Genomic DNA, 111,759 nt, shown 5'->3' with positions numbered 1-111,759 from the left:
GCTGCGCTTGAGGCGCAGCGAATCCATGTGGAAGACGGCGGTGTCGCCGTGCCGCTCCAGGCTCAGCCGGCCCGCGCGCGGATGCAGCATGGCGCAGAACTCGGCCGCGCAGCGCATGGCCTCGCCGAGCTGCGCGCAGCTCAGCAGGCAGCGGCACATCAGGTCCACCTCGCTCTTGCGCATGGGCGCCTGGCCCTGGCCCTGCGCGACCTTGGCCTCCAGTTGCTCGATGGCCTGCCGGTACAGCGCCACGAAGCTGTCCGCCGACAGCGCGGCGCCGGCCCTGTCCTGCCCCGGCACGCGCAGCTGGTGGCGCTGCAGCTCGGCCAGCAGCCGGCTTTCCAGGCCTTGCAGCGAGCGTGCGGGAGTCTTGGTGCGCGAGGCCGTCATCAATGTCGCCCGGTGATCGTTTCGGTAGTGCTGTGTGATTGGAAGGGTGACGGTTGGATCGCCGCCGCCATGGCTCAATCATGGCACGCCGGCACAGCAGTCGCGGCGCAACCAAGAACTTCCCTGAGGAGCACCAACACCATGAGCATCGCTGCCGCTCGCCTGCCGTATCGCGCAGGCCCGCCGCCTGCAGAAAGCGCAGGCCGGCCATGATCCAGATCCTGGACGAAATCCTGATCGCGCCCGCACGCATCCCCGACGTGCTGGCCCTGCTCGACGAGCGCTACCTGCCCAAGGCCGCCGCGCGCGGGCTGACGCTGCAGCAGCGCTGGGTGTCGCCGCCCGTGGCCATAGACGGGCAGCCCAACCGGCTCTGGCTGCTGTGGCAGGTGCCCGATGTCTGGGGCTACTACGGCATGCGCCTGGGCGCGGGCGCCGAGGTGGTGGAGTTCTGGAGCACCGTCGACAGCTGGTGCGAGCGCCGCGCCCGCCATGTGCTGGGCCAGGCCGATCAACCCCTGGCAACACCGGAGGCCGCGCACCATGTGGAATGAAACCGCCCAGCTTTATCTCGAACCCGGCGCCGCGCCGAATGCTGCCGAGGCAGCGCTCAGGCACCGGCTGCAGGACCTGCCCGGCCTCGCATTCTCCAACGTGGGCCGCAATCTGGACGGCGGCTGGGGCTGCGGGAACCTGACCGTGGACCTGTGCTTTGACAGCCCCGATGCCGGGGCCCAGGCCCAGGCCTGCCTGGCGCGGTTGCCCGGCGTGGCCCGCGTGGATCGCGTGGCCTACCGGCGCGTGGGCGGCGGCCAGCGCGCGCCCGGGCTGCAAGGCGGCACCTGGCGCACCCTGATGCTGCGCGTGCGCGAAGGCCGCGAACCGGCCCTGGTGGCCGCGCTGGAGCAGGACCTGCTGCGCATGCCCGCGTATATGCCGGGCATCCGCAACTGGCAGCTGGGCCGGGTCTGCTCGGACAGCACCTGGACGCATGTGTGGCAGCAGGAGTTCGCCCACGTGGGTGACCTGCAGGGCGAGTACCTGGCCCATCCCTTCCACTGGGGCTGGGTGGACCGCTGGTTCGATCCCGAGTTTCCCGAGTGGACGGTGGACGCCATCTCGCACGCCTTCTGCCCGTTCGAGACCAGCCTGCTGACCCATCCGCTGGCTCGCCATGCCGGCGGCAAGGAGCTTGCATGAGCCACGCACCCAAGACCTTGAACGGCAAGATCGCGCTGGTGACCGGTGCCAGCCGCGGCATCGGCCGCGCCATCGCCCAGCGTTTTGCGGCCGAAGGGGCGACCGTGGTGGTCAGCGCCCGCACGCTGCAGCCGGCCACGGGCCTGCAGGGCTCGCTGCAGGAGACGGTGGAGTTGATCACCCAGGCCGGCGGCCGGGCCATCGCGCTGGCCGCCGACCTGGAAGTGCCCGCCGAGCGCGACAGCCTGGTCGCGCGCGCGGCCGCTGCCGCCGGCGGCCTGGACATCCTGGTCAACAACGCCGGCTATGCCGAGTACAGCACCGTCGAGCACATGCCGCTGGCCATGTACGAGCGCACGCTGGAGCACTACCTGCGCGTGCCCTTCGTGCTCAGCCAGGCGGCCATTCCGCTGATGCGCGCGCGCGGCGCGGGCTGGATCCTGAACCTCGGCTCGGTCACGGCGCTGCCGCCGCGCCCGGCCAACGATTTCGACCGCCTGGGCGGCGTCACCGTCTATGCGGCCGCCAAGGCGGCGATCAACCGCTTCACCCAGGGCCTGGCGGCCGAACTGGAGGCGGACAACATCGCCGTCAACTCGGTGGGCCCGAGCACCGCGATCCGAACGCCGGGCGGCGGGCGCTACATCCCCGAGGACTATTCCACCGAGCCCGTGGAGTACCTGGTCGAGACGGCGCTGGCGCTGTGCCGCCTGCCGGCGCGCGAGCGCACCGGGCTGGTCACGCACAGCCTGCACTTTCCGCTGGCGCACCAGCTGCCGGTCTACACGCTGGACGGCCGCGAGCAGTTGCCCGCGCCGCAGATTCCGGCCTGGGCGCATCCCGAGATCGATGCCGAGGGCTGGTGAGCCCTGTTTTTCAACGAAATATTCCAAGGAGATTGCTGATGCGTGCTGTGGTGATAGACCGCGTGGGCGGATCGGAAGTGTTGCAGCTGTCCACGCTCGAGAAACCGCTGCCGGGCCCCGGCGAGGTGTTGGTGAAAGTGCACAGCGCCGGGGTCAACCCGGCGGACTGGAAGTGCCGCCAGGGTAACCTGGCGCAGTTCCTCACCTACCGCTTTCCCTTCGTGCTGGGCTTTGACCTGGCGGGCGTGGTGGAGGCGGTGGGCGAGGGCGTGGAAGGCTTCGAGGCCGGCATGCGGGTGTTTGCGCAAAGCGACGTGGGCGCGGGCAAGTGGGGCAGCTATGCCGAATATGCCTGCGTGCGGCACGACTCGGTGGTGCCCATGCCTGCCGGCCTGGGCTTCACCGAGGCGGCCGCCGTGCCCACGCCGGCGCTGGCCGCCTGGGCCGGCCTGTTCGACGACGGCGGGCTGCGGGCCGGGCAGAAGGTGCTGGTCCACGGCGGGGCCAGCGCCGTGGGCACCTTCGCGATCCAGTTCGCCAAGGTGGCCGGCGCCGAGGTCATCGCCACCTGCGGGGCCGACAACCTCGGCTATGTGCAATCGCTGGGCTGCGCGCAGGCCATCGACTACCGCGCCCAGGACATAGCCCAGGCCGTGCGGGCCTGGTCGCCCGGCGGCGTGGACCTGGTGCTCGACTGCGTGGGCTGCGGCAGCCTGCCCGGCGCGCTGGACCTGCTGAGCCCCGGCGGCATGCTGGTGGCGATCCTGACGTTGGTGGAAGGCGACGCCGGCCCCGACCACGCGGCGGCGGCCAGCCGCGGGCTGCGCACCGCGCTGACCTACAGCAAGATGCCCAGCGGCGGCAACCTCGGCAAGATCGCCGCGCTGCTGGCCGATGGGCGGGTGCGGCCGCCCCGCACCGAGACCCTGCCGCTGGAGCAGGTGGCTGCGGCTCACGATCTGCTGCAAAGCGGCCGCGCGAAGCGGAAGCTGGTGCTGCAGGTGGCCGGGGGCGATTGAGCCGCTCCATCCGCAGCGCCCGGGCCAGGGGCACTGCGGACCAGTGTTGCTATCTTTTTGAAAGCTGCTGGCGCTTGGTACATGGTTAATTCAAATGGAAATGTATTTGAAATTGCCGTGTATCAAGCGCCAGCAGCTATTTTATTTGGAGCAATTTCGTACCTCGCGGCGCACCCTGCACAAGGCACCGCTATCGGCGCGGCGCTTTGTTGCATCGTCCCTTTGGACGTATCTGCTGCGGTGGCTGAAACCTAAATTGGGGTGATGCAGGCACGGCCGGATGGGGCGGCGCGCCGGGCCTGGCTGATCACAAAACATACCCAAGGAGACAACGTGAGCGATCAAGACTGGATGGCGCAGGCCCGCGCCCTGGTGGGCCGGCAATACGGGCGCATCTACGCCTGGGACCCGGTCAACCGGCCGATGATCCGCCATTGGTGCGAGCTGATGGGCGTGGAGATGCGCAGCAACGCCGAGGGCCGGGCCATTGCGCCGGCGGCCATGCTGCAGGTCTGGTGCATGGCCGGCCCCGAGGCCAACCACCACCCCGAGGGGTCCACCACCGACAACCCGTTCGAGGTGCTGGGCTGCCTGGAGGCCCAGGGCTTTGCGGCGGTGGTGGCGGTGAACTCCGAGTTCAGCTTTGCACGCGATGTGCTCGAAGGCGAGCGGCTGTACTGCACCACGCGGCTGGAGAGCCTGAGCGAGCAAAAGACCACGGCCCTGGGTGTGGGCTATTTCGTGACGGCCGTCATGGACTACTACGCCCTGGGCGAAGCGGGTGGCGCGGACGATCCGGTGGGCCAGCAACTGTTCCGCGTCTTCAAGTACCGCCCCGCGCAGCAGGCCAAGCCCGTGGCTGCCAGTGCCGGCGCGCCGTCCTTGCCTGTGAATCCACGTGCCGTGCCGGGCCTGAACGACGACAACCGCTTCTTCTGGGAAGGCGCCCAGCAGGGCCGGCTGCTGATCCAGCGCTGCCAGGGCTGCGGCGACCTGCACCATCCGCCCGGGCCGGTCTGCCCCCAGTGCCAGAGCTTCGAGTGGGACACGGTGCAGGCCAGCGGCCGCGGCACGGTGTACTCCTATGTGGTCATGCACTACCCCGAGGTGCCGCCCTACGAATACCCCAATCCCATCGGCCTGATCGAGCTGGAGGAGGGCGTGCGCGTGGTCGCGCAGCTGGTGGGCGTCAAGCCCGAACAGGTGTGCATAGGCATGCCGGTGCAGGTGGAGTTCAACACCTTCGGCGAGCTGACGCTGCCGCAGTTCCGCCCTGTGGCTTGAGGAGCTTGTCATGGACTTTCAATTCAACGAAGAACAGAGCGCCTTCGCCGATATGGCCCGGGGCCTGTTCGCCGACTACTGCGGCGACGACCAGCTGCGCGAGCACGACCGCTCGGGCCGGCCCTTCATGCAGCCGCTGTGGCGGCAGTGCGTGGCCGCGGGCCTGCACGGCATTGTGGTGCCCGAGGCGGCCGGCGGACTGGGCCTGGGCGCGACCGCGCTGATGGCCGTGCTGGAGCAGCAGGGCCGCGCGCTGGCGCAGGTGCCGCTGTGGCAGCAGCAGGTGGCCGTGGCCGCGCTGGCCCGGTTTGGCGGCAGCGGCCAGGGCATTGGCGTCGTCATCGAGGCGGCCATGCAGGGCGAGCTGCTGGCCTTGTCGCTGCAAGGCCTTACGGCCAGCCGCGGCGCGCCGCTGCGCTTGGCGGACCAGCGCCTGAGCGGGCGCCTGCAGGCCGTGGCGCTGGCCGGCCAGGCGCGCTGGGCCCTGGTGGCGGCCGAGGACCAGCGCGGCGGACATGCGCTGGTGCTGGTCGACCTGCAGGCGGCTGGCGTGCAGCGCGTGCAGGGCATGCGCCAGGACTACTGCGGCGTGGCCGACCTGGGCTTCGAGGGCACGCCCGTGCTGGCCGTTCTGGGCGCGGGCGCCGCTGCCTGGGCGCAGGAACAGGCCGCCGCCTGCCTGGCCGCGCTGCAGCAGGGCCTGACGCAGGAGCAGTTGCGCCGCACCGTGGAATACGTGAGCGAACGCCAGCAGTTCGACCGGCCCATAGGCACGTTCCAGCTCGTGCAGGGGCAGATGGCCGACGGCTACATCCTGCTGCAGGCCCAGCGCAGCGCGCTGTGCCAGCTGGTGTGGCGCCTGGATGCGGGCCTGCCCTGCGCGCCCCAGGCGCATGCGGTGCGCGCCCAGTCCAACGAGCTGGGCCTCAAGGTGGGCCGCATGGCCCAGCACGTGCATGGCGGCATGGGCGTGGATGTGACCTACCCCATGCACCGCTTCATGCTCTGGTGCCGCGCGCTGGCGGCCGAGCTGGGCAGCGCCGAACACCACCTGCAGGCCCTGGGCCAGTGGCTGGCCGACCACGACTGCCTGGGCTGGAAGTACGACCTGCCCGAAGACCGATAAGAAGAGTGTTCCAAGGAGACAACGCGATGAGCAAGCCAAGCCCCCGCTTCGAGACGGTGAACGTCGGCGATGAACTGCAACCCCTGAGCGTGCCCGTCACCGTGCCGCTGATCACCGGCGGCGCCATCGCCACGCGCGACTACCAGAACGTGCACCACGACGCCGATGCCGCGCGCGCCCTGGGCTCGCCCCACATCTTCATGAACATCCTGACCACCAACGGCCTGGTGCAGCGCTTCGTCGAAGGCTGGGCCGGCTCGGGCTCGCGCCTGATGGACCTGAAGATTCGCCTGGGCGCGCCCAACTACCCGGGCGACACCCTGCAGTTCACCGGCGCCATCACCGAGAAGCACGAGGCCACGCGCAGCGTGCAGGTCACGCTCAAGGGCACGAACTCCATGGGCGCGCACGTCAGCGGCACGGCCCAGATCGCATTGCCATAAGACCATAAGAACGATTCGCGGAGACAGATCAGTGAACGACATGCATATTTCTGGGCGTGCGGCCATCGTGGGCCTGGGCACCACCGAGTTTTCCAAGAACTCCGGCCGCAGCGAGCTGCGCCTGGCCATGGAGGCCACGCTGGCCGCGCTGGCCGACGCGGGCATCGATCCGAAGGAGGTGGACGGCTTTTCCTCGTACACCATGGACAAGGTACCCGAGTACGAGATTGCGCGCCTGCTGGGCCTGCCCAACGTGGGCTTTTTCTCGCAAGTGCCGCACGGCGGCGGCGCGGCCTGTGCGCCCGTGCTGCATGCGGCCATGGCCGTGGCCACGGGCGTGGCCAAGACCGTCGTGGTCTACCGGGCCATGAACGAGCGCAGCTGGTACCGCTTCGGCACGGGCGACTACGGCTTTCGCTCGCAGCCGTTCTTCGAGAGCGTGAACTTCGGCTGGTACATGCCGCACGGCTTCCACACGCCCGCGGCCTGGGTGGGCATGTTCGCGCGCCGCTACATGCACACCTATGGCGCGACCAGCGAGGATTTCGGCCGCGTGGCCGTGGCCGTGCGCGACTTCGCGGCCACCAACCCGGCCGCCTTCTTCCATGGCAAGCCCATCACGCTGCAAGACCACCAGCAGAGCAAGTGGATCTGCGACCCGCTGCGCCTGCTGGACTGCTGCCAGGAGTCGGACGGCGCCGTGGCCCTGGTCATCACTTCCAGCGAGCGTGCGCGCGACCTGAGGGCCAGACCGGTCTACATCAAGGGCGCGGCCCAGGGCATCAGCGCGGGCCAGCAGTCCATGACCTCGTTCTACCGCGAGGACATCACCGGCCTGCCCGAGATGGGCCATGTGGGCCGGCAACTGTGGCGGCAAAGCGGCCTGGGGCCGAAAGACATACAGACGGCGGTGCTGTACGACCACTTCACGCCCTTTGTGCTGACCCAGCTCGAGGAGTTCGGCTTCTGCGCGCGCGGCGAGGCCAAGGACTTCGTGCGCGCCGGCCAGCATGCGCGCGGCGGCCTGCTGCCCATCAACCCCCACGGCGGCCAGCTGGGCGAGGCCTATATCCACGGCATGAACGGCATTGCCGAAGGCGTGCGCCAGGTGCGCGGCAGCTCGGTCAACCAGATTGCCGGCGTGCACAACGTGGTGGTCACGGCCGGCACCGGCGTGCCCACCAGCGGCCTGATCCTGGGCGATACGGTTTGAGAAGGGGATTGCACCATGTTCATTGACTTGACCCCCGAGCAGCATGCGCTGCGCCTCCAGTGCCGCGACTACTTCCAGGCGCTGATGACGCCCGAGCTCACGGCCCGCATGCGCGGCGCCGAAGGCGGGGACGAATATCGCGCCCTGGTCCGCAAGATGGGCCGCGACGGCTGGCTGGCCATAGGCTGGCCCCGGGAATACGGCGGCCAGGGCCTGTCGGCCACCGAGCAGCTGATCTTCATGGAGGAAGCCAACATCGCGGGCGCGCCGCTGCCCTTCGTGACCATCAGCACCGTGGGCCCGGCGCTGATGGCGCATGGCTCCGAAGCGCAGAAGCAGGAGTTCCTGCCCGGCATGGCCAGCGGCGACACCATCTTCGCCATCGGCTACTCCGAGTCCGGCGCGGGCTCGGACCTGGCCGTGCTCAAGACCCAGGCCAGCCTGCAGGGCGACCTGCGCAGCGGCCACTTTGTGGTCAACGGGCAAAAGCTCTGGACCTCGGGCGTGGAGGCGGCCGACTACGTCTGGCTGGCCGCGCGCACCAGCCCCGATCTGGCGCGCCACAAGGGCATTTCCATCATGGTGGTGGACACGCGGGCCCCCGGCTTTTCGCACACGCTGATCGAGACCGTGGGCGTGTACACGGCGGCCACCTACTACGACAACGTGCAGGTGCCGGCCAGCCGCCTGGTGGGGCCGCTCCACGGCGGCTGGAAGCTCATCACCGCGCAGCTCAACCACGAGCGCCTGGGCCTGGGCGCCTGGTCCGACAAGGTGTTCGGCCCCTTCACCCGGGTGCTGCAATGGGCCAAGGCCAGGGACGAGGACGGGCGCCGTGCCATGGACCAGGCCTGGGTGCGCCGCAGCTTGGCCGAGTGCTATGCGCGGCTGGAGGCCCAGCGCCTGACCAACCTGCGCATCGCCGCCAGCCTGGAGGCCGGCGCGCTGGACGTGGGCCTGGCCTCGGCCTCCAAGGTCTATGGTTCCGAAGGCGTGGTCGAGGTGCTGCACAGGCTCATGGACATCGTGGGCAGCAGCGCCCTGGTGCGCGGCGGCTCGGCCGCTGCCTACCTGATGGGCGAGCTGGAGTACGAGCTGCGCGTGGCCACCATCAACACCTTTGGCGGCGGCACCAACGAGATCCAGCGTGAGCTGATCGCCCAGTTCGGCCTGGGCCTGCCGCGCCCGCAGCGCTGAGCATGGCGCCTACAAAAGCAAGAGGAGGAGACCCAGGATGAGCGTATCGACCACCGTGCCGCCGCGCGAGCACACCCAGCAGAAGCTGGACCGCCGCTCGGCCATTGCCGCCAGGTACCTGGCATCGCTGTCGTACACCACGGCCGACCGGATTGAAGAAAGTGCCCGCCAGTTCGGCGAACGCAGCCTGGTGCTCGAAGGCTCGCAGCGCTACAGCTACGCCGAAGTCAACCGGCGCGCCAACCAGGTGGCGCGCGCGCTGCGGCAGCAGGGCGTCGGTCAGGGCGATGTGGTGGCGCTGGCCATGGAAAACCGCGCCGCCTTCTTCTTTGCCTGGTTCGGCATCGCCAAGCTGGGCGCCGTGGTGGCCTTCATCAACACCCATGTGTCGGGCCGGCTGCTGCAGCATGCGCTGGAGGTGACCGGGGCCCGCCACGCCATCGTGGGCGGGGAATGCGCGGCGCGCTTTGCGCAGGCCGAGGGGTTGGGCGCCGGCCTGGCGCTCTTGCACTGGCCCGATGCTGGGGTGAATGAGTCTTGCGGCCCGGACCTGCAGGCCCTGGCCCATGCCCAGGACGGCAGCAATGTGCCGCAGCAGTGGCGCGAAGGCCTCAAGGCCGGCGACACGGCCCAGTACATCTTCACCTCGGGCACCACGGGCTTGCCCAAGGCGGCCATCGTCAGCCATGCGCGCTGGCTCATGGCGGGCGACTGCATGCAGGCGCTGTGGGGCATGGGCGCGGAGGATTGCATGTACTGCTTCCTGCCGCTGTACCACGGCGCGGCCTCCATGTCGCTCACGTCGACGGCGTTGGGTGCGGGCGCCAGCATCCTGGTGCGGCGCAAGTTCAGCCGCAGCGAGTTCTGGACCGACGTGCGCCGCCATGGCGTCACGTTCTGCCAATACGTGGGCGAGATCTGCCGCTTTCTGCTGAGCACGCCGCCAGCGCCCGATGACCGCGACCATACGCTGCGCAAGATGGCAGGCACCGGCCTGTCACCCGAGATCTGGCAGCAGTGGACCAGCCGCTTCGGCGAGGATGTCCAGATCTTCGAAGGCTGGGGCAGCACCGAGGCCAACACCAGCAGCATCAACCTGGACAACCGCATAGGCTCCTGCGGGCGCATTCCGTTCTGGGAAAAGACCAATCTGCGCCTGGTGCGCTACGACCAGGAGCAGGGCGACTATGTCCGCGGCGCCGACGGCTTTTTGCAACAGGCCGCCGTGGGCGAGCCCGGCGAGGCCCTGGGCATGCTGATGGCCTACCCCAATGTGATGGCTGGGCGCTTCGAGGGCTATACCAGCGCCGAGGCGTCCGAGAAGAAGATCCTGCGCAACGTGTTTGCCAAGGGCGACGCCTGGTGGTCTTCGGGCGACCTGCTGCGCTGCGACGACGAGGGCTATCTGTGGTTTGTAGACCGCATCGGCGATACCTTCCGCTGGAAAAGCGAGAACGTCTCCACGCTGGAAGTGGCCGATGCGCTGGGCGATTTCGCGGGCCTGGACGCCATCACCGTCTACGGCGTGCAGGTGCCGGGCCACGGCGGGCGCGCGGGCATGGCGGCGCTGGTGATGCGCGAGGGCGCGGGCTTCGACCCGCAGGCCTTCTGGGCGCTGGCCTCCAACCGCCTGCCGCGCTATGCGGCGCCGCTGTTCGTGCGCCTGATGGACACGCCCGACATGACGGGCAACTACAAGCTGCGCAAGGTCGACCTGCAAAGGCAGGGCTATGACCGCGCGCAGACCAGCGATCCGCTCTATGTGCGCGACGACCGGCTGCAGGCCTATGTGCTGCTGACGGAGGCGGCGGTCGAGGAGGCGTTGCGCACCTAGAACCAGCTCTTTGCTTTCTCTTTCCGCGCTTGCAAAAAGCCCGTGGATGCGCCTGCATCCACGGGCTTTTTGCATGGGCCGGGCGCCTGGGTTTGCTTAAAAAATAGGCGCCGTATTCTGGTAAGGGCCGCCATAAGCCAAGTGGGGATAGGCCTTAGTCCTCTCGGACGATGGGTGAAAGAGGGGCTGACACGAGCATCTGTTTTCCCGTGTCCGTGCGTGGCATCGGGGGCTTAGAACCAAGGAGACCGTGAAGATGATTCGTGTGATGACCAAGACATCGCTGGCCCTGGCTGCAAGCCTGGCGCTGTGCGCGCCGGCCCAGGCCAAGGCGACGGCCGGCGAGGTGGAGCAATTGGGCCGGGAGCTGACCTGCGTGGGGGCCATCAAGGCCGGCAACAAGGAGGGCACGATTCCCGAGTTCAGCGGCAAGTGGCTGGGCGCGCCTGCCGGCGTGGCCCATGCGCCGCACAGCGGCAAGCACCCGGCTGACCTCTACGCCGACGAGAAGCCGCTGTTCGTCATCACGGCGGCCAATGTCGAGCAATACGCCGACAGGCTCAGCCCCGGCCAGAAGGCCATGTTCCAGAAATACCCCAAGACCATGCAGATGCCGGTCTACCCGGGACACCGCGACTTCCGCTACAGCGACGAGGTCTGCGCGGTCATCAAGAAGAACGCCGTGGAGTCCGAGCTGGTGGACGACGGCATGGGCATCAAGGGGAATGCCGGGGCCATCAACTTCCCCTTCCCCAAGACCGGTGCCGAGGCTCTGTGGAACAGCCTGCTGCCCACGCGCGCCTATACCGAGGAGAACGTGGCCGATGCGATGCAGGTGCTGTCCAACGGCTCCATCGTCAACGGGCGCAATGAGTCGCGCTACCTCTCGCCCTTCAATGATCCGGCCAAGCTGGGCCAGCCCATCGATTCGGTGACGGCCTATGCCTTCACCAAGGTGGCCATGCCCGAGCGCGAGAAGGGCAGCGTCACGGTGATTGTCGAGCCGGCCAACTACAAGGTGACCAAGCGCCTGGGCTGGCAGTACGACCCCGGCACGCGCCGCGTGCGCCAGCTGCCCGACTTCGGCTACGACCAGCCCACGCCGGGCACCGGCGGCAAGCTCACCACCGACTCGGATCGCCTCTTCAACGGCCCCACCGACCGCTACCACTGGAAGCTGCTGGGCAAGAAGGAGCTGTACATCCCCGCCAACGCCTACCGGGTGATGCAGCCGACCATCACCTATGCCGAGCTGCTCACGCCCGGCCATGCCAACCCCAAGTTCATGCGCTACGAGCTGCGCCGGGTCTGGGTGATCGAGGGCACGCTCAAGGAAGGCTATCGCCACCTGTACGGCAAGCGGGTGATGTATGCCGACGAGGACACGGGCCAGGCCGTGGTGGCCGACATGTACGACGCGCGCGGCCAGCTGTGGCAGTACGCCTTCGTCAACATGTACTACTCGTTCGACATGAACGCCTGGCATGCGGGCGCGTCCTTCTACCATGACCTCAGCTCGGGCTCCTACATGGGCTACGCCCTGGTCAACGAGCGCGCTACGGGGCCGATCCTCGACCGCGGCGGATTGTCGCCGTCCATGTACACGCCCGAAGCCGCGCGCAACGCCGGCAACTGACAAGCAGGAGAACACACATGAACACGATTCTGATCCGGGGCGGCACGGTGGTGGACGGCAGCGGCGCGCCCGCCTTTGCCGCCGATGTGCGGGTGCAGGGCAAGACCATCGTCGAGGTGGCGCCCGGGCTGGCGCCGCGCGAGGACGAGCGCGTGATCGACGCCACGGGCTGCTATGTCACGCCGGGCTTCATCGAGAGCCACACCCATTTCGACGCCACCATGTGGTGGCAGGCCGACCTCGACCCGCTGCCGGGCTACGGCGCGACCACGGTGGTGATGGGCAACTGCGGCTTCTCGGCCGCGCCCATCTCGGACGACCCCGAAGTGGCCCACGAGATGATCAAGATCTTCTCCTTCTTCGAGGACATTCCCGAAGGGCCGTTCCAGAAGAACCTGCCCTGGGACTGGCGCAAGTGGTCCGAGTACCAGCGCTCCATGACCACGCGGCTGAAGATGCCGGCCAACTACGGTTCCTTTGTCGGCCATATCGCCATCCGCCTGGCCGCCATGGGCATGGACGCCTGGAGCCGCGCGGCCACGCCGGCCGAGATAGAGCGCATGGCCGAGCTGCTGGAGGACGCCATGCAGGCGGGCGCGCTGGGCATGTCGTCCAACCTGCTCGACCACGACGGGCAGGACCGGCCGATCCCCACGCTGCTGGCCGACGACGCCGAGTTCGACGCGCTGATGGCCGTGCTGGCGCGCCACCCGGGCTGCACGCTGCAGGTCATCGTCGATACCTTCATGCGCATGTCGGCGCCGGCCAGCGTGGAGCGCATCACGCGCCTGCTGCAAGGCAAAAAGCTGCGCGTGCAGATCGCCGGCGGCATTCCCACGTTGGAGTTCCAGAAGCCGGCGCTGGAGATCCTCAAGCCGCTGATCGAGCGCGCCCAGGCCGACGGCCATGACATCTGGCCGGGCTTTGCCCATGTCTCGCCGACCAATACCCTGTCGCTCACGCGCTCGCTGATCTTCGCCCAGTCCAACGACTACGTCTGGCACGAGGTGGTGCTGGCCGAGACCGAGGAGGCCAAGCTCGCGCTGCTGAACGACCCCGGCTGGCGGGCGCGGGCGCGCGAGAGCTGGGACACCAAGGTCTGGCCGCACGCGCCCATGGCCAACCCGCAGCGCCTGCACCTGCGCAACTCGGACAACGGCATGGGGCCCATCAACCTCACGCTGCAGGACTACGCCGACCGGCGCGGCCTGCACGCCTCGGACGCCATGGCCGAATGGATCGTCGCCAACGGCGTGCGCTCCACCGTGCACATGGCGCCGTTCCCCATGCTGGAGGACCTGACCATCGAGCTGCTCAAGCACCCGCAGACCGTGGGCAACATCTCGGACGCGCCGGCCCACGGCCAGATGTTCTGCGGCGGCGGCGAGAACATCCTGCTGCTGACCCGGTTCTGCCGCGACGAGGGCCGGGTGACGATCGAGGAGGCCATCCACGTGATGACCGGCAAGCTCGCCCGGCACTTCAACCTGAACGACCGCGGTGTGATCCGGCCCGGCCTGCGCGCCGACATCGTGGTGTTCGACCTGGCCGAGATCCAGCGCCGCGAGGAATACAAACGCTTCGACGTGCCCAACGGCGACTTCGGCGTGACCTGGCGCTACACGCGCGATGCCGCGCCCATGCGCCTGACCATGGTCAACGGCATGCCGACCTTCTTCGAGGGGCGCTTCACCGGCGCGATGCCGGGCGAGTTCGTGAGCCCGCGCGCCGCGGCCCCCGCCTGATGGTGCTCCAGTCCCTGCCAATCGCAGGGAGTGGATATCAAAAACCATAGCTGCTTGCGCTTGACGTGCAAGACATTTCAATCGAAATGTATTTGAAATGCATACCGATTGAGCGCAAGCAGCTCCTTTATTTGAAGCAAACCCGAGAGCCGGCCGTGGGCCGGCAGGCGGCGCCGCGCCTTGCGCGCCGGCCATTCTTTCCACCACCGACAAGGAATCCACGCATGACCTACCAGATCGACCCCCGCAAGCAGCTGCGCGCCATCGAGGCCCGCCTGGCCCAGCCCGGCGACGACGCCAAGACCGTGCGCAACCTGCGCAAGATGCTCGAGCACATGCGCGCCGAGGCGCTGGGCGACTTCGAGACGCTGATGGCCACCGTGTCGCCCGATGCGGCCTACATCAACTTCGACTCCGGGCCCGATGCGCCGAACAGCCCGCGCTCCAAGGCGGCCATCGCCCAGTACTACGGCGGCATGGTGGCGGCCAACTGCCACCAGATCGAGCACGAGATTGATCGCCTCGTCGCCGACCGCGACCACGTCACGGCCGAAGGCCCGCTGCGCATCGCCTACCCCACGGCGGTGCTGCGCGCCATGGGCCACGCGGTGAGCGACGACGCCCCGTACTACCGGTTCGAGGCACGTTTGCTGATCGTCTGGGGCTTCGACGCGCAGAGCCTGGTGCGCTGCGAGGACTCCTACATGGCGGGCGACGGCTTCGCCGGCATCGCCGCGCGGCCGCTGCACCAGCAGGACATCTTCACGCCAGTGGCCGGCCAGTGGTAGCTCCAGGCAGGCCCGGGGAGGCCGCTTCCCGCGGGGTTTTGCGGGGGGCGTGCGAGGACTCTGGGCGAGTTTTCAGGGTTTGCCACTAGTCCCATCGGGTGATGGGAAAAAAGCTCAACAGCCCCAGTATCCGCATGCCAGCACATGGCGCAAACAACCGGGCACCGCAAGGCCTGCACCCTGCCGGTGACGCCACCCAGACAGAAGTTGGAAAACCAGGAGATGAAGATGAAGTGTGTGATGACCAAGACTGCGCTTGCCATGGCGGCAAGCCTGATCGTGGCCGTGCCGGTCCATGCCAAGGTGTCCGCGAGCGAGGCAGAGCAGTTGGGCAAGGAACTGACCTGCGTGGGCGCGATCAAGGCCGGCAACAAGGAGGGCACGATCCCCGAGTTCACCGGCAAGTGGCTGGGCGCGCCGCCCGGCGTGCGGCACAACCCCCAGAGCGGCGAGCATCCGGTGGACATCTACGCCGACGAGAAGCCGCTGTTCGTCATCACGGCCGCCAACGTCGACAAGTACGCCGACAAGCTCAGCCCCGGCCAGAAGGCCATGTTCCAGAAGTACCCCAAGACCATGCAGATCCCGGTCTACAAGGGGCACCGCGACTTCCGCTACAGCGACGAGGTGTGCGCGGCGATCAAGAAGAACGCGACGACGGCCGAGACCGTGACCGACGGCCTGGGCATCAAGACCCTGGGCGGCGCCATCAGCTTCCCGTTCCCCAAGAGCGGCATCGAGGCGTACTGGAACGTCATGCTGCCCACGCGCGCCTATACCGAGGAGAACATCGCCGACTCGGCCAACGTGCTGTCCGACGGCTCCGTCACCTTCGGCCGCAACGAAATCCGCTACCTGGCGCCGCCCAACAACCCGGCCGAAGTCGGCAAGCCGGTGGAGGGCGTTTCGGCCTACACCATCACCAAGGTGCAGCTGCCCGAGCGCGAGAAGGGCAGCGTGACGATCTCGTCGGACCCCTTTGACTACGGCAAGTTCAAGCGCCTGGCCTGGCAGTACGACCCCGGCACCCGCCGCGTGCGCCAGCTGCCCGAGTTCGGCTTCGACCAGCCCCTGCCCGGCACCGGCGGCAAGATGACCATCGACTCCGACCGCCTGATCAACGGCTCGGCCGAGCGCTACAACTGGAAGCTGGTGGGCAAGCAGGAGATGTTCATCCCCGCGAACGCCTACCGCCTGCACCAGCCCACCATCAAGTACAAGGACCTGCTCACGCCGGGCCATGCCAACCCCGAGTTCCTGCGCTATGAACTGCGCCGCGTCTGGGTGCTCGAGGGCACGCTCAAGGAGGGCTTCCGCCACATCTACGGCAAGCGCGTGATGTTCGCCGACGAGGACACCGGCCAGGCGGTGGCCGGCGACATGTATGACGCCCGCGGCCAGCTGTGGCAGCACGCCTTCATCAACATGTACTACTCGTACGACATCAACGCCTGGCATGCGGGCACCTCGTTCTACCACGACCTCAATGCGGGCTCGTACCTGGCCTACACCCTGTTCCAGGAGCGCCCGAAGGGCCCGATCCTGAACCGTGGCGGCATGACGCCCTCCATGTTCACGCCCGAAGCGGCCCGCAACGCCGGCAACTAAGTTTTTCCACGAGCAATCCACCATGAAAAAAAGCATGAAAAAACTCCATCCCCTCGCGGTGGCCACGCTGCTGGCCCTGGGCACGGGAGGAGCATTGGCAGGGGAAACCATCGAGCTGGGCGACGGCGTGAAGCTGGACTGGCGCCTGAACCTGAACTACGGCCTGGCCACGCGCCTGAACGATCCGTCGCCGGTGCTGGCCGGCTCGGACGGCAACAACAACTTCAAGAAGGGCTCGCTCACCACCAACCGCCTGGGCGCGCTGCTGGAGAGCCGGCTCTCGAAGGGCGACAGCGGCCTGGTGATGACCGCCAGCACCTTCTATGACGATGTCTACCACCACCGCAACGACAACCAGGGCCCCATCAGCACGCCCGGGCCGGTCGACCAGTTCTCGCCGGACGCCCGGCGCTACGGCGGCGGCTACACCCGCCTGCTGGACACCTATGCCTACACCAGCTTCAACCTGGGCGATACCAGCCGCGCCACCGTGCGCCTGGGCAAGCAGGTGGTGAACTGGGGCGAATCCATGTACTTCGCCAACATCGCCGGCGCGCAAGGCCCGGTCGATGCGGCCAAGGCGGCATCGCCTGGCGCGGAAATCAAGGAAATCCTGCTGCCCGAGGACCAGATCGCCGCGTCCATCGAGATCAATCCGAACTGGTCGCTGCTGGCGCACTACCAGTTCGGCTTCCACGAGACCCTGCTGCCGGCGGTGGGCATGTACACCAGCACCACCAACCTGCTGGGCCCCGGCGCGGTCTGCGGCTACAACGTGGGCCCGGCCTGCTACCTGCCGCGCGGCAACGACATCCGGCCCAGCAAGTCTGGCCAATGGGGCCTGGGCACGCGCTACCGCGTGACCAGCGAGACCGAGCTGGGCCTGTACTACCTCGACTACAAGGACCGCTCGCCGAGCATCGTGATGTCCCAGCTCGGCGGCTACAACGTCAAGTACTTCGACGGCATCAAGATGCTGGGCACCACGGTGAGCACCACCTTCGGCATGTTCTCGGCCTTCGGCGAGGCCAGCCTGCGCAAGGGCACGCCGGTGCTGATGGGCGAGATGTCCACGCCGGTGCGCGGCAAGGTGGCGCAGGGCAACGTGGGCGGCATCTTCAACTTCGGCCGCAACGCACTGTCCGACGAGCTGACCATGGCCGCGGAAATCTCGGGCTCGCGCGTGCTGAGCGTGGAAGAGGGCAGCATCGACAACCTCGCGTTCAAGACCCGCAACTCGCTGGTGGCCGCGGCCACGCTGACGCTGGGCTACCCCGGCATCTTCGAAGGCTGGGACCTGAGCATCCCGATCAGCTACCAGTCGCAGCTGCGCGGCCGCTCGCTGGTGGGTACCTTCGGCGGTGGCCAGGGTGACAGCCGCCTGAGCATTGGTGCGACCTTTGTCCGCAAGAGCAATCTTTCGGTCAACGTCACCTACACCAACTACATGGGCAGTCCGTCCACGGACCCGCTGCGCAACCGCATGCTGGCCGACCGCGACCAGCTGTCTATGACCATGAAGTACTCGTTCTGACCGCTGCAGACGAGCTGAACCGCCAAGGCCCGATGACGTCGGGCCTTGGCTGGGAGACAAGGAAATGAAAGCCCTGACGGAGAAAACCTGGTGGCGAGCCTGCGTGGCGGTGCTGTGCCTGTGGGGCACGGCGGCGGCCGCGCAGTCCCTGCTCGATGCACTGCCGCCCTTGCCCAAGGCCGTGCCGATGATGCCGTCCACCGTGCTGCACGGCGATACGCAGGGCGATATCCGCTTCAAGTCCAGCAGCCCGTATGACCTCGACGTGCTGCTGGCCGAACCCTCGAAGGCCGAGGCCACGATGGGCATGGGCAAGCTGTTCCTGCCCGACGCCGCCAGCGAAAGGCGGCCGGTGCCCGCGATGGTGATCCTGCCCGGCGCCGCCGGTGTGATCCCGGGGCGGGAGTATGAGACCGCCAAGACGTTGGCGGACAACGGCATCGCGGCCTTCGTGGTGGACTATTTCAAGCCGCGCGGCATCAGCGAGGAGACGCCTTACCTGGCCAAGGTCATGGGCACCTCGGAGGTCGATGCGGTGGCCGACGCCTATGCGGCGCTCAAGGCGCTGAACCGGCATCCCGCCATCGACGGCAAGCGCATCGGCGTCATGGGCTTTTCCAAGGGCGGGGTGGCCGTGCGCATGAGCATGGACGAGCGCATCTACAGACAACTGGCGGCCCATGTCTATCCCTTTGCCCTGCATGTGGACTTCTATGGCCCCTGCTATGCCAAGCTGCAGACCCGCAAGACCACGGGCGCGCCGCTGATGAGCTTTCGGGCCGGCAAGGATGCGTCCAACGACCTGGTGGCCTGCGCCCAGCAGGAGGCCGCGCTGCGCCACGCCGGCTCGGACGTCAGCACCGTGGTCTATGCCCGGGCCGGGCACGACTGGGAAAGCAGCGGCGTGCGCGAGGTCACCGACAAGCCCTACCTGGCCGGCTGCACCATCGAATTCAACGACAAAGACCTGCCCATGTTCAACGGGCAGGTGCTGATCCCCGAGGGCACCAAGCCTGACCGCCAGACCCGCTACCGGATCCGCGTGGAAAGCGGCAAGGCGCTGGGCGACTGCGTGAAGGTCGGCTACGTCAGCGGCCGCGACGAAAACGCACGCAGCCTGGCGAGCCGGCAGCTGCTGCAGTTCCTGAAGGCGCGCTTCGAGATGTAGCGGGATGCAGAGCCCGGCAAAAAGGCCAGCTGGCATGCTGGCCTTTTTTGCGTCAGGAGACTCTCGTGAGGCTTTCTCCACAATAAAGTAGCCTCGCACGCTATTGCGTATTCCGGCTGGACAGACTGAGTTCGGCCAGAAGCGGACCTACGGCCTGACCGTGGCGGTTGCGAACCCCCGTAACGGAAAGGGCCCTTCACGCCTCGTCGCCATAAACGAAGCAGAGCGCCGCGCGCTGGCCACCGTTATGGAAAGGTGCACAGCAGAGCATCGGGCACGGCATCGAGACGGCACTGGTCACGCTGTGCTGATCAAGCGGCCGAGGGCTTCTTCTCGATGGGGTTGGCGGTGAGCCCCTTGGCCGGATATGCCCGCATGAATTCGCGCGCTTTCTCCGGCTGGGCCGCGTTTAGCCAGGCGCCATAGGCACCTTCGTTCAAAATCGCCAACATGCGCTTTTCGCTGCCCGGTTGCCCGTAACGGTGCATCAGCGCGTGGCTGTTGGCGTTCACCGTGAGTAGGCAGAAACTTACGATCACCTCACCCTCCGCACCGGTCCAGCACTCCCACAGACCGGCTACGCCCATGGGTTTGCCGTCCACTCGTGCGACCCGCGTGGACACGGCTTTGCCGCTGCGCAAGTCGTCTTGCTGAAACGCCATCATGGGCACGATGCAACGCTGCGCACCCAGCCAGGCGCCGCGATAGTTGTTGGACGTGCTCGCGGTCTCAGCGCGCGCGTTGACCAGCTTGGACGAACGCAGTTTTGCGTCCGAAGCGGATTTCACCCAGGGCGGGACCAAGCCGAACTGCCCTACGACGAGTTCGCGCCCGATCGCGCCTGGGTACGGGTGTTCGGCGCCTTCGACCGAAGGCGGTGCCGATTTGTTGCGGATGAAAACACCTGGGCGGCGGGGCCAAACCTGGAGACTCACCGCGGCGCCGCTGGGCGCGTTGACGTCAAAAATATCCCGGTACAGGTGGTCGGGACGCAGGGATTCGTATTGGGAGCTCATGGCGAGGATGGTAAGCCGAGCGCTTCAGCGGTTTTGTCAGTGTATGCGGTTGATGAGGCCCCGCTGCCGACCCAAGACCCACAACCCGAAAAAGCGGCTGACAGCCGCCACATCCCGGAAGAGAAACCTAAGCACTGGCTCCAGCGGACGGTTTTGCCGCCCACTGAGATTCAACGTTGAGTGACCGCTTCGGGTCGATCGCTGGCAGTGGACAGATCAAGAATCTTGCTCTTTCTGCTCGAGCCCATGGCGATCCCATCGTTACCCATATACCTGTCAATGCGAAATGAAAAAGCCACACGGCGCAGACCGTGTGGCTTCGAGTCAGAGCGCGGCAGCGCTTACATGACCACGGTGCCGGCGGTCAGGCCGCCGTCGACCACGAACGAGGCGCCGGTGGAGAACGAGGAGTCGTCGCTGGCCAGGTAGATGACCATGTTGGAGATCTCCTGGGGGCGGGCGAAGCGCGTCAGGTTCGAGCCTTCGAAGTCCTTGTCCTCGATCGGGCGCAGCGCCTGGGTCAGCGGCGTGGCCACGGCGCCCGGGTGCACCGAGTTGACGCGGATGTTGCGGTCGGCCAGCTCCAGCGCCACCGATTTGGTCATGCCGGTCGAGCCCCACTTCGAGGCGCAGTAGCCGAGCATGCCGGGGTGGGCGATCAGTCCGGCCGTGGACGAGATGTTGATGATCGAGGCCGGCGCGCTCTTGGTCAGGGCTTCGAGCGCGGCCTTCATGCCGAAGAACTGGCTGCTGAGGTTGATCGCCAGCGTCCGGTTCCACTGCTCGATGCTGTAGTCCTTCAGCGGGCCGAGGGTCAGGATGCCGGCGTTGTTGACCAGCGTGGTGAGCTTGCCGAAGCGCTGCACCGTGGTGGCCACGGCCTTTTCCCACTGGTCGAACTGGGTCACGTCGAGGTGCACGTAGTGCGCGGCCTCGCCCAGTTCCTTGGCCAGGGCCTGGCCCTGCTCGTCGGCGATGTCGGCGATCACGACCTGGCCGCCTTCGGCCACGAAGGCCCGGGCGTGCGACGCCCCCATGCCCATCGATCCGCCCGAGATGAGGGCGACCTTGCCTTGCAGACGTGCGCTCATGCCTGGCCTCCGGTGCGCAGCGAGGCGCTGGTTTGCTGTTGTCCCATGTTTGTCTTCCTTTTTTAAAAAAGCGCCTGCAGGCAGGCGCGGGGTCAAAAATCAGGCGGCGGCGGGCTGCATCACGCTGCGGTCGCCGATCTCCAGCAGCAAGGTCATGCTGCGGCGGTCGATGCGCCAGCCCTGCGGCAGCTGCACCCATTCGTCCTCGTAGTAGCCCACGGCGTCGTAGCGCAGCGGCGCGCGCTCGTTCAGGCCGGCATGCACGGCCCGCACGTGGATCTTGCTGCGCACCCGGGCGGGGTCGCTGGCGTCCACCTCCAGGTTGCCCAGCAGGTGCTGGGTGGGGCCGCAGCCGCCCATGTGCACATCGATCATCCGGGTGATCTCGGCGGCGCCCCGGCAGACGTAGTCGCCGCCGTAGGTGGCGGTGCAGTCCGGGGTGAAGACGTGCTTGAGCAGCTCCAGGTTGCGCGTATCGACGGCCGTGGCATAGCGGTTCAAGACCTGGAACAGCGCGTGTTCGAGCGCCAGCTGCTCCACGGTGCTGGGGGCGGTCTTCATTGCGGCTTTCCTTTCACCGGGGACTGGGGCTCGGGCTGCAGGCCGCCCCGCACCGGGGCAACCGCGGCACCCGCTGCCGGGGCCGGCCGGGCGCGCCGGGCGGCGGCGCGGGCCTTGGCCTCGGCGGTTTCCACGTTGAGCCAGCAGGCCATGGCGGGCAGCAGGAAGACGGCGCCCAGCATGTTCACCAGGAACATGAAGGCCAGCAGGATGCCCATGTCGGCCTGGAACTTGAGCGCCGAGAAGGCCCAGGTGCCCACGCCGATGGACATGGTGACGGCCGTGAAGATCGCGGCGTTGCCGCGCTGGCGCATGGCTTCGTAGAAGGCCTCGCGCAGCGTGATGTCGCGTTCGCGCAGCGCGTGCTGCATGCTCTCGAACAGGTAGATGCCGTAGTCCACGCCCACGCCCACGCCCAGCGCCACCACCGGCAGCGTGGGCACCTTCAGGCCAATGCCCAGCAGCGACATCAGCGCGTTGCAGAGGATGGAGACGATGGCCAGCGGCACCACGATGCACAGGACGGCGCGCCAGCTGCGGAAGGTGAGCCAGCACAGCAGCGTGATGGCGCCGAAGATCGAGCCCAGCATCTGCACCTCGGCGTGCTCCACCGCCTCGTTGGTGGCGAAGGCCACGCCCGCGTTGCCGCCGGCGAGCAGGAACTTGACGTTCGGGGTCTGGTCGGCCTCGATGAACTCGCGCGCCTCGCGGACCACGTGGGTCAGCGTCGAGCCTTCGTGGTCCTTGAGGAAGACCTGCAGGTTGATGACCTTGCAGCCCTCGGTGTTCAGGCCCAGGTCGGGCGACAGCGCCTTGGAGCCAGAGCGCAGCGCGGCCTCGGTGCGCTGCAGCGCCGCCCAGCGGGGATTGCCCTCGTTGCTGCTGGAGGCGGCGATCTTGGCCAGGCCCGCGACGGTGGCCACCGACTGCACGCCGTCCACGCGGCGCATGCGCTCCTCGAAGCGTTCCACCGCGTTCATCACCGGCCAGTTCAGGCAGCCTTCGTCGAGGTTGCTGGTCTCCACGAAGACCGACAGCACGTCCATGCCGATGGAGTAGTGGCTGATGATGTTGTCGTTGTCCCGGTTGTAGCGCGAGTCGGCGCGCAGCTCGGGGGCGCCGGTGCCGATGTCGCCGGTGCGCAGGCCGCGCGACTCGTAGGTGCCCACCGCCAGCAGCAGCAGCGCCACCGCCAGCGTGAGCAGCGCGGCGCGGGGCTCGGCCAGCGCCGAGAGCTTCCACCAGCGGGTGTTGCGGCCGTTGGCGCCGACGGAGGGCGCCTGCATCGCGGAGGGCTCCAGGCGCAGCTGGGCCAGCACGGCGGGCAGGAAGACCTTGTTGGTGATGATCATCAGCAGCACGCCCAGGCAGGCCGTCACGCCCAGCTCGTGCACGATGGGGATGTCGATCAGCATGATGACCATGAAGCCCAGCGCGTTGGTCAGCAGCGCCAGCGTGCCGGGGATGGCCAGCTTGCGGATGGCGTGCTCGGCCGCGACGCTGGCCGTCATGCCGTGGCGCACGTCGTGCTTCCAGGCACCCGTCATCTGCACCGCGTGCGACACGCCGATCGAGAAGATCAGGAAGGGCACGAGCACCGACATCGGGTCGATGCCGTAGCCCATCAGCGGCAGCAGGCCCAGCAGCCAGACCACCGGCAGCAGGGCCACCAGCAGGCCGACCACGGTGAGGTTGGTGGAGCGCGTGTACAGGCGCAGCAGCACGGCGGTGACCACGAAGGCGATGGCGAAGAAGGTCATCACCGTGAACAGGCCGTCCATCACGTCGCCCAGCACCTTCGAGAAGCCGATGATGTGGATGGAGATGTCCTTGCCCTCGAACTTGCTGCGGATCTCTTCCAGCCGCTGGGCCACCTGGTGGTAGTTGAGCTTTTCGCCGGTCTTGGCGTCCACCTCCAGCAGGTCGGCACGCACCATGGCCGACTTGAGGTCGTTGCTCACCAGGGAGCCGATCTGCCCGGACTTGGCCACGTTGGAGCGCACCTGGGCCAGGCTCTGCTCGTCGGCTTCGAAGCGCGACGGAATCAGCACTTCGCCCACGTAGCCGTCCTCGGTGATCTCGATGTACTTCACGTTCGGGGTGTACAGCGAGTACACCTGGCCCCGGTTGACGCCGGGCGTGAAGAACACCTCGTCGGTCACGCCGCGCAGGGCCTCAAGGAACTGGGCGTTGTAGATGTCGCCCTGGCCCTTCCACTCCACGCTCACCAGGATGCGGTTGGCGCCCGAGAAGGTGCCCGAGTGCTTGAGGAAGGCGCCCATGTAGGCATGGCGCTGCGGGATCAGCTTGTTGAAGCCCGGGTCCAGGTGCGTGCGCAGCGCCGACACGGCCAGCAGGGCCGTGGCGATGAGCGTGAGCACGATGATGGACTTGCTGTGGGAGATCAGCCAGCGCGCGGCGCGCGCAATGCACCGGTCCAGCCGGCTTGCGGGTTCGGGGAGGGTCATGGCTTCGCTCCTGGGCCGGAGCTCGGTGTGGGGGTGGTGGAGTAGGGCTGCAGGCCGGAGTCGCTGGAGATCCAGCCGCCGTTCGGCCCGGTGAGCGCGATGTCGGTCAGCGTGGCCCGGCCCTGGGCGCGCTGCAGCGTGAAGCTCTTGCCGCCGTCCTTGCTCAGGCCCAGCATGCTGCCCTGGCCGACGAGCACCAGGGAGCCGTCGGGCTGCCGCGCATGGCCGAAGAAGGACACCGGTGCGGGCACTTCGGACTTGGTCCAGCGCGCGCCGGGCGCGGCCTGCAGGAAGACGTTGCCGCGCATGCCGTAGACCAGCCAGCCGCCGCCTTCCAGCGCCATGGCGTTGTAGAAGGAGCCGTTGTAGAAGGGCGGCTCGTTGTGCCAGGTGGCGCCGCCGTCGTCGGACGCGAGCACCAGGCCGCGCTCGCCCACGATGAGCCAGCGCTTGCCGTCCTCCGACGAGGCGATGCGGTTCAGGTGCTTGTCCTCGACTTCGGCGGGCAGCGCCAGGGGCTGCCAGGTCGTGCCGTCGTCGGCGGACTGCAGCGCGCGGCCGAAGGCGCCCACGGCCAGCCAGATGCCCGAGGGCAGGCGGGCCACCGACATCAGCGGATCGCCGTTCTTGTCGGAGAAGGCCACTTCCTCCCAGGTTCTGCCGCCGTCGCGGGTGCGCAGGACCCAGCCTTCGTGGCCCACGGCCAGGCCGGTCTTGTGGTCGGGCGCGAAGGCCAGGCTCACCAGCAGCGCCTGGCGGTCCTGGTTGCGCCGGGCCGGCGCCCAGTGGGCGCCCTGGTCGTCGGAATAGAGGATTTCGCCCATCGCGCCGACGGTCAGCAGGCGCTTGCCGGCCTGGGCGAGGGCGTTGAAATGCGTTTGCTCCACGCCCATGGACGTGGGGGCCAGCGGGGGCGGGGTACGGGGGGCAAAGGCAAGCGCGGAGGCAAAGGCCACCAATGCCGCTGCGCCAATACCGATGGCTGTTTTCACGTTGTCTCCTTCAGGGATCGATGCACGCTTGCGCGAGCCTTGAACACAGATGAGAGATTCGTGATTTGGGGCTTTTGCGGCATCGTCTGAATGGACGTCTGCCAGCAAAGCAAGGGTATATCCCGAGGGGATGGCAGCGCAGGCATCAGTCGATGCTGTGCTATTGAAAATAGAGCTTTCAGCGCTTTATGTGCCTTGATTTCGGATATGAAAATATCCAGAACCAAGGAACCATGAGCGCTGAAAGCTCTTGTTTTTGAAGTGATGCGGGCTCAGCCGCCGAGCGAGCCGGCGGTGATCCCGCCATCTGCCACGAACTCCGCGCCGGTGGAAAAGCGCGACTCGTCGCTGGCCAGGTAGACGATGAGGGGCGAGATCTCCTCGGGCTCGGCAAAGCGCTTGAGGCTGGAGGCATCGGGATCGCTGGGCTGGCCCTGGCGCAGGGCCGCGCTCTGGGCCGTGGCCACGGCGCCGGGGTGGACCGAGTTGACGCGGATGCGGCGCTCGGCCAGCTCCAGCGCCACCGACTTGGTCAGGCCGCGCACGCCCCATTTCGATGCGCCGTAGCCCGCCATGAAGGGGTAGGCGCTCAAGCCCGCCGTGGACGACACGTTGATGATGGACGCCGGCGCCGCCTCGGCCAGCGCGGGCACGCAGGCCTGGATGCCCAGGAACTGGCCGGTCAGGTTCACGGCCAGCGTGCGGTTCCACTGCTCCAGCGTGTAGTCCAGCACCGGTCCATAGGTCAGGATGCCCGCGTTGTTGACCAGCACGTTCAGCTTGCCAAAGCGCCCGAGGGTGGCGGCCACGGCCTGCTGCCACTGCGCGGGCTGGGTGATGTCCAGGTGCACATAGTGGGCGGCATCGCCCAGCTCCCGGGCCAGGGCCTGGCCGGGTTCGTCGGCGATGTCGGCGATCACCACCTGCGCGCCTTCGGCCACGCAGGCGCGGGCGTGCGAGGCGCCCATGCCCATGGAGCCGCCGGTGATGAGGGCAACCTTGCCGTGCAGGCGGCGGCTCATGCGGGAACTCCGGGAGTCGTTACTCCGGGAGTCGCCACTCCGGGAGCCGCTGCTCCGAGAGTCGTTACCGCAGCCTTCAGCTGTTCGCAGGCCTCGGCCAGCATGCCGGCGATGGCGGGCGAGGCGAGGCTGAAGCTGGCGAAGCCATGCGCCATGCCGGCGGCGCGGGTGAGCTGGGTGGGCACGCCCGCGTCGGCGAGGCGCCGGGCGAGCTGCTCGGCCTCGTCGCGCAGGATGTCCAGCTCGGCCGAGACGATGACGGCGGCGGGCAGGCCGCGCAGGTCTTCGGCCTGCAGCACCGAGGCCAGCGGTGATGCCGGCGTGGCCGGGTGGTAGTGGCGCCACATGGCGGCCATGCCGGCGCTGCTGAGCAGCGGCATGTCGCCGAACAAGCGGTAGGACTCGGTGTCGCCGCGCACGTCGCACACCGGGTACAGCAGCAGCTGGGCGCGGATGCCGTTCCAGCCGTCGGCGCGGGCGCGCAGGCTGGTGGCAACGGCCAGGTTGCCGCCCGCACTGTCGCCCGCCAGGCAGAGCTGGCTGGCGTCGGACTGCAGCTCGGCGGCATGGGCGGCCAGCCAGCGCGTGGCGGCGTAGCAGTCGTCCAGCGGCGCGGGAAACGGATGCTCCGGCGCGAGCCGGTAGGCCACCGAGCACACGTTGTAGCCGGTGAGCTGGGCGAGGTGGCGGCACAGGCCGTCGTGGGTGTCCAGCGTGCCGAAGCACCAGCCGCCGCCGTGGAAGAACACCAGCAGCGGCGCGGCCGGGTTGTCGGTGGGGCGGTACAGGCGGGCGGGAATGTCCGTGCTGCTGCCTGGCGCCGCCGGGATGGCGAGCGCGCGCACCTCGTGCATGGGCACGTCGGCCGGCAGGCCGGCCTGGTCCATCAGCGGTCGGATCTGGGCCATGGGCTGGCTCCAGTCCACGGGGGGCATGTCCTTGAAGAAGGCCAGCACGGCGGCGAGTTCGGGATGGATTTGCATGGTGGGAACTCCGAATCCGGCTCAGGCCGTGGCGTGGGCCGGGGCATGGGCCACGTAGTCTTCCCAGACCGGGGCGCGCATGGTTTCGCGGAAGTGCGACTGCGACCAGGGCCAGGTGGCGGGGATGCCGTTTTTGTCCAGGTACCAGCTGTTGCAGCCCGAGCCGAAGACCGAGCCCTGGGCCGCCTGGCGGCGGGCCTCGTCGTAGGCCGTCAGGGCCTCGGGGCGGGCGCTCAGGCCGGCGAGTTCCTGCTCGTCGATGCGCTGCAGCAGCTGGACGATGTAGCCCCACTGCATCTCGGCCGTGTCGATCAGCGAGAAGTTGCCCACCGGCGAGGTCGGGCCGTTGAGGAAGAACAGGTTGGGGAAGTTCGGCACCGAGATCGACTTGTAGGCCGTGGGCGCATTGGCCCAGGCCTGCTCCAGCGTGGTGCCATGCAGGCCGGTGACCTGCATGGGGCGCACGAAGCGGTCGGCCTTGAAGCCCGTGGCCAGCACGATGATGTCCAGCTCGTGCAGCTGGCCGTCGGCCGTGCGGATGCCGCCGGCCTCGACCTGGTCAATGCCTTCGGTGACGAGCTGGGCGTTGGGGTGCTGGATGGCGCGGTAGTAGTCGGGCGAGTAGATCAGGCGCTTGCAGCCGGCGCGGTAGTTGGGCGTGAGCTTGCGGCGCAGCTCGGGGTCGCTCACCGACTGGTCGAGGTTGTCCTGGCACAGCTTCTGGATCTCCAGGATCTCGGGCGAGTCCGGATCGAGCACGGCATTGGTGAAGCGCTCCACATTGGCCATGTAGGTCGGCTCGGTGTGCAGGTAGTGCAGCAGGTCGGGGTTGCTGCGGAACTCGGCGCGCTGCTCTTCGGTGAACAAGGGGTTCTCGATCGGGAAGATCCACTGCGCGGTGCGCTGGAAATGCCGCACCTGCGCACGGCTCGACAACGCCGAGACGAGCTGCACGCCGGTGGAGCCGTTGCCGACGATGGCGATGCGCTTGCCATCCAGCGGCACGCTGTGGTCCCAGCGCGCGCTGTGGATCACCTGGCCGCCGAACTGCTCCAGCCCGGGGATCGCGGCGTAGTGCGGGTGGTGCAGCACGCCGGTGGCGGCGATCACGGCGCGGGCCTGCAGGCGCTGGCCGTGCTGGTCCTTCAGCTCCCAATGGTCGCCGTGCCACTGGGCCTCGGTGATTTCGGTGTTGAAGCGAGTGTACGGTGCCAGGTCGTAGTCGCTGAAGACCTTGGTGAAATACGCCTGCACCTCGTTGCCGGGCGGCAGCACCCGCGACCATTCCGGGTTGTGCTCGAAGGAATAGGTGTAGGCGTGCGAGGGCACGTCGCAGGTCAGGCCCGGGTAGGTATTGTCCCGCCAGGTGCCGCCCTGGGTATGGGATTTCTCCAGGATCTGGAATGATTTTCCGAGTTTCTTCAGTTGAATGCCGGCCAGAATGCCGGACATGCCTGCGCCAATCACAATAACGTCGTACACCATCGCTTGCCTCCAATTGTTTGGGCTGGGAAATTTATAAACATCACGCAGGCCTATTTTCCCCGGAGGTGGCAAGTTATTGCAAAACTGTGTCCATGGCCAAAATATGTCAACCCATGGTTTTCATTTAGTCTCAACGGACTAGGCTCTATGGAGGTTGATGGATTATCTGTAATCTGTTTGGGTGTGCCGAGGCTGGACGATTATTTTGCCGATATGGATTATTGGCGGTGGATGGGATATTATTTTCTGCGGTTAAGGATAATGTGTCCATATTTTCATGAAAGGCAAAAATGCAGGTAGCAGTGATTACAGGTGCCGCGAGCGGCATTGGTGCAGGACTGGCCCGGGTGGCGGCGCAGCGCGGCTTCCAGGTGGTGCTGGCCGACCGTGACGAGGCCGGGCTGGCCCAGGTCGCCCGCGATATCGGCGAACAGGCGCTGGCCGTGGTGGTCGACGTCACCAGCGAGGACTCCATGAACGCGCTGGCCGAAAAGGCCTATGCGCGCTTCGGCCAGGTCGATCTGCTGTTCAACAACGCCGGCGTGCTGACCACGGGCCGCAGCTGGGAGATCAGCGCCGCGCAGTGGGAGCGTGCCTGGGGCGTGAACGTGAACGGCGTGCTCAACGGCCTGCGCGCCTTCGTGCCGCGCCTGCTGGCGGCCGGGCGCCCGGCGCGCATCGTCAACACCGCTTCGGTCGGCGGCTTTCTGCCCAGCCCGCTGATGGCGCCCTACAGCGCGACCAAGTTCGCCGTGGTGGCGCTGACCGAGTCGCTGGCCGGCGAACTGGCCGCGATGGAGCCGAGGATCGCGGTGTCGCTGCTGGCCCCCGGCCCGGTCAAGTCGCGCATCTTCCGCGAGGCGCCGCCGGATGCGGCCAGCGGCTTCCACGGGCAGATGACCGACCTGTTGGCCCAGCATGGCATGGACGGCGAGACCTTTGCGCGCCACGTGTTCGAGGCCATCGACCGCGGCGAGTACTGGATCGTGCCGCAGCCCGAGGCGCTGTATCCGCTGCTGGAGCGGCGCCAGGCCATGATTGCGGCCCGGGAGATGCCTACGGCGGTGTGGTGAGGCGGCTGCAGGCGATCTCTTTTGAGTCCTTTAGTGAGGTTGCTTGCAGGGGCCGGGATTTCGCCCCGGCGGGCGACCTACTTTTCTTGGTCGCCCAAGAAAAGTAGGCAAAAGAAGCGCGCCCTGCTGTCCGTGACCCCAGCGCCGCAGGCGCTGGGGCAACCTGTGATGCTCGGGCGCGGGGCCTGCTGCGGAACTCGACTGCGCGCGCCAGGGCGCGCTCCGCTCGGACAACCGCAGCAAGTCAGACCACGAAGCATGCGCGCTCCGACGCGCATGCGGCCCCGCGCCCTGTGCTTCTCGGCACGGCCAGAAGGGAACCCCAACAGCCACTCGGGCCATCGCTGCGCTCGGCCCCCAAGTGCAAGGCCGAGCGCAGCGACGGCCCGAATAACCCCCTTCTGTATGCGCCTGTGGCGGGGCGTTTGCGGGGTGGGCATGCGCGTCGGAGCGCGCATGCTTCGTCATCTGACTCGCCGGGGATGTTCGAACGGAGCGCCTTGGCGCGCAGTGAGTTCCACGGCGCACCCCGCAAACGTCACGCCACAGGTTGCCCCAACGCCCTGGCGTTGGGGTCGCAGACAGTCGGGGCGTGTTCTTTGCCTACTTTCTTGTACGCACAAGAAAGTAGGTCGCCCGCCGGGGCGAGTCCCGGCCTCAGAAATCAAAAAAGATAGCTACTAGCGCTCGATACAAAAGCGATTTAGAGAGAAAACACCCGAAATCATTGAACAGCAAGCGCCACCAGCTATCTTTTTGATAACAACAAAAAAGCCTGCCAGCACGCATGCCGGCAGGCCCAAGCCTTGGAACCAACTTTCAGGATCAGGCGGCGATCTTCTGCTTCTGCCGCTCGCGCACCATGGTCAGCGCCGTGTCCTCGATCATGTCCTCCTGGCCGCCGACCATGCCTCGGCGGCCCAGCTCCAGCAGCAGCTCGCGCGCGGGGATGCCGTACTTGGCCTCGGCGCGCTTGGCAAACAGCAGGAAGCTGCCGTACACGCCGGCGTAGCCCAGCGTGAGCGCGTCGCGGTCGATGCGGATCGGGAAGTCCATCAGCGGCACGACCAGGTCCTCGGCCACGTCCTGGATCTTGAACACATCCACGCCGGTCTCGATGCCCATGCGCGCGCACACGGCGATGAAGACTTCCATCGGCGTGTTGCCCGCGCCCGCGCCCAGGCCGGCGGCGGCGGCGTCGATGCGGTTGGCGCCCACCTCGATGGCGGCCAGCGAATTGGCGATGCCCATGGCCAGGTTGTGGTGGCCGTGGAAGCCCAGCTCGGTCTCGGGCTTGAGGGCCTGGCGCACGGCGGACAGGCGCTCCTTCACGCTGTCGGGCAGCAGGTAGCCGGCCGAGTCGGTGATGTAGATGCAGTTGGCGCCGTAGCTTTCCATCAGCTTGGCCTGCTTGACCAGGCCTTCGGCGCTGTTCATGTGGGCCATCATCAGAAAGCCCACGGTGTCCATGCCCATCTGGCGTGCCATGGAGATGTGCTGCTCGCTCACGTCGGCCTCGGTGCAGTGCGTGGCCACGCGGATGGTGGACACGCCCAGGCCGTGGGCCATCTTCAGGTGGTCCACGGTGCCGATGCCGGGCAGCAGCAGCGCCGAGACCTTGGCCTGCTTCATCAGCGGGATCACGGTGCCCAGGTACTCCTCGTCGCTGTGCGCGGGAAAGCCGTAGTTGACCGAGCTGCCGCCCAGGCCGTCGCCGTGGGTGACCTCGATCAGCGGGATGCCGGCGGCGTCGAGGCCGCAGGCCACGGACTTCATCTGCTCCAGCGTCATCAGGTGGCGCTTGGGGTGCATGCCGTCACGCAGCGTCATGTCGTGGACGGTGATCTTCTTGCCCTGGAGGGTCATGGTGGGCTCCTTGTGCTCAGGCGGTTTCTGCAACGGCGGGCTCGAAGCGGCCGGCCAGGATTTCTTCGGCGAACATCTCGGCCGTGCGCGCGGCGGCGGCGGTCATGATGTCCAGGTTGCCGGCGTACTTGGGCAGGTAGTCGCCCAGGCCCTCGACCTCCATGAAGATGGAGACGCGGTTGCCGTCGATCACCGGGCCGTTGACCAGCTTGTAGCCGGGCACGTACTTCTGCACTTCGCGGATCATGGCGTGCACCGAGGCCTCGATCTCGGCGGCCTTGGGAGGCTCCACCGTCAGGCAGTGGATGGTGTCGCGCATGATCAGCGGCGGCTCGGCCGGGTTGATGACGATGATGGCCTTGCCCTTTTGCGCGCCGCCGATCTTCTCGACCGCGCCCGAGGTGGTGCGGGTGAACTCGTCGATGTTCTTGCGCGTGCCCGGGCCGACCGAGCGGCTGGAGACCGTGGCCACGATCTCGCCGTAGCTCACGGCCTGCACGCGCGAGACGGCCGCCACCATGGGGATGGTGGCCTGGCCGCCGCAGGTGACCATGTTCACGTTCATGGCCTTCTCGGCCACTTTCTCGGCCAGGTTCACGCAGGGCACGCAGTAGGGGCCGATGGCCGCGGGCGTGAGGTCGATCATCAGCACGCCCAATTCATTGAGCTTGCGGCTGTTCTCGGCATGCACATAGGCGCTGGTGGCATCGAAGGCGATCTGGATGCCGTCTTCCTTGACGAAGGGCAGCAGGCCGTCCACGCCGTCGGCCGTGGTCTTGATGCCCATCTCGCGGGCGCGCTTCAAGCCATCGGATTCGGGGTCGATGCCCACCATCCATACGGGTTCGAGCAGCGGCGAGCGCTGCAGCTTCATCAGCAGGTCGGTGCCGATGTTGCCCGGCCCGATCAGTGCGCACTTGATCTTTTTTTGCGTCATGGTGTCTTACTCGGTGAATTGAATGGAACAGCTGCCCAGGCCGGTGATGGCCATCTCGAAACGGTCGCCGGCGGCTGCTGGCACCAGCGGGGCGAGGGAGCCGGACAGGATCACCTCGCCGGCCTTGAAGGGAATGCCGAAGGCGCCCAGGGTGTTGGCCAGCCAGGCCACGGCCTCGGCCGGGTGGCCCTGCACGGCGCTGCCCAGGCCCGAGCCGGCAGGCTCGCCGTTCTTGCTCATCTGCATGGCGGCGGCGGCCAGGTCCAGGCTGCGCGGATCGGTGTGCTGCTGGCCGATGACGAAGACGCCGCAGGAGGCGTTGTCGGCCACCGTGTCCTGGATGCGGATCTTCCAGTCGTTGATGCGCGAATCCACGATCTCGAAGCAGGGCGCGACCCAGGCGGTGGCTTCCAGCACGTCCTCGCGGGTCACGCCTGGGCCCTGCAGGTCCTTTCGGAGCATGAAGGCGATCTCGCCCTCGGCGCGCGGCTGGATCAGGCCGGCTTTTTTCAGCGATACCGTGGCGCCGTCCTCGAACTGCATGCTGTCGGTCAGGAAGCCGAAGTCCGGCTGGTGCACGTTCAGCATGTCCTGCACGGGCTTGGAGGTCACGCCGATCTTCTTGCCGATCACGCGCTCGCCCGCGGCTTCGCGCAGGCGCAGCATGTGCAGCGAGATGTGGTAGGCCTGCTCCACCGTCATCTCGGGGTGGTCGTCGGTCAGCGGCGCCAGGGTGCTGGCGCTGCGCAGCGCGTCGTACAGGCGCTGGCCCTGGGTCTGGATGAAACTTGCGTCGTTCATGGGTCAGCCGTTCTGGAGGAAGTCGATGCAGGTGCGGTTGAACATGCCGCGGTGCTCGACCTGCACCCAGTGGCCGCACTGGTTGACCAGCACCACGCGGCAGTTCTGGATGCCGCGCGCCAGCTTGTCGGCGCCGCCCACGGGGTTGAAGGCGTCCTGCATGCCCCAGAAGGCCAGCACCTTGCACTGCAGCTGCGGCAACTGCTCGGTGAGGTTGGGGATGTTCATGGGCGAGCGCGCGGCCTGGGTCTGCGTCTTGGCGATGGGCTCGCGCTCGTCGATGATCGCTTCGGTCAGCAGCGACTGGTCCACCACCTGCATGGACATCACGGCACGCATGGCCTCGCGGCCGGTCTTGCCTTCCTGGTAGATCTTGAACATGTTGGCGATGCCGGGCATGGCGAAGTAGACCGGCAGGTCCTCGACGCCGCCGGGCGCCATCAGGATCAGGTTCTTCACGTCGCCGGGGTGCTTGAGCGCATAGCCCAGCGCCACCGCGCCGCCCAGCGAGTTGCCCAGCAGCGTGATGTTCTTCAGGCCCAGCGCGTCCACCAGGCCCTTGACGCCGGCGATGAAGAAGTCCAGGTCGTACTGCTTGGGTTCCTCGGTCTTGGACGACAGGCCGAAGCCCAGCAGGTCGGGCACCAGGGTGCGGAAGCCCGCCTGCGCGAACTCGGGGTAGTTGCCCTTGAAGTTGCTGTAGCCGCTGGCGCCCGTGCCCGCGCCGTGCAGGAAGATCACCGCGTCGCCGCTGCCCTGCTCGTGGTAGTGCACGCGCTGGGGCTGGCCGGCCACGGGGGCGATGTCCACATATTTGCCTTCGGGGATGGAGGTGGTGCTCATCTGGTTTTTAAGTGGTTGGAGTGGATGGGTGGGTGGGGCGGCCTGCTTCAGGCCTTGGCCTGCCAGAGCTTGGGCAGGCCGGGGTCGGTGGCGGCGATGCTCTTCTTGAGCAGGTTGCGCAGCGTGGCGGCTTCCATCTCGCCAAGGCTGCCGATCAGGTCGCTCTCCACGGCCTTGGCCGCGGCCAGCACGTGCAGGATGGCCTCGTTGCCCTGGGGCGTGAGCTGCAGCGACTCGGGCTGCTGCGGGCATTCCTGCACCCAGCCTTTGCGGATCAGCGACTGCAGCGCCACGGTGCCGATGTCCGTGCCGGTGTAGGCCATGTGCGCGGCGATCTCGGTGGGCGACTGCGGCTGGCGGATGCTCAGCAGCGACAGCACGTAGAAGTCGGCGTCCGTCATGCCGAAGCGCGCCATGGGTTGGCGCAGCCCGTGCAGGAACTGGAAGTGCGCGCGGCCCATCAGGTAGCCGACCAGGTTCTCGGAGTAGGCGGTGTCGGTGTCGGCGGCCGGCTCGGTGGCGATGGCGGCCGACTTGCGCGAGGCCAGCGCGTAGCCGCCGGTCACATACAGCAGCGGCGGGTGCGGGTTGGTGTCGTAGCCGGTGACTTCGCCGACGAAGATGATGTGGTCGCCGCCGTCGTACTGGAAGGCGGTCTTGCACTGGAAGCGCGCCGTGCAGTCGGGCAGCAGCGGCGCGTGCTGCTCGTGCGAGTCCAGCGCCAGGCCGGCGAACTTGTCCTCGCCGGCGCGGGCGAAGCGGTTGGACAGGGCTTCCTGCTCGTTCGAGAGGATGTGCACGTTCCAGGTCTGGGCGGCCTGGAACACGGGCAGGCTGCGAGCGTTCTTGGCCAGGCTCCACAGCACCATCGGCGGCTCCAGCGACACCGAGTTGAAGCTGTTGGCCGTGATGCCCACGGGCTCGCCATCGGCGGCGCGCGTGGTGACGATGGTGACCCCGGTGCCGAACATGCCGAGCGCGCGGCGGAAGTCCTTGGGGTCGTAGGTGGCGGCGGTACTTTGCATGGGTGCTTGTCTCCTGGGTGGCAAGAGTGCTTGCAGCCGCGCTTTGCGGAATCCTTCACATGGACTATCCGGGGCGAAAAAGATCTTCGGGGTTGGCATGGTTATGAAAATTGATAGCTGGTTGCGCTGGATGTGTATTGGTTTTTGGTTGATTTTTATTTGTAATGCTTATGTGGAGAGCGCTGGCAGCTATCAGTTTTGATGTTGGTGGTTTGTTTATTTACAGAGGCCGGGATTTCGCCCCGGCGGGCGACCTACTTTTCTTGGTCGCCCAAGAAAAGTAGGCAAAAGAAGGGCGCCCTGCTGTCCGTGACCCCAGCGCCGCAGGCGCTGGGGCAACCTGCGATGCTCGGGCGCGGGGCCTGCTGCGGAACTCGACTCCGCGCGCCGGGGCGCGCTCCGCTCGGACAACCGCAGCAAGTCAGTCCACGAAGCATGCGCGCTCCGACGCGCATGCGGCCCCGCGCCCTGTGCTTCTCGGCACGGACAGAAGGGAACCCAAGAACAGCCACACGGGCCATCGCGTTGCTCGGCCCCAAAGTGCAAGGCCTAGCGCAGCGACGGCCCGAATAACCCCCTTCTGTATGCGCCTGTGGCGTGGCGTTTGCGGGGTGGGCATGCGCGTCGGAGCGCGCATGCTTCGTGGACTGACTCGCCGCGGTTGTCCGAACGGAGCGCCTTCGGCGCGAAGAGAGTTCTGCGGCGCACCCCGCAAACGTCACGCCACAGGTTGCCCCAACGCAAGGCGTTGGGGTCGCAGACAGTCGGGGCGTTTTCTTTGCCTACTTTCTTGTACGCACAAGAAAGTAGGTCGCCCGCCGGGGCGAGTCCCGGCCTCTGTCAATAAAAAGAACCCCTTCCCAAATCTCCCGCCGCGCCAGCAGATGCGGAAAAACTGGTTAGTCCCATCGGACGATGAATGCGTTTTTGCATGGTGAGAGCATCCGGTTCCACAGGCACGAGGCCTTGCCCACCCCACACAAGCCGCCCGGTGGAGCGGCATCCGGAGACTTGCATGAAAGCCATGACCGACAACTACCTCACCCCCGATGCCCTGGACGTGATCGAGCGTGCCAAGGCCCTGGCTCCACGCCTGGCCGAGCGCGCCCAGCAGGCCGACCGCGATGGCCGCATCAGCGACGAGACCATTGCCGAGATGGCCGAGGCCGGCCTGTTCCGCGTGCTCCAGCCCAAGCGCTGGGGCGGCTACGAGATGGACCCGCGCGTGTTCTACACCGTGCAGATGGAGCTGGCCAAGGGCTGCATGTCCACCGCCTGGGTCTACGGCGTGGTCGGCGTGCACCCCTGGCAGCTGGGGCTGTTCCCGGCGCAGGCGCAGCAGGACGTCTGGGGCCAGGACTCGGGCGTGCGCATCGCCTCGACCTACATGCCCACGGGCAAGGCCGAGCCGGTGGAAGGCGGCTTCAAGTTCAGCGGCCGCTGGGGCTTCTCGAGCGGCTCCAAGCACTGCGACTGGCTGTTCCTGGGCGGCCTGCTGCCCATGCGCGGCGGCAAGCCCGGCTTCGAGCATGTGACCTTCCTGGTGCCCAAGTCCGACTACCGCATCGAGGACAACTGGGACGTGCTGGGCCTGCGCGCCACCGGCAGCCATGACATCGTGGTGGAGAACGCCTTCATCCCCGCCCACCGCATCCAGTACACCAACGACCACAGCGACGAAGGCTGCCCCGGCCGCGCCGAGAACACCAGCTGGCTGTACCGCATTCCCTTCACCCATGTGTTCCAGCGCGCGGTGTCCACCGCCGCGCTGGGCGCGCTCGAAGGCGCGATCGAGGCCTTCACCAAGCGCGCCACGGCCCACGTGGGCAAGCACGGCAACAAGACGGCCGAGGACGTGAACGCCCAGACCGCGGTGACCGAGGCGACCATCGCCGTGGACCAGCTCAAGCTGGTGCTGTTCCGCAACTACGCGCGCATCGTCGACGCCGCCAAGACCGGCGTGCAGCTGTCGCTGGAAGAGCGCCTGCTGCAGCGCGCCCAGGCATCCTACGTGCCCAAGCTCGCGGGCCAGCACGCCAACGAGCTGCTGCGCGCCTGCGCCGGCAGTGGCCTGTACCGCAACAACCCGATCGAGCGCGCGTTCCGCGACATCCACCAGTCGCGCGGCCACATCGCCAACAACACCGACGCCTATGTGCGCGCCTACGGCTCGCACGTGCTGGGCCTGCCCAACCAGGAACCCTTCGTCTGATCGCGCCGGCAGGCGTTGTCCATTCATCCACATAACGAAGATCTCGGGAGACAAGGCATGGCAGAACAGGGATACGACCTGATCGTCGTGGGCTCGGGCGCGGGCGCCCTGCTCGGCGCCATCCGCGCGCAGGAGCAGGGCCTCAGGACCCTGCTGGTGGAAAAGGCCGGGCTGTTCGGCGGCACCTCGGCGATATCGGGCGGCGGCATCTGGATTCCGCTCAACTACGACCAGCAGCGCGTGGGCGTCGCGGACGACCTGGAGGCCGCGTTCTGCTACATGCGCCGCTGCGTGCGCGGCATGGCCAGCGACGACCGCGTGCTGGCCTATGTGGAAACCGCCAGCAAGATGGCGGAGTACCTGCACCGCATCGGTATCCCGTACCGGGCGATGGCCAAGTATGCGGACTACTACCCGCACATCCAGGGCGCGCTGCCCGGCGGCCGCACCATGGACCCGGTGGACTACAACGCCGCCCAGCTTGGACTGGAGGCGCTGGAGACCATGCGGCCGAGCCTGCCGAGCACCCTGATCTTCGGCCGCATGAGCATGAACGCCTTCGAGGCGCACTCCATGCTGTCGCGCGAGCTGAAGTCCCGCTTCTCGCTGGTGGGCACCATGCTCAAGTACTTCCTCGACTACCCCTGGCGCGGCAAGACCCGGCGCGACCGGCGCCTGACCGGCGGCCAGGCCCTGGTGGCCGGCCTGCTGGCGGCGGCGCACAAGGCCGGTGTCGAGATGTGGCGCAACGCGCCGCTGAAGGAACTGGTGCAGGACGCCTCGGGCCGCGTGACGGGCGCCGTCATCGAGAAGGACGGCGTGTGCGTGCCGGTGCTGGCGCGCTGCGGCGTGCTGCTGGGCGCGGGCGGCTTCGAGCGCAACCAGGCCATGCGCGAGCAGTACCTGAACCAGCCCAGCCGCGCCGAATGGACGGCGACGCCCGCCGGCTGCAACACCGGCGACGCGCACCGCGCCGGCCAGGCTGTGGGGGCGCAACTGCACCTGATGGACTGGTCCTGGGGCGTGCCCACCATGGACGTGCCGGGCGAGCCGTCGTTCCGCGGCGTGTTCGTCGAGCGCTCGCTGCCGGGTTGCATGGTGGTCAATGCGCGCGGCCAGCGCTTTCTCAACGAGTCCGGGCCGTACCCCGAGTTCCAGCAGGCCATGCTGGCCGAGGAGGCCAAGGGCAACGGCGGCGTGCCGGCCTGGATCGTGTTCGACGCCGATTTCCGCGCCAAGAACCCCATGGGCCCGCTGATGCCGTCCTCGGCCGTGCCCGACGGCAAGCTGCCCCCGGACTGGCTCGGCAAGGTCTACTGGAAGGCCGACACGCTGGAAGCGCTCGCCGCCCAGATCGGCGTGGATGCCGCGGGCCTGGCGGACAGCGCCCGCCGCATGACCGACTACGCCGCGACCGGCAAGGATCTGGACTTCGACCGCGGCGGCAATGTGTTCGACTGCTACTACGGCGACCCGCGCCTGAAGAACCCCAACCTCGGCGCCATCGCCAAGGGCCCGTTCTACGCCATGCGCCTGTGGCCCGGCGAGATCGGCACCAAGGGTGGCCTGCTGACCGACCGCGAGGCGCGCGTGCTGGGCGAGCAGGGCCAGGTCATCGAGGGCCTGTACTGTGTGGGCAACAACTCGGCCTCGGTCATGGGGCCGGCCTATGCGGGCGCCGGCTCCACGCTGGGGCCGGCGATGACCTTCGCCTTCCGCGCCGTGGCCCATATGCTGGGCCGGCCGCTGGCGCTGGAAAATCCGCAACTGCTGAACCAGCCTGCTTGAACGTGGAGCAAGCCATGGCAGCTCCATCCAGGCAGCAGACCAGCACCGTCAACCCCGTGGGCGCGGCGCTGCAGGTGCGTTCCGCCGATGAGATCCGCTGGTCGGACTCGGCCGACGTGGTCGTGGTCGGCTGGGGCGCGGCCGGCGCCTGCGCCGCCATCGAGGCCCGCGCCCAGGGCGCCGAGGTGCTGGTGATCGACCGCTTCGGCGGCGGCGGCGCCAGCGCGCTCTCGGGCGGCGTGGTCTATGCCGGCGGCGGCACCCGCTACCAGCGGCAGGCCGGCTACGAAGACACGCCCGGCGCCATGGCCGACTACCTGCGCCACGAGGTCAACGGCGTGGTCAGCGATGCCACGCTGGCGCGCTTTTGCGACGACAGCATCGCCAATCTGCAGTGGCTGGAGCAGCAGGGCGCGGGCTTTGGCGCCACCATGCCCGACCACAAGACCTCGTACCCGCCCGACGGTGTGTACCTGTACTACTCGGGCAACGAGGCCGTGCCCGCCTACGGCAACCCCGGTGCCAAGCCCGCGCCGCGCGGCCACCGCGTGGTGGCCAAGGGGCAGTCGGGCGCCGCGCTGTTCGCGGCGCTGCGCCAGTCCACGCTGGCCCACGGCGCGCGCACGCTGACGCAGGCGCGCGTGCAGGGCCTGGTGTGCGAACAGGCCACGGGCCGCGTGCTGGGCGTGGAGGTGGTGGTGCTGCCCGCGGGCGACGCGCGCACCGCGCGCCACAAGAAACTGGATGAATTGGTCGCCAAGTGGCGGCTGTACCAGCCGGTGCGCGCCCAGGCGGCGCGCGAGGAGGCCGCGCGCATCGAGGGCGAGATCGGCGAGCGGCGCTTCATCCGCGCCACCCGCGCCGTGGTGCTCTCCACGGGCGGCCATGTCTTCAACCCCGAGCTGGTCGCGCAGCATGCGCCGGCCTATCAACAGGGCTGGCCCCTGGGCGCCGCGGGCTGCGACGGCTCGGGCCTGCGCCTGGGCCAGTCCGTGGGTGGCGTGGGGCAGGACCTGGGCAATATCTCGGCCTGGCGCTTCATCACGCCGCCAGCGGCCTGGCCGCGCGGGCTGGTGGTGAATACGCGCGGCGAGCGCTTCTGCAACGAACAGGTCTACGGCGCCACCTTGGGCTACGAGATGGTGGAAAAGCAGGGCGGCAAGGCCTGGCTGGTCATCGACAAGCGCCTGCGCTGGCAGGCCACGCGGCAATGCCTGTTCGGCGGGCTGTGGGCCTTCCAGTCGCTGCCCGCGCTGATGCTGATGTACCAGTCCGCGGTCAAGGGCCGCACGGCGACCGAGCTGGCCGAAAAGATCGGCGCCGACGCGGCCACGCTGCAGCGCCAGATCGACGAGGCCAATGCCGCCGCGCGCGGCGAGCGCGAGGACGCCCTGGGCAAATCCACCGACCTGCGCCACGAATTTTCGAGCGGCCCGCTGTGGGCCATGGACATCTCCATCGGCCAGAAGCTCTTCCCGCTGCCCGTGCTCAGCCTGGGCGGCCTGCAGGTCAACGAGGACAGCGGCGCCGTCACCGACGCGGCCGGGCGCGACATCCCCGGCCTGTACGCGGCCGGCCGCACGGCCATAGGCGTGGCCTCGTCGCGCTACATCAGCGGCCTGTCGCTGGCCGACTGCGTTTTCTCGGGCCGCCGGGCCGGCCGGGCTGCGGCCGCCGGCCAGCCGGCCTGAACCAAAGGTATGACCATGAGCAGTGAAGCAAACACCGCCTCGCGCTACCACCCGCTGCGGGTGCGCGCGGTGATCGACGAAACCCACGACGCCAAGTCCATCGTCTTCGAGGTGCCCGATACGCTGGCCGAGCAGTTCCGCTACCGGCCGGGCCAGTTCCTCACGCTGCGCCTGCCCATCGACGGGCGCCATGTGCCGCGCTGCTATTCCATGTCCAGCGCACCGGCGCTGGACGATGCGCTGCGCGTGACCGTCAAGCGCGTGCCCCAGGGGCGCGGCTCCAACTGGGTCTGCGACCAGGTGCGCGTGGGCGACGCCATCGAGCTGATGCCGCCCTCGGGCCTGTTCACGCCGCGCGACCTGGCGCAGGACTTCGTGCTCATGGCCGGCGGCAGCGGCATCACGCCGGTGTTCTCCATCCTGCGCACGGTGCTCAAGCGCCACCAGGGCAAGGTGGCGCTGTTCTACGCCAACCGCGACGAGCAATCGGTCATCTTCAAGCAGGACCTGCAGTACCTGGCGGCCGAGTTTCCCGAGCGCCTGCAGGTCGTGCACTGGCTCGACTCGGTGCAGGGCACGCCTTCGCAGAAGCAGCTCTCGGCCTGGGCCAGGCCCTGGCTGGCCCAGGCGGGCCAGGCCTTCATCTGCGGCCCCGGCCCCTTCATGGATGCCGCCCAGGCGGCGTTGATCGCCGCCGGCATGCCCGACGAGCAGGTGCATGTGGAGCGCTTTGTCTCGCTGCCCGACGAGGAAACCCTGGAGCAGATCAACCAGAATGCCGCGCGGCCGGTGGCCGACGCCGTCGACGAGGCCGTGGTGCAGCTGCGCCTGGATGGCGAGGAGTACGAGTTCCGCTGCGGCGGCAACGAAACCATTCTCGAAGCCGGCCTGCGCGCCGGCATCAACGTGCCGTTTTCCTGCCAGGCGGGCATGTGCGCCACCTGCATGTGCAAGCTGGAAGACGGCAGCGTGCACATGCGCCACAACGAGGTGCTCGATGAAAAAGACCTGTCCAAGCATTGGGTGCTGTCCTGCCAGTCGGTTCCCACCAGCGAGAAGCTGCGCGTCAAATTCCCGGAGTGAGCACCATGACTGACAACAACCCCCATCCCACGGCCCAGACCCTACCCGGCGTGCTGGCCGCCGCCGCGCTGCGCTTTGCCGACCGCGCGGCCGTGGTGGAAAACGGCCAGGTCATCAGCTACCGGCAGCTGCAGCAGCTCAGCCGCCTGGCCGCCCGCGCACTGATGGCACTGGGCGTGCAGGCCGGCGATCGCGTGGCCGTGTGGGCGCCCAACCAGAGCGAATGGATCATCGCCGCCTGTGGCGTGCATGCGGCCGGCGCCGTGCTGGTGCCGCTCAACACCCGCATGAAGGGCGCCGAGGTGGCCGACATCCTGGAACGCAGCCGCACCCGGGTGCTGGTGAGCGTGGGCAGTTTCCTCAACCTCTACTACCCCGACCTGCTTGAAGGCCAGCGGCCCGCGACGCTGGAGCACCTGGTGGTGCTGGGCGATGAGGTGAAGCCCAGCGCCGACCTGGGCTGGGTGCAGTTCCTGGAGCGGGCTGGGCAGACGCCGGCCGAAGACCAGCTGCAGCGCGAGGCCCAGGTCCGGCCGGATGATACGGCCGACCTGATGTTCACCTCGGGCACCACCGGCCGGCCCAAGGGCGTGATGTGCGCGCACCGCCCCACCATCGAGGCGTTCACCGCCTGGGCCGAGGTGGTGGGCCTGCAGGAGAACCACCGCTACCTGATCGTCAACCCCTTCTTCCACACCTTCGGCTACAAGGCCGGCTGGGTGGCGGCGCTGCTGCGCGGCGCCACCGTCTACCCCGAGCAGGTGTTCGAGGCCGAGGCCATCCTGCGGCGCATCGCGGCCGACCGCATCAACTTCCTGCCCGGCCCGCCCACGTTGTTCCTGACCATGCTGGAGCACCCCAAGCTCGGCGCATTCGACCTGGGTTCGCTGCAGGCCACGGTCACCGGCGCGGCCAGCGTGCCGCCCATCCTGATCCGCCGCATGCGTGAGGAGCTGGGCTTCGGCAAGGTGACCACGGCCTACGGCCTGACCGAGTGCGGCGGCGTGGCCACGCTGTGCGACCCGGCCGACGACGTGGAGACCGTGGCCCAGACCTGCGGCAAGGCCCTGCCGGGCACCGAGCTGCGCTGCGTCGATGCGCAGGGCCGGCCGGTGGCCACCGGCGAGGCCGGCGAGGTGCTGCTGCGCGGCTACCACATCATGCAGGGCTACTTCGAGGACGAGCAGGCCACGCGCGAGGCCATAGACGCCGACGGCTGGCTGCACACCGGCGACGTGGGCGTGCTCGACGGGCGCGGCTACCTGCGCATCACCGACCGCCTCAAGGACATGTTCATCATGGGCGGCTTCAACTGCTACCCGGCCGAGATCGAGCGCATGCTGGCCAACCACCCCGACGTGGCCCAGGTCGCCGTGCTGGGCGTGCCCGACGAGCGCATGGGCGAGGTGGGCTGCGCCTGCGTGGTGGCGCGCGGCGGCGTGACGCTGGACAAGCCGGCCTTCATCGCCTGGTGCCGGGCCAACATGGCCAACTACAAGGTGCCGCGCCATGTGCTGCAGCTGGACGGCCTGCCGGTGAACGCCTCCAACAAGGTGCAGAAGCGCGACCTGCAGCAGACGGTGCGGCAACTGTTGGGCGCAGCCGACGCGGGAGCCCGGCTTCCCGCCTGAGGCGGCGCTGCAACAGTCGTTTTTTTATAGCTATTGGCGTAGTCCCCATGCCATCTGCGTGGGGGAACGTGGATAATCCGGCGCTATCGCGGCCGTTGTCGCCAGGGGGTGGCAATGGGCTCGCAGGAGATTGCCGTCCATGCTTGCGTTCATTCTGCGCCGACTGATACAGGCCGTCATCGTGATGGTGGCGGTCGCGTTCATCTCGTTCCTGCTGTTCCAGTACGTGGGCGATCCGGTGGCCATCATCCTGGGCCAGGACGCCACGCCGCAGCAGATCCAGCAACTGCGCCAGGCGCTGGGACTGGACCAGCCCTTCTTCGTGCAGTTCTGGCATTTCCTGCTGAATGCCGCGCACGGCGAGTTCGGCATCAGCCTGCGCCAGGGCGCCAAGGTGTCGTCGCTGATCGCCGACCGCTTCCCGGCCACGCTGGAACTGGCCCTGGTGGCCGCCGTGCTGGCGCTGGCCGTGGGCGTGCCCATGGGCGTGTACGCGGCGCTCAAGCGCGGCACGGTGCTGAGCCAGGTGTTCATGACGGTGTCGCTGCTCGGCGTGTCGCTGCCCACCTTCCTGATCGGCATCCTGCTGATCCTGGTGTTCTCGGTGCACCTGGGGTGGTTCCCGAGCTTCGGGCGCGGCACGGTCACGCAGCTGGGCTGGTGGAGCACCGGGCTGCTGTCGGCCAAGGGCTGGCACCACATCGTGCTGCCGGCCGTCACGCTGGCCATCTTCCAGCTCACGCTCATCATGCGCCTGGTGCGCGCCGAGATGCTCGAGGTGCTGCGCACCGACTACATCAAGTTCGCCAAGGCCCGCGGCCTGCGCGACCGCAGCATCTACTTCGGCCATGCGCTGAAGAACACCCTGGTGCCGGTGATGACCATCACCGGCCTGCAGCTGGGTGGGCTGATCGCCTTCGCCATCATCACCGAGACGGTGTTCCAGTGGCCCGGCATGGGGCTGCTGTTCATCCAGGCGGTGACCTTCGCCGACATCCCGGTGATGGCCGCCTACCTGTGCCTGATCGCGCTGATCTTCGTCGTCATCAACCTGGTGGTGGACCTGCTGTACTTCGCGGTCGATCCGCGCCTGCGCGCGGAGCGGGGAGGGCATTGACATGCTGGCTCCGCGCTACTCTGCGGCCGGGCGCGTGTTCGGCCACATCGTGCAGTACCACCCCGAGCTGACCGCGTTCCGCCGCGACCTGCACGCCCACCCCGAGCTGGGCTTCGAGGAGGTCTACACCGCCTCGCGCGTGGCCAAGGCGCTCGAACTCTGCGGCGTGGACGAGGTCCACACCGGCATCGGCAAGACCGGCGTGGTCGGCGTCATCCGCGGGCGCCAGGACAGCGCCGGCCGCATGATGGGCCTGCGCGCCGACATGGATGCGCTGCCCATCAAGGAGGGCAGCGACTGCAACTGGAAGTCCGTGCGCCCCGGGCTGATGCACGCCTGCGGGCACGACGGCCATGTCTCGATGCTGGTGGGCGCGGCGCGCTACCTGGCCGCCACGCGCCAGTTCGACGGCACGGCGGTGCTGGTCTTCCAGCCCGGCGAGGAGGGCTTCGCCGGCGCGCGCGCGATGATCGAGGACGGATTGTTCGAGCGCTTCCCGGTGCAGTCGATCTACGCCATGCACACCTGGCCGGCGATGCCCGAGGGCACGATCGGCCTGAACTCCGGGCCGATGATGGCGGCGTCCGACCGCATCCGCATCGAGCTGACCGGCAAGGGCGGGCATGGCGCCCATCCGTACCAGACCAACGACGTGCTGCTGGCCTCGGCGCACCTCATCACCGCGATCCAGACCATCGTCTCGCGCAACGTGCGGGCGCTGGACAGCGCCGTCATCAGCCTGTGCGCGATGGAGGCGGGCGACATGGGCGCCTTCAGCGTCACCCCGGGCTCGGCCGCGATGGTGGGCACGGTGCGCACCTTCAGCACTGAGGTGCAGAGCCTGGTCGAGCGCCGCCTGCACGAGCTGAGCCAGTCCATCGGCCAGGCCTTTGGCGTGACGGTGCAGCTGCACTACGAGCGCATGTACCCCGCGACCATCAACACCGCGCGCGAGGCGCAGTTCGCCGGCGACGTGGCCCAGCTGCTGGTGGGCGCCGAGCACGTGGTGCGCGACCTGGTGCCGAGCATGGGCGCGGAGGACTTTTCCTTCATGCTGCAGCAGCGGCCGGGCGCCTACCTGCGCCTGGGGCAGGCGGGGGGCGAGGGCTTCCACCCGCTGCACAGCAACCAGTTCGACTTCAACGACGACGTGCTGCCGCTGGGCGCGGCGCTGCACGCCAGCCTGGTGGAGCGCGGCATGCCGCTGAACCAGCCCCAGGCCTCATAAGACAACAGGAGAGAGTGGATGAAAACCTTGGTGACGCGCTGGCTCGACAGCGATGTGGGCTACAGCTTCCGCCGCTCGCCCACGGCCATCATCGCGGCCGCTATCGCGGCGGTGTGCGTGGTCTGCGCGGTGTTCGCGAACTGGATCGCGCCGCACAACCCGTTCGACCTGACCACGCTGGAGCTGAGCGACGCGCGCCTGCCGCCGGTGTGGATGGAGGAGGGCAGCTGGAAGTACATCCTCGGCACCGACGACCAGGGCCGCGACATCCTGTCGGCGCTGATGTTCGGCGCGCGCATCTCGCTGATCGTCGGGCTGGCGTCGGTGGCGCTGTCGGTGGTGGTGGGTGTGGCGCTGGGGCTGCTGGCGGGCTTCAAGGGCGGCTGGATCGACAGCGTGCTGATGCGGCTGTGCGACGTGATGCTGTCCTTCCCCGCCATCCTGATCGCGCTGCTGATCGCCGGCATCGGCCGCGCGGTCTTCCCCAACGCCGACGAATCCATGGCCTTCGGCGTGCTCATTGTCTCGATAGCGCTCACCGGCTGGGTGCAGTATGCGCGCACGGTGCGCGGCTCCACCATGGTCGAGCGCAACAAGGAATACGTGCAGGCCGCGCGCGTGACCGGCGTGCCGCCCATGCGCATCATGACGCGCCACGTGCTGCCCAACGTGCTCGGGCCGGTGATGGTGCTGGCCACCATCCAGGTGGCCACGGCCATCATCACCGAGGCCACGCTGTCCTTCCTGGGCGTGGGCGCGCCGCCGACCTCGCCGTCGCTGGGCACGCTGATCCGCGTGGGCAACGACTACCTGTTCTCGGGCGAATGGTGGATCGCCATCTTCCCCGGCATCATGCTGGTGCTGATCGCGCTGTCGGTCAACCTGCTCGGCGACTGGCTGCGCGACGCGCTGAACCCGCGCCTGCGCTAGTACAGCTATTCAAAAAAGTGAGCTGCTGGCGCTCATCCATAAAAGGATTCAGGTTAATTTCTATCTGAATGCCGCATACAACAATCGCAAGCAGCTATGGTTTTCACACTATTGCACAGACGGTGACCCACGATGGCATTGCTGGAAGTCAAGAATCTGGTGGTGGAGTTTCCCACCCGTCGCGGCGTGCTGCGCGCGCTGGACGACATCTCGTTCTCGATCGCGCCCGGCGAGATCCTGGGCGTGGTCGGTGAATCGGGCGCGGGCAAGTCGCTCACCGGCGCATCCATCATCGGCCTGCTGGAGCCGCCGGGGCGCGTGGCCTCGGGGCAGATCCTGCTCGAAGGCCGGCGCATCGACAACCTGCCGCACGAGCAGATGCGCGAGGTGCGCGGCCGCCGCATCGGCGCCATCTTCCAGGACCCGCTGACCTCGCTGAACCCGCTGTACACCGTGGGCCGCCAGCTGATGGAGACCATCCAGACCCACCTGGGCCTCTCGAAGGCCGAGGCGCGCGAGCGCGCCATCCAGCTGCTCAAGGACACCGGCATCCCCGCGGCCGAGCAGCGCATCGACCACTACCCACACCAGTTTTCGGGCGGCATGCGCCAGCGCGTGGTGATCGCGCTGGCCCTGGCGGCCGAGCCGCAGCTCATCGTGGCCGACGAGCCGACCACGGCCTTGGACGTGTCCATCCAGGCGCAGATCATCACGCTGCTCAAGAACATCTGCCGCACGCGCGGCGCGGCGGTGATGCTCATCACCCACGACATGGGCGTGATCGCCGAGACCTGCGATCGCGTCGCCGTGATGTACGCCGGCCGCGTGGCCGAGATCGGCCCGGTGCACGAGGTCATCAACCACCCCTCGCACCCCTACACGCGCGGCCTGATGGCGGCCATCCCCGACATGGAGGGCGAGCGCGAGCGCCTGTTCCAGATCGACGGCGCCATGCCGCGGCTCAACGCCATCCCCACCGGCTGCGCCTTCAACCCGCGCTGCGGCCAGGTCTTCGACCGCTGCCACGAGCAGCGCCCCGACCTGATGCCCGCCGGCGCCACCCAGGCCGCCTGCTGGCTGCATGCGCCCGATTCCGTGGCGCCCGGCGCCAACGCCGCCACCAGCGAGGAGCCCGCATGAAACCCACGACCCCCGCCGCGCCGCTGGTGCAGGCCCGCGACCTGGCCAAGACCTTCGACGTCTCCGCCCCCTGGCTCAACCGCGTGCTCGAACGCAAGCCGCGCAGCCTGCTGCACGCCGTCGACGGCGTGAGCTTCGACATCGAGAAGGGCAAGACGCTGGCCCTGGTCGGCGAGTCCGGCTGCGGCAAGAGCACCGTCGCGCGCCTGCTGGTGGGGCTGTACGCGCCCACGCGCGGCAGCTTCGCCTTCGACGGGCAGGACGCGCACGCCGCCTTCCGCGACCCCAAGGCCAGCGCCATGCGCCGGCGCGTGCAGATGATCTTCCAGGACCCATACGCCAGCCTCAACCCGCGCTGGACGGTCGAGGACATCATCGGCGAGCCGCTGCGCGAGCACGGCCTGGCCACCAATGTCGAGCAGCTCAAGGCCCGCGTGGCCGAGCTGCTGGTGCAGGTGGGCCTGGCGCCGCTGGACATGGCCAAGTACCCGCACCAGTTCTCGGGCGGCCAGCGCCAGCGCATTTCGATTGCGCGCGCCCTGGCCACCGAGCCCGAGTTCCTGGTCTGCGACGAGCCCACCTCGGCGCTCGACGTCTCGGTGCAGGCCCAGGTGCTCAACATCATGAAGGACCTGCAGCGCCAGCGCGGGCTCACCTATCTGTTCATCTCGCACAACCTCGCCGTGGTGCGCCATGTGAGCGACCAGGTCGGCGTGATGTACCTGGGCCGCCTGGTGGAGCTGGCCGACAAGGCCGTGCTGTTCTCGGCGCCGCGCCACCCCTACACGCGCATGCTGCTCGACGCCATCCCCAAGATGCACGACACCGGCAAGGCGCGCACGCCGGTGCAGGGCGAGGTGCCCAACCCGCTGAACCCGCCCAGCGGCTGCGCCTTCAACCCGCGCTGCCCCCACGCCAACGACCGCTGCCGCAGCGAGCGCCCGCAGCTCCTCGACGACGGCGGCGTCAAGGTCGCCTGCCACGCGGTGGAGGAAGGGCGCATCGCGCTGCAGCCGGTGGCGGCATAGCGGCTGGCGGCTTCCGGCCGGGCTCCATCACCGAAGGAGGAAGGAATGAAGCTGAGAAGACGCGAAACCCTGGCCGTGGTGTCGGGCCTGGCCGCCTGGCTGCCGCCGGCCGCGCCGGCCTGGGCGCAGACGCGGACCCCGGCCCAGACCGAAGGCCCGTACTACCCCAGCCGCTCCATGCGCGGCAGCGACCAGAACCAGGACCTGGTGAAGATCGACGGCGCGGTGCGCGAGGCCGGCGGCGAGATCATCCAGCTGAAGGGCCGCGTGTTCGCCGCCGACCGCTCGCCCGCCGCCGGCGCCCGCGTCGAGATCTGGCAGGTCGACACCCACGGCCGCTACCTGCACACCGGCGACTCCAACCCTGCCGCGCGCGACGCCTACTTCCAGGGCTTCGGCCAGGCCGTCGCGGACGCCCGGGGCGCCTTTCGCTTCCGCACCATCAAGCCGGTGCCGTATCCCGGGCGCACGCCCCACATCCACGCCAAGGTCTTCCACCAGGGCCGCGAGCTGACCACGCAGTTCTACATCGCAGGCCATCCGCTGAACGCGCAGGACTCGATCTGGCGCCGTCTCGGCCCCGTCGGGCAGGAGGCCGTGGCCATGCGCTTTCGCCCCGGTGCGGACGGCGAGAAAACCACGGTGGATATCTACCTGTAGGTGGGGGAGGGCCGACCGGGCCGGCGCCTAGTGCCTGGCTTGCGAGCCCGGAACGTACCGGCGCCAGTCCCGCGGCACGGCGATGGCTCGGCCCACGAAGGGCCCGAGCACGACCAGGGCGAAGCAGGCGGTGGCCACCGGCAGCGAGGCCTTCCATCCGAAGCAATAGGTCAGGAAGTTCAGCAGGCCAACCCCCAGCAGCAGCACGGGAAGCACGGCCTTTTCGAAGGGATGCGGATTTTCCTGGAGCGCGCCGCCGCAGGACGGGCACTCCAGATGCCAGCGCAAGGCCAGCCAGCGCGACTCGCCGCGCAGCGGGATTTTCCGGGGCCTTTGCCGCGACAGGTCGGCGCTGCAGAGGGGGCAGGCGTGGTTCATGGATGCTCGTGGACTCGTGTGGGGGCGCTGCCTCTGGAGGGTTCTTCAAAAATTCATTGAAAAACAAACATGAGATGCTATGTTTTTTGATGGTTTCATCCGGGTAAGGTGTGCGTATCATTTCCAGCGTCAAGCTGGAGGTGAAGATACAGAACGGAGTGGCCATGTCCAAGTTTGAAGCCAATCGCCATTGATTTCCAGGAGGGAGCTTGCAATGGGGAAGACAGTCACGAACGTGTTGGTGTCGGCGAGCCTGTCGCTGTCGGCTGCGGCCTGGGCGGCGCGCGATTTCACGCCCCAGGCAGGGACCTGGGTGGTGGATGCCGAGCTCAATGGCCAGCCGGGCCGCGGGCTGGGCATCGAGGTGCGCGGCAATGCCCTGTACCTGCAGGTGTTCAACTACCGTGCCGATGGTTCGGCGGCCTTCCACGCCGCCGCCGGCGAACTGGCGGGCCATGCCGTCACCACCACGCTGCAGCAGTACCGCGATGGCCGCTGGCTGGGTGGACCGGCGCAAAGCGGGCGGGCCGATGGAACGGCGGGCGAGGTGACGCTGCGGTTCACCGATGGCGTCACGGGCAGCATCCAGTTTCCGGGCGAGCCCGAGGTGGCGATCCGGCGCTTCGCCGTGGGCGCGGCCGCGGAGGATCCCGCCAATCCGGATCGCATTGGCCGACAGATGTCGTTGTACGCGGTGGACGAGCACCGAACCCCCGTATATGGCTGGAATGCTCACTTGCAGAGAGATGACGGGGGTGCGTACCGGCTGTCGCTTCGCGGAAAGGACAAGAGCACGCCCAACGCATGGCTGCGCTGTGTGAAGGCGCCAGCGTCGGAGCAGTGGGACTGCGAGGCCGAGGAGGGCACGGAGCCGCCCATCAGGCGCGTGCAGATTCAGCGCTTTGCCGCCGATGTCAGGGGGCAGGTGGAATGGCGCAACGGCACCCTCCAGCCCCTGTTTGGCCACCAGACCATGGTGGCTGGTGGCCTGGTCATCACGGGCTGCATGTTCATTGCGCAGATCGATGTGGCCGATGGCTATGCCTGCTTGAACGGCCGGCGCATGCCGGCGAACGGCGTGTGGATGGTGGCCGACGAGATCGATGGCGCTCCCGGCCGGGGCCTGAATGTCGATGTGCAGGATGGCATTGCGATGCTGCAGATGTTCGACTATGGCCGCGATGGCCGCTCCAGCTTCCATGCCATGGCGGCTCCGTATGAGGCGGGCTCGGTGGCCCGGGGCCCGCTGCTGCGCTACCAGCAGGGGCGCTACTTTGGCTCGGGCCCGCTGGTGGCAAGCCTGGCGGAGGATGCCGGCGAGCTGCGCCTGGCCATGGAGCACGAAAGCACGCCCGGCAGCCGTAGGCCGGGCCGGGCCACCGAGGGCACGATCACGCTGCCGGGTGAGCCCGCCAAGCGCATCACCAAGCTGACGCTGGGCATTGAGGCCAGCCTGCCCGAGCAGTTGCTGGGCTCGTGGCATATGCTCTTCCGCAGCAGCGATCCGGCGGCGAGCCGGGAGCGGGATTTCTCACGGGTGTTCAGCCTGCAGACCATTGACCATGATGGCGTGGTGTACAGCGCCGGCCGCGACGTGGCCTGCCGTGCCGATGGGCAGAACGGGCTCAATGTGCGCTGCGATGCCCTGGACGCCGCGGGGCAGGTGATCGGCCACAGCAGCTTTTTCTACGATGGCGTTTCCAGAAACGTGAACCAGGTCAAGTACAAGGACCGGTTTGGCAACTGGATGGGGATTTGATGCTATCAAAATGAAAGCTGTTTGCGCTTTCTGTTCTTGATATTCAGTGCAGTATGACGTTGATGATTAGGCGTATCAAGCGCCAAAAGCTATTTTATTCATAGCAAAAATCTTCGGCCTTGAAGGCAGCGCGGTCCCTCGCGGTGCCTACCGATGCGCAGCACCATAGCGCCCTCCGAGCAGTGCGGCATGCCCGCTCACCCCTGATTCCCGCCATACCTGCATGCGCTGGATAGTCTGCGCGCGGCGTGGATACCTGCCGGTCGCTACTTCGTTCCACCATTCGTTCCACGCAGCAACGAGCTGCGCAAGAACGACAGCGAACGGAGACAGGCATGAAGGATTTGCAAGGGAAGTGCGTCATCGTCACGGGTGGCGCGACATTGATCGGCGCGGGTGTCGTGCGGGCCCTGCGCGGCTACGGGGCGCGGGTGGCGCTGTTCGATATCGATGCCGCCAACGGCGCCCGGGTCGCCGCCGAGGACGCCGCGGCCTCGCGGTTCTGGCCGGTGGATATCACGCAGGACGAGCAGCTCGATGCGGCCGTGGCCGGCGTGGCCAGCCATTTCGGGCGCATCGACGGGCTGGTGAACCTGGCCGCTACCTATCTCGATGACGGCGCGGCCTCCGCGCGCGCCGACTGGCTCCAGGCGCTGGACGTGAACCTGGTGAGCGCGGTGATGGCCGCCCGCGCCGTGCGGCCGCACCTGAAGGCCGCGGGTGGCGGCGCCATCGTCAACCTCACCAGCATTTCCTCGAAGGTGGCGCAGACGGGGCGCTGGCTGTACCCGGTCTCCAAGGCCGCGCTGGTGCAGCTCACGCGCAGCATGGCCATGGACTTCGCCGAGGACGGCATCCGGGTGAACTCCGTGTCGCCGGGCTGGACCTGGTCGCGCGTGATGGACGAGCTCACCCACGGCGACCGCGCCAAGACCGACCGCGTGGCGGCGGACTTCCATCTGCTGCGCCGCGTGGGCGATCCGCACGAGGTCGCCGACGTCGTGGCCTTCCTGCTCTCGGGCCATGCCTCGTTCGTGACCGGCGCCGACTACGCCGTGGACGGCGGCTACTCGGCCATGGGGCCGGAGCAGGCGCAGCCGGCCATCCCGAGGCTGGCGCAGTAAAGGCCGCTTCACCGACATCCATACCAATCACTCAGGAGACATCTATGCGCAGCGTTGCAATCGTGGGGGGCGGCCAGGCGGGCCTGCCCGTGGCCTTCGGGCTGCTGGACCAGGGCTACCAGGTGACGGTGGTGACCAACCGCACGCCGGACGAGATCCGCGCGGGCAAGGTCACGTCCAGCCAGTGCATGTTCGCGCCATCGCTCGACGTGGAGCGCGGGCTGGGCATCAACGACTGGGAGGACACCTGCCCGCCCGTGGAAGGCATTGGCTTTGCCGTGCCGCACCCGGAGCAGGCAGGCGCCAAGGTCATCGACTGGAGCGCGCGGCTCGACCGGCCCGCGCAGTCGGTGGACCAGCGGCTGAAGATGCCCGTCTGGCTGGAGCAGATCGAGGCGCGTGGCGGCCGCGTGCAGATCATGGATGCCGGCATTGCCGAGCTGGAGTCGCTGGCGGACACGCACGACCTGGTGATCCTCGCGGCCGGCAAGGGCGAGGTCGTGCGGCTGTTCGAGCGCGATGCCGCGCGTTCGCCGTTCGACAGGCCGCAGCGGGCGCTGGCGCTGACCTACGTGCACGGCCTCCGGCCGACGCCGGAATACTCGCGCGTGTCGTTCAACCTGGTGCCGGGTGTGGGCGAGTATTTCGTGTTCCCGGCGCTCACCTTCTCCGGCCCCTGCGACATCATGGTGTTCGAGGGCGTGCCGGGCGGCCCGCTGGACTGCTGGAAGGACGTGAAGACGCCGGCCGAGCACCTGGCAACGAGCAAGCGCTTTCTCGACACCTTCCTGCCCTGGGAGGCCGAGCGCGCGCGCCATGTGGAGCTGACGGACGAGCGCGGCGTGCTGGCCGGCGCGTTTGCGCCCACGGTGCGCAAGCCCGTGCTGACGCTGCCGTCCGGGCGCCTGGTGTTCGGCCTGGGCGATGCGGTGGTCACCAACGACCCGATCACCGGCCAGGGCTCCAACAACGCGGCCAAGGCCGCCCAGGTCTACCTGGATGCGATCCTCTCCCGCGGCGAGCAGGCCTACACGTGCGAGTGGATGGAGCAGACCTTCGAGCGCTATTGGGACTATGCCCAGTGGGTGGTGCGCTGGACCAATTCGCTGCTCACGCCGCCGCCGCCGCATGTGCTGCAGCTGCTGGGCGCGGCGAGCCAACTGCCGACGCTGGCCTCGGCCCTGGCCAACGGCTTCAACCATCCGCCCAGCTACTTCCCGGCCTGGGACGATGCCGCCGCCGCCGGGCAGCTGATTGCCGGGCACCAGCAAGCGGTGCCGGCCGCGGCCTGAGGAGGTGCCCATGTCCGCCTGTCTTGCCATCGAAGAAAGCCGCCGGGGCGATGCCGACCCGCATCCCGACTGGGGCAGCGCCGACCTCGAGCCCCGCGCGCTGCGCACGCTGCTGGGCAGCTACCCGACCGGTGTTGCCATCGTCACCACGCGCGCGGCCGACGGCCGGCCCGTGGGGCTGACGATCAACTCGTTCGCCTCGCTGTCGCTGGAGCCGCCGCTGGTGCTCTGGAGCCTGGTGAACCATTCGCCCAGCCTGGCCGTGTTCCGCGACTGCGTGCACTTCGCCATCCACGTGCTGCCGCGCGAGCACGAGGCGCTGGCGCGGCGCTTCGCCAATCCCGCGGTCGCTGACAAGTTCGCGGAGCTGGACCTGCTGGTCTCGCCCGAGGGCGTGCCCGTGCTGCGCGGCGCGGTCACCACGCTGGTGTGCGCCAACGACCACAGCCGCCACACCGGCGACCACCTGCTGGTGGTGGGGCGCGTGGTGCGCGCCCGCAGCGCGCCGGGCACGCCGCTGGTATTCCATGCCGGGCGCTTCACCAGCCTGCATCCCATCGAGCCGGGCCCCGGCCAGCCATCCTGAGAAAGACCACGATATGAGCCAAGACAACGCCCCCGCATCCGTGCTGTCCGCGCTGGCCGCCCGGCTGGCCAGCGGCCGCATCCGGGTGGTCGACCTGACGCAGACCCTCTCGCCCTCGTTTCCGGCGCTGCAATTGCCGCCCCAGTTCGGCCAGGTGCAGGGCTTCCGCATCGAGCGCATCTCGCACTACGACGAGGCCGGGCCGGGCTGGTACTGGAACAACTTCAGCTGCGGCGAGCACACCGGCACGCACTTCGACGCGCCGGTGCACTGGATCAGCGGCCGCGACCATCCGCACAACAGCGTGGACACCATCGCGCCGGGCAACTTCATCGCGCCGGCGGTGGTGGTGGATGCCTGCGCCGAGGTGGCCGAGGACCCGGACTGGCTGCTCACCGTCGCCCACCTGCAGGCGTGGGAAGAGCGCCACGGCCGCATCCCCGCGGGCGCCTGGGTGCTGCTGCGCACCGACTGGTCGCTGAAGGCGCACGACGCCGCGGCCTTCCTCAACCTGCGCGAGGACGGCGCGCACACGCCCGGCCCCACGCAAGAGGCGGTGGAATGGCTGATCCACCAGCGCCAGGTGCATGGCTTTGGCGTGGAGACCATCAATACCGATGCCGGGCAGTCCTACGCCTGGCCCGTGGCCTATCCCTGCCATACGCTGATGCACGGCGCCAACCGCTACGGCCTGCAGTGCCTGAAGAACCTCGACCAGCTGCCGCCGCAGGGCGCGTTGATCGTGGCTGCGCCGCTCAAGATCGAAGGCGGCTCGGGCAGCCCGCTGCGCGTGCTGGCGCTGGTGGAGTGAGCCCATGGCAGGCGATACGCAGATCATCTTCGTCGGCAGCGGCATCAATTCGCTGGTGGGCGCCGCCCTGCTGGCCCTGCGCGGCAAGCGGGTGCTGGTGCTGGAGCGCAACGATCGCCCGGGCGGCTGCATCCGCACGGAGGAGCTGTTCCCGGGCTACCACCACGAGGTGATGTCGTCGTGGTACCCGCTGTTCACCGGCAGCCCCGGCTACGCGGCGCTGAAGCCGGCGCTCGCGCAGGCCGGGCTCGAGTTCCTGGTCCCCGAATACACCACGGGACTGGTCTGGCCCGATGGCCGCGGGCTCGCGCTCCGGCAAGACCTGGACGACGCCGCGCGCCGGCTCGACGCCATCGCGCCCGGCGACGGCGCGGCGCTGCAGGCCATGGCCGCCGAGCTGTTCGGGCGCGATGCGGCCCTGACCTTCGGCTTGCTGGGCGGCGATCCCTACGGCTGGCCCATGCTCAAGCTGCTGTGGTCCGAATGGCGCAGGCGCGGCACCGACGGCCTGCTGGCCTATGCGGGCAGCGCGCTGGAGAACTTCCGGCGCTGGTCGCAGCGCAATCTGCAATCGGACACCGCGCGCGCCCTCATGGCGCCGTGGACCCTGCATTCCGGCCTGGGGCCGGACGATGCCACGTCGGCCCTCATCGGCAAGCTCACCTTTGCCGCCGTCGTGAGCGGCGGCATGCCGGTGGTGAAGGGCGGCGGCAGCCAGCTGGTGCAGGCGCTGGTGCGCACCATCGAGGGGCACGGCGGCGCGCTCGTCTGCAATGCGCAGGTCGAGCGCATCGACACCGAAGGCCGGGGCAGGCGCCAACGGGCGACGGGCGTGCGCACCGCCGACGGCAGGCGCTTTACCGCCAGCGAGTCGGTGGTCTGCAGCGTGGCACCGAAACAGCTCTACGCGCAGCTGCTCGGCGACACGCCGCCCGAGCTGCGCTCGCGCGCCGAAGGCTATGCCTACGGGCGCGGTGGCATGCAGATCCATTTCGCGCTCAGCGCCCCGCCGGCCTGGAAGGAGCCCGAGCTGCTGCGCGTGCCGCTGGTGCACCTCACCGAAGGGCTGGAGCAGGTCTGCGCTTCCGTCACCGAGGCCAACAACGGCCTGCTGCCGGCGCGGCCGACGCTGGGCATCGGCCAGCCTACGGTGGCCGACCCCTCGCGCGCGCCGCATGGCGGATGGATCCTGTGGATCCAGATGCAGGAGCTGCCCGTGCGGCTGCGCGGCGATGCCGCCGGCGAGATCGCCGTGCCGGCGGACGGCCGCTGGACCGATGAGGTGCGCGAGGCCTTTGCCGACCGCGTGCAGGCGCGGCTCGAACGGGTGATGCCGGGGCTGGGCGAACGCATCGTCGGCCGCAAGGCGTATTCGCCGGCGGACCTGGAGGCCCTCAACTGCAACCTGGTGGGCGGCGACCCCTATGCCGGCGTCTGCTCGCCCGACCAGTTCTTCTGGCTCCGGCCCTTTGCCGGCAGCCGGGGGGCGCGCGGCCACCGCACGCCGGTGGCGAACGTGTTCCACATCGGTGCCAGCACGCACCCGGGGCCGGGGCTGGGCGCCGGCTCGGGCTACCGCGTGGCGCAGATGCTCGCGTAGTCCGGCCTATCCATCAACGACAAGCAAACAGGAGACAAGACCGTGAACAGCAACACCCGATTCAAACGCGCCCTGGCCGGCGCGATAGGCCTTGCCGCCGCCATCGGCGCGGCCACCAGCGCCCAGGCGACCGAAGGCGGTGGCCTCGGCGTCTACCCCGACGGGCTGGAGAACTACCTGGCGGGGGCGCTGCCGCCGCCCGGCGTGCATGTCCTGCTCTATGGCGGCGCGCTGCGCTACGACAAGCTGCGCGGCAACAGCGGCCAGTCGCTGCTGCAGGACTTCAAGGTCGATGTGAACGTGCTCGCGCCGCGCCTGGTCTGGGTGACCGACCAGACGGTGGCCGGCGGGCAGCTGGCGTTCCATGCGATTGCGCCGCTGCTGGACGTGAAGTTCCGCGCCAACGGGGCAACGTTCAAAAGCTCGGGCCTGGGCGACCTCACGCTGGGGGCGGCGCTGGGCTACCACCATTCGCCGGCGCTGCACCAGGTGGTGGGCCTGGACGTCTATGCGCCCACGGGCAGCTATCGCGCCAGCGACCCGTCCAGCCTCGGCAAGAACTACTGGACCTTCCAGCCGGTCTGGGCCCTCACCTACATGCAGCCCCAGGGCTTCAATGCCGACCTGAAGCTCATGTACGACATCAACCGCCGCAACGGCGACACGCAGACGCGCTCGGGCCAGGCGATCCATGCCGACTACGCCGCGGGCTGGGGCTTTGGCAATGGCTGGGTGGCCGGCATCGGCGGGCATGTGTTCCAGCAGGTCAGCGACGACAGCGGCCCCAACGGCGCCATGGGCAAGGCGCGGGCGGTGGGCATCGGGCCGTCGATCCGCTATGCCAACGAGAAGGGCGTGCTCTTCACCCTGAAATGGCAAAAGGAGTTCAGCGTGCGCAACCGGCCCGAGGGCCAGCAGCTGTTCGTGAAGGCCAGCATTCCCTTCTGAGCGAGTTGACTGGAGGTTTCCGCCCTGGGCCGAATAGTCCGGGGCGGATTTTTTCGAACCCCCGCCTCAGCGCCGGCGCAGGGTCTGGCTGGGCGATTCGCCGTAGCGCTGCCGGTATTCGCTGCTGAAGCGCCCGAGGTGCGCAAAGCCCCAGCGCAGCGCCACGGCGGCCACATTGCTGGCCTCGCCGGCGAGCAGCTCGCTGCGCGCGCGCTCCATGCGCAGGTCGCGCAGGTACTGCATCGGGCTCACGCCCAGGAAATCCTTGAAGCCGGCATAGAGGCTGCGCAGGCTCACGCCGGCCACGTCGGCCAGCTGCTCCACGCCCAGCGGCTCGTGCGCGTGGGCCTGCATGAAGTCCTGCGCGCGCCGCACGTGGCGCGGCAGCACGGTGCCGCAGCGCGCCGGTGCCGCTTCGCTGTGGTTGTGCCGGTGCGAGCTGAGCAGCACCAGCGTGGCGAGCTGCTCGATCTGGGCGACCAGCAGCTTGTTCTGCGCGAGGTCGGCATGCTGTGTCGTGCAGTCGAGCAGGTAGGACAGCAGGCAGCGCCAGGGCGCGCTGGCCTGCCACTGGAAGCCCAGCTCGAAGCGCAGCGGCTGCCTGAGCGGATGGCCCAGCTGGCTGGCGAGCGCGCGCTCGACCTGCGGGCGGGCGATGCGGATCATCAGCTGGTCGGCGTTGGCGCTCCAGTGCATGCGGGTTTCGTCGTCCGGGCTCAGCACCGAGGCCATCTGCTGGTTCGACTCCAGGCGCTGGCCGCCGGAGTCGATCCGCGCCTGGCCGGCCAGCGGCATCTGCACGAGGAAGAAGCTCTCGAGCGGCCCCGGCGCGATGTCCACGGAGGCGCCATAGCGCAGGCGGCTCAGGCACACGTCGCCCAGGCTGGCGTGGTACATGCGCGCATCGAGGCGTTCGCTGCCGCCGGTGGTGCGGTGCAACTGGTGGGGTTTCATGACACGGCCCACCATGGAGCGGACCTCATCCACGTCCGCCGACGCGAACAGCAGCCGGTCGGGCACGCTGGAAAAGCGCTCCACGGCCAGCGGCGCGAACGGCAAGGGCGCGGCGGAAGCAATCGGTGGCATCGGGGTTCCTTTCCAGGCAATCTGCGGCTGCGGTTGCTAGCCTGCGCGTGCATGATTTGTCATGCACTGGAGCGCTTTTTCACACCGGATCGGGCAGCTCCTCAGAGGGATTCGCGGAATCGTAAGTCGATGAGCATCAAGGGAAATCGAGGAAAACCCGCGCTTTGGCCATCCGGCAGAAAATATATGAATATTCATGCAAATACTCTCCATGATTCGGGTGGAGAGCGCAGGCGGGGAAGGTGGCCGCAACGCTAGAATTCCCGCAGGATCGGGAAATGGAAAAGGCTGCGCGCGGCATGGCAAAAAACCAGGCGTTTGTTGACAACTACCTGCCCGCGCTGCTGGGGCAGGCCTGGCACCTGGTGTCCACCGAGTTCCACGAGGTCGTGGAGCAGCAGGGGTTGTCGGTACTCGAATGGCGCGTGCTGTCCACGCTGGCCAGCCATGGCGGGATGGCGATCTCGGAGCTGGCGCAGACCACCGTGAGCAAGCAGCCCACGGTCACGCGCCTGGTTTCGCGGCTCGAGGCGCAGGGCCATGTCGAGCGCAGCACCAGCCTCGACGACCGCCGCTACACCTTGGTGCGTGTCACGCGCAGCGGCCGCCGCCTCGTCGCCGGCCTGATGGAAAAGGCCGCAGCCCACGAGCGCGAAGTGCTGCGGCCGCTCGATCCCGGGAAGGTGGCTGTGCTCAAGGAGCTGCTGCACGAGCTGATCGACCGGCATAGCCGCACCGGAGCGCGGCCCGCGGCGCCTCAGGTGTAGCGCTTGGCGCGCAGGTTGTCCTTCATCTGCTGCAGCACCGGCTGCAGCGGCTCGCCGATGCGCAGCGCCACGGCCGTGGCCAGCACGTCGATGATCAGCAGGTGCAGCAGGCGCGAGACCATGGGGCTGTAGCGGTCGTAGCCCTCGGGGTGGTCGGCGGCCAGGTGGATGTGGCAGGCCTTGGCCAGCGGCGAGCCGCTGGCGGTGATGGCGATGGTGGTGGCGCCGTTGCGCCGCGCGATCTCGGCTGCGTCCATCAGGTCGCGCGTATGGCCCGAGTTCGAGATGATGATGGCGCAGTCGCCCGGGCCGAGCAGCGTGGCGCTCATCACCTGCATGTGGCCGTCGCTGGTGGACAGCGTGATCACCCCCAGGCGGAAGAACTTGTGCTGCGCATCCTGCGCGACGATGCCGGAGTTGCCCGCGCCGTAGAACTCGATGCGCTTGCCGGTGCGCCAGGTGGCGGCGATCGAGCTGGCGGCCGCATCCAGCGCCAGCGTGCTGGCGGCGTTGCGGTACTGCAGGAAGGCGGCGACCGAGTTGTCCACCACCTTCACCAGCACGTCGCCGGTCTTGTCGTCGGCGTCCACGCTGCGGTGGATGAAGGGCACGCCCTCGCTCACGCTGCCGGCGAGCTTGAGCTTGAAGTCGGCCAGGCCGTCGTACCCCATGCTGCGGCAAAAGCGCACCACGGTGGGCTTGCTCACATGCGAGCGCGCGGCCAGCTCGCGCACCGGCAGCGTGGCGAAGGCGCGCGGGTCGGCCAGCACCAGGCGCGCCACGCGCTGCTCGGCCGGCGCCAGCGAGGGCAGGGAGGCGGTGATGCGGTCCAGCATCAGAACTCTTCCATCCAGCTGTGCCCATCGCGCGCCACCAGGGCGCTGGCGGCGCTGGGGCCCCAGCTGCCGGCGGCGTAGGGGCGGGGCATTTCGCCGCGCGTGTTGGCCTCGGCCCAGTCGTGCAGGATGGGCTCTACCCATTGCCAGGCGGCTTCCTGCTCGTCGGCGCGCACGAAGAGGTTCAGCCGGCCGCCGATCACGTCGAGCAGCAAGCGCTCGTAGGCGCCCACGCGGTGGCTGCCGAAGCGCTGGTCGAAGTCCAGGTCCAGCTCCACCGGCGACAGGATCTGTATGCCGTCCGCGCCGGGCTGGCCCTGCCCGGCGGCCATCAGGTGGAGGCTCAGGCCGTCGCGCGGCTGCAGGTGGATGACGAGGCGGTTCGCCGCGCCCAGCGGCGTGCGGTAGATGGCGTGCGGCACCTGGCGGAAGTGCACGACGATCGAGGCCTCGCGCCCCGCCAGCCGCTTGCCGGTGCGCACGAAGAAGGGCACGCCGGCCCAGCGCCAGTTGTTGATCTCGGTGCGCAGCGCGACGAAGGTTTCGGTCTGGCTGCTGGCGGGCACGCCTTCTTCCTGGCGGTAGCCGGGCACGTCGCTGCCGCCGAGCTGGCCGGCGCTGTACTGGCCGCGCACCACGTCGCGGTGGATGCTCTCGGGCGTCCAGCGCTTGAGCGAGCGCAGCACCTTGAGCTTCTCGTCGCGGATCGCGTCGGCGTGGGCGCTGACCGGCGGCTCCATGCCGATGGCGCACAGCAGCTGCAGCGCATGGTTCTGCACCATGTCGCGCAGCGCGCCGGTCTTGTCGTAGAAGGCGCCGCGCTGCTCCACGCCCAGGCGCTCGGCCATGGTGATCTCGATGCTGGCCACGTTCTCGCGCCGCCACAGTGGCTCGAAGAAGGCATTGCCGAAGCGCAGCGCCAGCAGGTTCTGCACCGAGGGCTTGCCCAGGTAGTGGTCGATGCGGAAGATCTGCCGCTCGCTGAACACCTTGCGCACGGCGGCGTTGATGCTGCGGTTCGAGGCCAGGTCGTGGCCCAGGGGCTTTTCGAGCACCACGCGGGTGTTGGCCGTGGCCAGGCCCGCGGCGCCGAGCTCTTCGCAGGCCCGGGTGAACAGCGAGGGCGCGGTGGCCAGGTACATCACCACGGTGTCGGCGTTGCGCGCGCGCAGCAGCTCGCCCAGCGCGGCGTAGTCGGCGCTGCTCGACAGGTCCATGCGCTGGTAGTGCAGCAGCTGGGCGAAGGCGGCGAACTCCTCGTCGCTCGGGCGCTTGTCGCCCTCGACCGAGGCCAGGCGCGAGCCGATCAGCGCGCGGTACTCGTCGTCGCTCATCGCGTCGCGCGCCACGCCGATGATGCGCCCGCCCGCCGGCAGGCTGCCGTGCCGGAACGACTGGAACAGCGCCGGCAGCAGCTTGCGCCAGGCCAGATCGCCGGTTCCCCCAAACAACACCAGGTCAAAGCTCATGAAACTTCCTGAAAAATTTCGTTGTTATCAATGTAACTCAGTTTCATGTTCACAGGGAAGTCTCTACAATCCCTGCCGAAACTGCGCTACGCTAGCGTGAAGCCTTTTCAGCCTATTTGCGAGACAAGACCATGACCCAACTCGATGCGCTCAAAGCCCTGACCACCGTGGTGGCAGATACCGGAGACTTCAACCAGCTGGCGCAGTACCAGCCGCAGGACGCGACCACCAACCCGTCGCTGATCCTCAAGGCCGTGCAGAAGCCCGAATACGCGCCGCTGCTGGCGCAGACGGTGCAGCAGCACCGCGGCAAGCCGCTGGACGAGATCATCGACCGGCTGCTGGTGCGCTTCGGCAGCGAGATCCTGTCCATCATCCCCGGCCGCGTCTCCACCGAGGTGGACGCGCGCCTGTCGTTCGACACCGCCGCCAGCGTGGCGCGCGCCGAGCGCATCGTGGCGCTGTACCGGGCCGAGGGCGTGTCCACCGACCGCGTGCTGATCAAGGTGGCCTCGACCTGGGAAGGTATCGAGGCCGCGCGCCAACTTGAAGGCAAGGGCATTCGCACCAATCTCACGCTGCTGTTCTCCTTCGCCCAGGCCGTGGCCTGCGGCCAGGCCAAGGTGCAGCTGATCTCGCCCTTCGTCGGCCGCATCTACGACTGGTACAAGAAGCAGGCCGGCAGCAGCTGGGACGAGGCCGCCATGGCCGGGGCCAACGACCCGGGCGTGAAGTCGGTGGCCGCCATCTACCAGTACTACAAGCATTTCGGCATCGCCACCGAGGTGATGGGCGCGAGCTTCCGCAACGTGGGCCAGATCCTGGCGCTGGCCGGCTGCGACCTGCTCACCATCTCGCCCGAGCTGCTGGCGCAGCTGGCGGCGTCCGAGCAGCCGGTGCCGCAGGCCCTGTCGGAGAGTGCCGCCAAGCAGCTGAAACTCGACCGCGTGCAGTACGACGAAGCCAGCTTCCGCTACGCGCTGAACGAAGACGCCATGGCCACCGAGAAGCTGGCCGAAGGCATCCGCGCCTTTGCGGCCGATGCCGTCAAGCTCGACAAACTGCTGCAAGCCGCATGAACCGCCCGTTGAACGAAGACCGGCTGCGCTGCGACCGCGCGCCGGCCTGGCAGCAGCTGCGCCAGCACTACGACGACCAGGGCCGCGCCTTCGACCTGCGCGATGCCTTCGCCACCGACGCCACGCGCCTGGCGCGCTGGAGCCAGCAGGCACCGCATTTGTTCGCCGACCTGTCCAAGAACCTCATCGACGACCAGGCCCAGCAGCTGCTGCTGCAGCTGGCGCGCGAATGCGGGCTGGAGCGCTACCGCGACGCCATGTTCGCCGGCGAGCCCATCAACAACTCCGAGGGCCGCGCCGTCATGCACTGGCTGCTGCGCCAGCCTGCGCAGGGCCTTCAGGACTGGCTGCCCGCCAGCCCGCAGCCCGTGCGCGACGCGCTGGCGGATGTGCACCAGAGCCTGGGCCGCATGCTGGCGCTGGCCGAGCAGGTGCGCGCCAACCCCCACATCACCGACATCGTCAACATCGGCATCGGCGGCTCCGACCTGGGGCCGGCCATGGTGGTGAACGCGCTGGCCGACTGGCACATGCCCGGCAAGCGACTGCACTTCGTCTCGAACGTCGACGGCCACGAGCTGGGCCATGTGCTGCACCAGGTGCGGCCCGAGAGCACGCTGTTCCTGATCGCCTCCAAGTCCTTCACCACGCTGGAGACCATGGTCAACGCGCACTCGGCGCGCGACTGGTTTTTGCAGCAGGGCGGCTCGGTCGACCGCGCGGCGGCGCTGTCGGTCTCGCAGCACTTCTGGGCGCTGACCACCAACGAGACGGCCGCGGCCGAGTTCGGCATCGACACCACGCTGGGCTTCTGGGACTGGGTGGGCGGGCGCTATTCGCTGTGGTCGGTGATCGGACTGCCGATCGCCATCGCCGTGGGCAGCGAGCACTTCCGCGCGCTGCTGCAGGGCGCGCACGACATGGACGTGCACTTCAAGACCGCGCCGCTCGAGGCCAACCTGCCGGTGCGCCTGGGCCTGCTCGACCTCTGGTACCGCAACTTCCACGGCTTTGCCACGCGCTGCGTCGCGCCCTACAGCCATGGCCTGCGCCGGCTGTCGGCCTACCTGCAGCAGCTCGAGATGGAGAGCAACGGCAAGGGCATGGACGCGGCCGATGAGCGCCTGGCCTACGCGACCTCGCCGGTGGTCTGGGGCGAGCCCGGCACCAATGGCCAGCACGCCTTCTTCCAGATGATCCACCAGGGCCGCGACGTGGTGCCGGTGGAGTTCATCGCCGCGCGCGTGGGCGGCGAGTTCTTCGAGAGCCACCAGAACAACCTCGTCATCAACGCCATCGCCCAGGCCCAGGCCCTGCTGGTGGGGCGCCCCGACGAGACCGGCCCCAAGTACTGCCCCGGCAACCGGCCCAGCACCTTTTTGCTGATGGAGCGGCTCAGCCCCATGTCGCTGGGCGCGCTGATCGCGCTATACGAGCACCGCGTCTTCGTCAGCGGCGCGCTGTGGGGCATCAACAGCTTCGACCAGTGGGGCGTGGAGTTGGGCAAGCAGCTCGCCAAGGACCTGTTCCAGCGCCGCGAGCAGCGCGACTGGGCGGGCGTGGATGCCTCCACCGCCGCGCTGGTGGCCAAGCTGGCGCCTTAAAAAACAGTAGCTGCTCGCGCTCACCAGATAAGGGTTTCAGGTGGATTTCCATCTGGAACCCTTTTTTATCGAGCGCAAGCAGCTATCAAAATAAAGTGGCGGCGCAGCGCACGGCACGCCGCAGTTGTTGCCTTTTGCTCATCAACTGCTTCCAATCCGGCGCTTGGGCGGCGGCGGTGCGTCTGGAATACTCAGGGGCTTTGCAGAACCAGACAAGGAGACGACATGCCCCGTTCATTCAAGATGCTGGCGCTGGCCGCCATGGTGGCCGCCAGCGGCGCCGCGCTCGCCCAGGGCAGCGGCACGCTGGACAAGATCGCCAGCAGCGGCAAGGTGGTGGTGGGCGTGCGCGAAAGCTCGGCGCCCATGGCCTTTGCGATCGGCGCCAACAACCAGTTCGGCGGCTACCACGTGGAGCTGTGCGAGCGCGTGCTCAAGGCCATCGTGCCGCAGGCCAAGCTCGAATACATGACGCTCACCGCGCAGAACACCATGCCGCTGGTGCAGAACGGCACCGTGGACATCGGCTGCGGCCCGACCACCAATAACCTCACGCGCCAGAAGCAGGTGGCCTTCGCCGTCACCACCTACGTGAGCCAGGTGCGCATGGCGGTGCGGGCCGATTCGGGCATCACCAGCTTCAAGCAGCTCGACGGCCGCACCGTGGCCGCCTCGGCCGGCACCACGGCCGTGCAGCTGCTGCGCAAGTACGGCAAGGACAACAACGTGAACCTGCCGACCACGCTGGGCAAGGACCACTTCGAGAGCTTCATGCTGCTGGAGTCGGGCCGCGCCGACGCCTTCGTGCTCGACGACAACCTGCTGGCCGGCGTGGTCGCCAACTCGGCCAACCCCAAGGGCTACAGGATCGTTGGCGAGGTGCTGGGCTCGGAGCCCATCGCGCTGCTGTTCCGCCGCGATGACCCGGCCTTCAAGAAGGCCGTGGACGACCAGCTCGTCAAGCTGATGCAGACCGGCGAGCTGGCCAAGGTCTACGACAAGTGGTTCATGCAGCCGATCCCGCCCAAGAACATGGCGCTGAACCTGCCGATGAGCGACACGCTCAAGCAGCTGATCGCCGCGCCCAACGACAAGCCCCTGGAAGCCTACGCCCAGCAGTGAGCTGGCGCGGGCCCTTGAATTTCCCTCTGCCTTTGCTGATTTGACGATGACTGCCTTTGTCGCCCCCGACGAGATCCGCGGCCGCTTCGCGCGCGCCATGTCCGAGATGTACCGCCAGGAGGTGCCGCAGTACGGCAGCCTGATCGCGCTGGTGGCCCAGGTCAACGGCGAGGTGCTGGCGCGGCAGCCGCAGCTGGAGCAGGCCATGGCCCGGGCCGGCGAGCTGGACCGGCTGGACGTGGAGCGCCACGGCGCGATCCGCGTCGGCACGGCCGAGGAACTGGCCACGCTGCGGCGGCTGTTCGCCGTCATGGGCATGGAGGCGGTGGGCTACTACGACCTGTCGGTGGCGGGCGTGCCGGTGCATTCCACGGCCTTCCGCCCGGTGGCGCAGGCGGCGCTGAACCGCAACCCGTTCCGCGTCTTCACCTCGCTGCTGCGGCTGGAGCTGATCGAGGACGCGGCCCTGCGCGCGCAGGCCGCGGCCATCCTGGCCCAGCGCCGCATCTTCAGCGATGGCGCGCTGGCGCTGATCGCGCGCTGCGAGCAGGCCGGCGGGCTGAGCGATGCCGAGGCCGACGCCTTCGTCGCCGAGGCGCTGGAGACCTTCCGCTGGCACAGCGAGGCCACGGTCGATGCCGAGACCTACGAGCGCCTGCACCGCGCGCACCGCTTGGTCGCCGACGTGGTCTGCTTCAAGGGCCCGCACATCAACCACCTGACGCCGCGCACGCTGGACATCGACGCCGCCCAGGCCGGCATGCCGGCGCGCGGCATGGACGCCAAGGACGTGGTCGAAGGCCCGCCGCGCCGCGCCTGCCCCATCCTGCTGCGCCAGACCAGCTTCAAGGCGCTGGAGGAAACGGTGCGCTTTCCCGGCGACGGCGGCGTGGACCACGGCACGCACACGGCGCGCTTCGGCGAGATCGAGCAGCGCGGCGTGGCATTGACCCGCAAGGGCCGGGCGCTGTACGACCAACTGCTGGCCCAGGTGCGCGACATGGCCGGCGCCGGCAGCGCGGGCGCGGGCTATGCCGAGCGGCTGGCGACGGCCTTCGAGGCCTTTCCCGATTCGCACGACGCCCTGCGCCAGCAGGGGCTGGCCTTCTACCGCTACGTGGCCACCGGCGTGGCGGCGGATGCCGATACAGCGGTCGAAGACCTGCTGGCCGCCGGCGCGCTGCGCGCCGAGCCCATTGTCTACGAGGACTTTTTGCCGGTGAGCGCGGCGGGCATCTTCCAGTCCAACCTGGGCGGCGAGGAGCAGAAGCGCTACCAGGCCAACCAGGCGCAGCAAGCCTTCGAGGCCGACCTGGGCGCCAGCGTGCACGACGAGATCGCGCTGTACCAGACGCTGCAGGATGAGTCGCTGGCGGCGGCGCGCGCCGCGCTGCGCCAGGCCGCGGCTGCATAGCCATGGCTTCGTTCTTTGCCTTCACCCCCGCGTTCGCCGAGCCGCAGGGCTCGCCGATCCGCGAGCTGTTTCCCTACCTGGGCCGGCCCGGCATGGTGTCGCTGGCCGGCGGCTACCCGTCGCCCAGCCTGTTCGACCAGGATGGATTGGCCGAGGCCGCCGCACAGGCGCTGGCCACCGGCGCCGGCGCGCTGCAGTACGGTGCGACCGAGGGCTCGCCCGCGCTGCGCGAGCAGCTGGCGGCCCAGTGCCGGGCGCGCGGCATCGCTTGCGAGCCGGGCGAGGTGCTGGTCACCACCGGTTCGCAGCAGGGCTTCGACCTGCTGCTGCGCGTGCTGGTACAGCCGGGCGACGCGGTCTGCGTCGAGACCCCGGCCTACCCGGCCACGCTGGCCGCGCTGCGGCAGGCGGGGGCGCGCGTGCTGAGCGTGCCGGTCGATGCACACGGCCTCGATGTGGACGCGCTGGCCGAGCTGCTGGCGCGCACGCCGGCGGCCGAGCGCCCGCGCCTGCTCTACACCGTGCCCAGTTTCTCCAACCCCTGCGGCACGCTGCTGACGCAGGCGCGGCGCGAGCGGCTGGTGCAGCTGGCGCTGCAGTACCGCATGGCGGTGGTGGAGGACGATCCCTACGGCGAGCTGGCCTTCACCAGCGAGCGGCCCGCACCGCTGTACGCCTGCGCCCAGCGGCTGGCGCCCGAGGCCAATCCGGTGATCTACTTGGCTAGCCTGTCCAAGACCGTCGCGCCCGGCCTGCGCGTGGGCTGGATGGTGGCCGACGCCGCCGTGCTGCGCCGCTGCACCGTGGCCAAGCAGACGGTGGACCTGTGCACCTCGCCGCTGGCGCAGAGCGTGGCCGTGCACTACCTGCGGTCGGGCCGCTACCCGCAGGCGGTGGCGCGGGCCTGCGCCGAATACCGGCGCCGCATGTTGGCGCTGACGGACGGCCTGGCGCGCGAGCTGCCGGGGCGCATGTCCTTCGTCACGCCGGCCGGCGGCATGTTCGTCTGGGCCTCGTTCGCGCGCGACATCGATCCGCAGGCGCTGTTCGAGGCCGCCGTGGCGCGGCTGGTGCTGTACGTGCCCGGCAAGGCCTTCTACGCGGACGCGCCCGACCTGCACACCATGCGCCTGTCGTTCGCCGCACCCGAGGTGCCGCAGATCGCCGAGGCGGTGCAGCGCCTGGCGGCGGCGGTGCAGGCTGTAGGTTGAATTAAGCGCTCTCTATTTGAGAGCTGCTTGCGCTCGTCGTGCAATGGATTTGGATTCAAATGTATTTGAATCCATGGATTGGCAAGCACCAGCAGCTATGATTTTTGAAATCGCTGCCAGCGCCTAGAGCGGCAGGCAGCGCACCGTCGTGCCCGGCAGCACGATCTTTTCCGCGTACAGGCCCTTGCGCTCGGGCGAGAGCAGGGCGCCCAGGGTCTGCAGCACGGGGATCTCCTCGCCCGGCTTGACCCGCCGGTAGCACTGGTCGAGCAGCGCCACCGTGTTGGCGAGCACCTGGCCTTCGCCGCGGTGGGCGGCGTCCTTCTGCAGCGTCTCGGCGTGCTGCTTCAGCCAGCCTTCGTAGGTTTCCAGCGCGTCCGGCGACAGCTTGCCGCGCTCGGCCTCGGGAATCATGCTGGCATACAGAGCCTTGAGGCTGTCCGTGCCGGCCTGGCCCATGTGCAGCGCCGCGTCGTAGTGCACTTCATAGGCGCCCTGGCGGTAGACCACGCGCTTGATCTGGTAGCGCAGCTTGCCCTGCTCGCCGCCCAGCGTGCGGATCAGCGCCAGCGCCGCCGCGCTGTTCGGATCGGTGGCCAGCTGTTGGTCCAGCGCCGCGGCGATCTGCGCGTCGTCCGGGTAGGAGATGCCCGGCGAGGGAGAGCAGGCCGCCAGCGCAAGGGCCGCCGTGAGGCAAAACGTGACTTTGGGTAAATGAATTTTCATTGTGTTGGATTTTCCAATGATTATGAAGATCTGCCTGGAATATTCAAATTTCTGTCATATTAAAGTCATGGGGAAATGATTATTCCCGGCGAGTGCAGCGTATTTTCATATGGTTTTTCCGGCAGTGTGGAATATCCGGTATGTGAAAAATTCGCATTACCTGTGGAAATCCCGAGGTATATGCGATATTTTGTGATGAAGTGTTTTTGTTGGGATTTGTATCCTGAATGGGGAAATTCCTGAGCGAATCCCCGGATGCAGACGGACGGGGCGTGGAATCCATGCAGGACGGGGCATGGCGGGGCGCCAGCCCGGAGGCGCACGCGTGTACTTTTATTTACTTGCGGGCGCAAGCACGTAAATAACAATCCCCGGGCAAGCCGCGATAGGCTGCGTTTCGATTCCATCCAACTTCCTGAAGGATCATAACTATGCGAAAGATCGCCACTACTGCCCTTGCTTTGCTGGCACTGTCTTGCGGGGCTGCATTTGCCCAGAGCGGAAGCATCACGATTCCCGGCCTGGCCTCGGGCAAAGGGTCCGCCGGCTCCGAGATTTCCAACAGCAAGATTACGGTGATGAACAACAAGGCCAGCGATATCACCGCCGGCGGCGGCAAGGCCTCGATCAAGGTTGCCGACATCACCCTGGACGGCACGGCCAACGTGAACAGCGTGAACATCTCGGGCTCGAAGATCCGCGACTCCGAAATCACCGTCAGCGGCAACGAAGCCAGCCAGGTCCGGGCGATTGGCGGCACGGCCAACGTCAACAGCGTCAACATCAACTGACGCGCTGGCGCCATAGCCAGAGAGAAACAGGCGGGCAGGAGAGGCCATGAGGCATGGCCTCGCCCGCGCCGTTCCAGCTGCCCGCATGGCGGGCAGTGATTGCCATGGATTTCACCGGAGGGCTTCGCTTGCACAAGAAGCAAAAGACGCAACCACACTGGATCGCCCTGGGACTGCTGGGGGTTTCGGTGGCGGCCACGCCGCAACTGGCGGCGGCGCAGGAGTCCATGCTGACTGGCCTGGGCTGGCACAAGAACAGCGCCGGCACCGAGATGGACTCCAGCAGCCAGGCCCAGGTGGTGGGCAACCAGACGACTGCCACGGTGACGAGCTCGGGCGGCAAGGTGTCGGCACTGGCCAATGCGGGCATGATGATCGACCTCGTCAGCACGGCCCAGGCCAACGGCGTGGGCATCGCGGCCATGCAGGTGCAGGGCACGCAGCTGCAGGTGCTGGGCAACCAGGCCAGCGGCTTCGTGAACGCGCTGGGCGGCGCGGCCACGGCCAACATGGCGCTGATCGCGAGCGGCGAGGGCCGCAAGCCGCTGAACGCCACGCGGGTCCTGATCCAGGGCAACCGGGCTTCCAATGTCGAGGCTTTCGGCGCCAAGGCGAACGTGCTGCTGGGCATGGGCTCGCTGCAGCTGCCGGGCCGGTCCTCGGCCAACAGCGTCCTCGCGGACGCGACCGAACTGCGCAACACGCAGACGGTCACCACGAACAACCAGGCGAGCGACGTGATCTCCATCGGCGGATCGGCGCTCGCCAATGCGCTGACCACGGCGCGCAGCAAGCTCCAGGACAGCCGGGTGCTGGCCACGGGCAACCAGGCCAGCAACATCAGCGCCGGCGGCGGCTCCGCAGGCGTGGGCCGCGGCACGATTGCCGAGGTCAACCTCACCGGCGTGGCCGGGGCCAACACCGTGGCCATCGCGTCGAGCGGGCTGCAGAACGCCCAGCTGTCGCTGGCGAACAACCGCGCCTCGCAGATGAACACCACCGGCGGCAGCGCGCTGGCCAACAGCATCAGCTTCACCGAGCACCAGCTCTCCGGCGGCGCCGGCTACCAGGCCGATGTGACCGGCAACGAGGCCGGTAACGTGCAGGCCTGGGGCGGCGAGGGCTCGATCCTGGGCGGCGCGCTGGCGGAGGTGCGCATGTCCGCGGCGGCGCTGGCCAACACCATCTCGGTGCAGCGCGGGATGCTGGGCGACCGGCCGCTGCATTCGGTCACCGGCAACCAGGCGAGCGGCGTGGTTGCCACGGGCGGCGGCGCGGCGGCGAACAGCCTGTGGCTCGACAACGCCACGCTCAATGGCGGGCTGGTGCAGATCGCGGGCAACCGCGCCACCCAGGTGCAGACCTCGGGGGCTTCGGGCTCGATAGGCGGGGGCGTGATCGCCTCGGTCGACCGCAATGGCCGGGCGCTGGGCAATACGGTGGCGGTGGACCGCCAGGCGACGCTGGAGCGCGCGAATGTGCTGCTGTCCGGCAACGCCAGCCACGGGGTGACCGGCAACGGCGGCTTCGCCGCGGCGAACTCGCTCGCGGTGACCGAAGGGCGGGTGTTGCAGTCGGTGGTCACGCTGTCGGGCAACCGGGCGGACCAGGTGCAATCCACCGGCGGCTCGGCCGGCGTGGGCGGCGGCGTGCTGTACTCGACCAGCCAGGACTCGGTGGCGCTGGCCAACGCGGTCTCGGTCGGCGGCTCGCAGCTGGATGCGAAGAGCCTGTCCGTGCTCGGCAATACCGCGTCGGGGCTCAACGCCCGTGGCGGCACCCTGATGGCTAACAGCGTGGCGCTGGAGAGCGGCAGCGGCAAGGCGGCGCAGCTGTCGGCCGATGGCGTGGTCCTGGGCAACCGCGCCAGCAACATGAGCACCACGGCCCAGAGCACCTCGGGCGCCGGCGGGCTGATGAGCAGCTCCAGCAACGCGCGCGCGGCGGCCAACTCGCTGGTGCTGCACGAGGACGTGCTGGTGGACCGCTCCTCGCCCTGGACGATCGCCCTGAACCAGGCGAGCGGCGTGCATGCCGGCGGCGGCACGGCGCTGGTCAACAGCTTCGCGGCCTACCGCGGCGCGCGGGTGCAGTCCAGTCCGGTGACCATCCTCGGCAACACCGGCCAGGACATCAGCACCGGCGGCGGCGCCAGCCAGGCGCTGGGCGTGGGCTCCAAGACCAACGGGATCCTGGTGGCCAACGGCCTGTACCTGGAGGGGCCGGAGGCCACGCGCCTGTCGAACACGCCGGTGCTGATCTCGGCGAACCAGGCGCGCCAGTTGAGCGCGCCGGGCGGCCGCATCAACGCGAACGCGGTGGCCGTGAACGGCCGCGGCAGCGTCGATACGAGCACGCTGAGCATCCTGGGCAACACGGCTTCCAACCTGCACAGCGAAGGCAATGAAAGCACGCTGGCGGGGCATGCGATCAACAAGGGCGTGGGGCAGGTCAATGCCAACGCGATCCAGGTGCTGGCCGGCCTGCGCAACGCCAGCCTGCTGCTGGTGGGCAACAGCGCGGGCAACGTGAGCGCCAGCAAGGGGCTGGCCGCAGCCAACAGCATCTTGCAGGACGACGGCGCCGGCATGGGCCAGCTGAGCGCCACCCTGGTGGGCAACAGCGCCGGCGAAACCCGGGCCGACGGCGGCCATACGGCCCTCAGCAATAGCATCGTGGCGGACAGCGGGGCCACCCTGCGCAACAGCAGCGTGCAGGTGCTTGCCAACCGCGGCGATGCCCAGGCCTCGGGCGGCGATGCGATGGCCAACAGCGTGCGCAGCAAGAGGGGCGGGCGGATTTCCGAGTCTTCGGTGACCGTGGCGGCCAACAAGGGCTCGGCCCGCAAGGGCACCGCCAGCAGCGTCGATGCCGATGGCGGATCGGTGCAGGCCAGCAGCATCACCATCCTGGGCAACCAGGGCTCGGCCAGCGGCGGCGGCACGATCAACAGCGTGGCGGGCTCGGGCTCGCTGCGCGGCAGCCAGATCGCCATCCTCGGCAACAGCGGCTCGGCCCAGGGCGGCACGGCCAACAGCGTGGCCCTGAACGGCAGCGTGGCCGCGTCGAGCATCACCATCCTCGGCAACCAGGGCAGCGTGCAGTCCGGCGGCACCGTGAACAGCGTCACCGGCAAGGGCTCGATCAAGGGCAGCCAGATCACCATCGCGGCCAACAGCGGCTCGGCCAAGGGCGGCGGCACGGTCAACAGCGTGAAGAACAGCGGCAGCATCACGGCCGCCAGCGTCACGCTGATCGGCAACCGGGGCAGCACGACGGGCGGCGGCACGGTCAACAGCGTGGACAACAAGGGGCAGCTCTCCGGCCACGTGCTGATTGCCGGCAACCGCGGCAGCGCGACCATGGGCGGCACGGTGAACTCGCTGGTCAACCACGGCCTGATGGCCGGCAGCGTGGTGATCGCCGGCAACAACGGGCGCGCGATGGCGGGCGGGGTCTCGAACTCGGTGGTCAACCAGGGGGTGATCACCGGCACGGTCAACATCGTGGGCAGCAACTCGGTGGCCGTCGCGGGCATGACCTCCAGCAGCGTGCGCAACGTGGGCGGCGCCATCGTCGGCGCCGCCGGGGTCGCGGGCAACGCGGCGTTCGCGGCGAACCCCGGCTACACCTACGCGACGCCCTCCACGGGCGTGGTGAACAACTCGGTGACGGTGGTGCCCGCCTTCAACGTCATCAGCAACTGAAGTATGAAAACCAAGAAAGGACTGGCAATGAGAACGCAGACAGGAAATTCCAAGCGCCTGCCGCTCGCAGCCGCCAGGCTGGTCGGCGCGGCCGGCGTGCTGGCGCTGGCCGCCCTGGGCGCGCAGGCCCAGATGGTCAACTACAACGAGCAGCTCGGCAACTACAAGGACATGGCCCAGAACGGCGTGAAGCTCAACGACGGCGTGTTCCCCGCCGTGAGCGCCCGGGCGCGCGTGAACCGGGCGATCGCGCAGAACGCGCTGGTCGACCAGAGCGCGCTGGTGCAGCCCGACGGCTCGCTCAAGCTGCCCGACCGCCAGCAGAACATCGTGATCCGCACGAACTACAACAACGTGCAGCAGGGCGCCGACGGCGCCGTGCGTATCGCGAGCCCGGTCATCCAGGGCAACGTGAACGGCACGGTCACGCTGTACGTGGAAGGCGGCGGCGTCGAGAACATCACGGTGCTCAACTCCCGCAAGTGATGCGGGTCGGCAGTCCGTCGCAGGGCGCCAGGCCTGGCGCCGCGCCGGCCTGCTTCCGATTCCAACCAGTTCGACAAAACATGAAGAAAATTTTCCTCAAGAGGGCGGCATTGGCGCTGGCAGTGGCTTCGCTGGCCGGCTGTGCGACCACGCAGAACGCGATCCAGGACGCCCAGACGCTGATGCAGGAGAGGGACTCCGACAAGCTCCAGCCGGTGACCAACCTGAGTCCCTATGCGGGCTCGCTCGCCCGCCTGGGCGACATGCTCGACATCTACAAGGATGGCGATCCGATCATCTACATGCAGACCCGCAACATCTCGGATGCGACCAACCTCTCCAACCCGCTGGTGGGCGCGGAGATCCCGGGCGACATCACCGAGATGGTGCGCACGGCGCTGAACCGCATCGGCGCGCACGTGGTCTACGTGCCCTACCACCCGGACTACCTGGTGTCGCAGGCCCAGCTCGGCGCGAGGTTTGGCGTGACCATGCCCGACTTCCTGATCACCGGCGCGCTCACCGAGTTCGACCGGGCGATTGCCGGCGCCGGCCGGGCCAACTCCGCGAGCATCGAGTTCGGCGGCGGCAAGGGCAAGACCGACCTCGGCGCGGACGTCAAGCGCACGGCGATCTATTCGGCGCTGGCGCTGGACCTGAACCTGGTGAGCTTCAGCACGCAGCAGATGGTGCCGCGCATCCAGGCCTCGAACGTGGTGAAGGTGCTGAACCTGAGCACCGAGGACAACGCCAGCATCGGCTTCTACGGCAATTCCTTCGGCTTCAAGCTGGAGGGCAAGTACCTGCAGGGGCGCCATTCCGCGATCCGCACGCTGGTCGACCTGAGCGTGCTGGAGATCGTGGGCAAGGCCACCAACACGCCGTACTGGCGCTGCATTCCCGGCGGCAAGCCCGACCCGGTGGTGGTCGAGAACATGCGCAAGGCCTACGACGCGCTGGCGCCGGAACTCAAGCTCGGCCTGATCCAGGTGACGCTGCGCAAGTACGGCGAGCCGGTGCAGGTCACGCAGAAGCTCGACGACGCGACGCAGCAGGCGCTGCGCAAGGTGTATTCCGAGCGCTACTCGGCGCTCGGCCCGCTGGACGTGATGACCTGGAAGGGCTTCGAGCCGCTGTTCTTCGGCGTGCCCATGAGCTGGGATGGCATGCTGGAGGCGCAGGCCGCCCAGGACCAGGCCCCTGCCGCACCCGCACCCCAGCCCCGCGCACCGGAGGTGGGCGCATGACGACACGCACGGGCGCGCTGAAGGCGGGGGCTATTCCCGCCATCCTCGGGGCTGTGCTGCTGGGCCTGCCACTGGCGGCCCTGGCGCAGCAGGTTTCGCCGCCCCCGGCGCAGGCGGCCCAGGCGCCGTCGGCCTCGACGGCGGCGCGCTTCGTGGCCTCGTGCAACGACTCGCTGGAGCGCGGCGTGACGGAGCTGGGCTGCCAGGCGCCGCTGTACCGCAACGAGCTCGAACGCCTCAAGCGCGAAGCGCTGAACACGCAGAACCCGCAACTGCTGTCGTTCGTGGGCGATGCCTACCGCAACCCGCGCAGCGGTATGGGCGACATGGGCCAGGCCTACCGCTGGTACCTGCTGGCGGCGGTGCGCGGCGATCCGCTGGCCATGCAGCGCCTGGCCGAGATGAACCAGAAGGGGCAGGGCGTGCCCAAGGACAACGTGAAGGCGCTGGGCTATGCGCGCCTGGCCGAGCGCCTGGCCCTGCCCGGCAGCGGCGCCAAGCGCAACGAAGTCCAGATGATCAACGAGCTGGGCAACGAGATGGCGGCCGAGGAGGTGGCGCTGGCGGAGAGCTTCGCCGACCAGCTGCAGGCGCGCATCCGCCGCGAGTCCGCCGGCGAAACGGGTGGCGCCGCGGCTGCGGCCGGCACGGCGGCTTCGCCGGCGCCCAGAACGGTGCCGGTGCCCGCGCCGCGGCAGGTGCCCGGATCGGGCGCGGCCACGCCGGGCACGGTGCTGCCGGGTGTTCCCGCGCCCTTGCCCCATGAGTGAGTACCCAGGAGGAGTGCGAATGGAACCATGCAACGGCTTCAGGAATGGCGGCATTGCGGTCGGCCTCCACGGGCTTCGGCGCTGGGGCCGGCTGCTGTCGGGCCTGGGCTGCCTGGCGCTGGCGCAGGCCGCGTCGGCGGCCGGCCCGCAGGCACCCGGTGGCGCCGACGGCGGCAGCGGGCCGGGCATTGCCAGGCCGGCACGGCCGGATCTGCCGCAACGGCCCGCACGGCCGGCGCCCGGCGGCGAAGGATCGGGCAACCGGATCGAGGTCAGTGGCAACACCGCCAGCGGCGTGCGCTGTTCGCAGGACGGTTCGGTCTCGGTCAACAGCGTCGACGTGAACGGTGCCAGCCTGCAGGGCCGCACCGTGATCGTGCAGGGGCGCAATGTGAACAACGTGAGCACGGCCGACTGCGCCACGCAGCCGGCACCCGGGGCGGCGCCGTCCGGCCAGGTCAATGGCGTGCGCATCCGCTGACCGGGTGCCGGGAAGCCTCCAGTCAACCATGAAGAACCAAGAGGGAAAAGAATGAATCCAGTGATGTCTGCGCGCCTCAAGCAACGCGGTGCGGCGGTGGGGCTGCTGGCCGCGGCGGTGCTGCTGTCCGCCTGCCAGGACAAAGCCTCCGAAGCGCCGCCGGCCACGGCTGCGCCCGTGCCCCAGACGGCACCGTCCGCACCGGCCCCTGCGCCCGCGCCCGCACCGGTGGCTGCCGCGCCTGCGGCTCCCGTGGCTGCCCCGGCGGTCGCGGCGGCGCCCCGCAAGGTGCCGCTGTCCGTGCAGGGCGTGGCCTCGGCCGGCCTGACGGTGCGGGTGAAGAGCGTGGACATCGGCGCCGACGCGACGGTGCTGGACGTGAGCATCTCGTTCGCCAACCGCATCACCGGCTCCACGATGCTGGCGCTGGCGGACACCTACCTCGAGGACGAGGGCCAGGGGCGATTGCAGATCAAGCGGCCCGACAACAACCGCGACCTGACCATCCGCGAGGGCCAGACGCTCAACGGCCAGCTGGTCTTCATGGGCGCGGTCGCGCCTTCCTCGCGCACGCTGCGGCTGGTGTTCAACGACGGCAACCAGGGCGACAACATCGTCGCGCCGGGCCTGACGATGGAACTGCCGCTGCAGGGGCATTGATGCGCGCGGCTCTCCTGGCGCTGGCTGCCGCTGCGGTACTGGCCGCCGCGCAGGCCTCGGCCTACGAGGTGGTCCGCAGCAACCGGCCGCTGGCGCAGACGACTACGCATCTGGCGCCCAGCGCTGGCGCGCCGCAGACGGTGCTCACGCCCCAGGCGCAGCCGGGCGGCTTGAGCGCCTCGGAGCCTGCCACCGCGCTGCAGCCTGCGCGCAGCCCGAGCACCATCCTGCGCGAGGCCGAGGTGCCGCCCGAGCGGCTGGAGAAAACGCGCGAGCTGCTCCAGGAGCTCAAGGCCGAGCCCACGCCGCAGCAGGCGATCTCCATAGCCCTGCCGGCCGATGTGTTGTTCGATTTCGACAAGGCCGAGCTGCGCCCCGACGCCAGCGATTCGCTGCAGAAGGCGGCGGAACTGGTGCAGGGCTATCCCAAGGCGCCGCTGACCGTGCGCGGCCACACCGATGGCAAGGGCAGCGATGCCTACAACGACGAGCTGTCGATGCGCCGCGCCCGCGCCGTGGCCTCGGGGCTGGAGAGCCGCAGCGGGCGCCAGGCGTCCGTCGAGGGCCTGGGCAAGCGCGAGCCGGTCGCGCCCAACACCACGCCGGACGGCCAGGACAACCCCCAGGGGCGCCAGCTGAACCGGCGCGTGCAGATCCTCATCGGGGTTCCCACCTCCTGAAAGCAGAGCACCCATGGCCCTTATCCCCTGCCCCGAATGCGGCCGCCAGGTTTCGACCCAGGCCGGCTCCTGCCCGCACTGCGGCTATCCGCTCCAGCCGCAGCAGCGCCATGCGCCCGAGCAGGGGGCGCTGCAGTCGCCGCACGTCTGGAGCCGCGCCATCGTGGCGCTGGGCGCCTGGCTGGTCACGCCTTGGATCGCACGGCTGCTCTTCGGGCTGGCGGCGCTGGTGGTCGCCTACTTCCTGTTCCGCGGCCCCTGATTTGCTCTTGATTTGAGAGCTGCTGGCGCTTGTCAATCCATGGATTCAAATATAAATATATTTGAATATGGCTGATGGCAAGCGCTGCCAGCTATGGTTTTTGATGAATCGATTCAGACCTGCCCGCTGAGCGCCCGCGCCGCCGCGAGCACATGGCGCGTGTGCTTCTCGTCGTAGCGGTGCGACGGCATGGTCAGCGTGACGGCGGCGGCCAGGCTGCCGTCGGCATGGAACACCGGGGCCGAGATGCCGGCCACCTCCTGCAGCCGGTCGCCCACCAGCGTGCAGTAGCCCTGGGCGCGGATCTGCGCATACAACTGCCGGTCCGGGGTGGACGCGGCGCGCAGCCCGGGATCGAAGGCCGACAGCACGCGGCCGCCGCTGCCGCGGTCCAGCGGCAGCAGGTCGCCGGCCTGGATGTGGTCACGCACCGGGTGCGGCGAATCCACGCGGTAGCGGCACAGCCGCACGGCCTGTGCGCCCTGGCCCTGGCGCACGTGGTAGGCCGCGCTCTCGCCGGTGGCGGCCACCAGCTCGCGCAGCACCGGCATCACCACACGATCCAGCGAGAACGCCGCCGCATACAGCGCATGCAGCCGCGCGATCTCGCCGCCCAGCGCCCAGCGCCCGTCATCGAGCCGCTGCAGCAGCCGCGCATGCTCCAGCGACGCCAGCAGCCGCAGCGCGGTGCTCTTGTACAGCCGCGTGCGCTCGGCCAGTTCGGCCAGGCCCAGGGCCGTATCGCCTTCGCGGAAGGCCGCCAGCAGCGACAGCGCGCGGTCCACCGCCGCGGCGCCGCCGGGCGCGGCCTGGTCATCGGCCACCGAGGCGGTCTGGGCTTTGCGGGGCATGGGCGGTCTCCTTGGCAAAAAGGGGCAGGCACGGGCTTGACAGCGCGTGCCGAAGTGGATGATTATTTCATTAGAAAGAATTTCATTCTATCTTACAGAACTACCCATGACCCTGCAAGACCCTGACGTGCTCATCAGCGAAGTCGGCCCGCGCGACGGACTGCAATCGGTGAAGGCCACCATGCCCACGCCCGCCAAGCTGCGCTGGATCGATGCGCTGTATGCCAGCGGCATCCGCGAGATCGAGGTGGCCTCGTTCGTGCCGGCGAAGCTGCTGCCCCAGATGGCCGACGCGGCCGAGGTGGTGCGCCATGCGCGCACGCTGCCGGGCCTGACCGTGATGGCCCTGGTGCCCAATGTGCGCGGCGCCGAGGCGGCGCTGGCCGCGGGCGTGCACAAGCTCACGCTGCCGGTATCGGCCAGCGAGGCGCATTCGCAGGCCAATGTGCGCAGGACGCGGGTCGAGATGGTCGAGGAGCTGCGCCGCATCGTGCAACTGCGCGACGAGCGCGCGCCGGGCGTGAAGGTCGAGGCCGGCATCTCCACCGCCTTCGGCTGCACACTGCAGGGCGCGGTCGCCGAGGACGACGTGGTCTGGCTGGCCGCGGCCGTCATCGAGGCGGGCGCCGACGAGTCGGGCCTGTCGGACACCACCGGCATGGCCAACCCGGCCCAGGTGCGGCGCCTGTTCCAGAGGGTGCGCGCTGAGATCGGCGAACGCACGGGCGCGGCCCACATGCACAACACGCGCGGCCTGGGCCTGGCCAACTGCCTGGCCGCCTGGGACGTGGGCGTGCGCACCTTCGACAGCTCGCTCGGCGGCCTGGGCGGCTGCCCGTATGCGCCGGGCGCCTCGGGCAACGTGGTCACCGAAGACCTGGTGTTCATGTTCGAGGCCATGGGCGTGCGCACCGGCATCAATCTCCCTCAACTCATGGCCGCGCGCGCGCCGCTGCAGGCTGGCCTGCCCGGCGAACCCCTCTACGGCATGACGCCCGAGGCAGGCCTTCCAAAAGGATTTCCCCATGTCTGACCAGCTTCCTCCGCAACTTCCCTACGCGGGCATCCGCGTCATCGAATTCACCCACATGGTCATGGGCCCGACCTGCGGCATGGTGCTGGCCGACCTGGGCGCCGAGGTCATCAAGATCGAGCCGTTGGCCGGCGACAACACGCGCCGCCTGCTGGGTTCGGGCGCGGGCTTCTTCCCGATGTTCAACCGCAACAAGAAGAGCATCGCGCTCGATCTGCAGACGCCCGAGGGCAAGGAGGCCGCGCTGCGCCTGATCGCCACGGCCGACGTGGTGAGCGAGAACTTCAAGCCCGGCACCATGAAGAAGCTGGGGCTGGACTACGCCAGCCTGTCGGCGCTGAACCCGCGCCTGGTCTACGTGAGCCACAAGGGCTTCCTGCCCGGGCCGTATGACCACCGCACGGCGCTGGACGAGGTGGTGCAGATGATGGGCGGTCTGGCCTACATGACCGGTCGGCCGGGCGACCCGCTGCGCGCGGGCACCAGCGTCAACGACATCATGGGCGGCATGTTCGGTGCCATCGGTGCGATGGCCGCGCTGCGCGCCCGCGAGCAGACCGGGCGCGGCCAGGAGGTGCAGAGCGCGCTGTTCGAGAACAACGTCTTCCTGGTGGCGCAGCACATGATGCAGTTCGCCGCCACCGGCCAGCCGGCCGCGCCCATGCCCAGCCGCATCTCGGCCTGGGCGGTGTACGACGTGTTCACGGTCAAGGATGGCGAGCAGATCTTCCTCGCCGTGGTCAGCGACACGCAGTGGGCGCTGTTCTGCGAGGCCTTCGGCCTGGCCGAGCTGCGCGCCGATCCGCGCCTGACCAGCAACAACGACCGCGTGCGCGCCCGCGAATGGCTGATGCCGCAGCTGCGCTCGCAGCTCGCGCAGTTCAGCGCGGCCGAGCTGGCGGCGGTGTTCGAGCGGCACGGCCTGCCGTTCGCGCCGATCACGCGGCCGCAGGACCTGTTCGACGACCCGCACCTCAACGCCACCGGGGGCCTGGCGCCGCTCACGCTGCCCGACGGCCGCGAGGCGCGCGTGCCGCTGCTGCCCTTCACGCTGGGCGGCGAGCGCCCCGGCCTGCGCCACAACCCGCCGCGCCTGGGCGAGCACACCCACGCGCTGCTGCGCGAGGCCGGCTACAGCGACGCCGAGCTGCAAGCGCTGCAGGCGCGCCACATCATCCAAGGAGACCTATAGCCATGACCGCTGCTGCATTCCCACGCCGCCATTTCGTGCTGGCCACGCTGGCAGGCCTGTCGGCCGGCCCGGCGCTCGCCCAGGGCGCCTGGCCCGACAAGCCCATCCGCATGGTGGTGCCCTACACGCCGGGCGGCGGCACCGACAGCGTCACGCGCCACATCACCGAGAAGGTGGGGGCGGCGATGCGCTGGACCTTCCTGGTGGACAACCGCCCCGGCGCCGGCGGCAACATCGGCCTGGACCTCGTGGCCAAGGCCAGGCCCGACGGCTACACGCTGGGCATGGGCCAGACGGCGAACCTGGCCATCAACCCGGCGCTGCTGCCGAAGATGCCCTTCGACCCCGCCAGGGACCTGGTGCCCGTGGCCCTGGTCGCCGAGCAGCCGACGGTGATGGTGGTGCGCGCCGATGCGCCGTGGAAGACCCTGGCCGATGCGGTGGTCGCCGCCAAGGCCGCGCGCGGCGGCACCAAGCAGGCGCTGGCGGGCACCGGCACCGTGGGCCATCTCGCGGGCGAGATGCTGGCCATCCAGGCCGGCTTCCAGGCCATCAGCGTGCCCTACAAGGGCGCGGCGCCCGCGGTGACCGACCTGCTGGGTGGCCAGACCGACTACATGTTCGCCACGCCGCAGTCGGTGCTGGGCATGCTGCGAGGCGGCAAGCTGCGCGCGCTGGCCGTCACCTCGGCCAAGCGCATGGCGGTGCTGCCCGAGGTGCCCACGGTGGCCGAGTCGGGCTACCCCGGATTCGCGGCGGTGGACTGGAAGCTCATCGTCGCGCCGGCCGGCACGCCGGCCGATGTCGTCCAGCGCGTCAACGCCGCGGTCGAGCAGGCGCTGGCCCAGCCTGCGCTGGCGGCCCTGCTGCACGCGGAAGGCAGCGCGCCCATGGGCGGCAGCCCGGCGCAGGCGGCGCAGTACCTGAAGGCCGAGCAGGGCAAATGGGCGGCGCTGGTCAGGCAGGCGAACATCAAGCTCGATTGATGGCCCTCTGTGCTTCCAATCGTGACGGCGCTGGCGCCGGCACCGGATTCCGGGATACGCTTGCCGCCATGTCTGAGACCCACGCAATGCCTTCGGGCACCCCTCTCACTTCCCGCCGCAGCCGGCGCCCCTGGCTGTGGGCCGGCATGGCGGTGGCCATCGCCACGCTGGTCACGGCCTGCGGCACCGCGCCCGACGCCGTTGGCACGGGTGCAGGCCCGGGCCCGGCGCCCGGCACCTCCAGCGCCTCGACGGCCCTGGCCTACCGCCAGGATGCCGCGCGCCGCATCTACGACCTCAACGGCCACCGCATCTACAAAGGTACGCTGCCGCCCATGCTGTACGCCGTGGGCGTGCTGCAGGTGCAGCTCGATGCGCAGGGGCGCGTGCTGCGCCTGCAGTGGATGCGCGCGCCCCGCCATGCGCCCGAGGTGGTGGCCGAGATCGAGCGCACGGTGCGCGCCGCGGCGCCTTTCCCGGTGCCGGCGCGCCTGGGCAAGGTGACCTATACCGACACCTGGCTGTGGGACAAGTCGGGGCGCTTCCAGCTCGACACGCTGACCGAGGGTCAGCGCGGGCTGTAGCCAGGCTTGGTCCTAGCGGGCGGCCATCTTGCACTCGCCCGCGAAGGCGTCGGCGTGGTTGCTCAGCACCTTGCCGACGGTGCGGTTGGTGATGCGGCCCGCGCTGTCGGTGTAGACCTCGCGCATATAGATGTCCTGGATCGGGTACTGGTTGGTGTTGAAGCGGAACGCGCCGCGCAGCGAACCGAACTGGGCCGTGCGCAGCGCCGCGCGCAAGGCGGCGCGGTCCTCGATCTTGCCACCGGCCTTGCGCACGGCGGCATCGAGCAGCAGCGCGGCATCGTAGGACTGGGCGGCATACATTGTCGGCGCGCGCCCGTAGCGCTTGGCGAAGTCGGCGACGAAGCGCTTGTTGGCCGGGTTGTCCATGTCGGCGGCCCACTGCGAGGCGTTGAACGTCCCCACCAGGGCGTTGCCCACGGCCTTGATGGTGTCTTCGTCGGCCGAGAAGCCCGGCGTCAGCAGCGCGGCGTCCTTGCCCAGGCCGCTGGCGCCAAACTGCTTGATGAAGTTGATGCCCATGCCGCCGGGCAGGAAGAAGAACACGGCATCGGGCCTGGCGCTGCGGATGGCGGCCAGCTCGGGCGCGAAGTCCAGCTGGCCCAGCTTGGCATAGCTTTCCTGCACGATCTCGCCCTTGTACAGGCGCTTGAAGCCGTCCAGCGATTCGCGGCCGCCGGGGTAGTTGGGGGCGATCAGCGCAATCCGCTTGTAGCCCTTGTCGGTGGCGAAGCGGCCCATCGCGGCGGGGATGTCCTCGTTCTGCCAGGCCACGGCGAAGAAGTTGGGATCGCACTTGGCGCCGGCATAGTCGCGCGGGCCAGTATTGGCCGACAGGTAGACGGTGTCGCTGCGCAGGATCTCGGGCAGGACGGGCAGCAGCACGTTGGAGAAGACGATGCCGGTCATCACGTCGACCTTGTCGCGCTTGAGCAGGCGGTCCACGCCCTGGCGGCCGGCCTGCGGGTCCTGCTGGTCGTCGGCGACCGAGAGCTTCACCGGCAGCCCGCCGAGCTTGTCGCCCAGGTGCTCGAGCGCGAGCTTGAAGCCATCGCGGGCGTCGAGGCCCAGCGCGCTGCCGGGGCCGGACAGCGTGGTCAGGAAACCAATCCTGGCGCTATCGGCGGCCTGGGCCGGAAGCACCGAGGCGCCGAGGCACAGTGACAGCGCCAGTGCGGCTATGCGGGTGATGCGTGGGGTCATGGCTATCGCGGTCCTTCGTGGTGAGTGGCCAGTACGTGACTGGATGGCGTGATTCTGCAAAGCCGGCGCCGGCCGGTATATCCGGAACTGGCAGCGCGCCGCGCGCTTGTCCGAATTGCGCGCAAAACCAGGGGAAACCCGGGATTCGCCAATGCTGGACAAGGCTTGCAAGCACTGGATAGCCACGGCCGGGCGATCTCCGTAAATTGCCTGGCAGGCCGCGCCATTGCGTGGCCCCATACCCACCAGCGACCAGAGAGCCCCGATGTCCGCCTTGACCCTGCGCCTCACGCGCATCCGTTCCATCACGCCGCGCACCAGGCAGTTCACGCTCGCGTCCTGTGATGGCACGGCGCTGCCGGCCTATACCCCCGGCGCGCACGTCGAGATCGAGGTCCGGCCGCAGGCGGGCGGGCGTGCCATGCACCGCGCCTACTCGCTGCTGGCGCCGCATGCAGCGGCGGCCGGCTGCTACGAGATCGCGGTGCAGCACGAGCCCGAGGGCTCGGGCGGATCGCGCTGGATGCATGGGCTGCAGGAAGGCGCGCTGCTGCAGGCCAGGCTGCCCGCCAACCAGTTCGAGCTGGGCGCGCATGCAGCGCCGCCGCTGCTGCTGGCCGCGGGCATAGGGATCACGCCCATCCTCTGCATGGCGCGCGCGCTGGCCGCCCGCGGGCAGGCCTTCGAGCTGCACTACCTGGCGCGGCAGCGCGACCAGGCCGCCTATGGCGACGAGGTCGCGGCCCTGCCCGGCGCGCGCTGCTGGTTCGACGAGGGCGACCCCGCGCGCGGGCCCGACCTGGCCGCGCTCATCGGCCCGGCATCGGGCGACCGGCATCTGTATGTCTGCGGCCCCCAGGGGCTGATCGCCGCGGTCCGGGATACGGCGGCGGCGCTCGGCTGGCCCGAGGGCCAGGTGCACTACGAACTCTTCACCGGCAGCCTGCAGGGCGCGGGCGACGGGGCCTTCACCGTCGCCTTTGCCGGCGGCGGGGCGGAGCTGCTGGTGCAGCCTGGCCAGTCGGTCATGGAAGCGATGGAGGCGGCCGGCATGGAGCCGCTCTTCGACTGCCGCCGCGGGGAGTGCGGCATCTGCGCGGTGCGCGTCACCAGCGGCGACGCCGAGCACCGCGACAGCTGCCTGTCGGACGGCGAGCATGCGGCGGGGCAGTTCTGCACCTGCGTGTCCCGCGCGCGCTCAGACCGGCTGGTGCTGGAAATTTGACCAAGGAGATGGAAATGGAACTGTCCACCGAGACACTGGCAGGCATGGTGCGCGCCGACAGCGTGCACCGCAGCGTGTACACCGATCCCCGGATCTTCGATTTGGAGATGGAACGGATCTACGGCAAGGCCTGGATCTACGTGGGGCACGAGAGCCAGGTGCCCGGCACCGGCGACTACCACACCACGCGCCTTGGCGACCAGGACGTCGTCATGGTGCGCGCGGCGGACAAACAGGTGCATGTGCTGTACAACCGCTGCCCGCACAAGGGCGCCAAGCTGGTGGCCGAGGGCGAGGGCTGCGCCGGGCGGTTCTTCCGTTGCCCCTACCATGCCTGGACCTTCAAGCTCGACGGCACGCACCTGTCGGCGCCGCTGCGCAAGGGCCTGGAGAATACCTGCTACGACCCGGCCCACCCCGATTTCTCGATGCGGCGCCTGGCGCGGGTCGAGAGCTACCGCGGCTTCGTCTTTGCCAGCCAGAGTGCCGACGGCCCGGACCTGAAGGCCTTCCTCGGCGGCGTCATCTCGTCGATCGACAACCTCTGCGACCGCTCGCCCGAGGGCGAGGTCGAGGTGGCCGCGGGGAGCTTCCGCGTCATGCAGCATTCGAACTGGAAGGTGTTCTACGAGAACCTGCACGACTCCATGCATGCACGCATCACGCATGAGTCGTCCTTCGTCGCCGCGCGCGAGGAGGCGGCCGCCATCGGCGAGATGCCCTTCGAGCTGCTCATCATGGACGGCAACGGCGAGCCCTACGAGTTCTGGGAAAAGCTGGAGCTGCGGGCCTACCACAACGGCCACGGCTACATGGAGGGGATCTTCGACCCCGCCGCCGCAACCCGCGATCCGGTGTCGCGCGCCCACGTCGAGGCGCTGGCGCAGGTGCACGGCGAGGCGCGCGCGCAGGAGATCCTGGGCATGAACCGCCACAACACGGTGATCTACGGCAGCGGCTCGCCGCATACCGTGTTCCAGCAGTTCCGCGTGATACGACCCATCAGCGTGGACCGCACGATGATCGAGATCCAGGTGTTCCGCTTGAAGGGCGCGCCGCCCGAGGTCTTCGACCGGGCGCTGACCTACGCCAACCTCATCAACTCGCCCTCGTCCAACGTGATGCCCGACGACGTCGAGGTCTACCGCCGCTGCCAGGAGGGCAACCGGACCCGCGGCGGCGACTGGGTCAGCCTGCACCGCTACCTGGGCACGGATCAGGTGCTGGACGACGGCATGGTCTCGACCAACGGCACCAGCGAGCTGCCCATGCGCAACCAGTTCGCTGCCTGGCGCGCCTACATGGCCCCTGCAGCCGCGGCCGCATCCGCACACACCGCCGGCAAGGAGGCTCACCATGCAACTGCTTGACCGCAGCTTTGACCACTCCACCGCCGCCACGGCCGCCGCGCCGGCCGGCGAGGAACTGCGCCGCAGCGTCGAGCGCTTCCTGCAGCACGAGGCGCGCCTGCTGGACGAGCGGCGCTTTTCCGACTGGCTGGGCCTGTGGACGGAGCAGGGGCGCTACTGGGTGCCGCGCTTCCACGGCCAGGCCAATCCCTTCGAGCAGATCTCGCTGTTCTGGGAAGACCGCATGCTGCGCGAGGTGCGGGTGCGGCGCCTGGAGAACGAACGCAACTGGTCGCAGCAGCCGCCGACGCGCAGCACGCGCCTGCTCGGCAGCATCGCCATCGAGGGCGTGGATGCCGCGGGCCTGCTGATCGTGCGCTCGTCGCTGCACATGACCGAGTGGCGCCGCGAGCTGCGGCACCTGTGCGGCACCGTCTTCCACAAGCTGGAGGCCACGCCCGACGGCGGCTGGCAGATCCAGCTCAAGCGGGTCGACCTGGTGAACTGCGACGACACCTTCGCCAACCTCGAGGTGTTCATCTGATGCCGGGCGGCACCGCAGTCGTCGCGCTGCACTACCAGAACGATGTCCTGCACCCGGACGGGCGCATCCGCGTGGGCCTGGGCGCCGACGACCCGGGCCGGCAGGACGTGATCGAGGCGGCCGGCCGGCTGCTGGACGGCGCGCGCCGCCAGGGCTGGCCCATCCTGCACGGGCGCATCGCCTTCCGCCCCGACTATGCCGACCTGGCGCGGAACATGCCGATCATGCGGCGCACCGCGGAGATAGCTGCTGTGCAGGAGGGCGGCTGGGGCGCCGAGTTCTTCGACGCGCTCGCGCCGCGGGCGGCCGCGAGCGAGTTCGTCGTGACGCACAAGCGGATCAGCGCCTTCTACGGCACCGAGCTGGAATACCTGCTGCACCTGCTGGGCGCGCGCAGGGTCATCGTTGCCGGCGTGGCCACCCATTCCACCGTGGAAAGCACGGTGCGCGATGCGGCGGACCGGGGCTTCGAGGTGGCGGTGGCGCAGGACGCCTGCGCGGCGGCGGACCGCGCGGTCCACGCCGCATCGCTGGAGAGCATGCGGCTGATCGCCGAGATAGGCACGGTTGCGGCCTTGCTGCAAGGGAGGGAGTAGACATGGCTATATCGACAACGGCAGGGCGGCTTGAAGGGCGGCTTGCGGGCCGCGTGGCCATCGTCAGCGGGGCGACCCAGGGGCTGGGCGCGGACATCGCGAAGGTCCTCGCGTTGGAGGGCGCTCGGGTGTTCCTGCTGGGCCGCAGCCGCGCCGCGGGCGAGGTGGTGGCTGCGGAGATCGGCGCGTCGGCCAGCTACCTCGAGGTGGACATCACCGACGATGCGGAGCTGGACCGCTGCGTCGCCGCCGTGGCGGCGCAGTGCGGCGCGGTGCATCTCCTGGTGAACAACGCCTGCAGCTACGACGACAGCGGCCTGGCCTCGACGCGGGCGCAGTGGATGGCGACGCTGAACGTCAACCTGGTATCGGCCGCGATGCTGACGCAGAAGGCCGTGGCCCACATGCCCGCGGGCGGCACCGTCATCAACGTGGGCAGCACGGGCGGCAAGTTCGGCGCGTCGGGGCGGGCGATCTACCCGGCGTCGAAGGCGGCGCTGATCCAGATCACGCGCAACTTCGCGGTCGACCTCGCGCCGCGCGGCATCCGGGTGCTGTCGGTGTCGCCGGCCTGGACCTGGTCGCCGTCGGTGGAGCGCATGAGCGGCGGCGACCTGGCCGCCGCCGATGCCGTCGGTGCGCGCTTCCATCCACTGGGCCGCGTGGGCCGGGGCGAAGAGGTCGGCCAGGCCATCGCCTTTGCCGCGAGTGCCGATGCCTCGTGGATGACCGGCACCGACCTGGCCGTCGATGGCGGCTTTGCCTGCCTGGGGCCCGACCAGGGCATTTCGCCATCGACCTGGTTTGCCCGCCTGGCGGGCCAGCGCTGACCCTCGCATCCATCTTCTTGCAGCATCCACACCATGCCCAACACCCAGCAACCCACCGACGACGCCCTGATCGTCGGCAGCGGCATCAATTCACTCGTGTGCGCGGCCCTGCTGGCGCGCAAGGGGCTCAAGGTCCGCGTGCTCGAACGCGAGGCCGTGCTCGGCGGCTGCATCCGCACCGACCAGCTCACGCTGCCGGGCCTGCTGCACGACACGCTGTCCACGGCGCATCCACTGTTCCTCGTCGGCCCCGCCTATGCGGCGCTGGGCAAGGCCTTGCACGAGGCTGGGCTGCAGTACTGCAACACGGAACTGCCCACCGGCGTGCTGCTGCCCGACGGCCGGCATGCGGTGCTGTCGACCTCGCGCGAGCGCAACGTGCGCAGCTTCGATGCGCTGCACCCCGGCGACGGCGCGGCCTACGAGGCCGCACTGGCTGAGGTGGCAACCCAGGCGCCGCTGCTGTTTTCGCTGCTGGGCAACCAGCTCTGGGGGATGGGCACGGCGAAGACGATTGCCGGCGCGGCCTGGCGCCAGGGGCCGCGCGCGCTGTCGGCCTTCTTCGGCCAGGCGCTGGTGCCGGCGCGGCCCTGGCTGGCGCAGGCCTTCGGCTCCGAGCTGCCCGCGGCGCTGCTGGCGCCCTGGGTGTTGCACTGCGGGCTGGGGCCGGATGCGCCGCTGTCCGCGCTGATGGCGCGTGTCGTCGCGTTCTCGCTGGAGGCGGTGGGCATGCCCATCGTGCAGGGCGGCAACTATAACATCGTGCGGGCCTTCGAGCGGCTGATCCGCGAGGCGGGCGGCACGCTGGAGGTAGGTGCCGACGTCGAGCGGGTGCTCGTCGAGCGCGGGCGGGCCGTGGGCGTGCGGCTCGGCGACGGGCGCGAGTTGCGTGCCCGCGAGGTGGTCTGCAACGTCACCCCGTCGCAGCTGTACCAGCGCCTGCTGCCGCCCGAGGCCGTGCCGCCGGAAGTCGCGCTGCAGGCGCGGCAGTGGCGCCACGGCAAGGGCAATATGCAGATCCATCTCGCGCTGTCGGAGCCGCCCGCGTGGCCCGATGCCGAACTGGCCCGGGTCGGCTACCTGCACCTGACGGCGGGCGCGGATGCCGTCTCGCGCGCGGTGAACGAGGCCGAGCGCGGCCTGCTGCCGGTCGAGCCCACGGTCTGCGTCGCGCAGCCGACGGCGCTGGACCCGAGCCGCGCCCCCGAGGGCCGGCACATCCTCTGGATCCAGGTGCCCGAGTGCCCGCGCGAGCCGGTCGGCGATGCGGCCGGCCGCATCGAGGTGCCGGCGGGCGGGCGCTGGACGACCGCGCTGCGCGAGGCCTTTGCCGACCGCATCGTCGACCGGCTCGCGGCCCAGGTGCCCAACCTGCGCAGCAGCCTGCTGGCGCGGGCGGTGCTGTCGCCGGCCGACCTCGAGGCGCTGAACATCAACCTGGTGGGCGGCGATCCCTACGGCGGTGACTGCAGCCTGGACCAGTCCTTCCTGTGGCGGCCGCTGCGCGCCACCCGCAACCACGAGACGCCGGTGGCACACCTGTGGCACATCGGCGCCTCCACGCATCCCGGCCCGGGCCTGGGCGGCGGCTCGGGCTTCCATGTGGCGCAGGCCCTGGGCGCGGCCTGAGCCGCACGACCGCATTGTTTTTTCAGGAGACCTCTATGACTTCATCGCTTGCCCAATTCGCCCAGGACATCGCCAGCGGATCCGTCCGGGTCATCGACCTGACGCACACGCTCAACGAGTCCTTTCCGGCGCTGCAACTGCCGCCGCAGTTCGGCCAGGTCGCACCCTTCAGGATGGAGCGCATCTCGCGCTACGACGACGCGGGGCCGGGCTGGTACTGGAACAACTTCAGCTGCGGCGAGCACACCGGCACGCATTTCGACGCCCCGGCGCACTGGGTGACGGGCAAGGACCAGCCCCTGAACAGCGTGGACACCATCGCGCCGCAGCGCTTCATCGCACCGGCCGTGGTGGTGGACGCGAGCGCGCAGGTCGCGGAGAACGATGACTGGCTGCTGACGGTGGAATTCCTCGAAGCCTGGGAGGCCCGGCACGGGCGCATCCCCGAAGGCGCCTGGCTGCTGCTGCGCACCGACTGGTCGCGGCGGCTCGCCGATCCCGCATCCTTCGTCAACATGCGCGAGGACGGCGCCCACACGCCCGGCCCGACGCAGCAGGCGGTGGAGTGGCTGATCCGCGAGCGCAACGTGGCCGGCTTCGGGGTCGAGACGATCAACACGGATGCCGGCCAGTCCTACCAGTGGCCGGTGGCCTATCCCTGCCACACGCTGATGCACGGGGCCAACAAATTCGGCCTGCAGTGCCTGCGCAACCTCGACCAGCTGCCCGCCACCGGCGTGCTCATCGTGGCGGCGCCGCTGAAGATCGAAGGCGGTTCGGGCAGCCCGCTGCGCGTGCTCGCGCTGGTCTCCTAGCCGCGCAAGGTCTGGCGCTACTGGTGCAGCCGCGTGGTCTGGCGCGGCAGCTCGCCGAAGCGCTCCTTGTAGTAGGCGGAGAAGCGCCCGAGGTGGCCGAAGCCGCATTCGATGGCGATCTCGGTCACGTTCCGCGACTGGGATGACAGCAGCTCGCGGCGTGCCTCGTCCAGCCGCAGGTTGCGCACCAGGTGCATGGGCGAGACGCCGCGGTACTTCTGGCACAGCGCGTTGAGCGTGCGGTTCGTCACGCCCAGGGCGTCCGCGAGGTCGTCCAGCGACAGCGGCTCGAACAGGTTGCTGCCGATATAGGCTTCGAGCTGGTCGATGCGGTGGCGGCCGGCCATCGCGGATTCGAGCGCCATGCCCGCGGGGCTGGCGCCTGCGCTCTGGGGCGATGGCTGGTGCGCCCCGAGGTACAGGGCCAGCGCATGCTCGAAATGCGCCAGCCAGGCCTGCGACGGCGCGGCGCCGTTCGCGGGCGGCAGCAGCACCAGCATCTGCTGCAGCAGGCTGAGCCACTGGCTCGCGGTCTCGGGGGCCAGCTTGAAGACCGAGCTGTGCCAGATAGCGCGCGAAGAAGCGGCCGGGCCCTGCATCATCGCGTCCGGCACCTTGACGATCAATTGCTGGCAGCCGGCCTGCCAGTGGATGCGGGCGCCATGCCGCGCCGACAGCACGGCGATCTCGCCGTTGCCGATGCGGGTCGAGTGGCCGCCGGCCTCGATGTCCGCGGTGCCCTGCAGCGGCACCTGGACCAGCGCGAAATCGTCGAAGGCCTCGGGGCTGACCTCGACCTCGGCCCCGTACTTCAGCACGAGCAGCTCGATATGGCCGAGCTTGCGCCGGTACAGCGCCGTGTCCACGTTGCCGTCGCCCCAGCGCAGGCGGTGCTCGGCAATGGCCTGGCACATCAGCCGCTGCGACTCGGTGCTGGAGCGCGAGCGCAGCACGGGGTGGCTGTAGATCTTCGAGAGATCCAGCGAGGTGGCGTACATGTCGTGTGGTCTCCGAGGCGTTCGTGGGGCCGCCGTTTCCCCTCTTGCCGCGGGAGGCCGAGGGAGCCGTTCAGTCTGCGCTATCGGAGCCGACTTGCCCATCGGTGAATCCACCCGGGCCGGAGACATGAAAAAAGCCCCGCAGGCGCAAACCTGCGGGGCTGTGCTGTGAGCCAGGCTCAGAGCAGCGGGGCGATTACATGCCCATGCCGCCCATGCCGCCCATGTCGGGCATGGCCGGAGCCGCTGCCTCGGCCTTGGGGGCTTCGGCGATCATGGCTTCGGTCGTCAGCAGCAGCGAGGCCACGGAAGCGGCGTTCTGCAGCGCGGTGCGGGTCACCTTGGTCGGGTCCAGGATACCCATTTCCAGCATGTCGCCGTAGGTGTCGTTGGCGGCGTTGAAGCCGTAGTTGCCCGAACCGTTCAGCACGGCGTTGACCACCACCGAGGGCTCGCCACCGGCGTTGGCCACGATCTCGCGCAGCGGGGCTTCGATGGCCTTCAGCACCAGCTTGATGCCGGCGTCCTGCTCGGCATTGCCCGTCTTCAGCTCGCCCACGGCTTGCTTGGCGCGCAGCAGGGCCACGCCGCCGCCGGCCACGATGCCTTCTTCCACGGCAGCGCGGGTGGCGTGCAGCGCGTCTTCCACGCGGGCCTTCTTTTCCTTCATCTCGACTTCGGTGGCAGCGCCGACCTTGATCACGGCCACGCCGCCGGCCAGCTTGGCCACGCGCTCTTGCAGCTTCTCGCGGTCGTAGTCGCTGGTGGCTTCTTCGATCTGGATGCGGATCTGCTTGACGCGGGCTTCGATTTCAGCAGCCTGGCCAGCGCCGTCGATGATGGTGGTGTTTTCCTTGCCGATCTCGACGCGGGCAGCCTGGCCCAGGTCTTCCAGCGTCACCTTCTCGAGCGTCAGGCCCACTTCTTCAGCGATCACCTTGCCGCCGGTCAGGATGGCGATGTCTTCCAGCATGGCCTTGCGGCGGTCGCCGAAGCCAGGAGCCTTCACGGCCACGACCTTCAGGATGCCGCGGATGGTGTTGACCACCAGGGTCGCCAGCGCTTCGCCTTCGACGTCTTCAGCCACGATCAGCAGCGGACGGCCGGCCTTGGCCACGGCTTCCAGCGTGGGCAGCAGGTCACGGATGTTGCTGACCTTCTTGTCGTACAGCAGCACGAAGGGGTTGTCCAGGATGGCGGCCTGCTTCTCGGGGTTGTTGATGAAGTAGGGCGACAGGTAGCCACGGTCGAACTGCATGCCTTCCACGACATCCAGCTCGTTGTCCAGGCTCTTGCCTTCTTCCACGGTGATCACGCCTTCCTTGCCGACCTTGTCCATGGCTTCGGCAATGATGTTGCCCACGGATTCGTCGGAGTTGGCGGAGATCGAGCCGACCTGGGCGATTTCCTTGGAGGTGGTGGTGGCCTTGGATTGCTTCTTCAGCTCTTCCACCAGGGCGGCGACAGCCTTGTCGATGCCGCGCTTGAGGTCCATCGGGTTCAGGCCGGCGGCCACGTACTTGGAGCCTTCGCGCACGATGGCCTGGGCCAGCACGGTGGCGGTGGTGGTGCCGTCACCGGCGATGTCGTTGGTCTTGGAGGCCACTTCCTTCACGAGCTGAGCGCCCATGTTCTGCAGCTTGTCCTTCAGTTCGACTTCCTTGGCCACGGACACGCCGTCCTTGGTCACGGTGGGGGCGCCGAACGAGCGCTCCAGCACCACGTTGCGGCCCTTGGGGCCCAGGGTGACCTTGACCGCGTTGGCCAGGATGTTCACGCCTTCAACCATGCGGGCGCGGGCTTCGCCGCCGAAAACTACGTCTTTTGCTGCCATTTGTGGCTCCTACAAAAAATTTGGGTCAAATTGGCTGCCAGCCCTTGTCTATCAAGCGCAAGCAGCTATGAAAATTGAATGAGCGAAAGAGAATTACTTCTCAACGACCGCGAACAGGTCTTCTTCCTTCATCACCAGCAGTTCGTTGCCGTCGACCTTCACGGTCTGGCCCGAGTACTTGCCGAACAGCACGCGGTCGCCGACCTTCACGCCCAGGGCGATGGATTCACCCTTGTCGTTCTTCTTGCCGGGGCCCACGGCCAGCACTTCGCCCTGGTCGGGCTTCTCGGCGGCGTTGTCGGGGATCACGATGCCCGAAGCGGTCTTGGTTTCGTTTTCCAGGCGCTTAACGATCACGCGATCGTGCAGGGGACGCAGGTTCATCACAACTCCTTCAATGGTGTCAATACCAGGTTTCGATGTCGGCGCCGCGCTGGCGCAGGCCGGCGCGGCGGGTAAACAAGCAAGAAGCCAAGGCGGTCAGCGATGCTGTTAGCACTCGGCTTCTATGAGTGCTAATAATACGGTCTGCCGGCGACGATTCAAGAGACAGGGGTAAAAATTTTGCGCGAAGGCAGCCATCGTTTTGATGAAACTGCCGTGAAACCAAGATGCAGAGAGCGCAGGCTGCTATCTTTTCAGGATTTTTCGGGGTTTACCCTGCGAGGGCCTTCAGCGCATCGCCGGTGAGCCGGTAGCGGATCCACTCGCTCTGCGGCTTGGCATCGAGGCTGTCATAGAAGCGGATCGCCGGGGTGTTCCAGTCGAGCACGCTCCACTCGAAGCGGCCGCAATCCTGCTCGACCGCGATGCGCGCCAGGTGGCGGAACATGGCCTTGCCGGCGCCGTTGCCGCGGCAGGCCGGGTCGATGTACAGGTCTTCGAGGTACAGGCCGTTGCGGCCCTGCCAGGTGGAGTAGTTGAAGAAGTACACCGCGAAGCCGATGGCCACGCCGTCCTGCTCGCAGATCAGGCCATGGGCCGTGGCGCCTTCGCTGAACATGGTCTGGTGCACATGCGCCGGCGTGGAGAGCACCTCGTGCTCGGCCTTTTCATAGATCGCCAGGTCGCGCACAAAGCGCAGGATGGTGTCGGTGTCTTCGAGGGTGGCGGGGCGGATGGTGAGGGCCATGGCGGGAGCTGCGCAAAAAAGCGTGCATCCTAGCAGGCGCGATCCTTACAGCCGCGGAAGCCAGGTGGCGACCAGCCAGGCCACCAGCGCCCCGGTGGCGATGCCGCCGAGGATTTCCCAGCGCGTATGCCCCATGCGCTCGCGCAGCGGCAGGGCATCGCCGTGGCCGCGGTTCAGCCGGTTGATGGCGGCCGCATGCCGGCCCACCTGCCGGCGCAGGCTGGCGGCATCGAGGATCACGACGAAGGCCAGCGCCAGCGCCACGCCGAAGGCCGGGTGCGAGATGCCGTGCTTCAAGCCGATCAGCACCGCCATGCTGCTGACGATCGCGCTGTGGTTGCTGGGCATGCCGCCGTAGCCGATCAGCCCGAAGGCCGGCTGGCCGGCGCGCAGGCTGTTGATGGCGAACTTGAGCGAGCCGGCCGCCAGCCAGGCGAGAAACGGGGTCAACAGGTAGGACAGGTCCATGCTCATCCCTTCACCCCGGTCATGGCCCACACGCACACGGCCACCCAGGCCAGCACGGTGGCGAGCAACGGCCAGTCGGCCAGCAGGGCGTCGGTGGGCGATTCGCCGCCATCCAGCACATCCACCACGTACCAGTAGCGGAACAGGCCGAACAGCACCAGCGGGATCGACACCACCAGCTGCGGCCGCACCGACATGACGAACATGCTGTAGAACAGCAGCGCGCCGGTGGCGGCGATCTCGGCGTAGCGGTCGACCAGCGGCACCGAGTATTTCTCCAGCACCGCGCGCGATTCGGTGCCGCTTTGCTGCAGCTCCTGGCGGCGCTTGAGGGCGGCGAGGTACAGCGCCAGGCACAGCGTGGTGACGAACATCCACGAGCTGACGGGAACGTGCAGCGCCTGGGCTCCGCCCCACACGCGCAGCACGAAGCCGATGGCGATCGTGAAGATGTCCAGCACCGGCTGGTGCTTCAGGTAGTAGGTGTAGGCCAGGTTCAGCAGCAGGTAGACCGCGATCACCTGCACCACCTCGGGCGCCAGCCACCAGCCGGCGACCAGCAGTACGTAGAGCAGGCCGAGCAGGGCCAGCGCCTGCGGCACCGTCACCACGCCGGCGGCCAGGGGCCGGGTGCGGGATTTGCGCGGATGCTTGCGGTCGTGCTCGATGTCGCGCAGGTCGTTCACGATATACGTGGCCGACGAGGCCAGGCAGAACAGCAGCATGGCCATCAGCGCATGCGCCACTGCATCGCGGTTCAGAAACGAGCCGGTGAAGACCAGCGGCGCCAGCACGAAGCCGTTCTTGACCCACTGCCGGGGCCGCATCAACCGGACCAGTCCGCGCAGGCGCTCGGCGGTGGACGGGGCGGGGGCCGCATCAGTCCGCATGCCGGCTCCAGCGCTGTGCCACCTGGAAGAAAACACCGGTCCACAGCATGATGAAGCCGGTCAGGAATACCGCCATGTGGCGCTCCACCTCGACCATGCCGTCGCCGAACACCGAGCTGAACAGGGTGTAGAAGCACACCAGGCCACCGATCCAGATGGTGCAGGCCCAGAGCGAGTCTTTCCCGCGCGAGACGAGCGAGAGCACGAAGGCCGCTGCCGCGATGAGCGCCATCACGGCGAGGCCGGCGTAGTACACCGGCCGGGGCGAGGCCACGATGAGCGATGACGGCGAGGTGGCGAACAGCCCCGGCGCCAGTTCGCTGGCATGGCGGGGAAAGTAGTGCTTGATGAAGCCGTAGACGAACTGGTATTCGTTGATGCCGTTCAGCAGGGTCTTGGCGATGGTTCCGGGTTGATGCAACGCCAGGTTCAGCAGCTTGAGCCGGCTCACCTTGCTCACTTCGGGGCAGGTGTTGATCTTTTGCTCGTTGAACATATGGGCGCTGACGCCGGCAAACTGCGCGCATTCGGGCCGCAAGCCCACGAGGGTGGCGGCCTCCTGCGGGTTGCTGGAGTTCATCAGCACGCCATAGAAAATGGTGTCGGTGCGGTTGACGCGGTCGATGCCCGCATAGAAGTCCTTGCTCTCCGCGGGCCGCAGGTAGAGCTGGCACAGCCCCGCCACCACGATGCCGCACAGCACGGCCGCGGCCTGGGCCGGATAGCGCCTGCCGTTCATCAGCACGAACAGCGCCGCCAGCACGACGCCCAGGAACAGGTACTGCTGGTTCGAGAAGCCCAGCATGAAGGCCAGGCCGGCCACCAGCAGCCAGCCGGAGCGGCTGCGCGTGAAGGCGTCGAAACGGCAGGCCACCAGGGTCACGGCGAGGAACAGCGAGAAGAACACGCTGGTGAACACGGGGTACAGCGCGTGGAAGTACATCAGGCTGCTCAGGTCCCACAGCAGCAGCACGAAGCCGACGGTCAGGAACAGGCGCAGCCGCATACTGGTGATGGCGCAAAGCAGCCACGAGAACACCGCCAGCAGCACCGCCAGCTTGGCATAGCCGAGCTGCTGGATGGCAAAGCGGTCGCCCAGCTGGTGCCACAGCTTCAGGCTGCTGAGGTACAGCGACTCGGCGGTGGGATTGCAGTATTGCCAGAGCCTTTCGCCGCCATAGGCCAGCGTGGCGACGACCCGGTCCGGCGCCGGGCTGTGGAAGGCCTCGGAGCGCTCGTCGAAGTTCCAGATACCCACGCAGCCCGAGGTGCGCAGGAAATCGAAGTTGTTCGGATAGCCCAGCAGCGGCGTGTGCGTGGAAAAAACAAAGAACCGGGCGAGACCCAGCGCCACCAGGGCGGCGATGAGCAGCCAGGGCCAACGGGAGCCGGCGCGGGCCGGGAGAGAAGCTTGCATGGGGCGCTATTGTCCCTTGCCCGACAGCAGATTCTGCAAGATGCGGAAATGGTCCTCGAAGAACTCCGATTCGCGCGCGGCGATGTCGGCGATGGGCAGCCAGAAGGCCTCGGCCGCGTCGTCGTCGGCGCGCACGCCGGGCTTGGGGGCGTGCTTCAGGTCGAAGTAGTGCACATGGGTGATGGTGCGGCCGCGCTGGCTGCGGTCGGGGTGGTCGAAGACGTTGACGGAGACCAGGGCGCTTTTCAGCGCGGGCTCATCGAGCGTGCAGTGGGTCTCTTCGGCCAGCTCGCGCAGGCAGGACTGCCACAGCGTGTCGCGCGGCTCCAGGAAGCCGCCGGGCAGCGCCAGCAGACCGCGGCCGGGCGCGTGGCCGCGGCGGATCACCAGCACCTCGTCGGCGCAGCGCAGCAGCGCGTCCACGGTGACGAACACCGGCGGGTAGGGCGCCGTGGCCCACGAGGCCTTGTAGCGCTGCAGCATCTGCCATTCGGCCTGCAGCTCGGCATAGTCGGGGCGCCGGCTCCATTGCTGGAGGAAGTGCAGCGACGACAGCGGCAGCGCGGGCGCCAGCGCCGGAAAGCCCTGCGCGATGGCGGCAGGCTCGGCGCCGAACCACGCGTCGCGCACCGGCGTGGCGTCGAACTCGTTTTGCCGCGGCAGGCTCACCAGCTTCCAGCCAGGGAATTGCGCCAGGTAGCCGCTGCTGCTGTCCTTGAAATGGCCCACCAGGCCGATGCGTTCGCCCGGCGCGGTGTGCTGCTGCACGGCCTCGCGCACGGCGGCCACCCAGCGCGGCTCGTCGTAGTAGTCGCGCACCGGGGCAAAGCGCACGCGGGCAGCCTGCTCGGGCGGCAGCGCGCCGGCCAGCATCTCGGCGCGCTCCTGCCAGGTGAAGGGGTTCTTGGGGCTGCGCGCCTGGAAGGCGGAGCCGAGGATGACCACCACCTGGCGGGCGCGCGCCAGCGCCTGCTGCAGCAGCGCCAGGTGGCCGAGGTGCGGCGGCTGGAAGCGGCCGATCAGTACGGCGCTGTCATAGGTTTCGTAGGTGTCGGATGCGTTGCTCATGTCTCAGGGGTAAAAGGCGGCGATGGGCATCTGCCGGCCGGTGCCGAAGGCGCGCGGGCGCAGCCGCAGGATGGGCGGGGCCTGGCGGCGCTTGTACTCGCTGCGCACGATCAGGCGGCGCACCTTGTCGATGGTGGCGCGGCCCTCGGCCGTGGTGGCGAGCTGGTCGACGAAGCGGCGGGCGGTCTCGTATTCGCGGCCGGGCAGGCGCTGGCCCTCGATCAGGATGCGCAGGATCTCGTCGAGCACCGGGTAGGGCGGCAGGCTGTCCTCGTCCTTCTGGCCCGGCGCCAGCTCGGCCGACGGCGGCTTGTCGATCACGGCCTGCGGGATCAGCTCGCGGCCGGCGCGCTCGTTGACGTGGCGCGCCAGCGCGAACACCTCGGTCTTGTACAGGTCGCCGATCAGGCCCAGGCCGCCGTTGGTGTCGCCATACAGCGTGCAGTAGCCCACCGAGATCTCGGACTTGTTGCCAGTGGTGAGCAGCAGATGGCCGAAGGCGTTGCTGAACTCCATCAGGGTGGTGCCGCGGATGCGCGCCTGCAGGTTCTCCAGCGGCAGGCCTTGTAGCGGCTGGCCGAAGCTGCTCTCGTATTGAGAGCTGTAGGCGCTTACCAGGTCTGCGATGGGATGGGTTTTGAGTGCTATCCCGAGGTTGCGGCACAGCGCCACCGAGTCGTCGACCGAGCCGCTCGACGAAAAGCGCGACGGCATGGTGATACCGACCACGTTGGCTGGCCCCAGCGCCTCGGCGGCCAGCGCCAGCGTGAGGGCCGAGTCGATGCCGCCCGAGCTGCCGACCACCACCTGTTTGAAGCCGCAGCGGCGCGCGTAGTCACGCAGGCCCAGCACGATCTGCTCGCGGTAGAACTCCATGGTGGGCAGGCCCTGTGCGGGCGGGCGCGGCGGCTGGCTGCCGTCGGCGGCGAGAAAACGGCCCTGCTCGACCTGCAGCGTGCATACCGCCTCGGCAAAGCGCGGGGCCTCCCACACCACGCCGGCGTCGGGCTGCACGGCGAACGAGGCGCCGTCGTAGACGATCTGGTCGTGCCCGCCGATCTGGTTTACGTACAGGATGGGCAGCTGGTGGCGCTGCGCGGCCTGGCCGAAGATCTGGTGGCGCTGCTCGCGCTTGCCCAGCTGGCTGGGGCTGGCGTTGATGCTGACGACCACGTCGGGCGCGGCGTCGGCCATGCGCTCGAAGGGGTTGGTGGCGTAGTCGGCGCCCTCGTCGTTCCAGCCGTCCTCGCAGATCAGGAAGCCGACCTGGGCGCTGCCTATGCGCAGCACCTTGGCCGCGTCGCGCCCGGGCTCGAAGTGGCGGCGCTCGTCGAAGATGTTGTAGGTGGGCAGCAGCTGCTTGTCGTACTGCAGGCGGATCGCGCCGTCCTGCAGCACCAGCAGGCTGTTGTGCAGCGGCTTGCCGGGGCCGCTGCGCCGCGTGGGCGCGCCCACCACCCAGTACAGGCCGGGCCACCGGCGCGTGGCCTGCAGCAGCCGGGCCAGGCCGGCGTCGACGCGGGCGAGGAACTCGGGTTCGTCCAGCAGGTCGCCGGGGTAGTAGGCGGTGAGCGACAGCTCCGAAAAGACCACCAGCGCCGCGCCCTCGGCCTGGGCGCGTTCGGCGGCGGCGGCCATGCGGTCTATGTTGCCGTCGATGTCGCCCACGGTGACGTTGAGCTGGGCCAGGGTGATGCGCAGCATGGTCGGCTCCTCAGTTCTTGACGCCGAAGACCTGCTTGAGATACGCCAGGTAGGTCTCGTCGTCGCACAGCGTCTTGCCCGGGCTGTCCGAGAGCTTGGCCACCGGCTGGCCGTTGGCGTGGGTGAGCTTCATCACGATGTTGATGTGCTCCAGCCCCATGTCGTTGGCCAGCTGGGTACCGATGCCGAAGCCGCACTGGATGCGGTCGGCGAAGTGCTGGTACAGCGCCAGCGCCGAGTCCAGCGTCAGCCCGTCCGAGAACACCAGGCGCTTGGTGTGGGCGTTGATGCGCAGATGGTCGTAGTGGGCCAGGGCCTTCTCGCCCCACTGGTACGGGTCGCCCGAGTCGTGGCGCAGGCCGTCGAAGAGCTTGGCGAAGTACAGGTCGAAGTCGGCCAGGAAGGCGTCCATGCCCACGGTATCGGTCAGCGCGACGCCCAGGTCGCCGCGGTATTCCTGCACCCAGTCCTCGAGCGCGGCGCTCTGGAAGTCGCGCAGCCGCACGCCGTGCGCCTGGTAGCTCTGCAGGTACTCGTGCGCCATGGTGCCGATGGGCACCAGGTCCAGGTCGCGCGCCAGCAGCACGTTGGACGTGCCCTTGAACCACTGCGCCGTCTGCGTGGCGAAGGTCTGCACCACCTCGCGCTGCCACGCGCCCGAGAAGCGCCGGCGCACGCCGAAGTCGAACAGCTCGAACGGGTGGCGGTGCTTGGCCTCCTGAGCCAGCTCCTGCAGCCGCACCACCTTGGCGGCCAGGCGCCGGCGGCCCTCGGTGAGCGCGGCCTGCTGGTCGAAGCGGCGGAAGTACAGCTCGTTGACGATGGACAGCACGAAGATCTCGAAGCCCATCACATGCACCTGCGGGCCGCTGGCCACGATGTGCAGGTGCTCGCCGTCGGCCCGGACCTCGATGAAGTCGCGCTGGAACTGGAAGATGCGCAGGAAGTCGATGAAGTCCGACTTCATGAAGCGCCAGCTCGCCAGGTAGTCCAGCTCGTCCTTGCGGAACTTGAGCTGGCACAGGTGGTCGATCTCGGCGCGCACCTCGTCGACCAGCTCGGCCATCGGGAAGGCGGTCTTGGTGCGGCAGACGAAGCGGTACAGCGACTGCGTCTGCGGGTGGCGGTGCAGCATGGCCTGCCACATGGTGAACTTGTACAGGTCGGTGTCGAGCAGGCTGGTGATGATGGGCGTCATGCCGTTGTCTCTGTGCTTCATCTATGAAATTGATAGCTGCTGGCGCTTGCTACATGAGCGCTACAGGCCAAAAAGACTATAAATCGAAGGCCGCGCTGTTTTCGCAGCGTACACCGAGTTCGCGCATGCGCGAGAAAAACGCGTCCTGCGCCGCCTCGAAGCCGGCCACCGGGCTCATGCAGTCGGTGAGCAGCACGATGCGCGACAGGTCGGGCGCGCCCCAGTGCTGCACGATGTGCTCGGTGGTGGCCCGCACGCAGTGGCTGCCGGCCTCGCCGGCGATCACCAGCAGCGAGCTTTCGCGCAGCCCGGCCAGCAGGGCCTCGTTGACGCCGGTGTCCGCGTCCTGCGGGTCGGGCACCTCGGCGCGGATGGCGCTGTAGTGCTCGGTCCAGGGGTTCATGCCCTTGAAGACATGGCGCACCGCGCGCTGGCGCCGCTCTTGCCAGCGGCGGCAGGCGGCGAGCACGTCGGCATGCACGCCATGGCCCCAGCTGCCGATCTCGCAGTGCAGCGGCCAGACCATCAGCTGGTAGCGGCTCTGGGCCTCCAGCGCATCCAGGTAGGCCAGCGTGCGCGGCAGCGCCGTGGCGTCGCGCGGTGCGTAGCCGCCGGCGCGCACCTGGGCGGCGCTGATGGTGGTGAAGGGCGCTACGGCCGCGCCACCCGGCTGCAGCCAGAAGGCAGGGTGGGCGATGTCATAGGCCTGGTGCGAGTCCAGCGTGACGGTGATGCGGTCGAGCCGCGCGGCCTGGCGCTCGATCCAGCGGGCCAGGCGCTGCAGGTCGGCATGCGCGCCGGCCACCGGCAGCGCGGGCGTCTGCCCCTCGCGGGCGGGCAGGTCGCAGAAATCGTTCTGCGGGTCGATGACGAGCAACTGGATGGTGGACTGCATGCTGACTCCTTCGATGCACGCAGTCTACGCCTGTTAATTTAGTTTTGCAACTAAGTGGCGGTGGCATACTTGTCCGCATGCCTGGAGACTTGGTAACAAAATGAAGAAAACCACGGACATGGAGACCGGGGTGCTGGTCAGCGTCGACGTGGTGCTGCTGACCCTGGTCGACAGCGAGCTGCATGCGGTGCTGGTGCGGCGCGCGCATGCGCCGTTCGCCGGTGTGTGGGCGCTGCCCGGCGGCTACGTCCATGCGCAGGAGGATGCCGACGCCCAGGCCAGTGCGGCGCGGGTGCTGCGCGACAAGGCCGGCATCGACGGGGTGTACCTGGAGCAGCTGGCCACCTTCAGCGGCCCGGCGCGAGACCCGCGCGGCTGGTCGGTGGCGATCGCCTACTGTGCGCTGGTGCCGCAGCCGCAGCTACCTGCAGACCGGGCTGACGTGGCCGTGGTGCCGGTGGCAGCGCTGCCGCAGCTGCCGTTCGACCACCGCGCCATCATCGAGGCCGCGCTGGCGCGCGTGCGCAGCAAGAGCCAGTATTCGTCGCTGCCGGTGCACCTGTGCGGCGACACCTTCACGCTGCCGTACCTGCAGTCGGTCTACGAGGCCGTGCTGGGCGAGCCGCTGAACAAGGTGAGCTTTCGCCGCAAGATGGACGAGATGGGCCTGCTCGAGGCCGTGCCGGGCGCGATGCAGGGCGGCGCCCACCGACCAGCCCAGCTGTACCGCGTGCGGCCGGCCTTCCGCCAGGCGCTGGCCTTGAGCGCGCGGGGGCTGTAGCGAGCTTCGTCAACTGAACAGGCTGATGCCCAGCATTGCCAGCACGACGAAGAGGATGGCGATGGCCACGAAGATGAAGAACAGGATCTTGGCAATGCCGGCCGCGCCCGCCGCAATGCCGGTGAACCCCAGCACACCGGCAACCAGCGAGATGATGGCGAAGATGATGGCCCACTTCAGCATGGAGGACTCCTTGTCGTTGTCGAAGGCCCCAGCGTAGTGCCGCCACCCCTGCCGCGGCCGTAGGTGCTTGCGGGAAACCCTGCGTAGGAGGCCGCCGCGCCGCCATGAAAAAAGCATGCCCCGGGGGGCATGCTTTTTAGAGGCGCAGGGCAGGCGTCAGCAGCAGCGCATGGGCCGTCCCGCACCGCTGGCGCCGTAGCGCGCATCCAGGCGGTTCTTGAAGAACTCCTCGTAGCTCATGCAGGGCTGGCCCGGGTGGGTCTGCTCCATGTGGCGCACGTAGGTGCCATAGTCGGGCATGCCGACCATCAGGCGGGCGGCCTGCCCGAGATAGCTGCCGGCCTGCTTCAGTTGCTGCAGATTGAGCATCGCGGTCTCCTCAGCGACCGCCGGCGGCGGCCGGCATGGGCTCGAAGGGGGTTTCGCGGTCGGTGCGGCCCGATTCGCGCCGGGCCTGCAGCGACACCTTGAACGCATAGACCAGCACGCTGAAGACCACCAGCAGGAAGATCGCTGTCAGCGTGGCATTGGTGTAGGCGTTGAAGGCGATGGCCTTCATTTGCTCCATGCTCTTGGCCGGCGCGATCAGCTGGCCCGCGGCCACGGCGTCGCTGTACTTTTTGCCCAGGCTCACGAAGCCGACGGCCGGGTTGGGGTCGAGCAGCTTGATCAGGCCGGCCGCCGAGGTGCACAGCACCAGCCAGGCCGCAGGCACGGCCGTGACCCAGGCGTACTGGCCGCGCTTCATCTTGATCAGCACCACCGTGCCCAGCATCAGCGCAATGGCCGCCAGCATCTGGTTGGAGATGCCGAACAGCGGCCACAGCGTGTTCACGCCGCCCAGCGGATCGACCACGCCCTGGTACAGCAGCCAGCCCCACATGGCCACGCAGCCGGCGGTGCCTATGAGGTTGGCCAGCAGCGAATCGGTCTTCTTCAGCACGGGCACGAAGTTGCCCAGCAGGTCCTGCAGCATGAAGCGCCCGGCGCGCGTGCCGGCGTCCACGGCCGTCAGGATGAACAGCGCCTCGAACAGGATGGCGAAGTGGTACCAGAAGGCCATCATGTTCTCGCCCGGCAGCGCCTGGTGCAGGATGAAGGCAATGCCCACGGCCAGCGTGGGCGCGCCGCCGGCGCGCGCGAGGATGGTGTGCTCGCCCACGTCCTTGGCGACCTGGTCCAGCTGCTCGGGCGTGATGTGGAAGCCCCACTGGCTCACCGCGGCCGCCACGCTCTGCACGTCGCCGCCCACCAGGGCCGGCGGGCTGTTCATCGCGAAGTACACGCCGGGCTCGATCACGCAGGCACCCACCATGGCCATGATGGCCACGAAGGACTCCATGAGCATGCCGCCGTAGCCGATGTAGCGGGCGTTGACCTCGTTGTCGAGCAGCTTGGGCGTGGTGCCCGAGGAGATCAGCGCATGGAAGCCCGACACCGCGCCGCAGGCGATGGTGATGAACAGGAAGGGGAACATGCTGCCCTTCCAGACCGGGCCGGTGCCGTCGGTGAACTGGGTCAGCGCCGGCATCTTGAACTGCGGCGCCACGATCAGAATACCCAGCGCCAGCGCGATGATGGTGCCGATCTTGAGGAAGGTGGAGAGGTAGTCGCGCGGCGCCAGCAGCAGCCACACCGGCAGCAGCGAGGCGATGGCGCCGTAGGCGATCAGCATCCAGGTGATCTGGATGCCGGTGAAGGTGAAGGCCGGGCCCCATTCCGGGCTGGCTGCCACCCGGCCGCCGGCCCAGATGGAGCCCAGCAGCAGGATCAGGCCGACGACGGAGATCTCGCCGATGCGCCCCGGGCGTATGTAGCGCATGTACACGCCCATGAACAGCGCGATGGGCATGGTCGCCATCACGGTGAACATGCCCCAGGGGCTCTCGGCCAGCGCCTTGACCACGATCAGCGCCAGCACGGCGAGGATGATGATCATGATCAGGTAGGCGCCGAACAGGGCGATGGTGCCGGGCACCTGGCCCATTTCCTCGCGCACCAGTTCACCCAGCGAGCGGCCGTTGCGCCGCGTGGAGATGAACAGCACCATGAAGTCCTGCACCGCGCCGGCCAGCACCACGCCGGCGATCAGCCACAGCGTGCCGGGCAGGTAACCCATCTGCGCGGCCAGCACCGGGCCCACCAGCGGGCCGGCGCCGGCGATGGCGGCGAAGTGGTGGCCGAACAGCACGTGCTTGTTGGTGGGCACGTAGTCCAGGCCGTCGTTGTTGAGCACGGCCGGCGTGGCGCGCCTGGCATCGAGCCCCATCACCTTGGTGGCGATGAACAGGCTGTAGTAGCGGTAAGCCACCAGGTAGATGCTGACGGCGGCGGCCACCAGCCAGATGGCATTGACGGGCTCTCCGCGCCGCAGGGCGACGACGCCCAGACAGGCCGCCCCTATGGCGGCGAGCAGGACCCAGCCGACGTGGCTGACCCCGCTTTTCGATGGTTGCTGCTGCATGCCGAAAATCCTCCCTAGAGTTCTCCGCAGCACAGGCCGGACGCCCGTGCGTGACGGCATCGACCGGGCCATTTTGGTGGCAATCGGCAAAAAAAAACCACCGGGCGTGTACCCAGTGGTTGTTACGTAGGGGGTGTTCTCGGGCGGGAGTTTTACAGGCCGGCAGCAGCGCGCAGCACTGCCGCCTTGTCGGTTTTTGGTCTGCGTTCACATCGCAAGCGATATGAACTCCGCCCGCGCACGGAAACTGCGCTTTCGCGCAGCACTGCCGCTTTGTCCGTCTTTTGGCTTCGGCCGGGCCAGAGGCCCTTCACATCGCAAGCGATGTGAGCCTGCGCCGAAGAACCGGCAAGCTCGCTGCGCTCGGGGCCTTACAGGCCCGCAGCAGCGCGCAGCACTGCTGCCTTGTCGGTTCTTTCCCAGGTGAACTCGGGCTCTTCGCGGCCGAAGTGGCCGTAGGCGGCGGTCTTGCTGTAGATCGGGCGCAGCAGGTCCAGCATCTGGATGATGCCCTTGGGGCGCAGATCGAAGTGCGCCGCCACCAGCTTGGCGATTTCGGCGTCGGGGATCACGCCCGTGCCTTCGGTGTAGACCGTGATGTTCATCGGGCGGGCCACGCCGATGGCGTAGGCCACCTGCACCTGGCACTGGCGCGCCAGGCCGGCGGCCACCACGTTCTTGGCCACGTAGCGCGCGGCGTAGGCGGCCGAGCGGTCCACCTTCGTCGGGTCTTTGCCCGAGAAGGCGCCGCCGCCGTGGGGGCAGGCGCCGCCGTAGGTGTCGACGATGATCTTGCGGCCGGTCAGGCCGCAGTCGCCCTGGGGACCGCCGACCACGAAGCGGCCGGTGGGGTTGATCAGGTACTTGGTGTCCTGCAGCCATTCCTTGGGCAGCACGGGCTTGATGATCTCCTCGATGATCGCCTCGGTGAACGAGGCCTTCATCTTCGAGGCCGACTCGGACTGGTCGGGACTGTGCTGGGTGGACAGCACCACGGTGTCGATGCTGTGGGGCTTGCCGTCCACATAGCGCATGGTCACCTGGCTCTTGGCGTCGGGGCGCAGGAAGGGCAGGCGGCCGTCCTTGCGCAACTGCGCCTGGCGCTCGACCAGGCGGTGCGCATAGTAGATCGGCGCGGGCATCAGCTCGGGCGTCTCGTCGCAGGCGTAGCCGAACATCAGGCCCTGGTCGCCGGCGCCGGTGTTCAGGTGGTCGTCCGAGGCATGGTCCACGCCCTGGGCGATGTCCTGGCTCTGCTTGTCGTAGGCCACGAGCACGGCGCAGCCCTTGTAGTCGATGCCGTATTCGGTGTTGTCGTAGCCGATGCGCTTGATGGTGTCGCGCGCGACCTGGATGTAGTCGACGTTGGCGCCGGTGGTGATTTCGCCGGCCAGCACCACCAGACCGGTGTTCGTCAAGGTCTCGGCAGCCACGCGGCTGTGGGGGTCTTGGGTGAAAATAGCGTCCAGAATCGCATCCGAGATCTGGTCAGCCACCTTGTCGGGATGGCCTTCGGAAACCGATTCGGACGTGAACAGAAAATCGCTCGCCATTGAATAAACTCCTGGGGTAGATGGGGCACATTGCGCTGCCCGGGCCTGGAGCCTGGCGAACGCTTTAGCAGTGGGGTTTAACGTCGCCCTGCAAGTTGCTCTTTAACTCAGCGACCCGCGTATTCTAATGCCTGTTGTATTTCGTCTCTTTTCCGCGGCGCCCTTGTGGTTGTTGCATGCGCTGGGCGCGGCCATGGGATGGCTGGTGTTCGTGCTCTCGCCCACCTACCGGCGCCGCTTCGGCGCCAATGCGCGGCAGGCGGGCTATGGGTTTGCCCAGGTGCGCGCCGCCGTGGGCCATGCCGGGCGCATGGTGTTCGAGATGCCGCGCATCTGGCTGGGCCGGTTGCCGGACTGCTCCATCGTCAACCCGGAATGCGCCGAGCAGGCCTATGCCGCGGGCAAGGGCATCGTGTTCCTCACGCCGCACCTGGGCTGCTTCGAGATGTCGGTGCAGGCTGCGGCGCAGCGCTGGGCCGCCGCGCATGGCGACATCACGGTGCTGTACCGCCCGGCCCGCCAGGGCTGGCTGGCCGAGATTCTCGAGACCGCGCGCAACCGCCCCGGCGTGCAGGCGGTGCCGACCACGCTGTCGGGCGTGCGCCAGATGATCAAGGCGCTGCGCCAGGGCGCGGCCGTGGGCCTGCTGCCCGACCAGGTGCCGCCCAACGGCCTGGGCGTGTGGTCGCCTTTTTTCGGCCGCGATGCCTATACGATGACGCTGGCGGCACGCCTGGTGCTGCAAACCGGCGCGGCGGTCATCGTGGCCCGCTGCGAACGTCTGCCCTGGGGGCGAGGCTATACGCTGTATCTGGAGGAGCTGTCTGTGCCCACATCGCAATCGCTGGAGTCTGCCGTGCAGCAGATCAACGCGGCCATGGAGAACACCATCCGCCAATGCCCGCAGCAGTACCTGTGGGGCTATGGGCGCTACAAGCAACCGCGTGTGGAAAGCGAGCAGCAGGCATGAGCGGCAGCCGGATCGGGATAGGCTGCATGCATGTGCTGGCCAGGCTGCCGCTGCCCGTGCTGCGCGGGCTGGGCAAGTTCATCGGCCGTGCGCTGTTCGTGCTGGCGCGCCAGCGCCGGCGGATCGCCTTGCGCAATATGGAACTGAGCTTTCCCGAGTTGCCCGAGGCCCAGCGCAAGGCCTGGGCGCGCGAAAGCTTCGAGGTCTTCTGCCAGACCTTTCTCGACCGCAGCTGGCTGTGGTTCGGCTCCGAGGAGCTGGTGCGCAGCCGGGTGAAGCTGGTGGGTGCCACGCACGAACTGGAGGGCGGCGAGGCCACCATCGTGTTCGCGCCGCACTTCTACAGCATGGATGCCGGCGGGCTGGCGCTGCCGCTCAACACCAGCCGCGAGTTCACGTCCATCTACGCGACCAACCCCGATCCGGTGCTCGACGCCTGGTTCATGGCCGGGCGCCAGCGCTTCGGCAACGTGCGCATGCTCAACCGGGCGGATGGCGTCAAGCCCATCATCTCGTGCCTGCGCAAGGGCGGCCTGCTGTACCTGCTGCCCGACATGGACTACGGCCCGAACGATTCGGTGTTCGTGCCCTTCTTCGCAGTGCCCGAGACGGCGACCATCCCGTCGCTGTCGCGCTTTGCGCGCCTGGGCAAGGCCAAGGTGGTGGCGCTGTACAACCGCATGACGCCCGAGGGCTATGTGGCCGAGCTGACGCCCGCGTGGCAGGACTTTCCCACCGACGACCACGTGGCCGACACGGCCCGCATGAACCGCGAGCTGCAGGCCGCCATCATGACCATGCCGGCCCAGTACTACTGGGTGCACAAGCGCTTCAAGACGCGGCCCGAGGGGCAGCCGTCGCTTTATTGAAGAAAATGGCCTCTAGCGCTTTCTAGGTAAGCGCTGAATGCTATTTAAATAATAGTCAATCACCCTCAGCCTGCGCGGCTGCCACGGCATCCAGGAAGGCCTGCGCCGCAGGCGCCAGCGGCCGGCCGCGCCGGTGCACCACCCCCACGCTGCGTGCGATACGCGGCGCCACCAGGGGCACGCCCACCAGCGCGCCGGCCGTGCCGGGCAGCGCCAGCTGCGGCACCGCGCCCACGCCCACCCCTGCCTCGGCCAGGCTCAGCACGGCCGGAACATGCTGCGCCTCGCAGCGCCAGCGCGGGCGGGCGCCGCTGCCCGCCAGTCCTTGCTCGATCAGCAGGCGGTTGCCGCTGCCCGGCGCCAGCGCGATGCAGTCGTGGTCGGCCAGCTCGCGCCATTCGATGGCCGGGCGCCGTGCCAGCGGATGGTCGCGGCGGCAGGCCAGCACAAAGGGCTCGTCGACCAGCGGATCGAATTCCAGGTCGGGCTCCTGGGTGCCCAGGTAGCTGATGCCGAAATCGGCCTCGCCCCTCGAAACCGACATCAGGATGTCCGGTGCAGGTTGGTCCAGCACGCGCAGGCGGATGCGCGGAAAGCGCTGCTGAAAGCCGCGTGCGGCGTGCGCCACGAATTTGTCCACCGCCGAAGGGATGCAGGCGACGGTGACCAGGCCGTGGATGCGCTCGGTCAGCTCGGCCATGCCTAGCAGCGCGATGTCCAGCTCGGCCAGCACATGCCGGGCCCGCGGCAGGAAAGCCCGGCCCATGGCGTTCAGCTCCACCTTGCGGGTGCTGCGCTCCAGCAGGCGGAAGCCCAGCGCCTGCTCCAGCTTGTCCACCCGGCGCGACAGCGCAGGCTGGGACAGGTGCAGGGCCTCGGCGGCGGCGCGAAAACTGGCGAGGTCGGCCACGGCCACGAAGGCGCGCAGGTCGGAGAGGTCGAAATTCATGCGTAAATCAAATCAATCAAGCAGATATTTGCAATTTACAGCGAAATGCGCTGCCGCGAAGATGCACGCCATGGATTGCAAGGTTCTCAAGGAGGCTCCCATGTCCTTTTCCCGCTGGAAGACCGCCCTGGGCTGGCTGGCCGCCATGCCGCTCGTAGCCCTGGCCCAGGCCCCGTGGCCTGCACGGCCCATCACCCTGGTCGTGCCCTTCGCCGCAGGCGGCGGCACCGACAGCATCGCGCGTGACATCGCCAAGACCCTGGCCGAGCGCCTGGGCCAGCCGGTGGTGGTGGACAACCGCGGCGGCGCCGGCGGCTCGATAGGCGCCCAGGCCGTGGCCAAGGCGGCGCCCGACGGCTACACGCTATTGTTCGCCACCTCCACCTTCGCCACCAATGCGGCCGTCGAGCCCCGGCTGCCCTACGATCCGGTCAAGGACTTCGCGCCCGTGGCCATGATCGGCCGCGGCCCGCTGCTGGTCGTCGCGAGCAAGCAGCTCGGCGTGGGCAGCGTGGCCCAGCTCATGGCGGCGGCCAAGGCCCGGCCCGAGGGGCTGAACTTCTGCTCCGCCGGCAATGGCAGCATCAACCACCTGGCGGGCGAGATGTTCCGCCAGAAAACCGGGCTGGCCATGACGCACGTGCCCTTCAAGGGCAGCGCCCCGGCCACGGTGGAGCTGCTTTCCGGGCGCGTGGACCTGTTCTTCGCCACCGTACCCACGATCCAGAGCCACCTGAAGGACGGCAAGCTCGGCCTGCTGGCCGTGACCAGCGCCAGGCGCTCGCGCCTGTTCCCCGATCTGCCGACGCTGGCCGAGGCAGGTGTGCCAGGCTACGACGTGACCACCTGGTGGGGTGTGCTGGCGCCGGCCCGCACGCCGGCACCGATCGTCGAGGCGCTGAACCGCGCGGTGAATGACGCCGCGGCCGCG

At 68.5% G+C, this 111,759-nt stretch carries 102 protein-coding genes (2 of these 102 only partly in view); 65 read left to right on the top strand and 37 right to left on the bottom strand.

What is annotated here, in order from left to right; translation table 11 throughout:
* On the bottom strand, positions 1-390 hold the 5' end (the start) of the coding sequence (locus ACYVKR_RS09250; RefSeq protein WP_460480522.1) for a helix-turn-helix transcriptional regulator. 651 nt of this gene lie to the left of the window's left edge; the window shows 390 of its 1,041 coding nt (coding positions 1-390); its start codon is at positions 388-390; its stop codon lies beyond the left edge, outside the window.
* Positions 391-599: 209 nt separating this feature from the next.
* Between ACYVKR_RS09250 and ACYVKR_RS09245 the strand changes: the two genes are divergently transcribed.
* From ACYVKR_RS09245 to ACYVKR_RS09170, 16 genes are all read left to right on the top strand, one after another.
* The gene (locus ACYVKR_RS09245) at positions 600-944 is read left to right on the top strand and encodes a hypothetical protein (protein WP_460480521.1); all 345 of its coding nucleotides are present in this window, start codon (positions 600-602) and stop codon (positions 942-944) included.
* Entirely contained in the window at positions 934-1,590 is a 657-nt protein-coding gene (locus ACYVKR_RS09240; RefSeq protein WP_460480519.1) for a Dabb family protein, read from the top strand. Before ACYVKR_RS09245 ends, ACYVKR_RS09240 begins: the two co-directional genes overlap by 11 nt.
* Positions 1,587-2,456, top strand: coding sequence for a Rossmann-fold NAD(P)-binding domain-containing protein (locus tag ACYVKR_RS09235; RefSeq protein WP_460480518.1), 870 nt, complete (start codon positions 1,587-1,589; stop codon positions 2,454-2,456). Before ACYVKR_RS09240 ends, ACYVKR_RS09235 begins: the two co-directional genes overlap by 4 nt.
* A gap of 38 nt (positions 2,457-2,494) precedes the next feature.
* Positions 2,495-3,475: an NADP-dependent oxidoreductase gene (locus ACYVKR_RS09230; protein WP_460480517.1), complete on the top strand. Its 981-nt coding sequence runs from the start codon at positions 2,495-2,497 to the stop codon at positions 3,473-3,475.
* Positions 3,476-3,808: 333 nt separating this feature from the next.
* The gene (locus tag ACYVKR_RS09225) at positions 3,809-4,759 is read left to right on the top strand and encodes a Zn-ribbon domain-containing OB-fold protein (RefSeq protein WP_460480515.1); all 951 of its coding nucleotides are present in this window, start codon (positions 3,809-3,811) and stop codon (positions 4,757-4,759) included.
* Positions 4,760-4,769: 10 nt separating this feature from the next.
* Positions 4,770-5,885 (top strand): acyl-CoA dehydrogenase family protein, encoded by a 1,116-nt coding sequence (locus ACYVKR_RS09220; RefSeq protein WP_460480513.1) that lies wholly within the window; start codon positions 4,770-4,772, stop codon positions 5,883-5,885.
* Positions 5,886-5,911: 26 nt separating this feature from the next.
* Entirely contained in the window at positions 5,912-6,328 is a 417-nt protein-coding gene (locus ACYVKR_RS09215; RefSeq protein ID WP_460480512.1) for a MaoC family dehydratase, read from the top strand.
* Between the two features lie 40 nt (positions 6,329-6,368).
* A complete protein-coding gene (locus ACYVKR_RS09210; RefSeq protein ID WP_460480511.1) occupies positions 6,369-7,541 on the top strand; it encodes a lipid-transfer protein in 1,173 nt (390 codons plus the stop codon).
* 15 nt (positions 7,542-7,556) lie between these two features.
* A complete protein-coding gene (locus tag ACYVKR_RS09205; protein ID WP_460480510.1) occupies positions 7,557-8,738 on the top strand; it encodes an acyl-CoA dehydrogenase family protein in 1,182 nt (393 codons plus the stop codon).
* 37 nt (positions 8,739-8,775) lie between these two features.
* Positions 8,776-10,572 carry an acyl-CoA synthetase family protein gene (locus ACYVKR_RS09200; RefSeq protein WP_460480509.1) on the top strand — a complete coding sequence of 599 codons (1,797 nt, stop codon included), beginning with the start codon at positions 8,776-8,778 and terminating at the stop codon, positions 10,570-10,572.
* 268 nt (positions 10,573-10,840) lie between these two features.
* Complete coding sequence (locus ACYVKR_RS09195; RefSeq protein ID WP_460480507.1) at positions 10,841-12,208, top strand: DUF1329 domain-containing protein; 1,368 nt, start codon at positions 10,841-10,843, stop codon at positions 12,206-12,208.
* Between the two features lie 17 nt (positions 12,209-12,225).
* Positions 12,226-13,953: an N-acyl-D-amino-acid deacylase family protein gene (locus ACYVKR_RS09190; RefSeq protein ID WP_460480506.1), complete on the top strand. Its 1,728-nt coding sequence runs from the start codon at positions 12,226-12,228 to the stop codon at positions 13,951-13,953.
* A gap of 224 nt (positions 13,954-14,177) precedes the next feature.
* Complete coding sequence (locus ACYVKR_RS09185; RefSeq protein ID WP_460480505.1) at positions 14,178-14,741, top strand: nuclear transport factor 2-like protein; 564 nt, start codon at positions 14,178-14,180, stop codon at positions 14,739-14,741.
* Between the two features lie 228 nt (positions 14,742-14,969).
* Positions 14,970-16,349 carry a DUF1329 domain-containing protein gene (locus ACYVKR_RS09180; protein ID WP_460480503.1) on the top strand — a complete coding sequence of 460 codons (1,380 nt, stop codon included), beginning with the start codon at positions 14,970-14,972 and terminating at the stop codon, positions 16,347-16,349.
* 34 nt (positions 16,350-16,383) lie between these two features.
* Positions 16,384-17,883, top strand: a complete 1,500-nt coding sequence (locus tag ACYVKR_RS09175) for a DUF1302 domain-containing protein (protein ID WP_460480502.1) — start codon at positions 16,384-16,386, stop codon at positions 17,881-17,883.
* A gap of 64 nt (positions 17,884-17,947) precedes the next feature.
* Positions 17,948-19,051: a dienelactone hydrolase family protein gene (locus tag ACYVKR_RS09170; RefSeq protein ID WP_460480501.1), complete on the top strand. Its 1,104-nt coding sequence runs from the start codon at positions 17,948-17,950 to the stop codon at positions 19,049-19,051.
* Between the two features lie 311 nt (positions 19,052-19,362).
* Here the strand turns inward: ACYVKR_RS09170 and ACYVKR_RS09165 are convergent, their stop codons facing one another.
* The 8 genes from ACYVKR_RS09165 to ACYVKR_RS09130 form a co-directional block, all read right to left on the bottom strand.
* Positions 19,363-20,067 carry an SOS response-associated peptidase gene (locus ACYVKR_RS09165; RefSeq protein WP_460480500.1) on the bottom strand — a complete coding sequence of 235 codons (705 nt, stop codon included), beginning with the start codon at positions 20,065-20,067 and terminating at the stop codon, positions 19,363-19,365.
* Between the two features lie 341 nt (positions 20,068-20,408).
* Positions 20,409-21,158: a Rossmann-fold NAD(P)-binding domain-containing protein gene (locus tag ACYVKR_RS09160; protein WP_460480499.1), complete on the bottom strand. Its 750-nt coding sequence runs from the start codon at positions 21,156-21,158 to the stop codon at positions 20,409-20,411.
* Positions 21,159-21,257: 99 nt separating this feature from the next.
* Positions 21,258-21,719, bottom strand: coding sequence for a nuclear transport factor 2 family protein (locus tag ACYVKR_RS09155; RefSeq protein ID WP_460480498.1), 462 nt, complete (start codon positions 21,717-21,719; stop codon positions 21,258-21,260).
* Positions 21,716-24,187 carry an efflux RND transporter permease subunit gene (locus ACYVKR_RS09150; RefSeq protein WP_460480497.1) on the bottom strand — a complete coding sequence of 824 codons (2,472 nt, stop codon included), beginning with the start codon at positions 24,185-24,187 and terminating at the stop codon, positions 21,716-21,718. The genes ACYVKR_RS09155 and ACYVKR_RS09150 overlap by 4 nt, the downstream gene beginning before the upstream one ends.
* The gene (locus ACYVKR_RS09145; protein WP_460480496.1) at positions 24,184-25,179 is read right to left on the bottom strand and encodes a WD40/YVTN/BNR-like repeat-containing protein; all 996 of its coding nucleotides are present in this window, start codon (positions 25,177-25,179) and stop codon (positions 24,184-24,186) included. The genes ACYVKR_RS09150 and ACYVKR_RS09145 overlap by 4 nt, the downstream gene beginning before the upstream one ends.
* 272 nt (positions 25,180-25,451) lie before the next feature.
* The gene (locus ACYVKR_RS09140) at positions 25,452-26,201 is read right to left on the bottom strand and encodes a Rossmann-fold NAD(P)-binding domain-containing protein (protein ID WP_460480495.1); all 750 of its coding nucleotides are present in this window, start codon (positions 26,199-26,201) and stop codon (positions 25,452-25,454) included.
* Entirely contained in the window at positions 26,198-27,184 is a 987-nt protein-coding gene (locus tag ACYVKR_RS09135; RefSeq protein WP_460480494.1) for an alpha/beta hydrolase, read from the bottom strand. Before ACYVKR_RS09135 ends, ACYVKR_RS09140 begins: the two co-directional genes overlap by 4 nt.
* Before the next feature lie 21 nt (positions 27,185-27,205).
* Complete coding sequence (locus tag ACYVKR_RS09130; RefSeq protein ID WP_460480493.1) at positions 27,206-28,669, bottom strand: flavin-containing monooxygenase; 1,464 nt, start codon at positions 28,667-28,669, stop codon at positions 27,206-27,208.
* A 290-nt stretch (positions 28,670-28,959) separates the two neighbouring features.
* Between ACYVKR_RS09130 and ACYVKR_RS09125 the strand changes: the two genes are divergently transcribed.
* Positions 28,960-29,742 carry an SDR family oxidoreductase gene (locus ACYVKR_RS09125; protein ID WP_460480492.1) on the top strand — a complete coding sequence of 261 codons (783 nt, stop codon included), beginning with the start codon at positions 28,960-28,962 and terminating at the stop codon, positions 29,740-29,742.
* A gap of 825 nt (positions 29,743-30,567) precedes the next feature.
* Here ACYVKR_RS09125 and tesG read toward each other — a convergent pair.
* Genes tesG through ACYVKR_RS09100 form a run of 5 tightly spaced genes read right to left on the bottom strand, consistent with a single transcriptional unit; the run spans position 30,568 to position 35,214 of the window.
* A complete protein-coding gene (tesG, locus tag ACYVKR_RS09120) occupies positions 30,568-31,608 on the bottom strand; it encodes a 4-hydroxy-2-oxovalerate aldolase (RefSeq protein ID WP_460480491.1) in 1,041 nt (346 codons plus the stop codon).
* 16 nt (positions 31,609-31,624) lie between these two features.
* On the bottom strand, positions 31,625-32,545 hold the full coding sequence (gene tesF / locus ACYVKR_RS09115; RefSeq protein WP_460480490.1) for an acetylating acetaldehyde dehydrogenase: 921 nt from the start codon (positions 32,543-32,545) through the stop codon (positions 31,625-31,627).
* Between the two features lie 6 nt (positions 32,546-32,551).
* Positions 32,552-33,346: an FAA hydrolase family protein gene (locus tag ACYVKR_RS09110; RefSeq protein WP_460480489.1), complete on the bottom strand. Its 795-nt coding sequence runs from the start codon at positions 33,344-33,346 to the stop codon at positions 32,552-32,554.
* Positions 33,347-33,349: 3 nt separating this feature from the next.
* Positions 33,350-34,189, bottom strand: a complete 840-nt coding sequence (locus tag ACYVKR_RS09105) for an alpha/beta fold hydrolase (RefSeq protein ID WP_460480488.1) — start codon at positions 34,187-34,189, stop codon at positions 33,350-33,352.
* A 47-nt stretch (positions 34,190-34,236) separates the two neighbouring features.
* Complete coding sequence (locus ACYVKR_RS09100) at positions 34,237-35,214, bottom strand: flavin reductase (RefSeq protein ID WP_460480487.1); 978 nt, start codon at positions 35,212-35,214, stop codon at positions 34,237-34,239.
* Between the two features lie 1,024 nt (positions 35,215-36,238).
* Between ACYVKR_RS09100 and ACYVKR_RS09095 the strand changes: the two genes are divergently transcribed.
* From ACYVKR_RS09095 to ACYVKR_RS09045, 11 genes are all read left to right on the top strand, one after another.
* On the top strand, positions 36,239-37,426 hold the full coding sequence (locus tag ACYVKR_RS09095) for an acyl-CoA dehydrogenase family protein (protein WP_460480684.1): 1,188 nt from the start codon (positions 36,239-36,241) through the stop codon (positions 37,424-37,426).
* Between the two features lie 57 nt (positions 37,427-37,483).
* Positions 37,484-39,214, top strand: a complete 1,731-nt coding sequence (locus ACYVKR_RS09090; RefSeq protein WP_460480486.1) for an FAD-dependent oxidoreductase — start codon at positions 37,484-37,486, stop codon at positions 39,212-39,214.
* A 14-nt stretch (positions 39,215-39,228) separates the two neighbouring features.
* On the top strand, positions 39,229-40,905 hold the full coding sequence (locus ACYVKR_RS09085) for an FAD-dependent oxidoreductase (protein ID WP_460480485.1): 1,677 nt from the start codon (positions 39,229-39,231) through the stop codon (positions 40,903-40,905).
* 15 nt (positions 40,906-40,920) lie between these two features.
* Positions 40,921-41,988, top strand: a complete 1,068-nt coding sequence (locus ACYVKR_RS09080; protein WP_460480484.1) for a 2Fe-2S iron-sulfur cluster-binding protein — start codon at positions 40,921-40,923, stop codon at positions 41,986-41,988.
* 5 nt (positions 41,989-41,993) lie between these two features.
* The gene (locus ACYVKR_RS09075) at positions 41,994-43,619 is read left to right on the top strand and encodes an acyl-CoA synthetase family protein (protein WP_460480483.1); all 1,626 of its coding nucleotides are present in this window, start codon (positions 41,994-41,996) and stop codon (positions 43,617-43,619) included.
* A gap of 139 nt (positions 43,620-43,758) precedes the next feature.
* Positions 43,759-44,736 carry an ABC transporter permease gene (locus ACYVKR_RS09070; RefSeq protein ID WP_460480482.1) on the top strand — a complete coding sequence of 326 codons (978 nt, stop codon included), beginning with the start codon at positions 43,759-43,761 and terminating at the stop codon, positions 44,734-44,736.
* Between the two features lies 1 nt (position 44,737).
* Entirely contained in the window at positions 44,738-45,964 is a 1,227-nt protein-coding gene (locus ACYVKR_RS09065) for a M20 aminoacylase family protein (RefSeq protein ID WP_460480481.1), read from the top strand.
* Positions 45,965-45,982: 18 nt separating this feature from the next.
* Positions 45,983-46,894 (top strand): ABC transporter permease, encoded by a 912-nt coding sequence (locus tag ACYVKR_RS09060; RefSeq protein WP_460480480.1) that lies wholly within the window; start codon positions 45,983-45,985, stop codon positions 46,892-46,894.
* Between the two features lie 132 nt (positions 46,895-47,026).
* A complete protein-coding gene (locus ACYVKR_RS09055; protein WP_460480479.1) occupies positions 47,027-48,034 on the top strand; it encodes an ABC transporter ATP-binding protein in 1,008 nt (335 codons plus the stop codon).
* Positions 48,031-49,062 carry an ABC transporter ATP-binding protein gene (locus ACYVKR_RS09050; protein ID WP_460480478.1) on the top strand — a complete coding sequence of 344 codons (1,032 nt, stop codon included), beginning with the start codon at positions 48,031-48,033 and terminating at the stop codon, positions 49,060-49,062. Before ACYVKR_RS09055 ends, ACYVKR_RS09050 begins: the two co-directional genes overlap by 4 nt.
* Positions 49,063-49,107: 45 nt before the next feature.
* Positions 49,108-49,722 (top strand): dioxygenase family protein, encoded by a 615-nt coding sequence (locus ACYVKR_RS09045; protein ID WP_460480477.1) that lies wholly within the window; start codon positions 49,108-49,110, stop codon positions 49,720-49,722.
* Positions 49,723-49,749: 27 nt separating this feature from the next.
* Here ACYVKR_RS09045 and ACYVKR_RS09040 read toward each other — a convergent pair whose 3' ends face one another.
* Complete coding sequence (locus tag ACYVKR_RS09040; protein ID WP_460480476.1) at positions 49,750-50,100, bottom strand: hypothetical protein; 351 nt, start codon at positions 50,098-50,100, stop codon at positions 49,750-49,752.
* A gap of 214 nt (positions 50,101-50,314) precedes the next feature.
* Between ACYVKR_RS09040 and ACYVKR_RS09035 the strand changes: the two genes are divergently transcribed.
* The 7 genes from ACYVKR_RS09035 (at position 50,315) to ACYVKR_RS09005 (ending at position 58,220) form a co-directional block, all read left to right on the top strand.
* The gene (locus ACYVKR_RS09035) at positions 50,315-51,859 is read left to right on the top strand and encodes a hypothetical protein (protein WP_460480475.1); all 1,545 of its coding nucleotides are present in this window, start codon (positions 50,315-50,317) and stop codon (positions 51,857-51,859) included.
* 335 nt (positions 51,860-52,194) lie between these two features.
* Complete coding sequence (locus ACYVKR_RS09030; protein ID WP_460480474.1) at positions 52,195-52,983, top strand: SDR family oxidoreductase; 789 nt, start codon at positions 52,195-52,197, stop codon at positions 52,981-52,983.
* Between the two features lie 44 nt (positions 52,984-53,027).
* On the top strand, positions 53,028-54,275 hold the full coding sequence (locus ACYVKR_RS09025) for a styrene monooxygenase/indole monooxygenase family protein (RefSeq protein WP_460480473.1): 1,248 nt from the start codon (positions 53,028-53,030) through the stop codon (positions 54,273-54,275).
* Positions 54,276-54,285: 10 nt separating this feature from the next.
* Positions 54,286-54,861 carry a flavin reductase family protein gene (locus ACYVKR_RS09020; RefSeq protein ID WP_460480472.1) on the top strand — a complete coding sequence of 192 codons (576 nt, stop codon included), beginning with the start codon at positions 54,286-54,288 and terminating at the stop codon, positions 54,859-54,861.
* Between the two features lie 13 nt (positions 54,862-54,874).
* Complete coding sequence (locus ACYVKR_RS09015; RefSeq protein ID WP_460480471.1) at positions 54,875-55,672, top strand: cyclase family protein; 798 nt, start codon at positions 54,875-54,877, stop codon at positions 55,670-55,672.
* A gap of 4 nt (positions 55,673-55,676) precedes the next feature.
* Positions 55,677-57,272, top strand: a complete 1,596-nt coding sequence (locus ACYVKR_RS09010) for a phytoene desaturase family protein (RefSeq protein WP_460480470.1) — start codon at positions 55,677-55,679, stop codon at positions 57,270-57,272.
* A 102-nt stretch (positions 57,273-57,374) separates the two neighbouring features.
* Positions 57,375-58,220, top strand: coding sequence for a SphA family protein (locus tag ACYVKR_RS09005; RefSeq protein WP_460480683.1), 846 nt, complete (start codon positions 57,375-57,377; stop codon positions 58,218-58,220).
* A gap of 66 nt (positions 58,221-58,286) precedes the next feature.
* Here ACYVKR_RS09005 and ACYVKR_RS09000 read toward each other — a convergent pair whose 3' ends face one another.
* Positions 58,287-59,306, bottom strand: coding sequence for an AraC family transcriptional regulator (locus ACYVKR_RS09000; protein WP_460480469.1), 1,020 nt, complete (start codon positions 59,304-59,306; stop codon positions 58,287-58,289).
* Positions 59,307-59,605: 299 nt separating this feature from the next.
* Between ACYVKR_RS09000 and ACYVKR_RS08995 the strand changes: the two genes are divergently transcribed.
* Positions 59,606-60,073 (top strand): MarR family winged helix-turn-helix transcriptional regulator, encoded by a 468-nt coding sequence (locus ACYVKR_RS08995; RefSeq protein WP_460480468.1) that lies wholly within the window; start codon positions 59,606-59,608, stop codon positions 60,071-60,073.
* On the opposite strand, the gene ACYVKR_RS08990 is transcribed toward ACYVKR_RS08995, so the two are convergent.
* Together ACYVKR_RS08990 and zwf are read right to left on the bottom strand one after the other, a co-directional pair.
* Positions 60,064-60,909 (bottom strand): MurR/RpiR family transcriptional regulator, encoded by an 846-nt coding sequence (locus tag ACYVKR_RS08990; protein ID WP_460480467.1) that lies wholly within the window; start codon positions 60,907-60,909, stop codon positions 60,064-60,066. The genes ACYVKR_RS08995 and ACYVKR_RS08990 overlap by 10 nt on opposite strands.
* Complete coding sequence (gene zwf / locus ACYVKR_RS08985; protein WP_460480466.1) at positions 60,909-62,378, bottom strand: glucose-6-phosphate dehydrogenase; 1,470 nt, start codon at positions 62,376-62,378, stop codon at positions 60,909-60,911. Before zwf ends, ACYVKR_RS08990 begins: the two co-directional genes overlap by 1 nt.
* 131 nt (positions 62,379-62,509) lie before the next feature.
* Here zwf and tal point away from each other — a divergent pair, with 131 nt between their 5' ends.
* From tal to ACYVKR_RS08960, 5 genes are all read left to right on the top strand, one after another.
* Positions 62,510-63,457, top strand: coding sequence for a transaldolase (tal, locus tag ACYVKR_RS08980; protein ID WP_460480465.1), 948 nt, complete (start codon positions 62,510-62,512; stop codon positions 63,455-63,457).
* Positions 63,454-65,061 (top strand): glucose-6-phosphate isomerase, encoded by a 1,608-nt coding sequence (gene pgi, locus ACYVKR_RS08975; RefSeq protein WP_460480464.1) that lies wholly within the window; start codon positions 63,454-63,456, stop codon positions 65,059-65,061. Before tal ends, pgi begins: the two co-directional genes overlap by 4 nt.
* 225 nt (positions 65,062-65,286) lie before the next feature.
* The gene (locus tag ACYVKR_RS08970) at positions 65,287-66,183 is read left to right on the top strand and encodes a transporter substrate-binding domain-containing protein (protein WP_460480463.1); all 897 of its coding nucleotides are present in this window, start codon (positions 65,287-65,289) and stop codon (positions 66,181-66,183) included.
* A 46-nt stretch (positions 66,184-66,229) separates the two neighbouring features.
* Complete coding sequence (gene hglS / locus ACYVKR_RS08965) at positions 66,230-67,597, top strand: VOC family protein (RefSeq protein WP_460480462.1); 1,368 nt, start codon at positions 66,230-66,232, stop codon at positions 67,595-67,597.
* 2 nt (positions 67,598-67,599) lie between these two features.
* Positions 67,600-68,808: an aminotransferase-like domain-containing protein gene (locus ACYVKR_RS08960; protein ID WP_460480461.1), complete on the top strand. Its 1,209-nt coding sequence runs from the start codon at positions 67,600-67,602 to the stop codon at positions 68,806-68,808.
* Between the two features lie 123 nt (positions 68,809-68,931).
* Here ACYVKR_RS08960 and ACYVKR_RS08955 read toward each other — a convergent pair whose 3' ends face one another.
* Positions 68,932-69,534, bottom strand: coding sequence for a hypothetical protein (locus ACYVKR_RS08955; RefSeq protein ID WP_460480460.1), 603 nt, complete (start codon positions 69,532-69,534; stop codon positions 68,932-68,934).
* A 431-nt stretch (positions 69,535-69,965) separates the two neighbouring features.
* Between ACYVKR_RS08955 and ACYVKR_RS08950 the strand changes: the two genes are divergently transcribed.
* The 9 genes from ACYVKR_RS08950 to ACYVKR_RS08910 all read left to right on the top strand — a co-directional run bounded on the left by ACYVKR_RS08950 (position 69,966) and on the right by ACYVKR_RS08910 (position 78,618).
* The gene (locus ACYVKR_RS08950) at positions 69,966-70,325 is read left to right on the top strand and encodes a hypothetical protein (RefSeq protein WP_460480459.1); all 360 of its coding nucleotides are present in this window, start codon (positions 69,966-69,968) and stop codon (positions 70,323-70,325) included.
* A 128-nt stretch (positions 70,326-70,453) separates the two neighbouring features.
* Positions 70,454-74,032, top strand: a complete 3,579-nt coding sequence (locus ACYVKR_RS08945) for a beta strand repeat-containing protein (RefSeq protein WP_460480458.1) — start codon at positions 70,454-70,456, stop codon at positions 74,030-74,032.
* A gap of 27 nt (positions 74,033-74,059) precedes the next feature.
* Complete coding sequence (locus tag ACYVKR_RS08940) at positions 74,060-74,518, top strand: hypothetical protein (protein WP_460480457.1); 459 nt, start codon at positions 74,060-74,062, stop codon at positions 74,516-74,518.
* Positions 74,519-74,598: 80 nt separating this feature from the next.
* Positions 74,599-75,765, top strand: coding sequence for a hypothetical protein (locus ACYVKR_RS08935; RefSeq protein ID WP_460480456.1), 1,167 nt, complete (start codon positions 74,599-74,601; stop codon positions 75,763-75,765).
* Complete coding sequence (locus ACYVKR_RS08930; protein WP_460480455.1) at positions 75,762-76,535, top strand: tetratricopeptide repeat protein; 774 nt, start codon at positions 75,762-75,764, stop codon at positions 76,533-76,535. The genes ACYVKR_RS08935 and ACYVKR_RS08930 overlap by 4 nt, the downstream gene beginning before the upstream one ends.
* Before the next feature lie 19 nt (positions 76,536-76,554).
* On the top strand, positions 76,555-77,016 hold the full coding sequence (locus ACYVKR_RS08925; RefSeq protein WP_460480454.1) for a hypothetical protein: 462 nt from the start codon (positions 76,555-76,557) through the stop codon (positions 77,014-77,016).
* A gap of 63 nt (positions 77,017-77,079) precedes the next feature.
* Complete coding sequence (locus ACYVKR_RS08920; protein ID WP_460480453.1) at positions 77,080-77,676, top strand: hypothetical protein; 597 nt, start codon at positions 77,080-77,082, stop codon at positions 77,674-77,676.
* On the top strand, positions 77,676-78,356 hold the full coding sequence (locus tag ACYVKR_RS08915; protein ID WP_460480452.1) for an OmpA family protein: 681 nt from the start codon (positions 77,676-77,678) through the stop codon (positions 78,354-78,356). The genes ACYVKR_RS08920 and ACYVKR_RS08915 overlap by 1 nt, the downstream gene beginning before the upstream one ends.
* Before the next feature lie 13 nt (positions 78,357-78,369).
* A complete protein-coding gene (locus ACYVKR_RS08910) occupies positions 78,370-78,618 on the top strand; it encodes a zinc ribbon domain-containing protein (RefSeq protein ID WP_460480451.1) in 249 nt (82 codons plus the stop codon).
* A gap of 113 nt (positions 78,619-78,731) precedes the next feature.
* Here the strand turns inward: ACYVKR_RS08910 and ACYVKR_RS08905 are convergent, their stop codons facing one another.
* Positions 78,732-79,469: an IclR family transcriptional regulator gene (locus ACYVKR_RS08905; RefSeq protein WP_460480450.1), complete on the bottom strand. Its 738-nt coding sequence runs from the start codon at positions 79,467-79,469 to the stop codon at positions 78,732-78,734.
* Between the two features lie 106 nt (positions 79,470-79,575).
* Here ACYVKR_RS08905 and ACYVKR_RS08900 point away from each other — a divergent pair, with 106 nt between their 5' ends.
* The 4 genes from ACYVKR_RS08900 (at position 79,576) to ACYVKR_RS08885 (ending at position 83,264) form a co-directional block, all read left to right on the top strand.
* Complete coding sequence (locus ACYVKR_RS08900) at positions 79,576-80,502, top strand: hydroxymethylglutaryl-CoA lyase (RefSeq protein WP_460480449.1); 927 nt, start codon at positions 79,576-79,578, stop codon at positions 80,500-80,502.
* Entirely contained in the window at positions 80,495-81,694 is a 1,200-nt protein-coding gene (locus ACYVKR_RS08895) for a CaiB/BaiF CoA transferase family protein (RefSeq protein WP_460480448.1), read from the top strand. The genes ACYVKR_RS08900 and ACYVKR_RS08895 overlap by 8 nt, the downstream gene beginning before the upstream one ends.
* A 2-nt stretch (positions 81,695-81,696) precedes the next feature.
* Positions 81,697-82,680, top strand: a complete 984-nt coding sequence (locus ACYVKR_RS08890) for a Bug family tripartite tricarboxylate transporter substrate binding protein (protein WP_460480447.1) — start codon at positions 81,697-81,699, stop codon at positions 82,678-82,680.
* Between the two features lie 68 nt (positions 82,681-82,748).
* On the top strand, positions 82,749-83,264 hold the full coding sequence (locus tag ACYVKR_RS08885) for a hypothetical protein (RefSeq protein ID WP_460480446.1): 516 nt from the start codon (positions 82,749-82,751) through the stop codon (positions 83,262-83,264).
* A gap of 12 nt (positions 83,265-83,276) precedes the next feature.
* Here ACYVKR_RS08885 and ACYVKR_RS08880 read toward each other — a convergent pair whose 3' ends face one another.
* Positions 83,277-84,467: an ABC transporter substrate-binding protein gene (locus ACYVKR_RS08880; RefSeq protein ID WP_460480445.1), complete on the bottom strand. Its 1,191-nt coding sequence runs from the start codon at positions 84,465-84,467 to the stop codon at positions 83,277-83,279.
* Between the two features lie 265 nt (positions 84,468-84,732).
* Between ACYVKR_RS08880 and ACYVKR_RS08875 the strand changes: the two genes are divergently transcribed.
* Genes ACYVKR_RS08875 through ACYVKR_RS08845 form a run of 7 tightly spaced genes read left to right on the top strand, consistent with a single transcriptional unit; the run spans position 84,733 to position 91,455 of the window.
* A complete protein-coding gene (locus tag ACYVKR_RS08875) occupies positions 84,733-85,692 on the top strand; it encodes a PDR/VanB family oxidoreductase (protein WP_460480444.1) in 960 nt (319 codons plus the stop codon).
* Positions 85,693-85,706: 14 nt separating this feature from the next.
* Entirely contained in the window at positions 85,707-87,062 is a 1,356-nt protein-coding gene (locus ACYVKR_RS08870) for an aromatic ring-hydroxylating dioxygenase subunit alpha (protein WP_460480443.1), read from the top strand.
* A complete protein-coding gene (locus ACYVKR_RS08865) occupies positions 87,049-87,585 on the top strand; it encodes an aromatic-ring-hydroxylating dioxygenase subunit beta (RefSeq protein ID WP_460480442.1) in 537 nt (178 codons plus the stop codon). The genes ACYVKR_RS08870 and ACYVKR_RS08865 overlap by 14 nt, the downstream gene beginning before the upstream one ends.
* On the top strand, positions 87,585-88,181 hold the full coding sequence (locus tag ACYVKR_RS08860) for a cysteine hydrolase family protein (RefSeq protein ID WP_460480441.1): 597 nt from the start codon (positions 87,585-87,587) through the stop codon (positions 88,179-88,181). The genes ACYVKR_RS08865 and ACYVKR_RS08860 overlap by 1 nt, the downstream gene beginning before the upstream one ends.
* 2 nt (positions 88,182-88,183) lie before the next feature.
* Complete coding sequence (locus ACYVKR_RS08855) at positions 88,184-89,011, top strand: SDR family oxidoreductase (protein WP_460480440.1); 828 nt, start codon at positions 88,184-88,186, stop codon at positions 89,009-89,011.
* Positions 89,012-89,044: 33 nt separating this feature from the next.
* Positions 89,045-90,640: a phytoene desaturase family protein gene (locus ACYVKR_RS08850; protein ID WP_460480439.1), complete on the top strand. Its 1,596-nt coding sequence runs from the start codon at positions 89,045-89,047 to the stop codon at positions 90,638-90,640.
* Between the two features lie 35 nt (positions 90,641-90,675).
* Complete coding sequence (locus ACYVKR_RS08845; protein WP_460480438.1) at positions 90,676-91,455, top strand: cyclase family protein; 780 nt, start codon at positions 90,676-90,678, stop codon at positions 91,453-91,455.
* A gap of 17 nt (positions 91,456-91,472) precedes the next feature.
* Here the strand turns inward: ACYVKR_RS08845 and ACYVKR_RS08840 are convergent, their stop codons facing one another.
* The 11 genes from ACYVKR_RS08840 to ACYVKR_RS08790 all read right to left on the bottom strand — a co-directional run bounded on the left by ACYVKR_RS08840 (position 91,473) and on the right by ACYVKR_RS08790 (position 103,059).
* On the bottom strand, positions 91,473-92,453 hold the full coding sequence (locus tag ACYVKR_RS08840; RefSeq protein WP_460480437.1) for an AraC family transcriptional regulator: 981 nt from the start codon (positions 92,451-92,453) through the stop codon (positions 91,473-91,475).
* A 196-nt stretch (positions 92,454-92,649) separates the two neighbouring features.
* The gene (groL, locus tag ACYVKR_RS08835; RefSeq protein WP_460480436.1) at positions 92,650-94,287 is read right to left on the bottom strand and encodes a chaperonin GroEL; all 1,638 of its coding nucleotides are present in this window, start codon (positions 94,285-94,287) and stop codon (positions 92,650-92,652) included.
* A gap of 93 nt (positions 94,288-94,380) precedes the next feature.
* On the bottom strand, positions 94,381-94,671 hold the full coding sequence (gene groES, locus ACYVKR_RS08830; RefSeq protein ID WP_460480435.1) for a co-chaperone GroES: 291 nt from the start codon (positions 94,669-94,671) through the stop codon (positions 94,381-94,383).
* 271 nt (positions 94,672-94,942) lie between these two features.
* Entirely contained in the window at positions 94,943-95,419 is a 477-nt protein-coding gene (locus tag ACYVKR_RS08825; protein ID WP_460480434.1) for a GNAT family N-acetyltransferase, read from the bottom strand.
* A gap of 45 nt (positions 95,420-95,464) precedes the next feature.
* Positions 95,465-95,887 (bottom strand): divergent PAP2 family protein, encoded by a 423-nt coding sequence (locus tag ACYVKR_RS08820; RefSeq protein WP_460480433.1) that lies wholly within the window; start codon positions 95,885-95,887, stop codon positions 95,465-95,467.
* Between the two features lie 2 nt (positions 95,888-95,889).
* Positions 95,890-96,777, bottom strand: a complete 888-nt coding sequence (locus ACYVKR_RS08815) for a decaprenyl-phosphate phosphoribosyltransferase (protein WP_460480432.1) — start codon at positions 96,775-96,777, stop codon at positions 95,890-95,892.
* Entirely contained in the window at positions 96,767-98,194 is a 1,428-nt protein-coding gene (locus tag ACYVKR_RS08810; RefSeq protein ID WP_460480431.1) for a hypothetical protein, read from the bottom strand. Before ACYVKR_RS08810 ends, ACYVKR_RS08815 begins: the two co-directional genes overlap by 11 nt.
* 6 nt (positions 98,195-98,200) lie before the next feature.
* A complete protein-coding gene (locus ACYVKR_RS08805; RefSeq protein WP_460480430.1) occupies positions 98,201-99,262 on the bottom strand; it encodes a bifunctional nicotinamide-nucleotide adenylyltransferase/Nudix hydroxylase in 1,062 nt (353 codons plus the stop codon).
* A 3-nt stretch (positions 99,263-99,265) separates the two neighbouring features.
* On the bottom strand, positions 99,266-100,966 hold the full coding sequence (locus ACYVKR_RS08800; RefSeq protein WP_460480429.1) for an NAD(+) synthetase: 1,701 nt from the start codon (positions 100,964-100,966) through the stop codon (positions 99,266-99,268).
* A gap of 10 nt (positions 100,967-100,976) precedes the next feature.
* Positions 100,977-102,164: a nicotinate phosphoribosyltransferase gene (pncB, locus tag ACYVKR_RS08795; RefSeq protein ID WP_460480682.1), complete on the bottom strand. Its 1,188-nt coding sequence runs from the start codon at positions 102,162-102,164 to the stop codon at positions 100,977-100,979.
* 76 nt (positions 102,165-102,240) lie between these two features.
* On the bottom strand, positions 102,241-103,059 hold the full coding sequence (locus ACYVKR_RS08790) for a cysteine hydrolase family protein (protein ID WP_460480428.1): 819 nt from the start codon (positions 103,057-103,059) through the stop codon (positions 102,241-102,243).
* A gap of 100 nt (positions 103,060-103,159) precedes the next feature.
* Between ACYVKR_RS08790 and ACYVKR_RS08785 the strand changes: the two genes are divergently transcribed.
* The gene (locus tag ACYVKR_RS08785; RefSeq protein ID WP_460480427.1) at positions 103,160-103,840 is read left to right on the top strand and encodes an NUDIX hydrolase; all 681 of its coding nucleotides are present in this window, start codon (positions 103,160-103,162) and stop codon (positions 103,838-103,840) included.
* A 9-nt stretch (positions 103,841-103,849) separates the two neighbouring features.
* Here the strand turns inward: ACYVKR_RS08785 and ACYVKR_RS08780 are convergent, their stop codons facing one another.
* From ACYVKR_RS08780 to metK, 4 genes are all read right to left on the bottom strand, one after another.
* Entirely contained in the window at positions 103,850-104,023 is a 174-nt protein-coding gene (locus ACYVKR_RS08780) for a DUF1328 domain-containing protein (RefSeq protein WP_460480426.1), read from the bottom strand.
* Between the two features lie 156 nt (positions 104,024-104,179).
* The gene (locus ACYVKR_RS08775; RefSeq protein WP_460480425.1) at positions 104,180-104,392 is read right to left on the bottom strand and encodes a YbdD/YjiX family protein; all 213 of its coding nucleotides are present in this window, start codon (positions 104,390-104,392) and stop codon (positions 104,180-104,182) included.
* Between the two features lie 10 nt (positions 104,393-104,402).
* On the bottom strand, positions 104,403-106,487 hold the full coding sequence (locus ACYVKR_RS08770; RefSeq protein WP_460480424.1) for a carbon starvation CstA family protein: 2,085 nt from the start codon (positions 106,485-106,487) through the stop codon (positions 104,403-104,405).
* Positions 106,488-106,858: 371 nt separating this feature from the next.
* Positions 106,859-108,040, bottom strand: a complete 1,182-nt coding sequence (metK, locus tag ACYVKR_RS08765) for a methionine adenosyltransferase (RefSeq protein WP_460480423.1) — start codon at positions 108,038-108,040, stop codon at positions 106,859-106,861.
* A gap of 127 nt (positions 108,041-108,167) precedes the next feature.
* Between metK and ACYVKR_RS08760 the strand changes: the two genes are divergently transcribed.
* Complete coding sequence (locus tag ACYVKR_RS08760; RefSeq protein ID WP_460480422.1) at positions 108,168-109,010, top strand: lysophospholipid acyltransferase family protein; 843 nt, start codon at positions 108,168-108,170, stop codon at positions 109,008-109,010.
* Positions 109,007-109,879 (top strand): lysophospholipid acyltransferase family protein, encoded by an 873-nt coding sequence (locus tag ACYVKR_RS08755; RefSeq protein WP_460480421.1) that lies wholly within the window; start codon positions 109,007-109,009, stop codon positions 109,877-109,879. The genes ACYVKR_RS08760 and ACYVKR_RS08755 overlap by 4 nt, the downstream gene beginning before the upstream one ends.
* 55 nt (positions 109,880-109,934) lie before the next feature.
* Here ACYVKR_RS08755 and ACYVKR_RS08750 read toward each other — a convergent pair whose 3' ends face one another.
* Positions 109,935-110,828 (bottom strand): LysR family transcriptional regulator, encoded by an 894-nt coding sequence (locus ACYVKR_RS08750; protein ID WP_460480420.1) that lies wholly within the window; start codon positions 110,826-110,828, stop codon positions 109,935-109,937.
* Between the two features lie 100 nt (positions 110,829-110,928).
* On the opposite strand from ACYVKR_RS08750, the gene ACYVKR_RS08745 reads away from it, so the two are divergent.
* Positions 110,929-111,759, top strand: partial view of a tripartite tricarboxylate transporter substrate binding protein gene (locus ACYVKR_RS08745; RefSeq protein ID WP_460480419.1) — the 5' portion only. 138 nt of this gene lie beyond the right edge of the window; only the first 831 of its 969 coding nucleotides appear in the window; its start codon is at positions 110,929-110,931; the stop codon falls past the right edge of the window.

The organism is Comamonas humi (assembly GCF_054782535.1).
This window is presented reverse-complemented; position numbering and strand designations above follow the sequence as displayed.

Bases quoted from the DNA above. Each gene is read 5' to 3' on its own strand.
- ACYVKR_RS09245 (WP_460480521.1), top strand. From the start codon at position 600: ATGATCCAGATCCTGGACGAAATCCTGATCGCGCCCGCACGCATCCCC.
- ACYVKR_RS09240 (WP_460480519.1), top strand. From the start codon at position 934: ATGTGGAATGAAACCGCCCAGCTTTATCTCGAACCCGGCGCCGCGCCG.
- ACYVKR_RS09235 (WP_460480518.1), top strand. From the start codon at position 1,587: ATGAGCCACGCACCCAAGACCTTGAACGGCAAGATCGCGCTGGTGACC.
- ACYVKR_RS09230 (WP_460480517.1), top strand. From the start codon at position 2,495: ATGCGTGCTGTGGTGATAGACCGCGTGGGCGGATCGGAAGTGTTGCAG.
- ACYVKR_RS09220 (WP_460480513.1), top strand. From the start codon at position 4,770: ATGGACTTTCAATTCAACGAAGAACAGAGCGCCTTCGCCGATATGGCC.
- ACYVKR_RS09215 (WP_460480512.1), top strand. From the start codon at position 5,912: ATGAGCAAGCCAAGCCCCCGCTTCGAGACGGTGAACGTCGGCGATGAA.
- ACYVKR_RS09210 (WP_460480511.1), top strand. From the start codon at position 6,369: ATGCATATTTCTGGGCGTGCGGCCATCGTGGGCCTGGGCACCACCGAG.
- ACYVKR_RS09205 (WP_460480510.1), top strand. From the start codon at position 7,557: ATGTTCATTGACTTGACCCCCGAGCAGCATGCGCTGCGCCTCCAGTGC.
- ACYVKR_RS09200 (WP_460480509.1), top strand. From the start codon at position 8,776: ATGAGCGTATCGACCACCGTGCCGCCGCGCGAGCACACCCAGCAGAAG.
- ACYVKR_RS09195 (WP_460480507.1), top strand. From the start codon at position 10,841: ATGACCAAGACATCGCTGGCCCTGGCTGCAAGCCTGGCGCTGTGCGCG.
- ACYVKR_RS09190 (WP_460480506.1), top strand. From the start codon at position 12,226: ATGAACACGATTCTGATCCGGGGCGGCACGGTGGTGGACGGCAGCGGC.
- ACYVKR_RS09185 (WP_460480505.1), top strand. From the start codon at position 14,178: ATGACCTACCAGATCGACCCCCGCAAGCAGCTGCGCGCCATCGAGGCC.
- ACYVKR_RS09180 (WP_460480503.1), top strand. From the start codon at position 14,970: ATGAAGTGTGTGATGACCAAGACTGCGCTTGCCATGGCGGCAAGCCTG.
- ACYVKR_RS09175 (WP_460480502.1), top strand. From the start codon at position 16,384: ATGAAAAAACTCCATCCCCTCGCGGTGGCCACGCTGCTGGCCCTGGGC.
- ACYVKR_RS09170 (WP_460480501.1), top strand. From the start codon at position 17,948: ATGAAAGCCCTGACGGAGAAAACCTGGTGGCGAGCCTGCGTGGCGGTG.
- ACYVKR_RS09165 (WP_460480500.1), bottom strand. From the start codon at position 20,067: ATGAGCTCCCAATACGAATCCCTGCGTCCCGACCACCTGTACCGGGAT.
- ACYVKR_RS09160 (WP_460480499.1), bottom strand. From the start codon at position 21,158: ATGAGCGCACGTCTGCAAGGCAAGGTCGCCCTCATCTCGGGCGGATCG.
- ACYVKR_RS09155 (WP_460480498.1), bottom strand. From the start codon at position 21,719: ATGAAGACCGCCCCCAGCACCGTGGAGCAGCTGGCGCTCGAACACGCG.
- ACYVKR_RS09150 (WP_460480497.1), bottom strand. From the start codon at position 24,187: ATGACCCTCCCCGAACCCGCAAGCCGGCTGGACCGGTGCATTGCGCGC.
- ACYVKR_RS09140 (WP_460480495.1), bottom strand. From the start codon at position 26,201: ATGAGCCGCCGCCTGCACGGCAAGGTTGCCCTCATCACCGGCGGCTCC.
- ACYVKR_RS09135 (WP_460480494.1), bottom strand. From the start codon at position 27,184: ATGCAAATCCATCCCGAACTCGCCGCCGTGCTGGCCTTCTTCAAGGAC.
- ACYVKR_RS09130 (WP_460480493.1), bottom strand. From the start codon at position 28,669: ATGGTGTACGACGTTATTGTGATTGGCGCAGGCATGTCCGGCATTCTG.
- ACYVKR_RS09125 (WP_460480492.1), top strand. From the start codon at position 28,960: ATGCAGGTAGCAGTGATTACAGGTGCCGCGAGCGGCATTGGTGCAGGA.
- tesG (WP_460480491.1), bottom strand. From the start codon at position 31,608: ATGACCCTCCAGGGCAAGAAGATCACCGTCCACGACATGACGCTGCGT.
- tesF (WP_460480490.1), bottom strand. From the start codon at position 32,545: ATGACGCAAAAAAAGATCAAGTGCGCACTGATCGGGCCGGGCAACATC.
- ACYVKR_RS09110 (WP_460480489.1), bottom strand. From the start codon at position 33,346: ATGAACGACGCAAGTTTCATCCAGACCCAGGGCCAGCGCCTGTACGAC.
- ACYVKR_RS09105 (WP_460480488.1), bottom strand. From the start codon at position 34,189: ATGAGCACCACCTCCATCCCCGAAGGCAAATATGTGGACATCGCCCCC.
- ACYVKR_RS09100 (WP_460480487.1), bottom strand. From the start codon at position 35,214: ATGCAAAGTACCGCCGCCACCTACGACCCCAAGGACTTCCGCCGCGCG.
- ACYVKR_RS09095 (WP_460480684.1), top strand. From the start codon at position 36,239: ATGACCGACAACTACCTCACCCCCGATGCCCTGGACGTGATCGAGCGT.
- ACYVKR_RS09090 (WP_460480486.1), top strand. From the start codon at position 37,484: ATGGCAGAACAGGGATACGACCTGATCGTCGTGGGCTCGGGCGCGGGC.
- ACYVKR_RS09085 (WP_460480485.1), top strand. From the start codon at position 39,229: ATGGCAGCTCCATCCAGGCAGCAGACCAGCACCGTCAACCCCGTGGGC.
- ACYVKR_RS09080 (WP_460480484.1), top strand. From the start codon at position 40,921: ATGAGCAGTGAAGCAAACACCGCCTCGCGCTACCACCCGCTGCGGGTG.
- ACYVKR_RS09075 (WP_460480483.1), top strand. From the start codon at position 41,994: ATGACTGACAACAACCCCCATCCCACGGCCCAGACCCTACCCGGCGTG.
- ACYVKR_RS09070 (WP_460480482.1), top strand. From the start codon at position 43,759: ATGCTTGCGTTCATTCTGCGCCGACTGATACAGGCCGTCATCGTGATG.
- ACYVKR_RS09065 (WP_460480481.1), top strand. From the start codon at position 44,738: ATGCTGGCTCCGCGCTACTCTGCGGCCGGGCGCGTGTTCGGCCACATC.
- ACYVKR_RS09060 (WP_460480480.1), top strand. From the start codon at position 45,983: ATGAAAACCTTGGTGACGCGCTGGCTCGACAGCGATGTGGGCTACAGC.
- ACYVKR_RS09055 (WP_460480479.1), top strand. From the start codon at position 47,027: ATGGCATTGCTGGAAGTCAAGAATCTGGTGGTGGAGTTTCCCACCCGT.
- ACYVKR_RS09050 (WP_460480478.1), top strand. From the start codon at position 48,031: ATGAAACCCACGACCCCCGCCGCGCCGCTGGTGCAGGCCCGCGACCTG.
- ACYVKR_RS09045 (WP_460480477.1), top strand. From the start codon at position 49,108: ATGAAGCTGAGAAGACGCGAAACCCTGGCCGTGGTGTCGGGCCTGGCC.
- ACYVKR_RS09040 (WP_460480476.1), bottom strand. From the start codon at position 50,100: ATGAACCACGCCTGCCCCCTCTGCAGCGCCGACCTGTCGCGGCAAAGG.
- ACYVKR_RS09035 (WP_460480475.1), top strand. From the start codon at position 50,315: ATGGGGAAGACAGTCACGAACGTGTTGGTGTCGGCGAGCCTGTCGCTG.
- ACYVKR_RS09030 (WP_460480474.1), top strand. From the start codon at position 52,195: ATGAAGGATTTGCAAGGGAAGTGCGTCATCGTCACGGGTGGCGCGACA.
- ACYVKR_RS09025 (WP_460480473.1), top strand. From the start codon at position 53,028: ATGCGCAGCGTTGCAATCGTGGGGGGCGGCCAGGCGGGCCTGCCCGTG.
- ACYVKR_RS09020 (WP_460480472.1), top strand. From the start codon at position 54,286: ATGTCCGCCTGTCTTGCCATCGAAGAAAGCCGCCGGGGCGATGCCGAC.
- ACYVKR_RS09015 (WP_460480471.1), top strand. From the start codon at position 54,875: ATGAGCCAAGACAACGCCCCCGCATCCGTGCTGTCCGCGCTGGCCGCC.
- ACYVKR_RS09010 (WP_460480470.1), top strand. From the start codon at position 55,677: ATGGCAGGCGATACGCAGATCATCTTCGTCGGCAGCGGCATCAATTCG.
- ACYVKR_RS09000 (WP_460480469.1), bottom strand. From the start codon at position 59,306: ATGCCACCGATTGCTTCCGCCGCGCCCTTGCCGTTCGCGCCGCTGGCC.
- ACYVKR_RS08995 (WP_460480468.1), top strand. From the start codon at position 59,606: ATGGCAAAAAACCAGGCGTTTGTTGACAACTACCTGCCCGCGCTGCTG.
- ACYVKR_RS08990 (WP_460480467.1), bottom strand. From the start codon at position 60,909: ATGCTGGACCGCATCACCGCCTCCCTGCCCTCGCTGGCGCCGGCCGAG.
- zwf (WP_460480466.1), bottom strand. From the start codon at position 62,378: ATGAGCTTTGACCTGGTGTTGTTTGGGGGAACCGGCGATCTGGCCTGG.
- tal (WP_460480465.1), top strand. From the start codon at position 62,510: ATGACCCAACTCGATGCGCTCAAAGCCCTGACCACCGTGGTGGCAGAT.
- pgi (WP_460480464.1), top strand. From the start codon at position 63,454: ATGAACCGCCCGTTGAACGAAGACCGGCTGCGCTGCGACCGCGCGCCG.
- ACYVKR_RS08970 (WP_460480463.1), top strand. From the start codon at position 65,287: ATGCCCCGTTCATTCAAGATGCTGGCGCTGGCCGCCATGGTGGCCGCC.
- hglS (WP_460480462.1), top strand. From the start codon at position 66,230: ATGACTGCCTTTGTCGCCCCCGACGAGATCCGCGGCCGCTTCGCGCGC.
- ACYVKR_RS08960 (WP_460480461.1), top strand. From the start codon at position 67,600: ATGGCTTCGTTCTTTGCCTTCACCCCCGCGTTCGCCGAGCCGCAGGGC.
- ACYVKR_RS08955 (WP_460480460.1), bottom strand. From the start codon at position 69,534: ATGAAAATTCATTTACCCAAAGTCACGTTTTGCCTCACGGCGGCCCTT.
- ACYVKR_RS08950 (WP_460480459.1), top strand. From the start codon at position 69,966: ATGCGAAAGATCGCCACTACTGCCCTTGCTTTGCTGGCACTGTCTTGC.
- ACYVKR_RS08940 (WP_460480457.1), top strand. From the start codon at position 74,060: ATGAGAACGCAGACAGGAAATTCCAAGCGCCTGCCGCTCGCAGCCGCC.
- ACYVKR_RS08935 (WP_460480456.1), top strand. From the start codon at position 74,599: ATGAAGAAAATTTTCCTCAAGAGGGCGGCATTGGCGCTGGCAGTGGCT.
- ACYVKR_RS08930 (WP_460480455.1), top strand. From the start codon at position 75,762: ATGACGACACGCACGGGCGCGCTGAAGGCGGGGGCTATTCCCGCCATC.
- ACYVKR_RS08925 (WP_460480454.1), top strand. From the start codon at position 76,555: ATGGAACCATGCAACGGCTTCAGGAATGGCGGCATTGCGGTCGGCCTC.
- ACYVKR_RS08920 (WP_460480453.1), top strand. From the start codon at position 77,080: ATGTCTGCGCGCCTCAAGCAACGCGGTGCGGCGGTGGGGCTGCTGGCC.
- ACYVKR_RS08915 (WP_460480452.1), top strand. From the start codon at position 77,676: ATGCGCGCGGCTCTCCTGGCGCTGGCTGCCGCTGCGGTACTGGCCGCC.
- ACYVKR_RS08910 (WP_460480451.1), top strand. From the start codon at position 78,370: ATGGCCCTTATCCCCTGCCCCGAATGCGGCCGCCAGGTTTCGACCCAG.
- ACYVKR_RS08905 (WP_460480450.1), bottom strand. From the start codon at position 79,469: ATGCCCCGCAAAGCCCAGACCGCCTCGGTGGCCGATGACCAGGCCGCG.
- ACYVKR_RS08900 (WP_460480449.1), top strand. From the start codon at position 79,576: ATGACCCTGCAAGACCCTGACGTGCTCATCAGCGAAGTCGGCCCGCGC.
- ACYVKR_RS08895 (WP_460480448.1), top strand. From the start codon at position 80,495: ATGTCTGACCAGCTTCCTCCGCAACTTCCCTACGCGGGCATCCGCGTC.
- ACYVKR_RS08890 (WP_460480447.1), top strand. From the start codon at position 81,697: ATGACCGCTGCTGCATTCCCACGCCGCCATTTCGTGCTGGCCACGCTG.
- ACYVKR_RS08885 (WP_460480446.1), top strand. From the start codon at position 82,749: ATGTCTGAGACCCACGCAATGCCTTCGGGCACCCCTCTCACTTCCCGC.
- ACYVKR_RS08880 (WP_460480445.1), bottom strand. From the start codon at position 84,467: ATGACCCCACGCATCACCCGCATAGCCGCACTGGCGCTGTCACTGTGC.
- ACYVKR_RS08875 (WP_460480444.1), top strand. From the start codon at position 84,733: ATGTCCGCCTTGACCCTGCGCCTCACGCGCATCCGTTCCATCACGCCG.
- ACYVKR_RS08870 (WP_460480443.1), top strand. From the start codon at position 85,707: ATGGAACTGTCCACCGAGACACTGGCAGGCATGGTGCGCGCCGACAGC.
- ACYVKR_RS08865 (WP_460480442.1), top strand. From the start codon at position 87,049: ATGCAACTGCTTGACCGCAGCTTTGACCACTCCACCGCCGCCACGGCC.
- ACYVKR_RS08860 (WP_460480441.1), top strand. From the start codon at position 87,585: ATGCCGGGCGGCACCGCAGTCGTCGCGCTGCACTACCAGAACGATGTC.
- ACYVKR_RS08855 (WP_460480440.1), top strand. From the start codon at position 88,184: ATGGCTATATCGACAACGGCAGGGCGGCTTGAAGGGCGGCTTGCGGGC.
- ACYVKR_RS08850 (WP_460480439.1), top strand. From the start codon at position 89,045: ATGCCCAACACCCAGCAACCCACCGACGACGCCCTGATCGTCGGCAGC.
- ACYVKR_RS08845 (WP_460480438.1), top strand. From the start codon at position 90,676: ATGACTTCATCGCTTGCCCAATTCGCCCAGGACATCGCCAGCGGATCC.
- ACYVKR_RS08840 (WP_460480437.1), bottom strand. From the start codon at position 92,453: ATGTACGCCACCTCGCTGGATCTCTCGAAGATCTACAGCCACCCCGTG.
- groL (WP_460480436.1), bottom strand. From the start codon at position 94,287: ATGGCAGCAAAAGACGTAGTTTTCGGCGGCGAAGCCCGCGCCCGCATG.
- groES (WP_460480435.1), bottom strand. From the start codon at position 94,671: ATGAACCTGCGTCCCCTGCACGATCGCGTGATCGTTAAGCGCCTGGAA.
- ACYVKR_RS08825 (WP_460480434.1), bottom strand. From the start codon at position 95,419: ATGGCCCTCACCATCCGCCCCGCCACCCTCGAAGACACCGACACCATC.
- ACYVKR_RS08820 (WP_460480433.1), bottom strand. From the start codon at position 95,887: ATGGACCTGTCCTACCTGTTGACCCCGTTTCTCGCCTGGCTGGCGGCC.
- ACYVKR_RS08815 (WP_460480432.1), bottom strand. From the start codon at position 96,777: ATGCGGACTGATGCGGCCCCCGCCCCGTCCACCGCCGAGCGCCTGCGC.
- ACYVKR_RS08810 (WP_460480431.1), bottom strand. From the start codon at position 98,194: ATGCAAGCTTCTCTCCCGGCCCGCGCCGGCTCCCGTTGGCCCTGGCTG.
- ACYVKR_RS08805 (WP_460480430.1), bottom strand. From the start codon at position 99,262: ATGAGCAACGCATCCGACACCTACGAAACCTATGACAGCGCCGTACTG.
- ACYVKR_RS08800 (WP_460480429.1), bottom strand. From the start codon at position 100,966: ATGCTGCGCATCACCCTGGCCCAGCTCAACGTCACCGTGGGCGACATC.
- pncB (WP_460480682.1), bottom strand. From the start codon at position 102,164: ATGACGCCCATCATCACCAGCCTGCTCGACACCGACCTGTACAAGTTC.
- ACYVKR_RS08790 (WP_460480428.1), bottom strand. From the start codon at position 103,059: ATGCAGTCCACCATCCAGTTGCTCGTCATCGACCCGCAGAACGATTTC.
- ACYVKR_RS08785 (WP_460480427.1), top strand. From the start codon at position 103,160: ATGAAGAAAACCACGGACATGGAGACCGGGGTGCTGGTCAGCGTCGAC.
- ACYVKR_RS08780 (WP_460480426.1), bottom strand. From the start codon at position 104,023: ATGCTGAAGTGGGCCATCATCTTCGCCATCATCTCGCTGGTTGCCGGT.
- ACYVKR_RS08775 (WP_460480425.1), bottom strand. From the start codon at position 104,392: ATGCTCAATCTGCAGCAACTGAAGCAGGCCGGCAGCTATCTCGGGCAG.
- ACYVKR_RS08770 (WP_460480424.1), bottom strand. From the start codon at position 106,487: ATGCAGCAGCAACCATCGAAAAGCGGGGTCAGCCACGTCGGCTGGGTC.
- metK (WP_460480423.1), bottom strand. From the start codon at position 108,040: ATGGCGAGCGATTTTCTGTTCACGTCCGAATCGGTTTCCGAAGGCCAT.
- ACYVKR_RS08760 (WP_460480422.1), top strand. From the start codon at position 108,168: ATGCCTGTTGTATTTCGTCTCTTTTCCGCGGCGCCCTTGTGGTTGTTG.
- ACYVKR_RS08755 (WP_460480421.1), top strand. From the start codon at position 109,007: ATGAGCGGCAGCCGGATCGGGATAGGCTGCATGCATGTGCTGGCCAGG.
- ACYVKR_RS08750 (WP_460480420.1), bottom strand. From the start codon at position 110,828: ATGAATTTCGACCTCTCCGACCTGCGCGCCTTCGTGGCCGTGGCCGAC.